Source organism: Variovorax boronicumulans (assembly GCF_040544675.1).
In the GTDB taxonomy this organism is placed as follows: Bacteria; Pseudomonadota; Gammaproteobacteria; order Burkholderiales; family Burkholderiaceae_C; genus Variovorax; species Variovorax boronicumulans_D.
The window spans coordinates 56,796-169,863 of the sequence record NZ_JBEPKK010000006.1 but is presented as its reverse complement, the minus strand read 5'-3'; the positions used below and the strand labels follow the sequence as shown (position 1 = coordinate 169,863).

Here is a 113,068-nt window from a genome sequence, read left to right as displayed (position 1 = left end):
GCACTTGTGCTTGCGCATCGGCGACTCCCGCGTGCTGGCGCCTGCACTGGCCAGCATGACCATGCAGCAAATGGCGCGGCTCAAGCAGTGCGTGACGGCCTGGGCCGTGCCGGACAGGGCTGGCCAACTGAAATCGCTGCCGCTGACTGCGATCCGGTCAGGCCCGGAAGTGGCAGAAACAGCAAGCAGCATCGTGCTCGACAACCGTGCCTACGACAGCATCCTGTCTGCGTGCCTGCCAGACATGTTGCATGCCGAACTCCGCCGGGCCGACCCCGAAATCATCGGGGTGGGAGTGCCGCCGGTGAAGGCCCATGAATGGTTCATCAAGGTCTTGCGGCGTGCGCGGGCCAAGGGCGCCAACCAGTTCCCCGATCAGGTGGAATTCGCGCGCATTGCGCGCTGGAACTCGGAAACCTTCGAGGACCTTCCGGAACTGGCACTGACCTGGGAAGCGCTGCGCCAAGGCGGCGTCTCGCTGACCTCGCTGCGCCAGCGATGGAGCGACACGCAATGGCGCGCGATCGAAGTGCTCACGCAGCGCGAGACAAAGCGCTGATGGACGACGGTGTGTCGCCGCTGAATCTGGGATGCGCTCAGGGAGCGCCCACAAGACCCCAAGAAACCCGAACCGCAGGAATCGCGATGGCTGATGAAGCAATACCTAAAGACTGGTCCCGAGGATCGATGCTGGGCCGCTGGCTGCAACTTGCGATGGCCCTCGCGCTATTGGCCCTGACCAGCGCATGCAAGCCGGCAGAACCGGTTGAGTCGGCTTCTTATGCAGCAGGCATCACGGGCTACAACTTCACGTCGGAAGGTGTGCAGGAGTTCTATATCAACGGCCAGTGGGGGTCGAATCTTCCGCCGTATGGCGGGGGTGGCGGTACGACTTGCTGCGTCAACTTGCCAAAGGAGTGGCGCCCTGGACTGGTCGCCAAGATCGATTGGACGATGGGTGACTGGACGCGTCCTTGGACTGAAATCAAATTGATGACGCAGGAAGAAAGTCGGGCTTGTTGTTGGAGGCGCCGCACCCTCTCCAAGACAGTGCCCGTCGAGCGCTATGGCTCCGAAGGTGGCGAACTGCAGGTGTTCTTTTTGCCCAACGACGAGATCAAAGTCTGGGTCTACGACGCAGGACCACAGAACCCCAACCATCCTTCGGGGATGGGCTACCCCAAGAACCCCGAGGCGCAGGAGTGGCGATGACTGATGAATCGATTTCCAAAGGCTGGTCGCGAGAAGCAGTGCTGGTTCGCTGGCTGCAGCTTGCTGTAGCCCTGGTTCTGCTGGCCCTGATCAGCGCATGCAAGCCGGCGGAGCCGGCCGAACCCGCGTCCTCTACCGCAGGTATCACGGGCTACAACTTCACCTCGGAGGGCGTGCAGGCGTTCTATGTCAACGGTCAGTGGGGGTCGAACCTTCCGCCTTATGGCGGAGGTGGCGGTACGACTTGCTGCGTGAATTTACCCAAACATTGGCGCCCAGGACTGGTCGCCAAGATCGATTGGACCATCGGTCACTACACGCTGCCGTCGTCCCAGAGAGAGTCAATGACTTCAGAGCAAATCAGAGCGTGTTGTTGGAGTCAGCGCACGCTGTCCCGGACAGTACCCGTCGAGCGCTATGGCTCCGAAGGCGGCGAACTGCAGGTGTTCTTTTTGCCTGATGACGAAGTCAAGGTATGGGTTTACGACGCAGGGCCGCAGCACCCTGACCATCCTTCGGCGATGGGCTACCCCAAGAACCCCGATCCTCAGGAACAGCAATGATCGCTAAATCGATAAACAAGGACCAGGTCCGAGGATCGATGCTGGGCCGCTGGCTGCAACTTGCGATGGCCCTCGCGCTATTGGCTGTAACCAGCGCATGCAAGCCCGCAGAACCGGCCGAGTCGGCCTCTTATGCAGCAGGCATCACGGGCTACAACTTCACTTCGGAGGGCGTGCAGGAGTTCTACGTCAACGGCCAGTGGGGGTCGAACCTTCCGCCGTATGGCGGGGGGGGTGGTACGACTTGCTGTGTGAATTTACCCAAGCAGTGGCGCCCTGGCCTGGTCGCCAAGATCGATTGGACGATGGGCCGATGGACGACCCCTTACGAGAGAAGAAAGCACCTTTCCCCAGCCGCGCAAGTCGCTTGTTGCTCGGCCGAGCGCACCCTCTCCAAGACAGTGCCCATCGAGCGCTATGGGACCGAAGGTGGGCGGCTGCAGGTGTTCTTTTTGCCCAACGACGAGATCAAGGTATGGATCTACGACGCAGGACCGCAGCACCCTGACCATCCTTCGGGCATGGGCTACCCCAAGAACCCCCAAGCGCAGGAGTCGCGATGACTGATGAATCGATTTCCAAAGGCTGGTCGCGAGGACCGGTGCTGGCTCGCTGGCTGCAGCTTGCTGTGGCCCTGGTCCTGTTGGCCCTGATCAGCGCATGCAAGCCGGCGGAGCCGGCTGAACCCGCGTCCTATACCGCAGGCATCACGGGCTACAACTTCACCTCGGAGGGCGTGCAGGCGTTCTATGTCAACGGTCAGTGGGGGTCGAACCTTCCGCCGTATGGCGGGGGGGGTGGTACGACTTGCTGTGTGAATTTACCCAAGCAGTGGCGCCCTGGCCTGGTCGCCAAGATCGATTGGACGATGGGTGATTGGACACGCCCTTGGTCCGAGATCAAATTGATGACGCAAGAAGAAAGCAGGGCTTGTTGTTGGCGCCGCCGCTCTCTCTCCAAGACAGTGCCCGTCGAGCGCTATGGCTCCGAAGGTGGCGAACTGCAGGTGTTCTTTTTGCCTAATGACGAAGTCAAGGTATGGGTCAGCGACTACGACCTTGGCCACGAGAAGCATCCTTCTGGGATGGCGTACCCCAAAAACCCTGAACCGCAGGAGCAATGATGGCTGTAGAAGCAGTACCCCAGGTAGTTCTGCCCGGTGAGCGCGCGCTGACCAACAAGGAGAAGATCCAGCGCTCGGATGCCACAGCATGCGTCGACCGCACCGAAAAACGCACTCTGTGCGATTCCCATGTCAATGTCGGCATCTTCTTTGACGGTACCAACAACAACATGGATCGCGACCGGCCCCTGCTCGGCCACAGCAATGTGGTGGTGCTCTACGACACCTACAAAGATGAGCCGGAAAGCGGCTACTACCGCTTCTATGTCCCCGGTGTAGGTACGCCGTTCAAAGATATCGGCGAGGAGACCGAGTCGTCTGACGGAAAAAGCAAAGCCACAGGAGGAGATGCACGCATCAACTGGGCTCTCATCCAACTGCTGAACTCATTGCACAGAAGCGTATTGCGAGAACGCCTCATCTCCAATGAACAAGCCAAGATCGATGCCACCACCAGCCCCATGCACAGAGGCTCAGCCTCTTGGGTCACCACGGCCAACCTGCCCGGCAAGCAGAAATACTTCATTGCCAGCGGTTTGCTGGACCGGCTTGAGACCGCGCTGAAATCGCGGCCTCCCAAGAAACTGTCACTGGTCAATGTGTCGGTCTTCGGCTTCTCGCGCGGCGCGGCACAGGCACGAGCCTTTTGTCACTTCCTACAGCACGCGCTGCTCAAGCGCGACGAAGGTGGTCAGGGCTACACGCTCGCTGGCGTGCCTTTCCGGCTGCAGTTCCTGGGCCTCTTCGACAGCGTGGCCTCAGTCGGCCTGGCCAACGCCGCGCCGGGCTTTCGTGGGCTTGGTGGCTGGGCCAATGGCACACAGGAGATCGTGGAATGCGTGGAGCGCACCGTTCACCTGTGCGCCGGGCACGAGATACGCACGAACTTTCCGATGTCAACCGTGCGTATAGGCGACAAGTACCCTTCGAACGCCGTGGAAAGGGTCTACCCCGGCGCTCACTCGAACGTGGGGGGCGGCTACCAGCCGCGCGACCAGGGCAAAAGCTCGAGGGGCCGGGCTTCGCTGCTGTCGCAGATACCGTTGTTCGACATGTACAACGAGGCCCGCGCGAGCAAGGTGCCGCTGTACAGCTTTTTTGAACTGCGGGCGAGTAAAAAAGACGACGTCGTGGCGGATCTGCAGATCGACCCCGAATGCTCCAAGCTCTTCAACGCCTACCGCGTGTGGGCCTTGTCCGCCGCCGGGGCCGGAACAGTGGAAAAGTCGCAGCAAGCGCACATGCAGTATTACTGGCGCTGGCGCATTCAGCATGCCAACGCGATCCAGAAATTGCCCAGCTATGCGTTGGCCAACCGGCAAGACCAGATCGATGTCTGGGAGAGCAACAACGATTTCCTGTCCGACTGGCGCCAGGCAGAGGGGTTGGCGTCGGCAGCGGCGGCGGCCAACGTCATGAAATTCAATCCAAACTACGACCCCACCGCCGGGCTTCCCGCGATGACCCAGGCACAGCGCGATTTTCTGAAGGTGCTGCGTGACTTCCAGTCGAAGGAGTCGGGCAAGGTGCCGCCGCTGGTCGATCGGTTTTTTGACGAGATGGTTCACGACTCCCATGGCTCGTTCTACATGGCCGGGCCGGTCACCGAGTTCGATCGCAAGGAAAAGATCAAGCAGATCCACAACAAACTGGAAACCATGCGCCGGAAGATGGGCAACGCCACGGCCATGCAGGGCAACCACACGGACTTCACAAAGGACGACGTGGTCTGGACGCTGTCAGCCCTGGAGCGCCGAATCTATGAACTCCAGAAGGACCCCGCCAGCAAAGACGCCAAGGGCGAACCAAGGGGCGTCTATCCGTTGCTGACCGATGCCGATCGCGAGCAACTGCTGGCCATGGAGGACATCACGACTTCGGGCGCCGTGCGATTTATCACTCGAAAGACGCGCCGCGAACTGGGCGGGCATGTTTGCTACCGCGACGTGTTCAGCCGCAGCACAGGGCTGGACGTGTTGATTGAGCGGACCATGAACCCCGTCCAGGTAACAAGCCCCGCCGAGGACGCTCTGGCCAGGCAGAAGCGTCAATGGGAAGCAGAATCCAGAGGGTTCCAGCGCACGCAACCTGTTTGGCCACGCTGACCGATTCGCCCGACGGGCAAGGGACTTGCAGGCCCGCCAGCTAAGGAAACCCCCGATGCATGAATGGTCATAGACCCCCTAGCATCGGTGCCTGCTCCCCCTTGTCGAGGTGTACGGATCGCGTCCGGCGTCCGCCCGGCGACATGGCGCCTGCCTCCCTGCCCTTCCTGCGATGACAACTCCTCCCGAGTCCGGCCCCACGCTGGACGCCGCCAGCCCCCTCCCCTCCGACATCGAAGCCGCCGACGAACCCACCAAGGTGCCGCTGGCCATCGAGGACTGGCTCACCGTCCTCATCATGGGCGCGCTGGCGCTCATCACCTTTGCCAACGTGCTGGTGCGCTACTTCACCGACTCGTCCTTCGCCTGGACCGAAGAGTTCTCGGTGTTCCTCATGATCATGCTGGCGCTGGTGGCGGGCTCGGCCGCGGTGGCGCGCGACCGGCACATCCGCATCGAGTACTTCTCCGAGAGCGGCTCCATGGCGCGCAAGAAGCGCCTGGCACAGTTCGGCGCGCTGATGATCGCCGTGCTCTTCGCGCTGATCGGCGCGCTCAGCATCCGCATGGTGTGGGACGACTTCCGCTTCGAAGAAACCACGCCCGGCATCGGGCTGCCGGCCTGGTGGTATTCGATGTGGCTGCCGATCGTGTCGTTCGCCATTGCGCTGCGCGCGGTGGGCCTCATGATCCGGCGCGGCCGCAAGACCAACTACACCTCCGACGATGCGCCAAAGAAGGGCGACAAGCCGTGATCGCCACCCTGCTCTTCGTCGCCTTCGTGCTGATGATGCTGGTGGGCGTGCCCATCGGCGCCGCGCTGGGCCTGGCGGGCGCCGCCTGCATCGCGCTGGCCAACGCCGACGCCCAATGGTTCGGCCTGCTCGCCGTGCCGCAGAACTTCTACGCGGGCCTGGGCAAATACCCGCTGCTGGCGATTCCGATGTTCGTGCTCGTCGGCTCCATCTTCGACCGCTCGGGCGTGGCGCTGCGGCTGGTGAACTTCGCGGTCGCCATCGTCGGGCGCGGCCCCGGCATGCTGCCGCTGGTGGCGATTGCGGTGGCGATGTTCCTCGGCGGCATCTCGGGCTCGGGTCCGGCCAACGCCGCCGCTGTGGGCGCGGTGATGATCGCGGCCATGTCGCGCGCCGGCTACCCGGCCGCGTTCTCGGCCAGCGTGGTGGGCGCCGCCGCGGCCACCGACATCCTGATTCCGCCCTCGGTCGCGTTCATCGTGTATTCGGTGCTGGTGCCCGGCGCCTCGGTGCCGGCGCTGTTCGCCGCCGGCATGATCCCCGGCATCATGGCCGGCCTGGCGCTGATGATTCCGGCCGTGTGGCTGGCCCGCACGCACAAGATGGGCGCGCTCGAAGCGACGCTGCCGCGCCCGCCGTTCTGGAAGAGCTTTCGCGAAGCGATCTGGGGCCTTGCGGCGCCGGTGCTGATCCTCGGGGGCATGCGCGCGGGTTGGTTCACGCCGACCGAAGCAGCGGTGGTGGCCGTGTTCTACGGCCTTTTCGTGGGCATGTGCATCCACCGCACGATCAAGGTGCGCGACCTGTTCATCATCCTGCGCGAGTCGGGCGAGCTGTCGGCGGTGATCCTGCTGGTGGTGTCGCTCGCGGGCATTTTTGCGTACTCGCTGTCGACGCTGGGCGTGATCGATCCGGTCACGCGCGCCATCGTGAATTCGGGGCTGGGCGAATACGGCATCCTCGCGCTGCTGATCCTGCTGCTCATCACGGTCGGCATGTTCCTGGACGGCGTGTCGATCTTCCTGATCTTCGTGCCGCTCTTGCTGCCCATCGTGCAGCACTACAAATGGGACCCGGTGTGGTTCGGCGTGATCCTCACGCTGAAGGTCGCGCTGGGCCAGTTCACGCCGCCGCTCGCGGTCAACCTCATGGTCTCGTGCCGCATCGCCAAGGTGCGCATGGAAGAGACGGTGCGCTGGGTGGGCTGGATGCTGTTCTCGATGTTCCTGGTGATGGTGCTGGTCATCGCCTTTCCGGAACTCGCGCTCTGGCTGCCGCGCAAGCTGGGTTATTGATTTTTTTCGTTCCGCCATAAAACCATCAGGAGACCTTTTCATGAAATTCCGCCGCACCCTGCTCGGCCTTGCCGCCGTCGCCGCCACGCTCGGCCTCTTCTCGACCGGCGCCATGGCGCAGGCCGCCTACAAGCCCGAATACAAGATGTCGTTGGTGCTGGGCCCGCCCACGCCGTGGGGCCAGGCCGGAAAGATCTGGGCCGACCTCGTGAAGGAACGCACCCAGGGCCGCATCAACATCAAGCTGTACCCGGGCGTGTCGCTCATTCAAGGTGACCAGACGCGCGAGTTCAGTGCGCTGCGCCAGGGCGTGATCGACATGGCCGTGGGCTCGACCATCAACTGGTCGCCGCAGGTCAAGCAGCTCAACCTGTTCTCCATGCCCTTCCTCATGCCCGACTACGCGGCCATCGACGCGCTCACGCAGGGCGACGTGGGCAAGGAAATGTTCAAGACCCTCGACAAGGCCGGCGTGGTGCCGCTCGCGTGGGGCGAAAACGGCTACCGCGAAATCACCAACTCGAAGAAGCCGATCAAGTCGCCGGCGGACCTCAAGGGCATGAAGATCCGCGTGGTCGGCTCGCCGATCTACTCCGACATGTTCACCGCGCTCGGCGCCAACCCCACGCAAATGAGCTGGGCCGATGCGCAGCCCGCGCTCGCGAGCGGCGCGGTCGATGGCCAGGAGAACCCGCTCTTTTTGTTCACCGTGCTCAAGATGCACACCGTGGGCCAGAAGTTCGTGACCGCCTGGGGCTACGTGGCCGATCCGCTGGTCTTTGTGGTGAACAAGGAAATCTGGGCTTCGTGGACGCCGGCCGACCAGGCCATCGTGCGCCAGGCCGCGCTCGATGCGGGCAAGCAGGAAATCGCGATCGCGCGCAAGGGCCTCGTGGAAGCCGACAAGCCGGTGTTCAAGGACATCGCCGCCATGGGCGTGACGGTGACGCAGCTCACGCCGGAAGAGCGCCAAGCGTTCGTGAAGGCGACGCGTCCGGTGTACGACAAGTGGAAGTCGACGGTGGGTGCGGACCTGGTGGCACAGGCCGAAAAGGCGATTGCGGCGCGCAAGAAGTAAGCGGCGTTTTCGCAACACTGCGGAGGCTTCGATGGCCTCGCCGAAGCCCCGCTCGCGGGGCTTTTTCTTTGCCGGTTGCGCACTTTCAACTGCAACGAAAATGGCCGGCGAAATCCTTGGTTTGCGGATCGCCCGATGCCTCGTGGCAGTGGCCGAAAACGCGCCTTCGATTTCATGCCAACGGCGCGAATGGCTCTGGCAGACTGACTTTCTCCGCCCACTTTGGGCGCTTCAAGAAAGTCAATTCATGCCTCTGTCTTCGCGCTGGAAAGCCGATCTTTTCTCGTTCCTTCTCGCGGGATTCGCCCTCTTGATGACCACCAGCATCGCCCCGACCGCAGCGCACGCCGCAGACGCCACCACCAAGGTACACACGCTGATCATCGACACCGACCCCGGCGCCGACGATGTGATCGCGCTGCTGTTCGCCATGGCCTCGCCCGAGACGCTGAAGATCCAGGCGCTGACCACCGTGGCGGGCAACGTGCCGCTGGCCAAGACCTCGCGCAATGCACGCCTGGCGCGTGAGTGGGCCCGGCGCCCCGACATTCCGGTTTACGCCGGTGCGCCCCGCCCTCTACTGCGCACGCCGATCTACGCAGCCGATGTGCACGGCAGCGAAGGCATCACGGGCGTGAAGGTGTTCGAGCCGAAGCAGCCGCTGGCCGATGGCAACGCCGTCGACTACCTGATCCGCACGCTGCGCACCGCGCCAGAGAAGAGCGTGACGCTCGCGATGCTCGGGCCCGAAACCAACCTTGCGCTGGCGCTCACCCAAGCCCCGGACATCGTGCGCGGCCTGCGCGAGCTGGTGCTCATGGGCGGTGCGCACTTCAACGGCGGCAACATCACACCGACGGCGGAGTTCAACGTGTTCGCCGATCCGCACGCGGCCGAGATCGTGCTCAAGAGCGGCGTGCCGATCACCATGCTGCCGCTGGACGTGACGCACAAGATCCTCACAAGCCCCGAGCGCATCGCGAAGCTGCGCGGCCTCGGCAACCAGGCGGGCAAGACGGTCGCCGACATCCTCGACGCCTATGTGCAGCACGACATGCAGTACTACGGCCTGCCCGGCGGGCCGGTGCACGACGCCACCGTCATCGCTTACCTGCTGCAGCCATCGCTGTTCAAGGGCAAGCAGGTGAACGTGGAAGTCGACAGCCGCGAAGGCATCAGCTTCGGCCAGACGGTGATGGACTGGTACGGGGGCCTCAAGCGGCCCGCCAACGTGAACTGGATCGCCGAGGGCGATGCGCAGGGCTTCTTCGATCTGCTGACGCAGAGGATTTCGCGGTTGCCCTGAGCTGGGCGAGCCCCATGAAAAAAGCCACGCTGCAGAACAGCGTGGCTTTTGTCTTTCTTGAGCCGCAGCGAATCGATCAGTGCTGGAGGATCTTGTTGAGGAAGTCCTTGGTACGCGGCTGACGGTTTTCAGGGTGATTGAAGAACTCGTCCTTCGCGCAGTCTTCCAGGATCTTGCCGCCCACGTCGATGAAGATCACGCGGCTCGCGACCTTGCGGGCAAAGGCCATTTCGTGCGTGACCACCATCATGGTCATGCCTTCCTTGGCGAGAGCCACCATCACGTCGAGCACTTCGCCGACCATTTCGGGGTCGAGCGCCGAGGTGGGTTCGTCGAACAGCATCACGATCGGGTCCATCGACAGCGCACGGGCAATCGCCACGCGCTGCTGCTGGCCGCCCGACAGTTGGCCCGGGAACTTGTCCTTGTGCGCCATCAGGCCCACGCGGTCGAGCATCTTCAGGCCACGGGTCTTGGCTTCGTCGGGCGTGCGGCCCAGCACCTTGATCTGCGCGATCGTGAGGTTCTCGGTCACCGACAGGTGCGGGAACAGCTCGAAGTGCTGGAACACCATGCCGACCTTGGAACGCAGCTTGGGCAGGTTGGTCTTGGGGTCGTGCAGCGGGATGCCGTTGACGGTGATCTCGCCCTTCTGGAAGGGCTCGAGCGCGTTCACGGTCTTGATGAGCGTGGACTTGCCGGAACCCGAGGGGCCGCACACCACCACCACGTCGCCCTTGGAGATGTTCACCGAGCAGTCGTTGAGCACCTGCACCGGGCCATACCACTTGGAGACGTTCTTGATTTCGATCATTTTTTCGGACATTTCTTTCTCTCCGGTTCAGCCACTCAGCGAATGATGGCAATCTTCTTGTGCAGGCGCTTCACGAGCCAGGACAAGGCATAACACATGACGAAGTACACGACGGCTGCGAGCAGGTAGGCCTCGATCGGACGGCCGAAGTTCTTGCCGGCGGTTTCGAAGCCCTTGAGCATGTCATAGGCGCCGATGGCGTAGACCAGCGAGGTGTCCTGGAACAGGATGATGGTCTGCGTGAGCAGCACCGGCAGCATGTTGCGGAACGCCTGAGGCAGCACCACTAGGCGCATGTTCTGGCCGTAGGTCATGCCCACCGCCTGGCCCGCATTCACCTGGCCGCGCGGGATCGACTGGATGCCCGCCCGCATGATCTCGGAGAAATACGCCGCCTCGAACGCGACGAAGGTGATCACGGCCGAGATTTCGGAGCGGTAGTTCGAGCCGAGCGAGCCGAACAGCGAATAGAACGACGCCGGCACGAGCAGGAAGAACCACAGGATCACCATCACCAGCGGAATGCTGCGCATGCCGTTGACGTAGATGGCGGCGGGTGTGTCCAGCCACTTCTTGCCCGACAGGCGCATGAGCGCGAGGATCGTGCCGAAGATCACGCCGCCGATCGTGGCCACCACCGTCAGCATGATGCTGAAGTAGAAGCCCTTGATGACGAAGTTGCTGATGACTTCCCAGTTGTAGAAGGACAGGTCGAGATTCATCATGTCAGTGTCCTCCGCCGCCGGCGCTGGCCGAGACGATGAAGCCAGGCACGCGGGTCCTCTTCTCGATGAACGCCATGAGCCGGTTGATGGCCAGGGCCGACACCACATAGCACGCGGTGACCGCCAGGTACACCTCGATGCCGCGCGAGGTTTCTTCCTGCGCCTGCATGGCGAACATGGTGAGCTCGGTGACCGACACCGCAAACGCGACCGACGAGTTCTTGAAGATGTTCATCGTCTCGCTGGTGAGCGGCGGGATGATGATGCGATAGGCCATCGGCAGGATCACGAAGCGGTAGTACTGCACCGTCGTGAAACCCACCGCCATGCCCGCATAGCGCTGGCCCTTGGGCAGCGCCTGGATGCCCGAGCGCACCTGCTCGGCGATACGCGCGGAGGTGAAGAAGCCCAGCGCCAGCACCACCAGGATGAAACTGGGCACGCTCTTCATTGCCGGGACCATCGCCGGAATGACGTGATACCAGAGGAAGATCTGCACCAGCAGCGGAATGTTGCGGAACAACTCCACCCAGGCATTGCCGAAGCGCACCAGCCACGGGCTGTCGGGCAGCGTGCGGATGATGCCGATCAGCGAGCCCAGCACCAGCGCCACGATCAGCGCCAGCACCGCGACGGACACCGTCCAGCCCCAGGCCGAGAGCATCCATTGCAGGTAGGTCGGATAGTCCCCCCCCGGGTCCTGCAGGAAGACCTGCCAATCCCAGTTTCCCATTTCTTAACTCCTTCACCGTCTTCGAAAAAACCGTCTCTTGAAAAGAAACGCCCACCTTGAAAGGTGGGCGTCATTCACGCAGCGACGCGCCGATTATTCCTTGACGACGTACTCTTCAGCCGGCTTGTCGTTCGGGTTGGCCCAAGCGTTCTTGGTGGCTTCGCCGAGCGGCAGGTTGATGGTCACGCCTGCCGGGGGAATCGGCTTCAGGAACCACTTGTCGTACAGCTTGGTCAGCTCGCCCGACTTGGCCTGTGCCTTGATGCTGTCGTCCACGGCCTTCTTGAAGGCGGGGTCGTCCTTGCGGATCATGATGGCGATGGGCTCGACGGCCAGCACGTCGTTCAGGATCTTGTAGTCCTTCGGTGCCTTGGACTTGGCGGCCAGCGAAGCCAGGATCGAGCCGTCCATCACGAAGGCGTCGGCACGGCCGGTTTCCAGCAGCAGGAAGCTGTCGGAGTGGTCCTTGCCGTAGACCTCCTTGAAGGTCAGGTTCTCGGCGCGCTTTTGCTTGCGCACGGTCTGCAGCGGCGTGGTGCCGGTGGTGGTGGCCACCGTCTTGTCCTTCAGGTCGGCCAGCGAGTTGATGCCCGAGTTGGCCTTGACGATGATCTTGGTTTCTTCGACGTAGGTGGTCACGCCGAAGGCCACGTCCTTCTGGCGGGTGGCGTTGTTGGTGGTGGAGCCGCACTCGATGTCCACGGTGCCGTTCTGCACGAGGGGGATGCGGTTCTGCGAGGTCACGGGCTGGTACTTGACTTCGAGCTTCTTGCCGGCGGCCTTTTCCAGGTCCTTGATGATGTTGGCGCAGACGTCGTAGTGGAAGCCGGTGTACTGGCCGTTGCCCAGCGTGTACGACAGACCCGACGATTCACGCACGCCTTCGGTGATGACGCCCGAGGCCTTGATCTTGGCCAGGGTGTCGTTGGCTTGCGCGAAAGCGCCGCTGGTGGCGAACGCCGCGATTGCCAATGCCATTGCTTGTTTTTTCATGCAGATAACTCCTGAGGGTGACTGAAACAGATACAACTAAATTTTAGACATTCACATTCTGCGTGATACCCGGACCAACCCGGTGCATCCGCAGGGCATCCCATCGTGCCCTGCACCGGCTGCGCGCATTGCAGCGCCAGCGTGGTGCGATCCTGCCTCCTGGCATTGTCCGACTTTCACTAAGCAGCCTTTGTGCCCGAAGGCTCGGCGGCGGGGGGAACCGGTGCGGCGGACAGGCGCACCGGCTGGGTGAGGTTCGCGGGAATGAGCAGCGCTTCCATTTCGGCGCGCGTCATGATTCCGAGGGACTCGGCCACCAGGTCGATCGGCCCGCCGGTGGCCAGCGCCGTCTTGGCGATGAGCGCGGCCTTTTCGTAGCCGATGAGCGGATTGAGCGCCGTCACCAGCGTCACCGACTCGCGAACCCGCTTGGCCAGGAACTCGCGGTTGGCCTCGATGCCGTCCACGCAGTTCAGCTGCAGCGTGTTGCAGGCGTTGCCCAGGTGCTTGATGCTCTTGAACAGGCTCCAGCCCATGATCGGCTCGAAGGCGTTGAGCTGCAGCTGGCCGGCTTCGGACGCCATGGTCACGGTGATGTCGTTGCCGATCACCTCGAAGGCCACCTGGTTCATCACCTCCGGGATCACCGGATTGACCTTGCCCGGCATGATCGACGAGCCCGCCTGCCGCGCGGGCAGCCGGATCTCGCCGAAGCCGGCCTGCGGGCCGCTGGAGAGCAGGCGCAGGTCGTTGCAGGTCTTGCTGAGCTTGGTCGCCACGCGCTTGAGCACACCCGACAGCTGCACGAAGGCGCCGGTGTCCTGCGTGGCCTCGATGAGGTTGGCGGCCTGCTTCAGCGGCACGCCGGTCTGCTCGGCCAGGTACTGGCAGGCGAGATTCGCGTAGCCGTGCGGCGCGTTGATGCCGGTGCCGATGGCGGTCGCGCCGAGGTTGATTTCCTCGATCAGCGCGCGGGCCTCGCCCAGGCGGGCCTCGTCCTCGCCGATCATGATCGCGTAGGTCAGGAACTCCTGGCCCAGCGTCATCGGCACCGCGTCCTGCAGTTGGGTACGGCCGATCTTCAGGATGTCCTTGAACTCCAGCGCCTTGGCCTCGAAGCTGCGGCGCAGCGCGGCCATGGCTTCGAGCAGCTTGCCGATGGCAAACCACAGCGCCAGGCGCACCGCCGTGGGGTACACGTCGTTGGTGCTCTGCGAGGCGTTGACGTGGTCGTTGGGGTGCAGCACGTCGTAGCGTGCCTTCTCGTGGCCCAGCTTTTCGAGCGCGAGGTTGCAGATGACCTCGTTCGCGTTCATGTTGGTCGAGGTGCCGGCGCCGCCCTGGATCACGTCGACCACGAACTCGTCGAGCAGCTTGCCCTCGATGATGTCCTCGCAGGCCAGGATGATCGCCGCGGCGCGGTCGCGGTCGATGGCGCCCAGGTCGGCATTGGCGCGGGTGGCGGCCTTCTTGACGTAGGCCAGCGCGCGAATGAGGTCGGGCATGGCCGAGATGCGGGTGCCCGAGATGGCGAAGTTCTCGACGGCCCGTGCGGTGTGCACGCCCCAGTAGGCCTCGGCGGGAATCCGCTTTTCGCCGAGGAAGTCGTGTTCGGTCCTGAAATTGGCGCTCATGCAGGTTCCTCGGCTAAAAAAAAGCACGCGCAAGGCGCGTGCCGGTGGGGTGGCTGGCTCAGCAGCTGAAAAACTGCCGCGACTGTAGTACCGCCGTGCTCACGCTGCCAATGCCGTTTGCGGGAGGCCTTATGCGCAGCATTTATAGATTGTGCGGTGCACAAAACCGTCGTCAACGGATCGGCTGGGTGCCGACCAGGTAGGACCACAGGGCATCGGCGGTGCGTTTGGGCTGCATGCCCTCGGACACCACGGCGGTCTTGGAAGACCGCCCGGTGCCGGTCTTGACCGGCACCGGCGTGCCGGGCCGCTCGCGGTAGGCGCGGATTTCCATGGTCGCTTCCAGGCTGTCGATCTCGGGCGGCAGCGCGCTCACCAGCTTGCGGGCCTTGATCTCCTTGCGCACTGCGCTCTGCGGGAGAAAGGCAATGCCGTGGCCTTCGAGCGCCATGACCTTCAGGCCTTCGGCCATGTCGGTCTCGTAGACGCGGTCCAGGTGGATGGCCGTGCCCGATTCCTTGAGCAACTGGTCGACCACCCGGCCCAGGTAGGCGCCCGGCGCATAGCCCAGGTAGGGCAGCGGCTGGCCCGGGCGGCCCGGCAGCCGGAAGCGCGGCGCGCCGTCGGCATCGGCCTTGACCCAGGGGGCGACGGTTTCCTCGCCCAGGCTGACCATCTCGTACTTGTTGTTGTCCAGCTGCAGGGGTTGCGAGGGGTGGTGGTAGGCGATCAGCAGGTCGCAGCTGCCTTCGACCAGCCGCAGCACCGCGTCGTGCACATTGAGCGCGATGAGCCGGCTCTTGATGGGCCCGAAGTGCTCGCGCAGGCTGGTGACCCACGAGGGAAAGAAAGTGAAGGCCAGCGTGTGCGGGACGGCGATCTCGATCACGTCCTGCCCGGCGGCCGAGTGCCCGCGCAGCATGGCCCGGGTGCTCTGCAGCGACTGCAGCATCTCGATGGCCTGGCTGTAGAGCGTCTGGCCCGCGGGCGTGAGGCGTGTGGGGTAGGAGCTGCGGTCGACCAGGTCGGTGCCGGCCCAGCCTTCGAGCGCCTGGATGCGCCGGGAGAACGCCGGTTGCGTCACATGCCTCAACTGGGCCGAGCGGCTGAAGCTGCGGGTTTCCGCCAAGCTGATGAAGTCTTCTAGCCACTTTGTTTCCATACGCGGCGATTATGCGAGCGCCGCGCCATACTGGGCGTCCCTCCTTTTTTCCGCACGCGCCATGCCCTCAGACGACCTGCTCGACCTCAGCGCCACCGAGCTTTCGCAACGCATCGCTGCCCGCGAGGTCTCCTGCCACGAGTTGATGCAGGCCTCGCTGGCCCGCATCGAGGCGCTGAACCCGCGCTTCAACGCCATCGTCTCGCTGCGTGAGCCCGAACAGCTGCTGGCCGAAGCCAGCGAGCACGATGCCGAACTGGCACGCGGCGAACGGCGCGGCTGGATGCACGGCTTTCCGCTCGCGGTGAAGGATCTGAGCCACGCCGCCGGGCTGCCGACCTCGATGGGCTCGCCGCTGTCGCCGCGCTCGCCTTCGCGCACCGACAGCCTGCACGTTGCGCGCATGCGCGCGGCCGGCGCCATCGTCATCGGCAAGACCAACACGCCCGAGTTCGGCCTGGGCTCGCACACCTACAACACCGTCTTCGGCATCACCCGCAACGCCTATGCGCCCGAGCGCAGCGCGGGCGGCAGCAGCGGCGGCGCGGCCGTGGCGCTGGCCCTGGGCATGCTGCCGGTGGCCGATGGCAGCGACATGATGGGATCGCTGCGCAACCCGGCCGCCTTCAACAACGTGATCGGCATGCGGCCCTCGCGCGGGCGAGTGCCCGGCGATCCGGAGCAGGAGCTGTTCTTCCAGCAACTGGGCTGCGAAGGCCCGATGGCGCGCACGGTGGAAGACACGGCACGGCTGCTCGCGGTGCAGTCGGGTTTCGACGGGCGCGTGCCGCTGTCGTCTTCGAATGCGCTGCCCTCGGCGGATGCCATCGAATTGAATGGCGACGGCACGGGCCTTCGCATCGGCTGGCTCGGCAGCATCTGGCCCGACCTGCCGCTGGCGCCTGGCATTCGCGAACTGGGCGAGAAGGCCCTGGACACCTTCCGCACCATCGGCTGCGAGGTCGAGCCCTGCACGCTCGACGTGCCGCGCGAGCACAACTGGAGCGCGTGGCTGCGGCTGCGGCAACTGCTGGTCGGCGGCAAGCTCGGCGCCTACCTGAGCGATCCCAAGCTGTTCGCGCAGCTCAAGCCTGAGGCGCAATGGGAAATCGAGCAGAGCCGGCACCTGGATGCGGCCTCGCTGTACCAGGCTTCGCTCTATCGCTCGAACGTGTACCGCGCGTTCCTCAAGCTCTTCGAGCGTTTCGATTTCGTCGTGGCGCCGACCGCGCAGGTGTTTCCGTTCGACGCCGAACTGCACTGGCCCGATTCGGTGGCCGGCGTGAAGAGCGACACGTACCACCGCTGGATGGAGATCGTCACGCCGTTCACGCTGGCGGGGTTGCCGACATTGAATGTGCGCGCGGGCTTCAGTGAAGGTGGGCTGCCGATGGGGTTGCAGCTGGCCGGGCCGATCCATGCGGATCTCGACGTGCTGCGGCTTGGGCATGCGTATGACCAGGCCTGCGGATGGGGCGCCCACCGCCCTTCTGCCTTGGCTTGACTCCCTCCCCTTCGGGGGAGGGCGGGGGTGGGGGCAAGCGGCGCATCTATCGAACGCTGCCTGCATCGCCAGCGCCGTCTGCCCCCATCCCAACCTTCCCCCGGAGGGGAAGGGGCAAGACCTTCAGATCGGCGTCAGGACGCCGCGCCCCGCAAAGTGCCCTTGGGCATTCGCAAGAAAATGGTCCACCGACTTCTGCGTCGCCTCGGGCGACCAGCCGGCCATGTGCGGCGTGAGCAGCACGTTGTCCAGGCCGACCAGCGGCTCCGGGCGCTTGGGTTCGCTTTCGTAGACGTCCAGCCCCGCGCCCGCAATGCGCCCCTCGCGCAGCGCGGTGGCCAGCGCCTCGGTGTCGACCACGCTGCCGCGGCCGATGCTCACCAGATACCCCTGCGGCCCCAGCGCATCGAGCACTTCAGCATTGACCAAGTGCTTCGTCGAAGGCCCGCCCGGCGCGGCCAGTATCAGGAAGTCGGCCCATGCGGCCAGCGACTTCAGGTCGTCGAAGTAGCGGTGCGTCGCGCCTTCGCGCGGCTTCCGGTTGTGATAACCGATCTCCATGTCGAACGCGGCGGCTCGCTTGGCGATCTTCTGGCCGATGGTGCCCAGGCCCAGGATGCCGAGCTTCTTGCCCGACACGTTCGGCGGCTGCGGAATGGCCTCGCGCCACACGCCTTCGCGGCAGAGCCGGTCGAGCTTGCGGAACTCGCGCACGATGCCGATCAGCAGGCCGAAGGCATGGTCGGCCACGCAGTCGTCGTTGGTGCCGGCGCCGTTGGCCGTGACGATGCCGCGCGCGCGCGTCACATCGAGCGGCACGCCTTCATAGCCCGCGCCCATGCAGCAGATCAGCTCGACCGCTGGCATGGCCGCGATTTCCTCGGGCGTGATGCCGATCACACCGATGGTCAGCACCGCGCGAAACTTCTTGCCGTGCTCCGCGATGGCCGCCGCGCGTTCTGCGTCGCCGAAAGCATAGGTCACGTCGTAGACCTCGGCAATCTGGGCCTGGTGGGCGCTCGAGAGGCTGTTGAGCACCAGCAGGGGAATCTTGGTCGACACGTCTGAACTCCTGGATCAATGGAAAAGGGAATGAATGAATGATCGCGCTAGAGCAAAGGGGCTGACTCGCTCTTTTGCAAAGCCCACATCTGGGCATAGCGCCCTTGCTTGGCAAGCAACTCGGCGTGCGTGCCGCGCTCGACGATCACGCCCGCTTCCAGCACCAGGATCTCGTGCGCATCGACCACCGTCGACAGGCGGTGCGCGATGACCAGTGTGGTCTTGTCCTGCGCGGCGCTCCTGAGCTCCGATTGAATGGCGCGCTCGTTGGCCGAGTCGAGCGCCGAGGTGGCCTCGTCGAAGATCACGATCGGAGGGTTCTTGAGCAGCGTGCGCGCGATGGCCACGCGCTGCTTCTCGCCGCCCGAGAGCTTGAGGCCGCGCTCGCCCACCGTCGTCTCGTAGCCCTTGGGCGTGGCCGAGATGAAGTCGTGGATGCGCGCGGCACGCGCCGCCGCTTCGACTTCTTCGCGCGTCGCCCCGGGCCGGCCGTACGCGATGTTGTATTCGACCGTGTCGTTGAACAGCACCGTGTCCTGCGGCACGATGCCGATCGCGCGGCGCACGCTGGCCTGGGTGACTTCGCGGATGTCTTCGCCCCCGATCGTGATGCGCCCTTGCTGCACGTCGTAGAAGCGATAGAGGAGCCGCGCGAGCGTGGATTTGCCCGAACCCGAAGGGCCCACCACCGCCACCGTCTTGCCGGCAGGGATCTCGAAGCTCACATGCTTGAGGATCGGACGGTCGGGCTCATAGGCGAAGCTCACGTCCTCGAAACGGATGGTCGAGTCGGCGCCCGCGAGCGGCTGCGCCCCGGGCGCATCGCGCACCTCGCGCTCCTTTTCCATCAGGACGAACATCTTGTCCAGGTCGGTCAGGCTCTGCTTGATCTCGCGATAGATCACGCCCAGAAAGTTGAGCGGAATGTAGAGCTGGATCATGAAGGCGTTGACCATCACCAGGTCGCCCAGCGTCATGCGCCCTTCGACCACGCCCGAAGTGGCGCGCCACAGCATCAGCACCAGGCTGATGGCAATCAGCAACTGCTGCCCGGCGTTGAGCATGCTCAGCGTGCGCTGGCTCTTGATGGCCGCCTTGCGGTAGCGGTCAAGGCTCGCGTCGTAGCGCTTCGCCTCGAAGTCTTCGTTGTTGAAGTACTTGACCGTCTCGTAGTTCAGGAGCGAATCGACCGCGCGGCTCTGGGCCATCGAGTCCAGCTCGTTCATGGTCTTGCGGAACTGGGTGCGCCACTCGGTCACCGTCACCGTGAAGCCGATGTAGAGCACCAGCGCTGCGCCGGTGATCCACACGAACAGCGAATCGAACTTCACGCCCAGAATGGTGAGCACCAGCACCAGCTCGATGATGGTCGGCACGATGCTGTAGAGCGACATCGAAATGAGCGAGTGCACGCCGCGCGTGCCGCGCTCGATGTCGCGCGTCATGCCGCCGGTCTGGCGCTCCAGGTGAAAGCGCAGGCTCAGCGCGTGCAGGTGGCCGAACACCTCCAGCGCGATCTGCCGCGCCGTGCCCTCGGTGGCCTTGGCGAAGATCAGTTCGCGCAGCTCGCCGAAGAGCGCGGTCGAAAAGCGCAGCAGCCCGTAGGCCAGCAGCAGCCCGACGGGCACGATCAGCAGCGCCTGCGCCATATCGGGCTTGGGCGTCATCGTGTCGATGAGGTTCTTCAGCAGCACCGGCACGCCCACGTTGGCGACCTTGGCGCCCACCATGAACGCGAGCGCTGCGATCACCCGCCACTTGTACTGCCAGAGGTAGGGGAAGAGCCGGCGCAGCGTCGCCCAGTCGGAACGGTCGCTTTTCTCGGGCGGGTGGCCGGAGACGGTGTGGGGGGTGGGAAGGGCTTCGCCGCTGCGGCGCATGAGGGACAATCGTGGTTGTTGTTTGTTGCCAGATTGTGCCCATGTCCACTTCTTCCAGTGCCGCCTCGAACGCTGCCGCGGCCGCAGCCACCCTCAAGAGCCTGCCCAGCGACATGGAACTGGTGCTCAAGGTCATTCCGATGCCGGCCGACTGCAACGCCAACGGCGACATCTTCGGCGGCTGGGTCATGGCCCAGTGCGACCTGGCCGGCTCGGTGATTCCGGCGCGCTACGCCAAGGGCCGGCAGGCCACGGTGGCGGTCAACGAATTCATCTTCAAGCAGCCGGTGCGGCTGGGCGACATCCTCTCGTTCTATTCGAAGCTGGTGCGCATCGGTCGCACCTCGGTGACGGTGACGGTCGAGGTGTATGCCGAGCGCTTCATGGCGCAGGGCGAGTACATCAAGGTGACGCAGGCCACCTTCACCTACGTGGCGATCGACGAAAACGGGCGGCCGCGCGTCATCGAGCAGCAGCCCACCTGAAAGCCAAAACCGTTCGGGCTGAGCTTGTCGAAGCCTTGCGCCCACACTTCGACAAGCTCAGTGCGAACGGCTCTGCTGCATCACATCAGACGCCCGGGTCGCGCACCCGTTCGAAGCGCTCGAACTCGCGGTTGATCCAGCGCCCGTCGTGCCGCTCGGTGCGGCGGATGTAGACGGTCTGCACGATGTCGCGCGTGTGGGCGTCGATCTCGATGGGCCCGCGCGGGCTTTCGAGCTTCAGGCCACGGAAGGCATCCACCAACCGCTCCCCGCTCGGGGTGCCGCGCGCCGACGGCGAGCTCATCGCCGCGTCGATCGCCGCAAGCGCATCGTGCGCCGCCACCGCGAAGTAACCCGGCCTGAGGTGGCTGCCGTACTCGGTCTCGAAGACGCCCGTGAAGCGGCGGTTGGCCGGCGACTCGTGGGCGAACGAGTAGTGATGGCTGGTCACCAGTCCGTCGGCCAGTTCGCCGATGCCTTCGAGGTAGTGGTCGTCGGTGGCGTCACCGGTCGCGAGCAGGCGGATGCCGGTGTCGGCCATGCCGCGGTCGCGCCAGAACTTGAGAAAGGTCGCCGGCATCTGCCCCGAGGGCAGAAAGAAGAACAACGCCTGCGGCTTGAGTTCGCGCAGCCGCAGCATGTAGGCCGAGTAGTTCAGCGTGTTGAGCGGCACCCGCAGCATCGCGCCGACCCGCCCGCCGCCCGCGGTGATGCCCGAGACAAAGGCGGCTTCGGCATCGACGCCCGAGGCGTAGTCGGCCACCACGGTGCAGACGTCGCGCAGGCCCTGCTGCAAGGCCCAGCGCGCGAGCGGCAGCGTGACCTGGGCGATGGTGAAGGACACCCGCACCGCATAGGGACAGCGCGCCGTGATTCCCGAAGACGCCGCGTTCATCACCACCAGAGGCAGCTTGGCCTGCGTAGCGACAGTGCCGACGGCGTAGGCGTTGGAGCTGAAATCCAGGCCCGCGAGCAGGTCGACGCGTTCGTGCTCGACGAGGTCTTGTGCATTGCGGCGCGCCTGCTCGGGCGCGCTGCCCGGCACGTCGCGGCGCAGCAACTCGACCGGACGGCCTGCGATCCGCTGGTTGTGCGCGGCCAGCCAGGCCGACATGCCCGCATCGAACTGGCGTCCACCGCCGGCATAAGGGCCCGACCACGAACCGATGACGCCGATGCGCAATGGCCGTACACGCGCCAAGGCCAGCGAAGGCGTCGCCAGCGCGCCCGCGAGCAAACCCAAAGTACGCCTGCGCAGGGGATTGAATGCTACTTTTTCAGTAGCATCATGTGCCCGTGGGACGGGCGCTTCAAGCAGACTTGTCTCTGAAATTTGCACGCCGGCCAGTGTATGCGGCCGGTGTAGCCGGGCCAACGAGGGCCTACCCTCAGACCTTCGAGAAATCGGGCTTCCGTTTCTCCATGAATGCACCGAACGCTTCCTTGGCGGCCGGTTCGCGCAGCATGCGGCCGAAGCTCACGCCCTCTTCGCCCATGCGCTCGAGCACAGCGGGCATCTGTCCCTTCTTCAGCAGGCGCTTGGTCTCGACCAGCGCGGTCAGCGGCTTGGCCGCGAGCTTGCGGGCCTGCGTTTGCGCGATGCCGTTGGCTTCGGTCGGCGGCACGACGCGGTTGACCAAACCCACTTCGAGCGCGGCCTCGGCCATGAAAGGCTCGCCCAGCAGCAGCGCTTCGGCCGCACGGTGGTAGCCGAGCATCTGCGGCACCAGCAGGCTCGACGCCGCCTCGGGGCACAGACCCAGGTTCACGAAAGGCATCGAGAAGGCCGCGTTGTCGCCGGCATAGACCAGATCGCAATGGAACAGCATCGTGGTGCCGATGCCCACGGCGGGGCCGCACACCGACGCGACGATGGGCTTCGGAAAGGTCGCGATGCCGCGGAGGAACCGGAACACCGGCGATTCCTGCGTGGCGGGCGGCGCGTTGAGGAAGTCGCCGATGTCGTTGCCCGCGCTGAAGATCGTCGGGTCGCCCTGGATCAGCACGCAGCGCACCGCCACTTCGCTCTCGGCCGTGGCCAGCGCGTCGGCCAGCTCGGCATACATGCCGCTGGTGATCGAGTTCTTCTTGTCGACGCGGTTGAAGGTGATGGTCATCACACCGGCTTCGGTGTGGACGAGGATGTCGCTCATGGGAATGGTCCTTGGATAAAAACGGTTGCTGCTGGCGATGCGCTCAGGCGTCGAGGGCTTCGCGCACGAAATCGAGGCGGTCCTGCCCCCAGAACATCTGGTCGCCGACGAACATGGTGGGTGCGCCGAACACGCCGCGCTCCACGGCTTCCTGCGTGACGGCCTTGAGGCGGTCCTTGGTTTCCTGCGCGCCGGCCAGCGCGAGCAAGGCGGTGGCGTCGAAGCCCGCATTTTGAAGCACCGCGCCGACGGTGGCCGGGTCGCCGAGGTTCTGCGGCTCGACCCACATCGCGTGATAGACCGCATCGACGTACGCACCGAAGCGCGCCGGCTCCTTCATCTGGATACCGGTGGCGCCGCGCATCAGCAGCAGCGTGTTGATGGGGAAGTGCGGGTTGTGCACGAACGGCACGCCATAGCGCCTGGCGAAGCGCTTGAGGTCGATGTTCATGTACGGGCCCTTGGGCTTGATCTCCGCGGGCGAATGGTTGCCCGTGGCCTGGAACACGCCGCCCAGCAGCATGGGCTTCCACACCAGTTCGGCGCCGGTGTCTGCGCAGACGTGCGGCAGTTGGGTCGCGGCCAGGTAGGCGGCGGGGCTGCCGAAATCGAAATAGAACTCGACGGTCTTTGTCATGGGTGTCTCCGGATCTTGTGTCTTGTAATTTGTCAGAACTTCTCGGACCAGGGCCGCAGGTCGAGTTCGTGCGTCCACGCATCGCGCGGCTGCGAATGCAGCATCCAGTAGCTGTCGGCGATGTGATCCGGGTTCAGGATGCCGTCGCTTTCCTTCAACGCATAGCGTTCGGGGAAATTGCTACGGATGAACTCGGTGTCGATGGCCCCGTCGACCACCACATGCGCGACGTGAATGCCTTGCGGCCCCAGCTCGCGCGCCATCGATTGGGCCAACGCACGCAAAGCCATCTTCGCGCCCGAGAACGCACCGAAGTTGGCGGCGCCGCGCAGCGATGCGGTGGCACCGGTGAAGATGATCGTGCCGCGATGCCCGCCCTTCGGCACCTCGCGCGCGACCATGCGCTTGGCCACTTCGCGCCCGTTCAGGAAGCCCGAGAAACACGCCATCTCCCACACCTTGAAGTACTTGCGCGCGGTCTCGGTGAGGATGCTCTCGGGCACGTTGGCGCCGATGTTGAACACCATCACCTCGATGGGGCCGATGGTCGATTCGATCTGCTCGACGAGCGCGACCACTTCTTCTTCCTTGCGCGCATCGCAGGCGAAGGCATGGGCACGGCCGCCATCGGCCTCGATCTGCGCGACCAGCGGCTGCAGCTTGTCGAGGCTGCGCCGCGTGACGCAGGCGGCATAACCCTCGCGTGCGAAGCGGCGGGCGATGGCGCCGCCGGTGGCATCGCCGGCTCCGACGATGAGTGCAGCCTTGTTCAGCGCCATGGTGCTATTCCTTGTAGTAAACGATCTGGTTGGAGGTGGCGAGCAGCACGCCCTTCTCGCTCCACAGATGTGCCGTCTGGTCGAAGAAGCCGTTGAAGAACTGCTGCCCGGCCGCGCGGCCCAGCAGGTAGCCCGTGCCCACCTCGGCCAGTTGCTCCGGCCCGGCGTGGAAGTAGGTCGTGATCGACACCGTGCCCGCCGGCACGTGCTTCGCGCGGCGCAGCCACACGCGCGGATAGAACATGTCGCTCATCGCGGCCAGCGAAGGAAAGTCGAGCGGCCGCGGCTGCGCGTCACGCAGCCAGATGCGGGTTTCGCTGTGCTGCAGGCTGCCATCCCACTTCGCGGGAATGCCGCCGCTGAACGGGCGCATCTCGTACTGGTTGATCCAGGCCACGCCCGAGGGGCCGATGCTCATGCGCTCGACCGTCTCGGGCCTGGGCGCCTCCTCGGGCATCGGCATGTCGCTCTCGCCCCAGGTGTCGCGGCGCGCGGCGGTCACCACGGTGGCGGTGGTGGTCATGTTGGGCGCGCCGCTCGGGCCGGCTTGCGTGATCTGCACCGTCCAGTGCTGCGTCGAACGGTTGGTGCGCACCGCCGTGGCCTGGATGTCGAAGGCGCCGGCTTCGAGCGCGGCCGCGTAGTTGACGGTCAACGCGATCGGCGTGCCGAGCAGGTCGGGGTGCCGCAGCACCGACTGCAGGACCAGCGCCGCGGTGGTGCCGCCGAACGGGCCGACCATGTTCCAGTAGTCGGGGCTGGTGCTGCCTGTGAAGTGGCCCACGCGGATGTCGCTGTGGTGCAGGGCCAGGGCTTTGTCGAAGGGGTGTTGCGTGCTGCTCATGGTGCTTGCAGTGTGCCTCCGGTGAATGGCGTCAGGCAGTCGTGTGCGGGACGTTGGCTTGCTGCACCGCGGTAAGCGCCGCGAGCCGGTGCAGCTTGTCGACCGTGCTGGGCCAAAGGCTCTGGCTGAACTGTTCGCGGAAGAAACCGAAGTGGCCGATGCGCCGCGCCTGCACGTCGGCCGGCGCGATGCGCTCGACCGCGCTCGGTGCGCCCGCGTAGAAGCTCACCAGGCTCTCGGTGCCCGCGAGCGTCATGAGTTCATCGTCGGTGATCGACAGCGCGAGCACCGGGAAGCGCACGCGCCCGTAGCTCTGCGATGCGCGCTCGCCTTCGGCGCCGACGCTGTAGCGCGGGTTCAGGCACCAGCGGCGCCACTGCAGGATCACGCCGCGCGGCAGGTCGCCCACTTTCTTGAGCTTGCGCCCCGGAAAGTAGCCGCACAGCCGCGTGACCAGCGGCACCAGCACGAACCAGAAATAGAGGATGCTGCGGCGCAGTTGGGGTGCGTTCTCGCGCCAGTAGCCGCTGCCGGCGGCGATGCTGACAAGGCCCGCAACCTGCTCGGGTCGCTGGAGAAAGCCCGGCAGCTGCGCGCCGAGGCTGTGGCCCAGCAGGTAGAGCGGTTGATCGGGCAACGCGGCCTTGGCGGTGTCGATCACCGCTTCGTAATCGCGCGCCCAGTCGAACAGGTCGGCCTTGAAGCCGCGCAACGGCGCATCGCCGCGTGAATCGCCCGAGCCCCGGTAGTCGAAGGTCCAGACCCGCAGGCCCTGCTGGGCGAGCCACTGCGCGAAGGGTTCGTAGAACGACTGGCGCACGCCCATCGCGCCGCCGATCACGATGCTGGCGCGCGGTGCGCCGGCGGGTTCGTAGCGGCGAACTGCCAGTTGCTGTGCGCCGCCATCGACCGGGAGCTGCTGCGTCTGCATGAAGTTGTCTCCTTCGTTGCGCCGACACTCGACGCGGTGTCTTGCGCGTTGCCGATCAGACGCGTTCAAAAATTCCTGCCGCGCCTTGCCCCATCCCCACGCACATCGTGACCATGCCGTACTTCAGGTTCTCGCGGCGCAGCGCATGCACCACGGTCGCCGCGCGGATCGCGCCGGTTGCGCCCAGCGGGTGGCCCAGTGCGATCGCGCCGCCCATCGGATTGACCTTCGACGGATCGAGCCCCAGCGTGTTGATCACCGCGAGCGATTGCGCAGCGAAGGCTTCGTTGAGTTCGAACCAGTCGATGTCTTCGTGCTTCAGGCCCGCATAGCGCAGCGCGGCCGGAATCGCCTCGATGGGACCGATGCCCATGATGTGCGGCGGCACGCCCTTGCTCGCGAAGCTCACGAAGCGCGCGAGCGGCGTGAGGCCGTATTGCTTGACGGCCTTCTCGCTCGCCAGGATCAGCGCACCCGCGCCGTCGGAGGTCTGCGAGCTGTTGCCGGCCGTCACCGTGCCGCGCGCGGCGAACACGGTGCGCAGCTTGGCGAGTCCTTCGATGCTGGTGTCGGGGCGTGCGCCTTCGTCGAGGCTGACGGTGCGGGTCTTGGCGATCGCCTCGCCGCTCTCCAGGTCCGGCGTGCGGTCGGTCACTTCGATGGGTGTGATCTCGTCGGCGAACTTGCCGGCCTTCTGCGCGGCCAGTGCCTTCTGGTGCGAGGCGAGTGCGAATTCGTCCTGCGCCTGACGGCTCACCTTCCACTGCTGCGCGACCTTCTCGGCCGTGAGGCCCATGCCGTAGGCAATGCCCACGTCGCCTTCGCGCTCAAAGATCGAGGGCGACAGCGAGGGCGCATTGCCCATCATCGGCACCATGCTCATGCTCTCGACACCGGCCGCGATCATCACGTCGGCCTCGCCCACGCGGATCCGGTCCGCCGCCATCTGCACGGCCGACAGGCCCGAGGCGCAGAAGCGGTTGACGGTGATGCCGCCGATGCTGGTCGGCAGGCCCGCCAACACCGCACCGATGCGCGCGATGTTCAGTCCCTGCTGCGACTCGGGAATCGCGCAGCCGCAGATGATGTCTTCGATGGCCTTGGGGTCGAGGCCGGGCACGGCGGCGAGCGCCGCCTTCAGCGTGGTCGCGAGCAGGTCGTCGGGGCGGTAGTTGCGGAAGTAGCCGCGGTGGGACTTGCCGATGGGGGTGCGGGTGGCGGAGACGATGTAGGCGTCTTGGATTTGTTTCATGGATAGCTCCTGGATTTGGCTCCTTCCCCCTCTGGGGGAAGGTTGGGATGGGGGCAAGCGGCCTTCAACTCGTCCAATCGGTTGATGACGGCCTGGAGCACCCCTTCAAAATTGACGAACGGATCGTTCGATGCGAAGCGCAGCACGTCGAATCCCTGTGCACGCAGAAAGGCGTCGCGTCGCACGTCGTAGCCTTCTTGCGCCTGGTGTTGCGATCCATCGAGTTCGACGATCAGCTTGGGGTCGAGGCATGCGAAGTCGGCGATGTAGTTTCCGATGGGATGCTGGTGTCGCAGAGCACGGGCGTTCTGCTGTGCCTTGGGAGTGGATTGGTTTTGCATAGGCTGCTTGCCCCCATCCCGGCCTTCCCCCAAAGGGGGAAGGAGGAAGAGGCAACCTCGTCAGTTCCGGACGGGCTTCCCCGTACTCAACATCCCCATGATCCGCTCCTGCGTCTTCGGATGCACGATCAGCGAGCAGAACGCCTTGCGCTCCAGCGTCATCAGGTACTCCTCGGTCACGAGCGAACCCGCGTCCACGTCGCCGCCCGTGACCACGTTCGCGATCAGGCTGGCGATGTGGAAGTCGTGCGCGCTGATGAAGCCGCCGTCGCGCATGTTCACCAGCTGGCCCTTTATCGTCGCGGCGCCGCTGCGGCCTGCCACGCGGAAGGTTCGGCGCAGCGGTGCGCGATACCCGGCGTCGGCCATGGCCTTCGCCTGCTGCAGCGCCACGTAGAGCAGTTCGTCCTTGTTCGGCACGATCACGTCGCTGTCGAGCAGGTAGCCCAGCTTCTTCGAATCGAATGCGCCGGTGCCGACCTTGGCCATCGCCGCGGCGGTGAAGCCTTCGGTGAGGAAAGGCAGCAGATCGGTGCCCGTGGAAGCCGCTGCGTTCTCTGCCGCACGGCGTGCGATGTAGGTCAGGCCGCCCGCACCGGGGATCAGGCCCACGCCCACTTCAACCAGGCCGATGTAGCTTTCCATCGCAGCCACGCGCCTGGACGAATACACGGCCAGCTCGCAACCGCCGCCCAGCGCCAGGCCGCGCACCGCCGACACGACCGGCACGCTCGCGTAGCGGATCTTGAGCATCACGTTCTGCAGTTCTTCTTCCGCACCTTCGACCGCGCCGATGCCCGCGACCACGAAGGCCGGCAGCATCGCCTGCAGGTCGGCGCCGACCGAGAACATCTCGTCGGGCGACCAGATCACCAGGCCCTTGTATTCGGCCTCGGCCAGGTCGACCGCAGCGCCCAGCGCTTCGGCCACGTCGGGGCTGATGGCGTGCATCTTCGAATGGATGCTTGCGATGAGCACTTCGCCGTCCAGCGTCCACACGCGCACATCGCCTTCGTCGCTGATCGTCGTTCCGGCCGTGTTGGCATCGGGCGCGTTCGCGCCGAGCACGCTCTCGGGGAACAGCTGGCGGTCATGCACCGGCAGTTTGCGTTGCGGAATGAACTGGCCCTGCGATGCGCTCCACGAACCTTCGGGCGTGTGCACGCCGCCGGCCTTGGCCACGGCGCCTTCGAACACCCATCGGGGCAGCGGCACGGTGCTCAGCGCCTTGCCGGCATCGATGTCTTCCTGGATCCACTTGGCGACCTGCGCCCAGCCGGCTTCCTGCCAGAGCTCGAACGGACCCTGCTTCATGCCGAAGCCCCAGCGCATCGCGAAGTCGATGTCGCGCGCGCTCTCGGCGATGTCGGCCAGGTGCACGGCGGCGTAGTGGAAGCCGTCGCGCAAGATGGCCCAGAGGAACTGGCCCTGCGGTCCTTCGCTCTCGCGCAGCAGCTTCAGGCGCTCGCCCGCGGGCTTTTTCAGCATGCGGCCGTACACCTCGTCGGCCTTGGCGCCGGCGGGCACGTACTCGCCGCTTTGCAGGTCGAAGCGCAGGATGTCGCGGCCGACCTTCTTGAAGAAGCCGGCCTTGGTCTTCTGCCCGAGGTTGCCCAGCTCCAGCAGCTTGGCGAGCACCGGCGGCGTCGCGAAGTTGGCGTAGAACGGATCGCTCTCGGCGTTCAGGTTGTCCTGCAGCGTCTTCACGACGTGGGCCATGGTGTCCAGGCCCACCACGTCGGCGGTGCGGAAGGTGCCCGAGCTCGCGCGGCCCAGCTTCTTGCCGGTGAGGTCGTCCACCACGTCAGGCGTGAGGCCGAACTTCTCGACTTCCTTCAGCGTGGCCAGCATGCCGGCGATGCCGACGCGGTTGGCGATGAAGTTGGGCGTGTCGTGCGCGCGCACCACGCCCTTGCCGAGCGTGCTGGTGACGAAGGCCTCCAGGTCGTCGAGCACCTGGGGTTGAGTGGTGGGCGTGTTGATCAGCTCCACCAGGAACATGTAGCGCGGCGGGTTGAAGAAGTGAATGCCGCAGAAGCGCGGCTTCAAAGCTTCAGGCAAGGCTTCGCTGAGCTTGGTGATCGACAGGCCCGAGGTGTTCGAGGCCAGGATCGAATGCTTGGCGACATGCGGCGCGATCTTCTTGTAGAGATCGAGCTTCCAGTCCATGCGCTCGGCAATGGCTTCGATGATGAGGTCGCACTCGCCTAGCTTGGCGAGGTCGTCGTCGTAGTTGGCCTGCTCGATCAGGCCTGCATCGGCCACGTCGCCGAGCGGCGCGGGCTTGAGCTTCTTGAGGTTGTCGATGGCGCGCGTGACGATGCCGTTCTTCGGGCCTTCTTTCGCGGCCAGGTCGAACAGCACGACGGGCACGCGCACATTGACGAGATGGGCCGCAATCTGCGCGCCCATCACGCCGGCGCCGAGCACGGCGACCTTTTTCACTTGAAATCGGGACATGTTGCTTGGTATTTCTTCGGTTGAAAACGCGCGGCAGGGTTACTGCGCGCGGGTCCAGGTTTGGGTGCGCCAGAAGGGGCCAAGGTAGCCGCGCACTTCGAGCTTCTTGCCGCCGTCGACGGGCGTGAAGCTCGCGCGGTATTCCTTGCCGTTCTCGGGGTCGAGGATCTTGCCGCCTTCCCAGAGGTCCTTGCCCTCGGCCTTCTTGCCGCCGCGGATGATCTCCAGGCCGGTGATCGGCTTGCCCTTGCGGTCGTCGCTGCATTCGTCGCAGGTCGCATCGGCCTTGGTGTCTTTCTTCAGCGACTTCTCGATGCGGCCGACGAGCGCGCCGTTGGCCTCGGCTATGCGGATCTCGGCCTTGACCTCGCCGGTCTTGTCGTCGGCGTTGCGCCAAAGACCCACCGGGGTGCTTTGGGCCATGGCCGTGACGGCAGTGGCGGCAAGGACGATGGCTGCAAGCGTCGATTTCATGAACGGCTCCCGGTTTGGACGATGAGAAAAGGCAGTGACTTCAGGCCAGCGCTGCGTCGGTGTCCATCAACACCTTGCTGCCGGCACGCGCGGTGCGCATCAGCGTCGCGGTCTCGGGGAACAGCTTGGCGAAATAGAAGCGCGCGGTCTGAAGCTTGGCGACGTAGAACGGGTCGGTGTTGCCAGCCGCGATTTCGCGCAGCGCCACTTGGGCCATGCGGGCGAACAGGTAGCCGAACACGAAGTGGCCGGCCACGCGCAGGTAGTCCACCGCGGCGGCGCCCACTTCGTCGGGGTTCTGGAAGCCCTTGAAGCCGATCTCGGTCGTGAACTTGGTGAGCTGGTCGCCCAGCACCGCGATCGGGTTGATGAACTCGGCCATCTTCTCGTTCACGCCTTCTTCTTCCACCAGCTTCGCAACCAGCTTGCCGAACTTCTTGAGCGACGCGCCGTTGTTGCCCAGCACCTTGCGGCCCAGCAGGTCCAGCGACTGGATCGTGTTGGTGCCTTCGTAGATCATGTTGATGCGGTTGTCGCGCACGAACTGCTCCATGCCCCATTCCTTGATGAAGCCGTGGCCGCCGAACACCTGCATGCACGAATTGGTCGCGATGTGGCCGTTGTCGGTGATGAAGGCCTTGACGATGGGCGTGAGCAGCGCGACCAGTTCGCCCGAGTCCTTGCGCACTTTTTCATCAGGGTGGTTGTGCTCCTTGTCGAGCAGCAGCGTGCAGAAGATCTGCAGCGCGCGGCCGCCTTCGGCATAGGCCTTGGCGGTGAGCAGCATCTTGCGCACGTCGGGGTGCACGATGATGGGGTCGGCTTCCTTGTCCTTGGCCTTCACGCCCGAGAGCGAGCGCATCTGCGTGCGGTCCTTGGCGTAGGCCAGCGCGTTCTGGTAAGCCACTTCCGTCAGGCCCAGCGACTGGTTGCCCACGCCCAAGCGCGCGGCATTCATCATCACGAACATCGCGGCCAGGCCCTTGTTGGGCTCGCCCACCAGCGTGCCGGTGGCGCCTTCGATCACGATCTGCGCGGTGGCGTTGCCGTGGATGCCCATCTTGTGCTCCAGGCCGGCGCAGAAGATCGGGTTGCGTTCGCCGAGCGATCCGTCGGCCTTCACATGGAACTTGGGCACGACGAACAGGCTGATGCCCTTGCTGCCCTTGGGCGCGTCCGGCAGGCGGGCCAGCACCAGGTGAATGATGTTGCTCGTCATGTCGTGCTCGCCGGCCGAGATGAAGATCTTGCTGCCGGTGATGCGGTAGGTGCCGTCGGCCTGCGGTTCGGCCTTGGTGCGCAGCAGGCCGAGGTCGGTGCCGCAATGGGGTTCGGTCAGGCACATGGTGCCGGTCCACTCGCCGCTGGTGAGCTTGGGCAGGTAGGTCTTCTTCTGGTCGTCAGTGCCGTGGGCCACCAGCGCTTCGTACGCGCCGTGCGAGAGGCCGGGGTACATGGTCCAGGCCTGGTTGGCGCTGTTGAGCATTTCGAACAGGCACTGGTTCACCACGAACGGCAGGCCCTGGCCGCCGAAGGCCGGGTCGCACGAGAGCGCCGGCCAGCCGCCTTCGACGTACTTGGCGTAGGCGTCCTTGAAGCCCGTGGGCGTCTTGACTTCGTGCGTGGCCTTGTCGAGCACGCAGCCTTCCTCGTCGCCGCTGATGTTCAGCGGAAAGGTCACTTCGGCGGCGAACTTGCCGGCCTCTTCGATCACCGCATTGATGGTGTCGGCATCGGTTTCGGCATGGGCCGGGAGCGCCTTGAGTTCTTCGGTGACGTTGAGCACTTCGTGCAGCACGAACTGCATGTCACGCACGGGTGGGTTGTAGGTAGGCATCCGGGACTCTCCTGGTCGAAGCTAGATAGAAAGAAAGGGAAAAGGAAAACGAAAAAGGTGCCGCACGCTCAGCGCACGGGCTTCAGGCGCCGGCCGGCCGGTGCAGTGCCTGCATCGGCGGATGGATCCGCCGGCGCATCGGGCGTCGCGCTGCGCGCAAGGATGTTGTTGAAGCCGACGGTCGCGCGGCCGATGGAGCCGGGCACCTGCAGGAAGCGGGCTTCGTAGTGCAGCGCGAGGATGAGGCCGTGGATTTCAAAAGCGACCTGCCGCTCGTCGGCATCCGCGCGCAGATGGCCTTCGGTCTGCGATTGCACGATGGCGCGCAGCACCGCGGCCTGCCAGATGCTCACCGACTCGACCAGCGCATCGCGCACCGGGCCCGGACGGTCGTCGAATTCGGAGGCGCCGCTGATGTAGATGCAGCCCGAGTCGATTTCGGTCGAGGTGCGCTTCATCCAGTTGGCGAACATGGCGCGCAGGCGCGGGAGGCCGCGCGGCGCCGAGAGCGCAGGAAAAAACACTTCCTGCTCGAAACGTGCGTGATACTCGCGCACCACAGAGATCTGCAGCTCCTCGCGCGAGCCGAAGTGGGCAAAGACGCCCGACTTGCTCATCTTGGTGATCTCGGCCACGGCACCGATCGACAGGCCTTCAAGCCCGATCTGCGCAGCCAATGCCAGCGCGGCGTCGACGATCACGGCCTTGGTCTGCTGGCCCTTCTGGGCGGCGCGGGCCGGCTTGGCGGGAACGGCATTGACAGACATCGCGGAGCTCCGAATAAAACGAACGGTCGTTCTATTTTGCGTGAGCTTGAGGCCTTTGGCTGTCAATGACCTTCGTTTCCTGAAGGTTAATTGATCCGAACCGGGGCCGGCAAGGCCCCGCCACCGATCAGAAGTCCTGCGACACCGGCCGCACGACCACCTCGTTGATGTCCACGTTCGCCGGCTGCTCCACCGCGTAGACGACCGCGCGCGCCACCGCATCGGCGGGAATCTGGTTCGCGTCGTAGAACGCCTTCAGGCCCGCCGCGGCATCGGCATCGGTGCTGCCGAACTTCAGTTCCGATTCGACCGCGCCCGGCGACACCACCGTCACGCGCACGCCGCTGTTGCCCATTTCGACGCGCAAGCCCTCGGAGATGGCGCGCACCGCATGCTTGGTCGCGCTGTACACCGTGCCGATGGGCGTGAACACCTTGATGCCCGCGATCGACGCCACGTTCAGGATGTGCCCGCTGCCCTGCGCCTGCATGCGCGGCAGCACCGCGGCAATGCCGTAGAGCACGCCCTTGATGTTGACGTCGATGGTGCGGTCCCACTCGTCGACCTTGAGCTTTTCGAGCGGTGACAGCGGCATCACGCCTGCGTTGTTGACCAGCACGTCGATGCGGCCGAAGGCTTCGACCGTCGCGACGGCGAGCTTCTCCAGGTCGGCACGCTGCGCCACGTCGGTGGCAACGGCGATGGCTTCGCCGCCGGCCTCGCGGATTTCGGCGACCACCTTGTCGAGCCGCTCTGTGCGGCGGGCCGCGAGCACCACCTTGGCGCCGCGTGCGGCCAGGTGGCGGGCCATGGATTCGCCGATGCCGCTGCTCGCGCCGGTGACGATGGCGACCTTGCCCTGGATGTTGTCTTGAACGGATGTCATGAGGAAATTCCTTTCGGATGTGTTGAAGAAGAAGTGCATGCAGTGTGGAAAATCCACGCGTTCCAGTAAATGAAACTCTGGCGACTTCAGAATTCCCCGATAAGGAACACCCATGTCCAACCGCCTCGAAGCGCTGCGCGTCTTCTTCACCGCCGCCGATGCCGCCAACTTCCGCGAGGCGGCGGTGCGCCTTTCCGTATCGCCGCAGGTGGTGACGCGCGCGGTGCGCGAGCTCGAAGAAGAACTGGGCGAGCCGCTGTTCCACCGCAGCACGCGCGGCGTTCAGCTCACCGATTTCGGCCGGCAGCTTGCACAGCGCGCGCGTGCGGCGGTGGGCGGCGTCGACGCGCTGTTCCACCGCACCGACCGGCGCGCGCTGTCGCAGCACGCAGGCACGGTGCGCGTCACCGCGCCCAACGTGTTCGGCCGCCGGCTGATCCCAGAGGTGCTGGCGCCGATGCTGGCCGAGCATCCTGGCCTGGTGCTCGACCTGCGGCTGTCGGAGACCCATGCCGACGTGGTCGACGAGCAGATCGACATCGGGGTGCGCGCGGGCCCCATCCGCGATGCGCGCTTCGTCGCGCGCACCGTCGGCAAGATGCGCCTCTACGTGGTGGCCGCGCCGGCACTGATCGAGCGCATCGGCATTCCCAAGAGCCTCGATGCGCTGCCCGGCTTTCCGCTCACCGCCCTGATGGACCGCAGCTCGGGCCGCCCGTGGTCATGGTTCTTCAGCAAGGGGCGGCAGATGCCGGTCAGCGCGCCGGCCTTCGTCACCGACGACGTCGATGCCGAATGCGCCGCGGTGCGCGCGGGCCTGGGCTTCGGCCAGCTCGTGGGCCCACTGGCCGAGCCGCTGCTGCAATCGGGCGAACTGGTGGCGGTGCTCGAGGCCGAAGCGCCCGAGCCCTGGCCGATCCATGTCTACCGCTCGCAGCGCGCGCCGGTGCCGGCGCGGGTGCGGCTGGTGTACGACGAGCTGGTCCGCGCGTTGCGCTGAAGCGCCGCGTGCGGTCCGCGCCGAGGTCGTCGGCGGCGAGATCCGGCGGCACTTGCGTCCGCCGGATGATCACGCAGAGGGTCAGAGCTTGAAGGGAACCACTTCCTGGCGCTGCTCGCCCAGGCCTTCGATGCCCAGCGTCATCACGTCGCCCTTCTTCAGGAACAGCGGCGGCTTCATGCCCATGCCGACGCCAGGCGGCGTGCCGGTGGTGATCACGTCGCCGGGCATCAGCGTCATGAACTGGCTCACGTAGCTCACGATCTTGGCGACCGTGAAGATCATGGTCTTCGTGCTGCCGGTCTGCACGCGCTGGCCGTTGAGGTCCAGCCACATCGAGAGCTTTTGCGGGTTCTCGATTTCGTCGCGCGTCACCAGCCAGGGGCCGAGCGGGCCGAAGGTGTCGCAGCCCTTGCCCTTGTCCCAGGTGCCGCCGCGCTCGATCTGGTATTCGCGCTCGCTCACATCGTTGATGGTGCAGTAGCCGGCCACGTAGTCGAGCGCATTTTTCTGCGAGACATAGCGCGCCTTGGTGCCGATGACCACGCCGAGCTCGACTTCCCAGTCGGTCTTGACCGAGCCCTTGGGCAGCATCACCGGGTCGTTGGGGCCCTGGATGCAGCTGGTGGCCTTCATGAAGACCACGGGCTCCTTGGGCACCGGCAGGCCGGACTCTGCCGCATGGTCCGCGTAGTTGAGGCCGATGGCGATGAACTTGCCGACGTTCGCCACCGGGCTGCCGAAGCGCGGCTTGCCCTTGACCAGCGGCAGCTTGTCGAGCTTCAACTTGCGCAGCTTGGCAATGGCGGCATCGCCGAGTTGGTCGGGACCGATGTCCTTGACGATGGCGCTCAGGTCGCGCAGCTTGCCTTCGCTGTCGATGAGGCCGGGCTTTTCCTTGCCGGGGTTGCCGTAGCGGACGAGTTTCATGCTTTCCTTTCAGTGCATTGAACGATCAGTAAGTGGAGCGTCCGCCGGAGAGGTCGAAGACCGCGCCGGTGGAGAACGAACAATCTTCGGTGCAGAGCCAGCCGACCATCGCGGCCACCTCTTCCACGGTGCCGAAGCGGCCCATGGGAATCTTCGACAGCATGAACGCGATGTGCTCGGGCGTCATCTGGTCGAAGATCGCTGTCTTCACCGCAGCGGGCGTCACGCAGTTCACGCGGATGCCGGTGTCTGCAAGCTCCTTGCCCAGCGACTTGGTGATGCCGATGACCGCCGCCTTGCTCGCGCTGTAGGCGCTGGCGTTGGGGTTGCCTTCCTTGCCGGCGACCGAGGCGATGTTGACGATGCGACCGTAGCCTTGCTTGCGCATCTGCGCGACCACCTCGCGGCAGCAGATGAACACGCCGTTGACGTTGACCTCCATCACCTGGCGCCACTCGTCCACCGGGTAGTCCCACAGCTTGACGTTGGGACCGGTGATGCCGGCGCTATTGACCAGCGCATCGATGCGCGGCGCATGCGCCAGCGTGGCCGCCACGGCCTTGGCGACCGAGGGCTGCTGCGACACGTCGACCTTCAGCGCAAAGGCCTTGTCGCCCAGCGCCTGTGCGGCCTGGTTCGCGGCGGCCTCGTCGCGGTCCCACAGCGTGACGCTGCCGCCCGACGCAATCAGCCGCTGCGCGATGCCGAAACCCAGGCCCGTGGCGCCGCCGGTGATGACCGCATGCCGGCCCGTGAAGTCGAGCTGGTTCATATGGTGATGCCGCCGTCGACCGTGAAGAACTGGCCGGTGGCGAAGATCGATTCGTCGCTGGCCAGGAACACCACGACCGGCGCGATTTCTTCCGCCTTCGCGAGGCGGCCCATCGGCTGGCGCGCGATGAAGGCTTTGCGCGCCTCTTCGGGATCGGCGTTGGCGTTGATGCGGTCGCCCAGCGAAGGTGTGTCGACCGTGCCCGGGCACACCGCATTGCAGCGGATGCCCAGGGTCACGTAGTCGGCCGCCACGCTTTTGGTGAGGCCGAGCACCGCGGCCTTGGTGGTGCCGTAGACGAAACGGTTGGGCAGGCCCTTCATGCTGGAGCACACGCTCGCCATGTTGATGATGCTGCCGCGCCCCGCCTTCAGCATGGCAGGGAGCGCGGCCTGGATGGTCCACATCTGCGCGCGCACGTTGAGCCGGAAGGCGAAGTCCAGGTCGTCGTCGCTCGCCTGCTCGATGGCGCCGTTGTGCACCACGCCCGCGCAGTTGAAGAGCACGTCGAGCGCGGGCAGCTTTGCGAACAGTGCGCCGATGGCGGCCTTGTCGAGCACGTCGAGCTTCACGGCGGTGACGTTCGCCACGCCCGCATAGCGCTCGAGCAGCTTCTCGTTGACGTCGGTGGCCCAGACCTGGGCGCCCTCGGCGGCCAGCGCCAGCACGCTCGCGTGGCCGATGCCCTGCCCGGCCGCGGTCACGAGCGCGGTTTTTCCCTTCAGTCTCATGGTGTCCTTCGATTCGGGTTTGGCCCGATGGGTGACACGGGCAACACGCCGTATTCTGAATTGGCCTTACCACTTGTCCAATTCAGGACAACCCTTAATCGCCTTCGCCCCTCGCCCGCCGTGCCGCTTCAAACCGTCGAACCCCAGCGCCTCTATCGTCAGATTGCCGACCAGCTCCGGGCGCTGATCGCCAAGGGCGAGTTCGCCGTGGGCACCCGCCTGTCCGCCGAGCGCGACCTGGCCAAGCAGCTGGGCGTGAGCCGCCCGTCGGTGCGCGAGGCGCTGATTGCGCTGGAGGTCGAGGGCTGGGTCGAGGTGCGCACCGGCTCGGGCGTGTACGTGCTCGACCGCTCGCACCGCGCCGCCGCGCCGGTCGCGCCCACCGAGTGGGGCCCGCTGGAGCTGATCCGCGCGCGCCGCGTGATCGAGGGCGAAACCGCCGCCATCGCCGCCGCCGCAGGCAAGCGCAAGGATGTGGATGCAATGACCCGCGCCATCGAGCTGATGCGCGAACTCGCCGCACGCAAGGTGATGCCGCTGGAGGGCGACCGTGCCTTTCACCTGGCCATCGTCAACGCCAGCGGCAACACGGTGCTGGTCGAGACGGTGCAGAAGTTCTGGGACTCGCGCAAGGGACCGATCTTCACCCGCCTGGGCGGCTACTTCGAAACCGTTTCTTCCTGGGGCTCGGCCATCGCCGAGCACGAAGCCATCCGCGATGCGGTGGCCGGGCGCGACCCCGATGCAGCGCGTGCCGCCATGCATGCGCACATGGACAAGTCGCACCAGCGATTCAGCGCGAGCTGGCGACGCGCGAAGCCTTCCTGATTTTTTTCGCCAGCGGTTTTTAGCCCCCATTACTACAACGGAGACAAGCCACATGATCAGCAGCAGCAAGACCACCAAACGCACCGCCCTCAAGGCCCTGGCCGCCTGCACCCTCGCGGCCGGCGCGCTGGGCCTGTCGGGCCTCGCCTCGGCGCAGACCAAGCTCAAGTGGGCCCACGTCTACGAGACCTCGGAGCCCTTTCACAAGTACTCGGTGTGGGCCGGCGAGGAGATCAAGAAGCGCACCAACGGCAAGTACGAAGTGCAGGTGTTCCCGGCGTCCACGCTGGGCAAGGAGGCGGACATCAACCAGGGCCTGACGCTGGGCACGGTCGACATCATCCTGTCGGGCGCGAGCTTTGCGGGCCGCACCTACACGCCGCTGGCGATCTCGTACTTTCCGTTCATCTTCCGCGACGCCGAGCACCAGCTCAAGTACGCCAAGAGCGAGGTCTTCAACGAGCTCGCCAAGGGCTACGACGACAAGAGCGGCAACCACATCACCGCCCTGAGCTACTACGGCGCGCGCCATGTAACCTCGAGCGCGGCGCGCCCGGTGTCCAAGCCCGAGGACATGAAGGGCCTGAAGATCCGCGTGCCCGATGCGCCCGCCTACCTTGCATTTCCGAAGGCCCTGGGCGCCAATCCGACGCCCATCGCCTTTGCCGAGGTGTACCTGGCGCTGCAGAACAACACGGTCGATGCGCAGGAGAACCCGCTGCCCACCATCGAGGCCAAGAAGTTCTTCGAGGTGCAGAAGAACATTTCGCTCACCGGCCACATCGTCGATTCGCTGCTCACGATCTGCTCGGGCCAGCTCTGGGCCAAGCTCTCGGCGGACGAGAAGAAGATCTTCACCGAGGTGATGCAGGAGGCCGCCGAGAAGACCGGCCGCGAAATCATCGCCTCCGAAGTCCGGCTGGTGGAGGAGTTCAAGAAAAAGGGCAACAACGTGATCACGGTCGACAAGAACGCGTTCCGCGAAGCGGTGCTCAAGGCGACCAAGCCCACGGACCAAGGCTACCGCCAGCAGGACTACGACCGCATCCTCGCGATCAAGTGAGCTAACCCCTCGCACCACCTGGAGCTGTATGACTGAGCAAAAGATCATCGACGAAGAAGGCCACTTCCACGCGCAGGACGAGGTGGTCGACCTGTCGGACACCATCGCCGAAGGCTGGATCTCGCTGGCCGTCTTCTGGATGCTGGGCCTTACGGTGTTCTACCAGTTCGTCACGCGCTACGTGATGAACGACTCGGCCGCCTGGACCGAGGAGGTGGCGCGCTACATGCTCATCGGCGTGGTCTTCATCGGCGCGGCGGTGGGCGTGGCGAAGAACAACCAGATCCAGGTCGACTTCTTCTACCGCCACATGCCGCGCGCCGTGGGCCGCGTGCTGTCGATGGCGGTGGACGTGCTGCGCACAGCCTTCTTCGTGGCGGCCGTGGTGATGACCGTCCAGATGATGATGAAGATCGGCAACCAGACGCGCATGACCATCGTCGACCTGCCGATGAACATCGTGTATGCGCTGTGCGTGTTCGGCTTCGCGGCCATGGCCTGGCGCTCGCTGCAGGTGCTTCGCATCCACTGGAAGCGCGGCTACAGCGTGCTGGAACGCCCCGAGTCGACCCTCTCCGACCGCTGAGCGCGGCGCCCGCACATCCGGCGGAAAAGAAAAAAAGACCCATGCTGAAAATCATCTTCCTGTTCTTCATGTCCGGCGGGCTGCCGGTGGCCATTGCCATGGCCGGCGCCTCGCTGGTCTACATCCTGGTGAGCGACAGCACGCTGCCGCCTTTCGTGGTGATCCACCGCATGGTGAGCGGCATCGACAGCTTTCCGCTGCTCGCCGTGCCCTTCTTCATCCTGGCCGGCAACCTGATGAACAACGCCGGCATCACCACGCGCATCTACAACTTCGCGCTCGCGCTGGTGGGCTGGCTCAAGGGCGGCCTCGGTCATGTGAATGTGCTGGGCTCGGTGATCTTCGCGGGCATGAGCGGCACCGCCATCGCAGACGCGGCGGGCCTGGGCACCATCGAGATCAAGGCGATGAAGGAGCACGGCTACTCGACCGAATTCGCCGTGGGCGTGACGGCCGCGTCGGCCACGCTGGGACCGATCATCCCGCCCAGCCTGCCCTTCGTGATCTACGGAATGATGGCCAACGTGTCGGTGGGCGCGCTGTTCCTGGCGGGCCTGCTGCCGGGCCTGATGTTGGCCATCCTGATGATGCTCACGGTGGCGTACTTCGCGCACAAGAACAAGTGGGGCGCGGACGTGAAGTTCTCGCGCACCCGCCTTTTCAAGGCGCTGATGGAACTGGCCGTGGTGGTCGGCTGGCCGCTGTTGCTGTGGCTGCTGGTGGTGAAGCTGGGCACGCCGGCGCAGCTCACGGTGTTCGCAGGGCTGGCCTCGCTCTTCGTGCTCGACAAGATCTTCCGCTTCGAGGCGCTGCTGCCCATCATGACGCCGGTGCTGCTGATCGGCGGCATGACGACCGGGCTCTTCACGCCCACCGAGGGCGCCATCGCGGCCTGCGTGTGGGCCATGATCCTGGGCTTTGCGTGGTATCGCACGCTGTCGTGGAAGATGTTCGTCAAGGTCTGCCTGGACACCGTCGAAACCACCAGCACGGTGCTCTTCATCGTGGCGGCGGCATCGATCTTCGGCTGGATGCTGACCGCCACCGGCGTCACCACCGACATTGCCGCCTGGGTGCTGGGCTTCACCAAGGAAGCGTGGGTGTTCCTGCTGCTGGCCAACCTGCTGATGCTCTTCGTGGGCTGCTTCCTGGAGCCGACCGCCGCCATCACCATCCTCGTGCCCATCCTGCTGCCCATTGCCATGCAACTGGGCGTGGACCCGATCCACTTCGGGCTGGTGATGGTGCTCAACCTCATGATCGGCCTGCTGCATCCGCCGATGGGCATGGTGCTTTTCGTGCTGGCGCGCGTGGCGGGCCTGAGCTTCGAGCGCACGACCATGGCGATTCTTCCGTGGCTGGTTCCGCTCTTGCTCAGCCTGGGCGTGATCACCTACTTTCCCCAGCTCGTACTCTGGCTGCCCAAGATGTTCTATTGACCATGACGCCCTACATCCGACTCCATCCCGCCGACGACGTCGTCATCGCGCGTTCGCAACTGCTGGGCGGCACCGTCGTCGAGAACGTGGCCGTGCGCGGCCTGATCCCGCCGGGCCACAAGGTCGCCATGCGCGCCATCGCACAGGGCGAGCCTGTGCGGCGCTACAACCAGATCATCGGGTTCGCGAGCAAGGCCATCGGCGCCGGCGAGCATGTGCACACGCAGAACCTGGACATGGGGCCCGACAAGGGCGACTTCGAACGCGACTACGCCTTCGGCGCCGACGTGAAGCCCGCGCCCGCGAAACGCGAGGCCACCTTCATGGGCATCAAGCGCGCCGACGGCCGCGTGGCCACGCGCAACTACATCGGCGTGCTGACCAGCGTGAACTGCTCGGCCACGGCCGCGCGCGCCATTGCCGACCACTTCTCGCGCAAGACCAATCCGCAGGCGCTCGCGGCTTTTCCCAACGTGGACGGTATCGTCGCGCTGACCCACGGCACCGGCTGCGGCATGGACACCGAGGGCATGGGCATGCAGGTGCTGGCGCGCACGCTCACCGGCTATGCCACGCATCCGAACTTTGCGGGCGTGCTGGTCGTCGGGCTGGGCTGCGAGGCCAACCAGATCAACGCCTGGCTCGCGACCGGCCACCTGGCAGAAGGCGAGAACTTCCGCACATTCAACATCCAGGACACAGGCGGCACGCGCAAGACGGTCGAGAAGGGCGTGGCGCTCATCAACGAGATGCTGCCGCGCGCCAATGCGGTCAAGCGGGAGCCCTGCAGCGCGGCGCACATCACCATCGGGCTGCAGTGCGGCGGCTCGGACGGGTATTCAGGCATCAGTGCCAACCCTGCCCTGGGCGCCGCGGTCGACCTGCTGGTGGCGCACGGCGGCACGGCCATCCTCAGCGAAACGCCCGAGGTCTACGGCGCCGAGCACCTGCTCACGCGCCGCGCGGTGAAGCGCGAGGTAGGCCAGAAGCTGGTGGACCGCATCAAGTGGTGGGAGCACTACACCGCCATCAACGAAGGTGAGATGAACAACAACCCCTCGCCCGGCAACAAGGCGGGCGGGCTCACCACCATCCTGGAGAAGTCGCTGGGCGCGGTCGCCAAGGGCGGCACCAGCAACCTGGAGGCGGTGTATGAATACGCGGAGCCGGTCACCGCGCACGGCTTCGTCTACATGGACACGCCGGGCTACGACCCGGTGAGCGCCACGGGGCAAGTGGCTGGCGGCGCCAACCTGATCTGCTTCACGACTGGCCGCGGTTCGGCCTACGGCTGCGCGCCTTCGCCATCGCTCAAGCTCGCGACCAACTCGGCGCTGTGGCAGCGGCAGGAAGAAGACATGGACATCAACTGCGGCGAGATCGTCGACGGCACGGCGTCCATTCAGGAGATGGGGCAGCGCATCTTCGAACTGGTGCTGGCCACCGCATCGGGCGCGCAGTCCAAGAGCGAGCAGCACGGCTATGGGCAGAACGAGTTCGTGCCCTGGCAGGTCGGCGCGGTGATGTGAGCGCGGAGCACGGCATGAGCACCCTCCTCCCCTTCGGCTTCCTGGAAGGCACCGGCTTCGATCGGCTGGATGCGCGCTTCAACACCTGCATCCCCGGCCCCGAGCGCGTCGAGCGGCTGTGGACCGGCGCGCGCTGGTGCGAAGGCCCGGTGTGGTTCGGCGCGCACCGCACGCTCCTGTGGTCGGACATTCCGAACAACTGCATGCTGCGCTACGACGAGGTGAACGGCACGGTCGGCGTGTTCCGCGAACCGTCGAACAACACGAACGGCCACACGGTGGACCGCGAAGGCCGGCTGGTGAGCTGCGAGCACCTCACGCGGCGCGTGACGCGCACCGAGCACGACGGATCGATCACCGTGCTGGCCTCGCACTGGCAGGGCAAGCGGCTCAATTCGCCCAACGACGTGGTGGTGCATTCGGACGGCGGCGTGTGGTTCACCGACCCGAGCTACGGCATCCTCTCGGACTACGAAGGCCTGCGCGCCGAGAGCGAGATCGGCGCCTGCCATGTCTACCGCATCGATCCGGCGAGCGGCGAGGTCGAGCGCATGGCCGACGACTTCGTCAAGCCCAACGGCCTGGCGTTCTCGCCCGACGAATCGCTGCTGTACATCGCCGACACCGGCGCGAGCCACCTGCAGGACGGGCCGCGCCACATCCGCCGCTTCAAGGTGGGCGCCGACGGCCGCAGCCTGGGCGGCGGCGAGGTGTTCGCCGAATGCACCAGCGGCATGTTCGACGGCTTTCGCCTCGACACCGAAGGCCGCATCTGGACCAGCGCGCTGGACGGCGTGCACGCCTATCACCCCGACGGCACGCTGCTCGGCAAGATCCTGCTGCCCGAGCGCGTGGCGAACGTCTGCTTCGGCGGGCCCAAGCGCAACCGGCTTTTCATCTGCGCGACGACCTCGCTCTACGCCATCACACTGAACGCCAAGGGAGTCTGATCCATGTCACGAACACTGCCGGCCGACGGCCTGCAAGCCACCGTCGCCCGCATCCTCGAAGCCGCAGGCAGCAGCGCTGCCGAGGCGCAGCAAGTTGCCGCCAACCTCGTGCTGGCCAACCTGAGCGGGCACGACTCGCACGGCGTGGGCATGCTGCCGCGCTACATCGATGCGGTGGCCGAGGGCGGCCTGAAACCCAATGCGTCGCTCAAGGTCAACCTGGACATCGGCACGCTGATGGGCCTGGACGGCCAGCACGGCTACGGGCAGATCGTCGGCGTGCAGGCGATGGAACTGGGCATCGCGCGGGCCAAGCAGCACGGCAGCTGCATCTTCACGCTCGCGCATGCGCACCATTTGGGCCGCATCGGGCACTTCGCCGAGATGGCGACGGCACAGGGCCTGGTGGCGATGCACTTCGTCAACGTGCTGTCGCGGCCGGTGGTCGCGCCCTGGGGCGGCGGCGACGGGCGCTTCGGCACCAACCCGTGCTGCATCGGCGTGCCGCTCGCAGGCGCGGAGCCCTTCGTGCTCGACTACGCGACCAGCCGCGTGGCGCAGGGAAAGATGCGGGTGGCGCACAACAAGGGCGAGCAGGTGCCCGACGGCTACCTGATCGACGAGAACGGCGCGCCCACCAACGATCCCGGCGTGGTGGTGGTGCCGCAGGGCAACGGCCTCTTCGGCGCGCTCATGACCTTCGGCGAGCACAAGGGCTACGGCATGGCGGTGGCGTGCGAGCTGCTGGGCGGCGCGCTCACGGGCGGCGGCACCTGGCACCGTCCTGCGGACACCGCGCGCTCGGTGCTGAACGGCATGCTCACGGTGCTGATCGACCCGGCGAAGCTGGGCACGCAGAAGGCCTTCGACGAGGAGGCGCGCGAGTTCATCGACTGGCTGCGGCAGAGCCCGCCGGGGCAAGGCTTCGACGCGGTGCAGATCGCGGGCGAGCCGGAGCGCAAGGCGCGTGCGGCGCGCCGGCAGGAGGGGATCTGGGTGGATGACGCGACCTGGGGGGAGATCGTCGCTGCAGGAGCCAAGGTGGGCGTGCAGGTCACGGCCTGACTTTCTTGCGCCTTCCCCTTCCGGGGGAAGGTTGGGATGGGGGCAAACGGCGCTTGTTCGGCGCAGTACCGTGTCGTAGGCCGCTTGCCCCCACCCCTGCCCTCCCCCGGAAGGGGAGGGAGAAATGCCTCAGACGATCAGGGCGATCGTCGCTTCGAGGTGTTCAGAAGGCGCACGTCGAAAACCCGAACGCGCAAATCGCTGCAACTGCCCCACCACGAACGCCGTGAGCGCCGCGGCACGCACCTGCGCATCGACGGTCGGCGTGGTCGAGCCATCGGCTGCGGCGGCGCCGCGCAGCACCTGGCGCAGCGTGGATTCGATCTTGTCGAAGAACTGGTTCATGCGCTGCTGGAGCCGTTCGTTCTCGTAGACCAGCGCATCGCCGACCATCACGCGCGTCATGCCCGGGTTGCGTTCGGCGAACTGGACCAGCAAGGTGAGGATGCGCGCCGCCTGCTGGGCGCCGGTGGCGCCCTCGCGCTCGAGGATCTGGTTGACCAGCGTGAAGACGCTCTGTTCGATGAAATCGATCAGGCCCTCGAACATCTGGGCCTTGCTCGCGAAATGGCGGTACAGCGCCGCTTCGCTCACTTCGAGCCGCGCGGCCAGCGCCGCGGTGGTGACGCGCTCGGCACCCGGCTGTTCGAGCATGGCGGCCAGCGCCTGCAGGATCTGCACGCGTCGCTCACCCGGCTTCGGACGCTTGCGCGTGGGGGTGGCTACCGAGTCCGCCTGGGTCTCGACGCCGGGAGCAGCTGTCTCTTCGTTCTGCATGGGAGCGCGTGCAAAGATGTAATCAATTGATTCTCGCACACGCCGTCAGCCTGCCATCAGGCTAGCAACCCGGTGATCAGCGGGCGCGAATCATCGTCCCGTAAGCCTGATCGGTCAGGATTTCCAGCAGCATCGCGTGCGGCACCCGGCCGTCGATGATGTGCACCGCGTTCACGCCGCTCTTGGCCGCATCGAGCGCGCCCTCGATCTTGGGCAGCATGCCGCCGGAGATGGTGCCGTCGGCGAAGAGCTCGTCGATTTCGCGCGCGCTCAGGTCGGTGAGCAGCTTGCCGTTCTTGTCGAGCACGCCGGGCGTGTTGGTCAGCAGCATGAGCTTCTCGGCCTTGAGCACGGTGGCGAGCTTGCCGGCCACGACGTCGGCGTTGATGTTGTAGCTCTCGTTGTCCTCGCCGAAGCCGATGGGGCTGACCACCGGAATGAAGGCGTCGTCCTGCAGCGCCTTGACCACGCTGGGGTCGATGGAGACGATGTCGCCGACCTGGCCCACGTCGTGCTGCACGTTGGGGTCGGTGCGGTCGGCCAGCTTGAGTTTTTGTGCACGGATCAGGCCGCCGTCTCGCCCGGTGAGGCCCACGGCCTTGCCGCCGGCCTGGTTGATCAGGCCCACGATGTCCTGCTGCACCTCGCCGGCCAGCACCCATTCGACAACTTCCATGGTCTCGGCGTCGGTCACGCGCATGCCCTGGATGAAGCTGCCCTTCTTGCCCAGCTTGTTGAGCGCGGCCTCGATCTGCGGGCCGCCGCCGTGCACCACCACCGGGTTCATGCCCACCAGCTTGAGCAGCACCACGTCTTCGGCAAAGTCGGCCTGCAGCGCCGGGTCGGTCATGGCGTTTCCGCCGTACTTGATGACGATGGTCTTGCCGTGGAACTTGCGGATGTACGGCAACGCCTGGGCCAGGATCTCGGCCTTGTCGCGCGGGGGAATGTTGAGGACGGGGTCGGTCATGGGCGGTCAGGCTCCGAAGCGGTGGACGATGGGAACGAAATTCGATTGTCTCAAGGCCTGAGCCAGCGCGGCACCTTGAATCTGACGATCATCAGGTACGCGCCCACATAGGTCGTGACGAACAGCAGGCAGAACAGCATCAGCACCACGGTGTTGTTCCAGAACAGCACGGCCGGCACCACCGACAGCGCGGCGAACATCCAGAGATACGGCGACGTGCGGTTGTTGCGCGCGAGCAGCTGCCGCGCCTCGTCGTCCGCCAGGGCCACGCGCACGATGCGGCGAAAGATCAGCTGATGAAAGTGCAGCGCGTCCGCCGTGCCGGGCGACTGGCCGCGCGCGAGCTTGCGGTAGATGGAGAACAGCGTCTCCCACACCGGGTAGATGAGCAGCAGCATCGGGAACCAGGGCGACACCACGCGGTGCCGCTGCACCAGCGTCACGCAGGCCACGGCGATCACCATGCCCCAGACGTAGGCACCGCCGTCGCCCGCAAAGATCTTGCCGCGCGGATAGTTCCACACCAGAAAGCCGAAGGTCGCGCCCACCAGGCAGATCACCATGGCCGCCAGCTGGCGGTCGCCCACCTGCAGGGCCACGTGCGAGATTGCCAGGCACACCAGCACCGCGACCGTGCCGGCCAGGCCGTTGTAGCCGTCGATGATGTTGAAGGCATGCGGCAATCCGCCGATGGCCAGCGCCGCGAACAGCACGGTGGCGTACGGCAGCAGCGCGAGCCAGCCGTCGACCGTCTCGATGCCGGTGCGCGCCACGCCCAGGCCCAGCAGCCAGCACACCAGAAGGGCCGACCCGATGGTCAGGCCCAGCCGGTAGCGCACCTTCACCTTCTGCGTCATGTCTTCGACGATGCCCCCGAGCACCGCCGGCGCGATGCACAGCAGGGTGAGCATCGAGGTCTTGACCGGCCACGACACGTTGAAGGGGTCGGTGCCGGTGATGCCGGCGGCCAGCCAGGCCACCCCCATGCCCAGCAGGATGCCCGCACCGCCCAGGCGCGGCACATGGCCCTTGTGGAACCGCTGGGGCATGTCGGCGCCGTAGAGGCGGGCATGCCTGCGCGCGCGCCGCATGAAGAGCTGAACCGCGAAGGCAGCAACGAAGAAACTGATGACGATCAGGGCAATCATGTGTGGGGGTTGGGGAACCCTAGAATTCCCGAGCGAAATTAGACCATGCCAACGCCCCCCGACCTCACCCTTCCCACGCCGATCGCCGCGATCAGTCCCCCGATCACAGTCTCCATCGTGAGCCACGGCCAACTGGCGCTGGTGCGGCCGCTGCTCGAGCAACTGGACCGGCACAGCCGGGCGGCCATCGCCAAGGTGGTGCTCACGCTGAACATTCCGGAGCCCGATGCGCTCGCGGGGCAAAGCTGGGGTTTCGAGGTCGAATGGATCAGGAACGCGAGCCCCAAGGGCTTCGGCGCCAACCACAACCAGGCCTTCGGGCGTTGCGACACGCCCTGGTTCCTGGTGCTCAACCCGGACATCCGCGTCGACAGCGACGTGCTGGCACCGCTGATCGTGCAGGCCGCACCTGACGCCGGCCTGATGACCCCGCGCATCCTGGAGCCCGGCAAGACCGCGCCGGAGCCGCACCGCGCCCTGCTCACGCCCCTGGAGATCCTCGGCCGCAACAAGCCCGGCTACGTGCGGCCTGCAGTGCCGGCATGGATTCCGGGGCTTTTCATGCTCTTCAGGAGCGCCGCCTACCGCGAGATCGGCGGCTTCGACGAGCGCTTTTTCATGTACGGCGAAGACTTCGACATCTGCGCCCGCACCCGGCTCGCGGGCTGGACGCTGCAGGTGGGTGAAGACCTGCTCGCGCGGCACGATGCGCAACGCGCCAGCCACCGCAGCAAGCGCTACCTCTACTGGCACGTCACCAGCCTGCTGAAGGTGTGGCTCTCGGGCTCGTTCTGGCGCTACCGGCGAATGCGTACACCCGCCCCCTGACCAGCCCCTTGCGACGGGCCCGCAGCGTTTGCGAGGACAATCGGGCGCTCCAAAAGAGAAGCCGACGCCGCTTTCCACACCGACGATGACGATCACGCGCAGCCCGACGTTCCACAACGAACACGCCCACCTGGTTCACCCCAAATACCGTGCCGACATCGACGGGCTGCGCGCAGTCGCCGTGCTCTCGGTGCTCGCGTACCACGCGTTCCCGCAGTGGATCAAGGGCGGCTTCATCGGCGTCGACATCTTCTTCGTCATCTCGGGCTTCCTGATCACCACGATCATCCTGGCCAGCTTCGAGGGCGAGGGCTTCAGCTACCGCGAGTTCTACGCCCGGCGCGTGAAGCGCATCTTTCCGGCGCTGGTGCTGGTGCTGGGCGCCACGCTGGCCTTCGGCTGGTATTCGCTGCTGCCCAACGAATGGGAACAACTGGGCAAGCATGTGGCCTCGGGCGCGGGGTTCGTGTCGAACTTCGCGTTCTGGAGCGAGGCCGGCTACTTCGACAACGCCGCCGAGACCAAGCCGCTGCTGCACCTGTGGTCGCTGGCCATCGAGGAGCAGTTCTACATCTTCTGGCCCGTGCTGCTGGGCCTGGCCTGGAAGCGCAAGTGGCGCGTGCTCTGGGTGGTGGGCATCGTGGCGGCGGCGTCGTTTTTGCTGAATGTGACGACCATTCACAGCCACCGCACGGCGGCCTTCTATTCGCCGCTCTCGCGCTTCTGGGAGCTGATGATCGGCGGCATGCTCGCGTACATGCGGCTGCACCGGCCGCTGCCCAAGCCGGGCTGGGGACGCCACGCGCAGTCCATCGCGGGGATCGCGCTGATCGTGCTCGGGCTGTGCTTCATTCGCGGGGGCAAGGCTTTTCCCGGCTTCTGGGCGATCCTGCCGTCGCTGGGCGCCTTCTTCTGCATCGCCGCGGGACCGACCGGCGTGATCAACCGCTATGTGCTCGCGTCTAGGCCGATGGTGTGGGTGGGGCTCATCAGCTATCCGCTCTATTTGTGGCACTGGCCGCTGCTGGCCTATGCGCGCATCATCGAAGGCAAGCTGCCTTCGGACGGCATCCGGGCGCTGATGCTGGTCGCCTCCTTCGTGCTGGCCTGGCTGACCTATCGCTTTGTCGAGCGCTACACGCGAAAGAGCGAGAACCCGGCGATCACCGCCGCGCTGGTCGCGGCCATGGTGGGCTTCGTGATCCTGGGCGTGCTGGCGGCCAACCGGCACTACGTCGGGCGGCACAGCGACCCCTACTTCAACAAGACCGCGGCCGCCGCCCGCGACTGGGCCTACCCCGACGGGCTGAGCCCGATCAAGGTCGACGGCGAGGTACTGCAGCAGATCGGCCACGGCAAGCGCCGCGTGCTGTTCTTCGGCGACAGCCACATCGAGCAATACGGCCCGCGCGCGGTGGAGCTGAGCAAGACCGCGCCCGACACGCTCGATTCGCTCTCCTTCGTGACCTGGGGCGCCTGCCCGCCGATTCCCAACGTGGTCGACGAGCAGAACAACCTCTGCGGACAACGCCGCGACGGCGGCATGCGCCTGGCCGTGAGCGACAAGTTCGATGCGGTGGTCTTCGGCGGCTGCTGGAACTGCTACTTCTCGGAAACGGGCAAGCCCAATGCCGAGAACGCGGCGGCCGACCGCTACTACTTCCAGGACGGCGACAACAAGCGCCGCTTCATGGGCGGCAACGGCGCGGACTTTGCGCTCAACACGCTGGAGACCGTGATGACGGCGCTGTCCAAGCACAAGCAGGTGTACCTGGTGCTGGACAACCCGGTCGGTGAAGGCTTCGGGCCCGAAGAGTTCATCAAGGGCGGGCGCCTGGGGAACATGACGGTGGACCGCATGACGCCTACAGCGCCGTGGAGTCCGGCGCAAAAGGCGCTGCACGAACGCATGCGGCAGATCGCACTGCGCAGCGGAGCGATCGTGATCGACCCGATTCCGACGCTGTGCGAGAAGGACTGGTGCACGCGGGCGGACAGCGATGCGACGCCGATCTACAAGGACGCAGGGCACCTGCGCGCCGAGTACGTGCGCAAGTTCGCCACCTACATCGACCCTGCAATGACCACGCCGAAGCCGCCCGCAGCGGCTGCTCCGGCCCCCACCCGCTAGGCGTACAGGCGCCGCAGGCTGCGAATGCCGGGCAGTCGCGTGATGGCGCCGACCAGGCGCACCACGCCCGGCGGGCAGTGGTTCAGCAGGAACAACGTGATCCGCAGGCGCAGCTTCTTCTTGCGTCCCACGTAGGGATTCGCCAGCACCATGGCGCCGTATTCGTTGAGGATCGCGCTCATCTCCGCGCGGTACTGGTCGTCGTTCTTGATCGACTCGATCGCGTGGTTGACGAAGTACGGCTGGAACCGGGGCACCAGGCAATCGCGAAAGTAGTAGCGCCCGCGCAGGTGCTCGTCGGGGAACATCTGGGTGAGCTTCTTGAAGTACTTGAAGCGGCTGCGGATCATCCGGATGCCGAAGGAGGTGCTCGCCGTGTGGATGCACCAGACGGTGACGGCCTTGTCCACGAAGTAATTGCTGAACCCCTTGCGGAAGATGCGCAGGAACAGGTCGTCGTCCTCGAAGCCCATGAACTGCGAGTCGAAACCGTCGACGGCCTCGAAGGCCTTGCGGCTCACCAGCGTAGCCGAGGGCAGCACGAACATGTCGTTGCGCAGCAGGTCGTTGATGTTGCGCTTGGGGTGCGTCGCGTGCTCCTTGATCACGCCGGTGCGGATTACGTTGCCGTCGGCATCCGCTTCGTACAGGTCGGCATAGACGTAACCGAACAGGCGGTCACCGGGAGGAATGGAGGCTGCCAGCGTCTCGATGTGGTTGGGCAGGTAGAAATCATCCTGGTCGAGAAAGCAGATGAAGTCCGAAGTGGAGGCCTTCACGCCGGCATTGCGGGCCGAGCCTTGCCCGCCGTTTTCCTTATCGATGATGCGAAACGGGTAGCGGGCGACCAGCGCATCGAGCGCGGCGCGCTCCTCGGGGCGCGAACCGTCATTGACCACGATGACTTCGGCCGCGGGCACCGATTGCTCGAAGACGCTCCTGACCGACCGCTCGATGAAATCGGCGCCGTTGTAGAACGGGATGATCACCACGACGCTCGGCCAGGCGGCCGGTTGCGCTGCGATGCTGGAATCTGGGGAGGCGTTCATTGGATTCATGGTTACTTGGGGGCGGAGCCTACACAGATTCGAACAGGTCACGGACCACACCGCGCACGCCACGGCCGAACTTGTCGTAGCGGCCGGTCAGGGCTTCGCGTGCAATCGGCGCAATGCGCGCGAGCCGCGACGCGGGCAAGGCGGCGCGAAAACGCTGGTGCTCGATCTTGCTGCGCACCTTGGCAAGAATTTCGGGTTGAACACGGTCGCCGAGTTGCACGAGGCGCGCAAGCAGAAGCTCGGCCTTGACCGCCCGTTCGACGTGCGTGTTGCCCCTGGAAGCCAGTGCTTTTCGCACCTTTTCCGCAAAGGTGTCTCGCCGCGCGCCGATCTGGTTGGATTCGTGCTGGCGGTACTCGATGAGAGGCTGCTCCAGCAGGTCGACCCTCGCCGTCGTCGAGGCGACGATGCCCAGCCATTCGTCGTGCACCCACTCGACCGGCAGCGGCAACGCATCGGCCAGCAGCGCGCGGCGAAACACGGTGGTGGCACCGGTCACGAGGTTGCGGCGCAGCAGCACCTCGAAGGCATTGCCGGCGTGCACCCGCGCCAGTTCGGAAGGCGTGACCTCGAGCGCATGAAACAGCGTCTGGTTCAGATCGCGGCGTTCGGCGTCGACCAGACGCGCATCGGTGTGCAGCAGCAGCAGGTTGGCGTCCTGCTCGAAGCGCGACACCATCTGCTCGAGCCGGTCGGGCATCCACACGTCGTCCTGGTCGCTGAGCGCGATCAGCTCGCTGGTGCAGGCGCTGATGGCCTGCTCGAAATTCTTGACGACACGCAGGGCGACCGGGTTTTCGAAGACCTTGAGGGCAATCGCAGGACCCGGACGCTCGGCCGCGCATTCGGCGACGGCGGCCCGCACCACGTCGACTGACCCGTCGCGCGAGGCGTCATCGGACAGCACGATCTCCACCGGCGGCCGGGTCTGCAGGCAGATGCTGCGCACCTGCTCACGCAGGAAGCGCGCGCCGTTGTAGGTGCAGAGTGCGACGGAAACGTCGAGAGGACGGGGAGCGTTCATTGGCGGGTCGAGCTCTTCTGATCAGCGCTTCGCGCATGGCGCGGTGGCCACGCCAGATCGAAATCTTCTGTATCGAGCGTCAGGTTGGGGTTGTACGCGGGGTCGCTGGCGATCAGTTTGGCCCAGCGGCTTCGCATGAAGTCCGCTTCGCGTGCGAGCCGGTCCCGCGACTCGGCGGCCAGTTCAAGGCCGCGGCTTGCCGACTCGTGGTGCAGCAGTTCGGCGTAAGGCGTCCAGACATTGCGATAGCCGGCCTCGCGCAGGCGCAGGCAGAAGTCGACGTCGTTGTAGGCCACGCCGAGTTGCGCTTCGTCGAGCCCGCCGACCTGCTCGTAAAGCGACTTGCGCACCACGAGGCATGCCGCGGTGACCGCAGAAAAATTCTGGACCAGTTGCGCGCGGCCGCCATGGCCCGCAACAGTCGATGGCAGATGCTTGTGCGCGTGTCCCGCCATGCCCCCGATGCCCAGGACGACACCGCCGTGCTGGATGGTCATGTCGGGGTAGAGCAGCTTCGCGCCGACCGCGCCCACCCCGGACTGCAGCGCGAGCGAAGCCATTTCGTGGAGCCAGTCCGGCGAGATGACTTCGATGTCGTTGTTGAGCAGGCCGACGAGTTCTCCGCGCGCCCGCTTCACGGCCGCGTTGTTGAGCGCCGAGTAGTTGAAGGGACGGTCGTCTCGAATCACGGTGATGCCCGGTTGCGCATCGAGCGCCGCGAAGTATGCGAGCGCCTCGGGGTCGTCCGAGCCGTTGTCGACCAGCAGGATCTCATAGTGCGGATAGGCGGTCTCCAGGACGATGCTTTCGATGCACTGGCGCACGAGGTTCACGCCGTTGCGGGTCGGGATGACCAGCGAGACGAAGGGCGGCTGCTCGGGCAGCGCATAGTGCGCGCGAAGGCCATAGGGCGTCGCCTCGGCGGTGGCCGCTGTGTCGGTGCGCTGGAAGTGCCGGTCGAGCGCTTGCACATCGGCCCTCCCGGCTGCTGCGAGCGGTGCGCGGGAATGGCTGAGGATGCGCGGAATGTGGCGAATCTGATCGGGTTGAATGCGTTCCACGCAACGCAACGCCAGATCGAATCCCTGCGCGCCATCGGCGGCTGCATTCAGCCCGCCGGCCTCCTCGAACAGGCTGGCCTGGATCACGCCCATCGGCGAGAAAAGATTGCGGGCGAGGAACAGGTCCGGATTCCAGTCGGGTTTGAAGCAAGGGCTGCCGCGACGCCCGTCCGCGTCGATCGCGTCCGTGTCGGCATACAGCATGCGGACGCCTGGATGCGCGGCGATCTCCTTCGCAATAGCGAACAGCGCATGGGCAGGCAACGTGCAGCCTGGCTCGAGCCAGACGACCCAGTCCGCATCCACCGCACCGACCAGAGGTCCGGCCTGCAGCGTCCACCGCGCATAGCCCTGCGCCTCCAGGGACCGGGTGGTTTCTTTCAAGGACGCTGCATTTGCACCGGATGCGTCGGTCAGCACCAGGAAACGCGGCTTCACAGACCACTTGGCCATCTCCACGCGCCGGCTTTCTTCATGGGCATCGCTTTCAAGGCTGTCATATCGCGCCGCCCAATCGGCATAGGTGCCCCGATGGGCGGGCTCAGCCGCCGATGGCACACCTCGCACAATGCGCTGAAAATGGCCGCTCAGCCACCGCAAAGGGGAAGTCAGGCGCCAGCTAGTTGATTGCGTCATGCTGCGGACCTGCGCATCCAGGGCCTTGACCTGCACTTCCAGCAAACCGATCTGCCGCTGCAGTTGAGCATTGCTCGAAGCGATGTCGAGCCCGCGCCGCCGGGGAGAAGACTGCGCAGCCGGCAGCGTGGGCTTACTGAACATTGCTAGAGATCACGAAAATAGACGCTTCCAATCGTTACGGGCCCCTCATGGGGGGCCGGTAAAATTATCCCCTTCTTCACACCCTACAAAAATATGCGCGTCCTTTCAGTTGTGCTCTCAGGGGGGGCAGGTTCCCGGCTCTGGCCCGCATCGCGCCAGGCTTTCCCCAAGCCCTTCATGAAACTGGGTGGGTCCTCCTTGTTGCAGCAAGCCATCGAGCGAGGCCAGGCCTGCGGCACCGGTGACCTGATGATCGTCACCAACAAGGACCATCTTTTTCTTACAAGGGATGTGCTGCAACAGATGAGCGATCCGCCGGAAGCCACGCTGCTTCTGGAACCGAAGGGCCGCAATACCGGCCCGGCCATTGCTCTTGCGGCGTTGCAGTGTATTCAGCAGTTCAGCGGCGACACGGTCATGCTGGTGCTTTCTGCCGATCACCTCGTACCCGATGTCGAGGCTTTCGTGGCCAGCGCCAGCCAAGCCTTCAAGCTCGCCACACAAGGCGCGCTGGTGGTCTTTGGCATCAGCCCCACCGGCCCGGACACCGGCTTCGGCTACGTCGAGGTCGACAAGGTCTCGCGGGCAAGCCAGCCGGTCAAACGCTTTGTCGAGAAACCCGACCTCCAGACCGCGCAGGAATATCTGGCGACTGGCCGCTACTACTGGAACAGCGGCATGTTCTGCTTCACTGCTGACGTGATCGTTGCCGCCTTCGAGAAACACGCGCCAGAGTTGCTGGCCGCGGCGCGCCGAGCATTGGGCTCCTCTCAAGCCGCAGACAACACAGTCCAGTTCGACTTGCACACCTTCGGACTGCAGCCGGACATAAGCATCGACTATGCCGTCATGGAACCGGCTGACAACGTGTATGTGGTGCCTGCCAAGTTCGGCTGGAGCGACGTCGGCTCCTGGCCCGCAGTCGCCAAAGCGCATACGCCCGATGCAAGCGGAAACACCATGCCTGCAGACGTCGTGGCGATCGACACCACCGGTACCCACGTACAGGTCGACAGTCATGGCCCGAAACTGGTTGCCACACTGGGAGTCCATGATCTTGTGATCGTCGACACGCCCGACGCACTGCTCGTGGCCCACAAGAACAGCGCACAGGAAGTGAAACGGGTCGTCGACACCTTGAAGGGCCGAAATCACGAAGCGGTGCATCTGCCCGCCGTTGTTCATCGCCCGTGGGGCACTTATGCCTCGCTCAAGGAAGAGGACGGATACAAGGTCAAGCGCATCACTGTGAAACCGGGAGAATCGCTTTCCCTGCAATACCACCACCAACGTGCCGAGCACTGGGTCGTTGTCCAGGGGCGCGGCATCGTGCAGATCGGCGATATTGAACACGTCACCCTGCCGGGCCAGTACCGGTACATCCCATTGAAAGAGAAACACCGCTTGACCAATATCGGCGAAGAAGAACTGGTGCTCATCGAAGTCCAGTGCGGCGGCTATCTGGGCGAAGACGACATCGTCCGCCTGGCAGACACCTACGGACGCGCATGAGCCAAGTTCACTCCAATCTCCATCGAAGCGCCATCGTCGACTGGTGGGAAGGCACCCGCCGCACCGATATTTGGTTGACCCTTGCATGGTTCGATATCGTGCTGCGCTACAGGCGTTCCATGCTCGGTCCCATTTGGCTGACCTTGAGCATGGGCATGATGATTGGCGGCATGGGGCCGCTATACAGCTCACTGTTCGGTACCGAGCTTTCCCGCTTCTTTCCCCATCTGGCGCTGGGCATCATTTTCTGGGGGCTTTTCTCCAGCATCGTGACCGACGCCTGCAATGCTTTTGTCGGGTCGTCCAACTATCTGAAGCAGGGCTACTTTCCCATCAGCCTGTTCGTGTGGCGCAGCTTGGCGCGAAACCTGATTCAGTTTGCCCACCAGATCGTGCTCTACATCCCGGTAGCAATCTGGGCCGGGATCTCGCTGTCATGGTCGGTGCTGCTCGTCCTTCCAGCGTTTGCCATCCTGATCATCAATGCACATGCACTGGGGCTGTTGCTGGGGCTGATCTGCACGCGCTACCGTGACGTCACGCAGATCGTCACCAGCGTCATGCAGATGCTGATGTTCCTGACGCCTGTGTTCTGGCTTCCCGAGAGCCTTCCAGGACGCGCCAAGTACGTGCTGTGGAACCCTTTCGCGCAGATGCTGGATCTGCTTCGCACGCCCCTGATGGGCGGCGTGGCGCACATCCACAGCTGGATCGGCATCATGGTTTGGACGGCGCTGTGCCTGACCGCAGCGATCCTCTTGTTCTCGAAGTACCGTCGCCGCGTCGTCTACTGGCTCTGATTCATGGCATTCATTTCACTAAAAAACGTCGCCGTTAATTTTCCGATCTACGGAGCCGGTGCGGCATCGCTCAAAAAAACACTCGCGGCCTCCGTCACTGGTGGACGCTTTGGCAAGGAAACAGGCGTCACGGTGGTGCAGGCACTCAGTGGCATCAACATCGAGCTCAAGAGCGGCGACCGACTGGGCCTGGTGGGCCACAACGGCGCAGGCAAGTCGACGCTGCTGCGCACGCTGGCCGGCGTCTACGAGCCGTCTTCCGGCGAATTCACTCGCCAGGGCACGGTCGCCAGCCTGATCGACCCATCGCTGGGCATCGAGATGGACGCCACTGGCGTCGAGAACATCATGCTGCGCGGGCTCGTGATGGGCATGAGCAAGAAGCAGCTCGACCAGCTCACCCCTGAAATCTGCGAATTCAGCGGCCTGGGCGAATACGTCAACATGCCGGTGCGCACCTATTCGACCGGCATGATGATGCGCTTGGCCTTCTCCATTTCAACCAGCGTTCAAGCAGATATTCTGCTGATGGATGAGTGGTTGTCAGTGGGCGACGCCGAGTTCACCGAGAAGGCCGAGAAACGGATGCAGGACGTCGTGGCGAAGTCCGGCATTCTGGTGCTGGCTTCGCACTCACCCGAACTGATTGCCAAGGAGTGCAACCGCGTTATCCACCTCGAGCACGGGCGGATCGTCGAGCGCTAGGGCAGTCAAACCGGAGGGCGACGCTGCAGCGCTCTGATTTCCGCAAGGCGTTCGGCGATTCTGCGCCCCGAAGCGCCAAGCGACAGATTGACTTCTGCGCTCAGTTTGCCGCGCGCACCCACTTCCCGGGCCCATTGCGGGTCTTCATACAGGCGGCGCATAAGTTGTGCGGCGTGGTCGACCGAAGGCTCTGCCCACTCCAGATCGGCATCGTATGGAGGAATAGGACGCCCCACCTTGACTCGTTCATAGGACACGAGAAGACTGTTGTCCTCGGTCATGAAATCCATGTTGCCCGAGAAGCCGGTCGCGATCACGGGCTTGCCCATCAGCATCGCCTCAGCCATGGTCAGCCCGAGTCCTTCGCTGCGATGGAGCGACACATAGGCATCACACGAATGCATGAGCGACAGCACCTCATCGGAGCTGAAAACCTGGTCAATGATGGTGATTCCCGGCACACCGGCCGCCGCCTCGCATAGCTCCTGAAATTGCTCAGGATGCCGATTCCCGAACGACGTTTTCAGCACGAGCGTCACAGGCTCGTCGGCGCGGAAGCCCATCTTGAACGCTCGCACAAGCCCCAGCGGGTTTTTGCGCTCCATCACGCTCACCATATGAAAGGTGAACAAGAAGACGAAGCGATCCTTGTCCAGGTTGAAATACGCGCGGTCGCGGATCTGGAATGGAGCGAGAGTCACACCGGGAAAGAGCGTCCGCACCGGCAGCGACAAACGCTCTCGCAAGCCGCGCGCGATGAACTCCGTCGCGGTCCAGACTTCGTCGACCTGTTCGGCGTGGGCGCACCAAGCCTCCGGTATCGAGTCGAATTCCCAGTACCAATAGGCGATGCGGTAAGTGCGTGGCACCCGTTCTGCCAGATCCGCCCTCGGGTAGACCTGTTGAAAGAAGGGCTCTGGCTGCGCATGGATGATGGTGATGTCACCCGACTCCTGGCCATCGAAGCGCGCATGGTGCGGATCGTCTTGCACGTCCGTCCTCACGTCGCGCAACGAGGTGCGGATGCCCGCCAACTCCATCGCCTCGACCATGGCTTCCACGGAGACGCGCAGTCCTGAGGGGTAGCAGAAATGTCCAATGACATTGACTCGTGCGTGCAGAAAATCGGGAATGAGCGACCCGATGTCCAGCCCTCTGCACCACGTGCGCGCCTGCGGCTCGATGGATGCGTCTTCGCTGACAGCAAGCCAGTCGAGCAGGGCCCGTGCAGCAACTGGATTCATCAATGCTTCGGGATGCGCATTTCGCCAAGTCGCATGCGCCCAATAGGCCATACGAATTTGCAGTGCTGGCTCAGGCAACCCGGAAAGCGCCATCGGCGCTGACAAGGCCGCGTCGGAGCCATAAGTCTTGCCAATCCACTCAGAGAAACGGGACCAACCAAAAACGGTGAGCGCGTCAGGGAAGCGCTGCTGCCAGTCCGGCGTAAACAGAAAGGCTCGCACCAGCTCTGCCTGCGGGCTCTCGGCCGACTGCATGAACAACCACCAGACTTCCTCCAGGGTCAGATCGCCGGCTTCCAGCCCGTGCTGAAGGAACCACCGAAAAAGACTTCGCCGGCCTGACGGCAGTAAACCGTGAGGAAAAACCGCCCGAATCTCTCTACTCGTCAGAAAGAACTGCCTGGCTCGCGCAGCAAAGTCTTCTGAAAAAAGTGAAACCAGATGCTGAGCCCCCTCCAGCGTCAGCGCCAGTTCCTGCTGCGCGTCGGGGCTATGCAACCAATCGACAAATCCGCTTGCTTCCGGTGCAGAGAGTGCTTGGGGAAAACGCTGGCGAAGATCGCCCCGCCGACGAAGCATGTCTAAAAGGAATCGCGCTGCGGTCTTTTGATCTCCGATGTCACTGGCGTTGGCTTGCTGCCACAAAACCTGCTCGGGGGGCAAGCCCGCCGCTTCAAGCACATCAGTGAGGTCGTACAGGTCGAGCGCAGGCGCGATGGCCCCGTCTCTCCCATGCGAGAGCGCTTCGAGGCGCGAACGCTCCTGATCGATCAGATGCGCCAGTGCCTGCGTCTTTCTGTCGCGAACCGCCCTGTCGCGCAGAAATTGCAGCCGATCGCGCATGCGCCACGGCGTCATCAGCCAAAAAGCAGCTTTGGGCACCCTGCGCGCGGCGCGGCGTAGTGATTCGAGCCCTTGCATCACAGATAGACTCTTTTCACCGGCAAACGTAACTTCATCATGGTGGCCTATTCGAGTGGGCTCCATCATGCCAAGAATCCGCCATTCCACCTCGTAAAATGCAAGGCGTGCGCGAAAACGCGCACCTCACAGGAGGACCGTCGGCCAGCCGCAGTCACACATGACCCAAGAAAACAGCCCCAAGGCATTCACTTCATACGCACAGAATTTCGAGGACGTCATGCTTTGGCGGGCACTGAAGCATGTACCTGCCGGCGTCTATGTCGACATCGGCGCGCAGCATCCAGTGGTGGATTCCGTAAGCAAGGCCTTCTACGAACAGGGATGGCGCGGCATCCATGTTGAGCCTGTGCCGCACTATGCGGAACTGCTGAGGCAAGACCGGCCCGACGAAATTGTGCTGCAGCTTGCGCTTTCGGACAGCGCGGGCATTCTTGAACTCAACGTCATCGAGGACACCGGCCTCAGCACGGGGGTAAAAGCCTACGCGGAGGCCCATCAGGCCGAGCACGGCTTCGCGTACAAAACAGTTCCGACGCCGAAGCTGCCGATGAAGACAGCCTTGGCGTCACTGGCGGGTCGGCCCGTTCATTGGCTGAAGATCGACGTGGAAGGGCTGGAGGAAGAGGTTCTTCGAGGCTGGGACAGCAAGACTCTTCGGCCATGGATCATCGTGATCGAGGCTACGGTCCCGATGTCGACTGAAGTGCGCTATGCCGGCGCCGAGCACATTCTGATCGGCGCAGACTACAAGTTTGCATACTTCGACGGGCTCAATCGGTTCTACGTCGCAACTGAGCACGCAGAGTTGCTGCCAGCACTGCAGATTCCACCGAACGTTTTCGACTACGCGGAGCTGAGCGGGCTTTCTGGAACGTGGTGCAACGGGTTGATCGCACGGCACCGTGCGGAACTGCAGTCCTGCGACGAACAAGTGGCGGCCTTACGTGCGGAGCTGGTTCAGGCAGAGACCAAGACAAAAACCGAACTCAGCATTGCACAAGTGCTGTTCGAAAAGACAAAAGAGAAACTCGAGAGCGCAAAGAATCACTCTCACCTGGCAGCAATGCGCGCGGTCGAGGCCGAGGCGCGGGCCGCCATCGCCGAGGCAAATGCCCATCATGCAAATGAACGGGCTATCGACGCAGAAGCACGCATCGTTCTCGCGCGGCAAACTGCGCTGCGCCGGCTGGCAACAGCCGCGGCCGATGGCCGCATTGCCAGCGGAATAAAACGTCGAATCAAGACGGCGCTTCGCATCGCAGCCATTGTGGTCGGGCGGCATCCTGCACTGAAGCGCTCTGCTGTATTCCTCCTGAGTTGTGCCCCACCGTTGAGGCGTCGCTTGCAGGCAATGCTTGCCCCACCGCCGGCTCCTGCATCAATGCCCCCCGACGAAGGACCTCTGCCGATGTCTCCAGACACCGCCGTGGTATTCAGACAACTTCAGCTTCGTCAACGCCAGTACAGATCGGAACGCGCCTGATGCGAATCGTCATTGACCTTCAAGGCTCCCAGTCGCCCGGCAGCAGGCATCGCGGCATCGGACGCTACTCCCTCTCCCTGGCACAAGCGATGGCCCGGCGTGCGGGAAACCATGAGCTCTGGCTTGCCTTGAACGGACGTTTTCCGGATGCAGTGGAAGACATCAAGTTCGCCTTCAAGGGGCTGATCGACCCTGCGCACATCAAAGTCTGGCATCCGGCCGCACAGTCCGGGTCCATGACGCGAGCATCGGGCGACGTTCAAACAGACGAGAAGCTCTACGAAGCATTCCTGTCCAGCCTAGCTCCCGATGCTGTCCACGTATCGAGTCTTTTCGAGGGATTGTCCGATGCGAGCGTCACTAGCGTTGGCTGTTTTAGCCGCAAGCCCACGGCGGTCACTCTTTACGACCTCATTCCTCTGATCAATCCGCACCCTTACCTCGATAACCCGGTCATACGCGGGTGGTACATGGGCAAGGTGGAAGCGATGCGAAGAGCCAGCCTCTGGCTCGCCATATCGGAATCATCGAGACAAGAGGGTCTTTCTCATCTGGGGCTGGAACCGGCGCGCTGCGTCAATGTGTCGACGGCTGCCCATGATCACTTCAGAAAGATCGACGTGTCTCCGGAGCGCACTCAGGCATTGCGCGCGCGCTATCGCCTGCACAAGCCCTTCGTGATGTACACCGGCGGCATCGATCACCGGAAGAACATCGAAGGTCTGATCAGGGCATTTGCACTGCTACCCCCGGCATTGCGCTCGAAACACCAACTCGCCATCGTGTGCTCGGCGCGCCCCGAGGACAAGGACGCGCTTCTTGCGCTCGCCCGGAGGCAGGGGCTGGCCGAGGGGGACGTAGCAGTCACGGGCTTCGTGCCCGAACAAGACCTCGTTGATCTCTACAACCTGTGCGCACTGTTCGTTTTTCCATCATGGCATGAAGGGTTCGGCCTTCCGGCCCTGGAGGCCATGCTGTGCGGCGCCCCGGTGATCGGTGCCAACACCTCCAGCCTGCCGGAAGTCATCGGATGGGACGATGCGATGTTCGATCCCCGCGACGACAACGCCATTGCTGCAAAGATGTCGCAGGCGCTCGGCGACGATGGTTTTAGGAACGCTCTCGTCGAGCACGGTGCGAAGCAGAGCAAGAAGTTCTCGTGGGACGAATCGGCGCGACGCGCACTGGCTGCCTTCGAGCAGATGCACGAGTCGACAATCGCCGCTGCCGCTGAAGCGCCTCGCATGTCATTGCCCGGCAAGGCGCGTCCTCGCCTGGCTTATGTTTCGCCTTTGCCGCCCGAGCGAAGCGGCATCGCGAACTACAGCGCCGAACTCCTGCCGGAGCTCGCCAAGTTCTACGACATCGAGCTCATCACGGACCTGAAGACCATCGACAAGCGTGAGTTGCCCGTTTCGTTCCCGCTACGCACGGTCGAATGGTTTCGCAGCAACGCATCGGCATTTGATCGGGTTCTCTATCACTTCGGAAATTCCGAGTTTCACCAGCATATGTTCGGATTGCTGCAGGAGATACCAGGCGTCGTGGTCCTCCACGACTTCTATTTGAGCGGCATCCAAGCTCACCGCGAGCTTGTCGGACAAGAGGCGTTCAATTGGACTCGCGCGCTCTACGAAGCGCATGGCTATGGTGCCGTCGTCGACCGCTCGAATGCGGAAGATTCTGCAGAGATAGTTTTCAAGTTCCCGTGCAATTTCGATGTGCTTCGTCTTGCCACGGGCGTTATCGTTCATTCATCCTATTCCATTGAACTGGCTACCGATTGGTTTGGTGCGGCACTGGCCGCCAACTGGGCTCTCATTCCGCATTTGCGGGTCATTTCCGAATCCATTGAGAGCGCAAGAATTCGGGCTCGTACAGAGCTGGACTTGGAGCCCGACGAGTTCTTAGTCTGCGCATTCGGTTTGCTTGGCCCCACGAAGTTGAACCACCGTTTGCATGAGGCATGGATGAAATCCTCACTGGCGCATGATCCAAAATGCAGGCTGGTGTTCGTAGGAGAGAACGACAAAGGCCGATATGGCCAGCGCTTGGAGCAAGCTATAGCCCAGGCTCAGGGGCAATCCAAAATCGGCATTACCGGCTGGGCGGACTCAGAGACATTTCAGCGCTATCTGAGCGCGACAGACGTAGCGGTGCAACTGCGAGCCTTGTCCCGAGGTGAAACTTCTGGGACGGTGCTGGACGCAATGAGCAGAGGCGTTCCAACGATCGTGAATGCCAATGGGTCCATGGCATCTTTGCCTCCCGACGCAGTCATGATGCTCCCCGATGAGTTTACCGACGACCAGCTCATTGAGATGTTGGAAAGGCTGCGTCATTCGCCCGAGGTTGCAAAGGCGTTGGGGCAAAGGGGAAAGCATCGGATCGAGACCACGCACGCGCCCGCTGCTTGTGCTCACTTGTATTCGAATGCAATTGAATCATTCGCGGTCAATGCAGAGCACGGCCGCCCTGGCTTGATCAGTTCAATAGCTTCGGACCTTGAGCTTTCGGAGACCAGCCTCATCGATGCCGCTCGCGGCATCGCTCGCGCACTGCCCTTGCCTGCACCCGCGCGCCAGCTTTTTGTAGACGTGTCGGAACTGGTGCAAAAAGACTGGCAGAGTGGCATCCAGCGCTTGGTGAAATCTTTGCTGCGGGCATTGTTCGAGGCTCCGCCGGACGGATACCGAATCGAGCCCGTCTACGCCTTGAAGGGAGAGTCGGGATACAACTACGCACGGAAGTTTGCGCTCCGGTTTTTGGGGTGTTCACCGGACAGCTTGCAGGACGCCCCGATCGATGCCCGAGAGGGAGACATTTTCGTAGGCCTCGATCTGCAACCGCATATCGTTCTGGAGCAGACCGTTTTCTATCGGGAGTTGAGGCAGACTGGCGTGCGCGTCGAGTTCGTCGTGTATGACCTGCTTCCCGTCCTGTTGAGCCATATGTTTTTCGATGGTGCAAAGGAATTGCATGAGCGCTGGCTCAAGGCGATTTCCGAAAGCAACGGCGTCCTCGCCATCTCCAATGCGGTGGCCGAGGAATTCACCGCCTGGGCTTCCTCGAATGCCCCTGAGCGGCTCGCCGCAGGGCTCAAGGTCCGCGCGTTTCACCCCGGTGCCGACATGGCGTCTTCAACACCAACGACCGGCATGCCGGCCGGGGCAACCTCGACGCTGGCGTCGCTCGCCATGGCCCCCAGCTTCCTGATGGTCGGCACCGTCGAGCCTAGAAAGGGCCACGAGCAAGCATTGAACGCGTTCGAGCAGCTTTGGCGCGATGGATCTGACGTCAATCTCGTTGTTGTCGGCAAGGCGGGATGGATGGTCGAGTCGCTTGTCGAGCGCTTGCGACGGCACCCACAGCGCGGCCAGCGCCTGTTCTGGCTCGAAGGCATCAGCGACGAATACCTCGAACGGCTCTACGACACCTGTGCATGCCTGCTTCTGGCATCAGAGGGTGAAGGCTTCGGCCTTCCGCTGATTGAAGCGGCAACACACAAACTGCCCATCGTGGCCAGGAACTTGCCCGTTTTCAAGGAAGTCGCGACAGACCATGCGTTCTACTTCGATGGTGCGACAGGCGACGACCTCGCCGCAGCAGTCGCGCGATGGTTGGTCCTCTACCGAAAAGGAGAGCATCCGCGCTCGGAGACAATGCCGTACCTGACGTGGCGGCAGAGCGCGGAACAATTCAAGGCAGCTCTTCTGGGCTCCCCCCTGAAGTAAACCGGAGTCGCATTTGCAAATGCGCGGCGGCAGTTCAGTCCACCATTGCTGCGGATGCGCCAGACAGTCATTCAGTTAAACAAGGAAAGAGAACCTCGATGAAAAAGCGCGCTGTTGTAACAGGCATCACGGGCCAAGACGGTGCCTATCTGGCGGAATTGCTGCTGGAAAAGGGCTATGTGGTCTACGGAACCTATCGCCGCACGAGTTCCGTCAATTTCTGGCGCATTGAAGAACTCGGAATCCAAGGCAACCCGGATCTGCACCTCGTGGAGTACGACCTGACAGACCTGGGCAGTTCGATCACGTTGCTTAAAGACGCCACGCCGGATGAGGTCTACAACCTCGCCGCGCAGAGCTTTGTGGGCGTGAGCTTTAACCAGCCCGCAGCCACGGCACAGATCACCGGCATCGGCGCGCTTCACTTGCTCGAAGCCATCCGCTTGGTCAACCCCAAGATCCGCTTCTACCAGGCATCGACGTCCGAAATGTTCGGCAAGGTACAGGCCATCCCTCAGGTCGAAGATACCCCCTTCTACCCGCGCAGCCCGTACGGCGTGGCCAAGCTCTACGCCCACTGGATGACGATCAACTACCGCGAGAGCTACGACATCTTCGGCTGCAGCGGCATCCTGTTCAATCACGAGAGCCCGCTGCGCGGACGGGAGTTCGTCACCCGCAAGATCACCGACAGCGTTGCCAAGATCAAGCTCGGCAAACTGGACGTGTTGGAACTCGGAAACCTCGACGCCAAGCGTGACTGGGGTTTTGCCAAGGAGTACGTCGAGGGCATGTGGCGGATGCTGCAGGTGGATGAACCCGACACCTATGTACTCGCCACCAACCGAACGGAGACCGTGCGCGATTTCGTCAAGCTGGCATTCAAGGGCGCCGGCATTTCCGTCGATTTCAAGGGCTCGGCCGAATCCGAGACCGCGGTCGACACCGCCACCGGCAAGACCGTGATGCGCGTGAATCCCAAGTTCTATCGCCCCGCCGAGGTCGAACTGCTGATCGGCGATCCAGCCAAGGCGAAGGCCAAGCTGGGTTGGGCTCCCGCCACGACGTTGGAGCAACTGTGCCAGATGATGGTAGAGGCCGACTTGCGGCGTAACACCCAGGGCTTCTCGTTTTGAAGATCCTGCTGACAGGCGCAGCCGGATTCACCGGCAGATTGTTTGCCGAACGAGCTTCTGCGGCTGGCCACACGGTCGTGGCATTGCAGGCCGACCTGACCAATGCAGCCGCCTTGCAGAAAGAAGCACTGGCAGTGGCACCCGATGCCGTCGTGCACCTGGCGGCGATCAGTTTTGTTGGCCACGCGAACGACCACGCGTTCTACGGCGTGAATGTGGTTGGCAGCACAAATCTGCTCAATGCACTGGTGGCATTACCGGTTCGCCCACAGCGAGTGTTATTGGCGAGCAGTGCAAACATCTACGGCAATAGCACGCACTCCCCCATCGATGAGATGCAACCGCCGGCGCCGGTCAATCACTATGGAATGAGCAAGCTCGCCATGGAGTACATGGCACGGACATACATGGATCGATTGAATCTGGTTATTACACGGCCGTTCAATTACACAGGGCCGGGGCAGGACATCAATTTTCTGATTCCCAAGCTCGCAATGCATTTTGCTGAGCGTGCGCCTTCTATTGCGCTCGGCAATTTAAACGTCGAGCGCGAATTCAATGACATCCAGATGGTATGTGACGCCTACCTGACCTTGCTCGAACATGGCAAACCCGGCGAAGCCTACAACATCTGCTCCGGAAACCCATACTCGCTTCGGTTCGTCATTGATACATTTGCTCGATTGACAGGGCACTCGCCTGTCATAGAAGTCAATCCAGCGTTCGTGCGTGCCAATGAAGTTCACAGGTTGTGCGGCAATCCCGAAAAGCTCAATGACGTGATCAAGGCGAGCGGGGGAGCCGTGCACACGCCATCGCTTGCCGAAACACTGGAACGCATGTTGCAGGCGTTCCAAAAATAGTCAGCGGTAGGTACGGACGAAAACTTGGACTACCTAGGGATAGTTCATGTATTCAAACGAAGACCTGATTCGAGCGGTTGAGCTCTACATCAAGCTCGGCAAACACCTCGGGGCGACCATTCGTCGGTTGGGACACCGAGTAAGAATGCGTTGAAGGGTTGGTACCGGGAGTACGAGCAGCGGCACGTTGCTATCCAGTTCCTTGCCGTAAAGAATTGACTTCGGCGACGGAGTTTCTAAACCCGATCCGTTTATTTGAACAGATCGGCTTCGCCGAGCGAAGAGCCTGCCGCGTCCTTCGCAGAAAGCTGCGGCGGCATGCCGATGTCCGGCCAGGTAATGCCCAAGGCCTGGTCGTTCCAAGCGATGCACCGCTCGTGCTCTGGCGAGTAGTAATCGGTCGTCTTGTACAGAAATTCGGCAGTCTCGCTCAGCACCAGGAACGCGTGTGCAAAACCTGCGGGCACCCAGAGCTGCTTATGGTTTGCTGCCGTCAACTCCAGCCCAATCCATCTGCCAAATGTTGCCGACGACTTGCGAATGTCGACCGCGACATCGAACACAGCGCCGCGAACGACTCGTACCAGTTTTCCCTGCGGCTGACGGATCTGATAGTGCAACCCCCTCAGAACGCCTTTGACCGAACGCGAATGGTTGTCTTGAACGAAATCGACGTGCCTGCCAATTGCTTCGTCAAACGCCTTCTGGTTGAAACTCTCGAAGAAGAAGCCGCGCGCGTCGCCGAACACCTTGGGTTCGATCACCAGAACATCGGGAATGGCAGTGGGTGTAGCTTTCATTGGATGACAGGAGTTGGCTGGCTTTGATCAAGCTACGCGCTTGAGGTATCCGTTAGGGGCAACGCTGACCAGCAATTTGTTGTCGACGGCGCGGTCGATTTCGAACAAGGCGTGTTGAGTCTTGAGAAACTCGTGCACGGCGGTCTTGGGATTGTCCCCCGGACCCCATGGACGATCGGGGAAAAGGCCTTCTGGCAAGTCTTCGACGATGGTGTCAAACACGACGCAATAGCTGCCCACGGTCACCAGGGGCGCGTACGCCTCGAGTTCCGCAAGCACGTGTGCGTGCGTATGGTTGCTGTCTAGGCATACAAGCACGCTGCGCTTGCCGGCGGCGGCTTGGCGCACCTGCTCGATGATCTCCGGTGAAATGCTCGAGCCCTCGATCATCGAGATGCGCTTGAACATCGGATGAGCCTCGATGGCGCTACGGTTGTGCGCACGTATGTCAATGTCCAAGCCCAGCACTTTCGCGTCGGCTGGGCCACCGCACGCGGCATTCAGTTCGAGCATGGCCGCGGAAAAAATCAACGAGCCACCGTGCGCGATGCCGGTCTCGACGATCAGGTCCGGCTGCACACGCCAGATGATTTCCTGCATCGCAACGATGTCCTGCGGGTACTGGATGATGGGGCGGCCCATCCACGAAAAGTTGTAAGAATAGCCTGCACTGATCGAAGATTCGATCAACCCTTTTGCATCCGCCTGCAGCGTTGCATTGGTTCCATTGGCCGCTACGCGGGCTGCGACTTCAGCTTCAAATGACATTTTGGTCCACCTTCACAAGACGAAATTTCCCTTGCGATTGCATCAGGATTTCGTCGAAATAATTTGAGTTCATTACAAACACGAGCGCCCCGTCCGGCAGCGTCTTCAACGCGGTTTCTGGCGCCACGATCTTCAGGCCCGTACCTGCCATGTATCTGTTCTGCTTGACAGGATTGATGTCCACGGCCAAGTCGAATTCAATACCCGCCAACCGCAAGTGGTGAGCAAATATCACGCCCTTGGACGACGCACCCCAAACAGCCTTCTCGCCGCGATTCGCTAGCGCAACGGCCCTGCTCTTGTCGATGCCCGCTGTGAAATTCGCCGGCAATTCGATGTGCCACCGAGGATCGGCTACTGGTACGCGCAGGCTGGCAAGATCTGCCACCACATAGAGGTACTGCCCCCCGAATACATGGCCTTTTTCGTAGATTCGTCCGAACATTCGATCAAAGTCGACGACCCTAAAGTAATTGACGTGTTCATAGAAGATGTCGAACCAAGCACAGCGAGCACAGATCCAATCGAAGCAGGGAACCTCAATGTAGATTTTCCCCTGATTGCCATTGGCCAGCGCAATCGCACGCAGGAAGCTCACGGGGTCCTGGATATGCTCGAGCACATGTCGGAGTACCAATGCGTCGGAAGACACACCGAGGCCAAGCGAGAACGGCGCCGCGATGACATGAGGGCTATCGCCTTCGTAAGCCGGATCTATGCCTGTGGCATCGTAGCCGGCCTGGCGCAAATGATTAAGAAAGTAGCCCTTGCCGCAACCTACTTCGATGAGCGACGGACTCAGAAAATGTCGCTTGACGATAGCCAGCACCGCGTCAAGATGCTCACGGAAAATGGAGGAACACGCCTGTTCGTTTTGATAGTCCGCGTCATATGTCAGCAACGCATCATCGAACTTGCTGTTGAACACCAACCCCGTGGCCTCATCCTGGGTCAGAACCATGTCGCCTCTGGGCGATGCTCGACCAGCAGCCGTGGTGTCGTACACCTTGTTCTGCAGAACTGGCAGTCCTGCAATTCGTAGGAGCTCGTGTCGCATCACATGGCTCCCATCAGTTGTTGCAGCTTGGCATTTCTTCCCCAGAACGCCATTGGCTCATAGCTCGGATATGGGAAGTGCCCGAGGACGAGCTTCATAGGCATTTGATACGTTTCGCGCCATCCCTCGACCAGGGAGCGCACCGATGTCGGGGTGCCGGAACACACGTTCACAACGCCCGCTCCAGCATGAAGAAGAGCCAGGGTCACCAGATACCGAGCCACATCGCGCACATGCAAGAAATCGCGCAACTGCTCCCCGCCCGACATGGCGAACTCTGCGTCGCCGCGCTTACTGGCCGCGATGAACTGGCTGTATAGCGACCCCGGTGCTTGGCCTTCACCATACATGTAGAAAAGTCGGGCCCACGTCAGGGCTAGGCCTGTGTCTGCAGCAAGGAACTGCAGTTCGCGCCGCAATGCATCCTTGGCAAAACCATAGGGATTGGAAGGATCGGGGACCAGGTTTTCGTCGAGTTCGCCGGACCGCATGCCGTACTCAAAACAGGTGCCCGCGCACACCAGCGAGCGAAGACCCGATTCCGCGAGTTGGCGAAGAAACCGGTATTGCTCAGGCAGTTGGGTCTCGAAATGATGCCTAGCCCGATAGTTCGGCAATCCATCCCATGCGAGATGAATCACCGCGTCCGGCTCGCCCAATCGGCGAAAGGCATCCTCCACAGGCCCCCCCATATCGATGGCGACATGCGCCATGCCAGCTGGCAACCACGACGCATCCGCCGCCCGGCGCGATGCCGCAACGACCTGGACGTCCTTCGACAGGGCGAGCACCTGCAATACGTGACGCCCCACGAAGCCGCTCGCGCCGGTGACCGCGATCTTCATCGGATGTCGATCCAAGGCACCGCACATACGAACTGACCACCCCATTCGCGGATGTAGGCAAGCTGGCTCATCACTTCGGCCTTCAGATTCCAGGGCAGGATCAGCACGTAGTGCGGCTGCTCCCTGCGCAGATGCGCTTCGTCAACGATCGGAATGCGGCTGCCGGGCATGTATTGGCCCTGCTTGGCGGGATTCCGGTCGACGACCCAGGGCAGCAGGCCCGATCTCACCCCGGCATAGTTGAGCAAGGTATTTCCCTTAGCAGCAGCGCCATACGCACCTACCCGCTTCCCCCTGCGCCTTGCGTCGATCAGGAACGTGAGAAGGCCATCCCTGATGTCGTCGGCTCTCGCCTGAAAGCCAGCGTAATACGCGGCCGTCTCGATGCCGGCCTCCGCCTCGATGTGCAAAAGTCGGTGCACGCGAGCGTCCTTCGGTCTCGTGCCCGTGTCACTGCGCTGCGCGTAGACGCGCAGGCTTCCACCGTGCGTTGAAAGCTCTTGGACATCAAAGATGTCGAGACCGTTGGCCTCGAACAGCCGCCTGACCGCTGAAAGCGAAAGATAGGAAAAATGCTCGTGATAGATCGTGTCGAACTGGCACCCGTCCACCAATTGCATGAGATGGGGAAATTCGAACGTGCCCACGCCCTGCGGCTTGAGCAATGCCGCGAAGCCAGCGACGAAATCATTCACGTCGGGAACGTGCGCGAGCACGTTGTTGGCCGCGGTCAGATCAGCCGCATTTCCTTGGCTGACCAGCCTCTGCGCCAGTGCCACACCGAAGAATTCCTCGACGATTTCCAGACCTTTGGCACGTGCGGCGCGCGCGGTACTCGCCGTCGGCTCGATGCCCATGCAGGGAATGCCTGCCGACTGAACATACTGCAGAAGGTAGCCGTCGTTGGCCGCCACTTCGACGACGCGAGACACCGCCGAGAGCGCGAACCGATCCACGACATGTTCGACATACTGCCGACTGTGCGCGAGCCAACTCGTCGAATAGGAACTGAAATAAGCGTACTCGCTTGAGAACAGCTCGGCGTAGTGCGCGCAATCTTCGGTCTGCACGAGCCAGCATTGAGTACAGGTGAACACGCGAAGCGGGTACCACTTCTCGGGCATAGCAAGCTGCGACGCGCTCAGGTAGGCGTTGGAGGGCGGGGACGACCCGAGATCCATCAATTGAAGCGAGAGCTCCGATTGGCAATGGCGGCATTTCATTTAGATACCAACGAAATCGGGTGTCAGGAGAGGACGCGCGGCGTCACGATCGGAAAGATCCGCGAACGGAAGCGGCCACGCAATGCGAAGCAAGGGGTCTGTGGGATTCACCCCGCCCTCTGCACCCTGAACATATGGCGCGGAGTGAACATATAACAGTTCGACGTCGTCGCAGAGCGTCTGGAACCCGTGTGCGAATCCTTTGGGTATGAGCAGGCTACGACCGTTGTCGCCGCTCAGCGTCTCCGCATGCCAACGGAGAAACGTCGGCGAGTTCCTGCGCAGGTCGAGCGCTACATCGAAGACCTCACCGCGCACGCAACTCACGAACTTGTCTTCCGCGTGCGGCGGATGCTGAAAGTGCAGACCCCGTAGCGATCCGCGACGGCGCGTGAGAGTCTGGTTCATTTGAGCAACCGGCTGATCGAAGCCAGCTACGGCCAGTTCTTCGGCGCAAAAAAATCGGCTGAAGAAGCCGCGCACGTCCTCGATGCGATAGCGCTGAACGACCTTGACGCCCTCCAGCGCCGTTTCGGTAATGGAGAACTTAGGCATCGATGGCTCCGCTGCTCCTACTCGTTTCGTACGCATCGATCTGCGCGAGCGACACGGCGTGCATGTCAGCGCCAGCCACCCAGGCTTGGTGCCATGCCACGGTTTGATTGAGGGCCTCGTCAAGCCCCCACCGGGGCACCCAGCCAAGCATGCTTCGAGCCTTGCTGCTGTCTAGCTTTAGATAGCTCGCCTCATGCGGGGTCGACTCGTGAGTCTCATGCCACTGGGTCTGGGGCATTTTCTGGACCAGGCGATCGAGCAAGCCGCGCACTGTGATGGCGTCTCGATCGGCAGGACCGAAGTTCCAAGCATCGGCAAAACGCGGATCTCTACCGGCCAGATGTTCAGCGAGTTGCAGGTAACCCGACAACGGCTCGAGCACATGTTGCCAGGGTCGCGTTGCGCCTGCGTAGCGCACTTCAAGTGTCCGTCCGTCTTGGGCCGCGCGGAAAAAATCCGGCACTAGCCGATCGTCGGCCCAGTCGCCTCCGCCGATCACGTTGCCGGCGCGAGCCGTGGCAAGCGCCACGTCCGCCGCGGCAAGAAATGACGCGCGATAGGCGGCACTCACGAGCTCTGCGCAAGCCTTGCTGCTGGCGTAGGGGTCGGTGCCGCCCAACGCCTCACCCTCGCGATAACCCCAGACCCATTCGCGGTTGTCATAGCACTTGTCCGTTGTGACGTTGACGACCACGCGCACGCTCTCGCACGACCTGACGGCCTCGAGCAGATGGACCGTTCCCATGACATTGGTCGCATAGGTTTCCACTGGCTCGCGGTACGACTGACGAACAAGCGGCTGGGCCGCAAGATGGAACACGATGTCGGGTGCAATCACTCGAACCGTGTCGCGCAAAAACTCGCCATCGCGCACGTCGGCGATGAAGTTTCGCTTCAGGACTTCGGCAACGCGCGCCGCCGAGAATAGGTTGGTGGGCGTCGGCGGCGCGAGCGCGTAGCCGTGGACCTCGGCACCCAGGCGGTGCAACCACAAGGCCAGCCAACTGCCCTTGAAGCCCGTATGACCCGTAATCAGGACGCGCTTGCCCTGCCAGAACGCGGGATTCACGGCCATACCTTCCAAGGCGCGGCGTTACTTGCCCACAGGTGTTCGAGTTGCGTCTTGTCGCGCAGCGTGTCCATGGGCTGCCAGAAACCAGCATGCTCGAACGCCATCAACTGGCCCGCCTGCGAGATCTGCGCGAGCGGCTCGCGCTCCCAACTCGTCTGGTCCCCGTCGATGTAGTCAAGGCATCGCGGTGACAGCACGAAGAAGCCTCCGTTGATCCAGCCGCCATCACCCCGCGGTTTCTCGACGAAGCCTCGGACCACATCGCCATCTCGCTCGATCGCACCATACCGGCCTGCCGGCTGGACTGCAGTCACGGTCGCGAGTCGGCCATGGGAACGGTGGAATTCGATCAGCTGATCGATCCGCAGGTTCGCCACGCCATCGCCGTAGGTGAAGCAGAACGCATCGTCGTCCTTCAGGTACTCGCCCACGCGTTTCAGGCGACCACCGGTCAGCGTCTCGTCCCCCGTATCGACCAGCGTCACCTTCCAGGGTTCCGCCTTGCGCTGGTGCACATGCATCTCGTTGCTGCGCATGTCGAAGGTCACGTCGGACATATGCAGGAAGTAATTGGCGAAGTACTCCTTGATGACGTAGCCCTTGTAGCCGCAACAGATGATGAAGTCATTGATGCCGTAAGCCGAGTACAGCTTCATGATGTGCCAGAGCATGGGCTTGGCACCGATCTCCACCATGGGTTTCGGCTTGAGATGGGTCTCTTCCGAGATGCGTGTTCCCAAGCCGCCGGCGAGGATGACTGCTTTCATGCGTTGGAGGCCTCGTACATTATTTGGTCAGCTGAAGAAGCCCGAGTTTCCTGGCGATTCGCACCAAAGGGCGACTGCTTAGTTCCTGAAATTTTTTCGCCGATTCCAGGCGCCCTTTCTCGGCGACTTCAAATTTTGCGAAGGCGGAACTCTCTCGAGTTCGACACGCCAGAAGTTCCGTGACTAATTCGTCGTGCTCGCGTGAAAGCCGAAGAACCTCTCCCGACAATTCGGCGTGCGTGTCTCTTCTTGCTTGCGTCGCTTCAGCGATCTCATCTTCGAGCAGTTCAGCATTCTTGCGCGCCAATTTCATCCAGGCAATTGTCAACCCCAGCAAGTCATCGGCGCTGTCAGCTGTGCCTGCCAATCGGGCTTCCAGTTCGCGGCCCGTCGAGGGAAGTCGGAAGACATTGCTGGCGCCCGGGGCAGATTCCGAAGGCACGCCTTCAAGCAACGAAAAAGCCGTGTCCCAATCTCCGAGGCGAAATCCCGCTGCCATCGCAGCAGAAAGGCGTGCGCGAGTCGACAGTTCCGTTTCAGCGGGGGCCCGCCATGCCCCCCTATAACGCTCTTCGATGCATTTGCGAAGAGGTAGGTACTCTTCCAGCGTGAATATCTTGCGCCGATCAATTTCGCGGTCCAACCGTTGAAACAGCAGGGCCCACGAGTGAATGTGCGAGACATTGAAGTCGCGGCTGGCCTGGTTGGAGTGGACAGAATAGACGGCGCCCGGCCGGTTGCATAAATAGACCGGATACTGGCAAAAAATCTGCAGTTGAAAATCAACGTCGCTCGGCAGGCCGGTGCGCAGATACGGCGCACCGACACAAGCCAGCGTCTCCTTGCGCCAGAGAACGGAGCTCCACCCGTAGTGGAGATAACGCATCCAATCGGTGAGATGTTCACGCGGGTGCAGCAATCCGAAATGCAGTTTTTCGAGAGGCGCCGGATATGTTTCGATGAATGAACCAGCCTCATCTCGCGCCTCCGTCACAAATACCGCGGCCCCAACCTCGCGGTGGCCTTCAAGTATTTGATAGGCGTCATGCAGAAAGCCAGGGAGCAACCAGTCATCGTCGGCCAGCGGCACAAAGTAGGCCGTCGAGACAGTGCCGAGCGCGTGTTGATAGTTGGCAGTGGATCCGATGTTTTCCGGACGTCTCAGATAAATGACACGGGAATCGTTCGCGACAAGATTGCGAACATATGCTTCGGTCTGATCCGTCGATGCGTTGTCGAAGATATGCACTTCGACCGGTACTCGGCGCTCCTGCAACACACTTTCAACGGCCTGCTGCAACTGCACCCGCCGATTGAATGTGGGGATGAGTACCGTGATCTTGTTTCTTGAATTGGTGGAGGGCGACTCATCGCCGCTCACGAGCGCACCTGATCGGTCAAGAGGTGTCTCAAGTATTTTCCGTAGCCGCTCTTCTCCAAGGGTGCCGCCAGTTTTTCGAGTTGCTCGCTGGTAATGAATCCGTTGCGCCATGCGATTTCTTCTGGGCAGGCAATTTTCAAGCCCTGACGGTGTTCCAGCGTTGCGATGAACTGACCCGCCTCTAACAAGCTTTCGTGGGTTCCTGTATCCAGCCATGCGTAGCCGCGCTGCATGATCTGGACGTTGAGGCTGCCCCTGTCCAGATAGGTCTGATTGACGGACGTGATTTCCAGCTCGCCACGCGCGCTCGGCTTGACCGCCTTGGCGATGTCCACGACTTGGTTGTCGTAGAAGTAGAGGCCGGTGACGGCATAGCTGCTCTTCGGCTTCAGCGGCTTTTCCTCGATGCTGCTCGCCTTGCCATTGGCATCGAACGCCACCACCCCATACCGCTCCGGGTCCTGCACGTGATATGCGAACACCGTGGCACCCGCTTCCTTCGAATCCGCATCCGCCAGCAGATGCGCGAAGTCATGGCCGTAGAAGAGGTTGTCCCCCAGCACCAGCGCACTCGGCGAATTGCCCAGAAATTCCTCGCCGATCAAGAACGCCTGCGCCAGCCCGTCCGGGCTCGGCTGCACCGCATACTGAAGGTTCATGCCCCATTGGCTCCCATCCCCCAGCAGTTGCTGAAAGCGCGGCGTGTCCTGCGGCGTGCTGATGATCAATATGTCGCGCATACCGCCCAGCATCAGCGTGCTCAGCGGGTAATAGATCATCGGCTTGTCGTACACCGGCAGCAGTTGCTTGCTCATGGCAAGCGTCGCAGGGTGCAGACGGGTGCCCGAGCCACCGGCGAGGATGATGCCTTTGCGTTGCGTCGTCTTGGTCATGGGTGTTCGTGTCTCTTGTCTTGCTCTGCGATCAGAAGGTCTCGCGCAACATGCGTGCCACGCCCGACTGCCACTCGGGCAGCACGAGCCCGAAAGTCGTCTGCAGCTTCGTCGTGTCCAGCCGCGAGTTGTGCGGCCGCGTGGCCTGCGTCGGAAACGCCGTGGTGGGCACGGGCTCGACCGCCTCGGGTCCGGCCTTGAGCTCGACGCCCGCGGCCCTGGCCTGCTCGATCACGAAGCGCGCATAGCCGTGCCATGTGGTCACGCCACCGGCCACCGCGTGATAGAGCCCCGCCTTCGCCGGGTCCTGCAGCGTCGCGCGAATGGCGTGCGCGGTGATGTCCGCCAGCAGTTCCGCACCGGTGGGCGCGCCGAACTGGTCGTCGATGACCGTGAGCTTGTCGCGCTCCTTGGCGATGCGCAGCATGGTCTTGGCGAAGTTGCCGCCGCGCGCCGCATACACCCAGCTGGTGCGAAAGATCAGGTGCTTCGCGCAGCGCTGCGCCACGAGCTGCTCGCCTTCGAGCTTGGTGCTGCCGTAGACGCTGAGCGGGCCAGTCGCATCGTCTTCCTGCCATGGCTTGCTGCCGCTGCCGTCGAAGACGTAGTCGGTCGAGTAATGCACCATCAGCGCGCCGATCTGCTGCGCGGCTTCGGCCACCACGCCGGGCGAGGTGGCGTTGAGCTTGCGGGCGAACTCGGGTTCGCTCTCGGCCTTGTCGACCGCGGTGTGCGCAGCGGCATTCACGATGACGTCGGGGCGGACCTTCAGCACCGTCTCGGCGAGCTGTTCGGGGCGGCTGAAATCGGCGTTGAAGTCGGTGCTGTCGAAATCGAGCGCGACCAGTTCGCCCAGGGGTGCGAGGCTGCGCTGCAGCTCCCAGCCGACCTGTCCGCCTTTGCCGAGCAGCAGCAGCTTCATGCCGTAGCCTTCGCGTCGTATTGCTTTTCGACCCACTCGCGGTACGCGCCGCTTTGCACGTTGCGCACCCATTCGCCGTTGGCCAGGTACCACTCGACGGTCTTGCGGATGCCGCTGTCGAAGGTTTCGGCGGGCTTCCAGCCGAGCTCGCGTTCGAGCTTGCGCGCGTCGATGGCGTAGCGGCGATCGTGGCCCGGGCGGTCGGTGACGTAGGTGATCTGCTCTTTGTAGGGCTTGCCGTCGGCCTTGGGGCTCAGCTCGTCGAGCAGCGCGCAGACGGTGTTGACGATCTCGATGTTGGGCTTTTCGTTCCAGCCGCCGACGTTGTAGGTTTCGCCGAGCTTGCCGGCTTCGAGCACGCGGCGGATGGCGCTGCAGTGGTCCTTCACGTAGAGCCAGTCGCGCACCTGCATGCCGTCGCCGTACACGGGCAGCGGCTTGCCGGCCAGGGCGTTGACGATCATCAGCGGGATGAGCTTCTCCGGAAAGTGGTACGGCCCGTAGTTGTTCGAGCAGTTGGTGGTGACCACCGGCAGGCCGTAGGTGTGGTGCCAGGCGCGCACCAGGTGGTCGCTGGCGGCCTTGCTGGCCGAGTACGGGCTGTTGGGCTCGTACTTGTTCTCTTCGGTGAAGGCCGGGTCGGTCTTGAAGAGCGAGCCGTAGACCTCGTCGGTCGACACATGCAGGAAGCGAAAGGCGGCCTTCTGGTCGGCCGGCAGGGCATTCCAGTGGCCGCGAACCGATTCGAGCAGGCGGAAGGTGCCGAGCACGTTGGTCTGCACGAAGTCTTCGGGGCCGTGAATGGAGCGGTCGACGTGCGATTCGGCCGCGAAGTTGACGACGGCGCGGGGCTTGTGTTCGGCCAGCAGGCGGTCGAGCAGCGCGCTGTCGCCGATGTCGCCCTGCACGAAGATGTGATGAGGGTTGCCCTTGAGCGACGCGAGCGTCTCGAGGTTGCCCGCATAGGTCAGCTTGTCGAGGTTCACGACGGGCTCGCCGCCTTGCGCGATCCAGTCGAGTACGAAGTTGGCGCCAATGAAGCCTGCGCCGCCGGTTACCAGGATCATGGGGTCCCCTGTTGTTGTCAGAACGATCGCCCGCTGGCGAATCAGCCAGCGATTATCCCATTGGCCCGACGGTCGGAGACCAAGGGGTTGGCGCTCGCGCAAGCCCCGCCTACAATCGCGCCCACTGCAGGAGAGCGGGCCACCCCGGTGGCCCTACCGAAGGCGCAAACTCCCATAAACGCTCAGGTCGGCCCGAACAAGGGGTCTGTACTGCAACAACTGATACAGCCGTCTGGAGAGCCATCGCACCACTTCAAGGGGTCGCGATGCACCGAAGGAGCAAACCCATTGCAAGGCGCAGCGGGTGAATCTCTCAGGTACCGAGGACAGGGGGAGCGGCAACTTGGACGGCGGACGTCCGGTTGCTTGCTATTGATTCAATAGCACACCACATCCGCCATTCAAGCGCTTCAACCTCAAAGGTACTTGAAATGCGTGTGATCGTTCTTGGCGCCGGCCTGCTCGGCGTGACCTCGGCTTACTACCTCCAGCAACTCGGCCACGAAGTGACCGTCATCGACCGGCAGGCCACCCCGGCAGCCGAAACCAGCTTCGCCAACGGCGGGCAGATCTCCGTCAGCCACGCCGAACCCTGGGCCAACCCCAGCGCGCCGCTCAAGGTGCTGCAGTGGCTGGGCAAGGAAGACGCCCCGTTGCTCTTTCGCATCCGCGCCGACATGCGCCAGTGGCTCTGGGGCCTGCAGTTTTTGCGCGAATGCACGCCGGCACGCACCAAACACAACATCGAACAGATCGTGCGCCTGGGCACCTACAGCCGCGACATGCTGCAGCAGTTGCGCCGCGACACGGGCCTGAGCTACGACCAGCGCACGCAGGGCATCCTGCATTTCTATACAACGCAGAAGGAGTTCGACGGCGCCCTCGCGCCCGCCGAGCAGATGCGCGCGCTGGGCTGCGAGCGGTTGGTGATCTCGGCCGACGAGGCCGTGAAGATCGAGCCCGCCCTCGCCCACATCCGCCCCCAGCTGGCGGGCGCCACCTACACGGCCGAAGACGAATCGGGCGACGCCAACCGCTTTGCGCGCGAACTGGTCAAGCTCGCGACCGAAGCCGGCGTGAAGTTCCTCATGAGCCACACGGTGACCGCGCTGCGCGAAGCCGGCGGCAGCATCGACCATGTCGAAGCCACCGACAACGAAGGCCGCTTCCAGCGCATCCGCGGCGATGCCTTCGTGCTGGCCATGGGTTCGCTGAGCCCGCTGTATGCGGCGCCGCTGGGCATCCGCCTGCCGATCTATCCGGCCAAGGGTTATTCGGTGACCCTGCCCGTCAAGGACGCCTCCAAGGCGCACCAGGTTTCGCTGACCGACGACGAATACAAGCTCGTGTTCTCGCGCTACACATCGGAGTCGGGCGACCGCCTCCGCATCGCTGGCACGGCCGAGCTCAACGGCTACGACCGCGACCTGAACCGCGTGCGCTGCGAAGCCATCGTGCGGCGCGTCGAAGAACTGTTCCCCGGCGCCGGCGACACCGAGCAGGCCCAGTTCTGGACGGGCCTGCGCCCCGCGACGCCGAGCAACGTGCCGATGATCGGCAAGACAAAGTTGCCCAACCTGTTCCTGAACACGGGCCACGGCACGCTGGGCTGGACGCACGCCTGCGGCTCGGGCAAGTCGATTGCGCGCATCGTGAGCGGGCTCGCGCCGGAGGTGGATTTCGCGTTCACCGGCATGCCGGCGCCGCAGCCGCGAATCGCGCAGCCCGCACTGGGCTGACGATCGCCTTGGATCACGCCTTGAATGTGATCCAGGGTTTCAGCCGCACGGCGCAACGGATCAGGCCCGCACTTTCCTGCGCGTCGATCACCTCCCCGATGGGTTTGTAGGCCTGCGGCGCCTCTTCGATCCAGCGCTCCTCGCGCAGGGTCACGCATTGCCAGCTGGCGCCCTCGTCCCGGTTCGCGGCGCCGCGCAAGGCGCGCACCTCCTGACGCCGCATCCGGCGGCCGGCGCCATGGCTGCACGACCACAACCACTCCTCATGACCAAGGCCGGTTGCGAGGTACGAGTGATCGCCCATCGACCCCGGAATCAATGCCAAGTCCCCTTCATGCGCCGGCGTTGCGCCCTTGCGATGGATGTTCATCCCGTGCTCGCGCAGCACCACGTTGTGCGGCACATCGACCACCAGCTTCGACGCCGTCGCGCCCAGCAGTTCCGTCATGTCCTTGCGCACCAGTTCGGCGAGCACGACACGGTTGGCCCAGGCATAGCGGGCCGCCACACCCATCGCCTCCAAATACTCTTCCGCCAGCGGTCCGGACAGTCCGTACAAGCCGCTGCGGGGATGACGCAGGCCCTGCGGCCATTCGGCCTTCGCACGGTCCATCCAGCGCCCACCGACGTGGAAGCCGATGTCGCGCGAACCGCTGTGAATCATCACCACCACTTCATCGGCCTTGAGGCCGGCGCGGTAGGCGGCGTGCCGGTCCATCACCTTGTCGACCACCTGCAGTTCCACGAAGTGGTTTCCGCTGCCCGGCGTGCCCAGACATGGGTCTCGAAAAACCTCATGGCGCGCGCCGGTGTATGCCTGCGGTGCGTGCCGCGCGCTGCCACCGAAACTCTCAAGACCGATACAGCGGTCGATCTCCGCGTGCAGCCGGTCGCGATCGCAGGACGACCAGAGCCCGTTGCCTTGGATGGCGTCGAGAAATGCGGCCGGTCCTACGTCGAACAGCGCCTTGAAGGCTGCCGTGTGCACCGGCACGTCGCGACCGTTGTGGAGCAAGCTGCGCGTGAGCCGATCGATGAGCCGTGTCTTGTGCGGCGCCACCTGGTCCAGCGTGAGGCCGGTGGTCAAGAGGCGCATGCCGCAGTTGATGTCGGTGCCCACCGCTGCGGGAATGACGAAGTCCGCGTCAGTCGCCACAACGCTCCCGACCGGTGCCACGGAGCCCGGATGGAAATCGGGCGTCGCGCAGGCCTTGCAGACGCCCTTCTCACCATCGGGCGAACGGACGCTGGCAAAGGCCAGCAACTGGTTCACCGCCTTCTCTTCCAGCGGCAGGCTTTTCGGCAAAAGCACCGTCGCTTGCGCAACCTCGTTGTGCAACTGATAGACACCGTTGCGGTAGTCGACGGCGATGCCGGCGCGCGAAAAAGCGCGTTGGAGTCTCAAAAAATGATTGCTGCTCATGGCTGCTGTTCCATTGGGAAACCATGTCGGTTTCCAGCCTCGGCCAGCATTGCGTGGCGAGGCGAAAGAGATCGACCGCGCGCCTCGGGGCGCACGGATCACTCTTTCTTGCAGCAGCAGAGATTCAAGAAAGCGGGCGGATTCTAGCGACGGGCTCCGCGATCGAAAACCGGGCTGTCGTTTTTTTGTCCGTCAATCCTTGCTGGTGAACACCGTCAACACACCCGTATAGCCATACAGGTGATGCCGGGCGATCTCGCCCGCGGCGAAGAAGCCGACCAGCGGCACGTCGCCCAGCGCGTGCCGCACGATCTGCAGTTCGGCCCCCGGCGCGCCGAAGTGTGGGCCGCCACGCCCGGAGCAGCTCACATACACCGCACCCGCGATGCGTCTTGCGGGGTGCGGCGCCGCTTCGGCCTCTCCGGCCGCGACGGCGCGGGCGGTGGCCAGCGTCTGCTCTTCGGGTTCCAGTTCTTCGCGGATTTCCGCGCAGATGCGCATCAGGTCGGCGCGCGCGGCCTGTGCATTGCGGCGGCAGAAGGTCAGGCGCATGCCGGCCTCGGCCACGTCGGCGATCGCGATGCCGCGGCGCGTCGGGTCCAGGCCGATGATGTGGCGCACCAGCACGTCGGCGCCCAGGTCGCCGGTGCGGCGGATGCCGTCGCTGCCCGCATCGGCCAGGCCCACCAGCGTGTTGCGCACCGCATCGATGGCCTCCTGCGGGCGCTCCAGCGACACCTGCAGGTCGGCCAGCAGCACGTCGAGCGCGGGCTCGCCGTCGAGCTTGAGCAGCAGGTTGCCGTCGGCTTCGGTGATCTCGCGTTCGCGCACCGCGCCCGAGCGCAGCGGCTGGCACCCCTGGGTGACGCGCGACACCACGCGCACGCCCTCGCCGAACACCACGCCCGACAGGCCGCCCGAAAACACGCCGCCCGCCGCGCCGTGCCCGCGGATGTTGCCGTTGCCGCCCACCGCGAACTGCAGCGCGCCGGCACGGCCCGACGAGAGTCCGCCGAAGAGGTAGCCGGTGTCGGTGCGCCCCGCCATCTCGCCGATCAGCTCGGTGAGGTCGGGGGTGGCCGGGTCTGCATGGACCAGCGCGGTGTGCGCCTCGAAGCCGCTCATTTCGGAGTTGCTCAGCGGCGCCACGCCCGAGAACACGCGGTACTGGTCGCTCGGCAGCGCGCAGAGCATGAGGCTCATGCCCGGCTCGTCGAAGTATTCGGCGTTGTTGGCCGACACGCCGATGCCGACCGTGCCCGACCAGTCGGTCACCTCGGGCAGCTCGGCGCTCAGGTGATCGAGGATTTCCTGAGCCTCGGCCGCGTAGTGATCGGTGATGTAGAGCAGGCCGAGCGTGGGCGACGAGGCGTAGTCGGGCAAGGCCATCTGTGCGCGCAACTGGGCCAGCACGAGGCCGGCCGCCATGCGCCATTGCGGATGGGTGGCATGACCGGAGGGAAACAACTTCATGATGCGTGCCGACCCGTTTCTCTTCAAAAAAGTAGTGTGTATGACGTCAGCGGCTGCCGGTGGTTCGCTTGCGCGCGGCGGTGGCCGAGGTCTTTTTCTTGGCGGCGGGCGCTGCCGTTGCCTTCTTGGCGGCCGGCTTGCGAGCGGCCGGTTGGCGGGCCGCCGGCTTGCCCATGGCCTTGCCGACGGCATCGGCCAGGGGCTGGGCCATGGCGGGCACCTTGAGCTGGGCCGCGTCCTGCAGCGCCGAACTGGCGATCTGCTGGAACTGTTCGGTGAGCGAGCCCCACCACTGCATCGGATCGACCACGCCGGCACCATCGGCGGCGGCAGCAGCCTTGGCCGACGCGGACTTGCCGCGGGGCGCGGCCTTCGGAGCCGGCGCTTCCTGTTCTTCGGCTTCGTCCTCTTGCTCTTCTTCCTCCTCCTCGACCGGCTCGGGTTCGGGCGTGGCCGCTGCAAAGGAGCCGAAGGGCGCGGACGGCGCCGATGCGGGCGCCGGCGCGGCAGCCGCAGCGGCCTGCTTGGTGAAAGCGCTGGCCAGGTCCTCCATGCGCACATTCATGCCGCGCAGCGTCGAGAGGGTCATCTTCTGCACTTCGAGCGCCTGGATGGTCGCCTTGAGCGCATGCCCGTTCTGCTCGAGCCAGTACTGCACGGTCTTGAGCTCCTGGATGCGCTTGTCGACCTCTTCCACGCTCAGCGTGGGCGCCACCCAGCTGGCCAGGCTCGGAATCCCGGGCACCGCGCCGGTGCCGGCCCCCGCGCCCGTGGCGGCACCTGTCGCGAGGTTCTTCAGAAAGTCGAATCCGGGGACGAACTTGCTGAAGTCGAAGGGTTGGCTGGCATTGGTCATGCGGAGGGTCTCCTGGCTGGGTTTTCTTGTGCTGCCAGCTTACTCCAAGCCCCCGGCGTCTGACTGCGCGAGTAGCCTTTTGAAAATCGGCGCCGTCCCTTCCCGAAACACCACGGAACCGGCTTTGCCGGGCCGTTGGTGTTGCCCCCGGTAGGGGGTTGGAGAAGCGACACGAAGTGCGCGAAGCCTGGGGGCGAGTCAGAGTTCGCTGCGGACCTTGCTGAAAACCTTCCAGAAGGCAGCGTCCTGCGATGTCGCGAAATTGATGCGCATCAGGGTGGTCGGCGGCCGGCGCGCATGAAAGAGCGAGCCCGGCGCGAGCAGGTAGCCCTGGTCGAGCATGCGCTGGGTGAGCGCGTCGGTGTCCACGCCGGTGTCGACCCAGCCGAACAGCCCCGCCGGCTCCGAGGCGAAGGTGCAGCCGTGCGACATCGCGAGCTTCACGGCCCGACCGCGCGCACCGTCGAGCCGGATGCGCACCCGCTCCGAATGCCGGCGCAGCTGCCCCTGGTCGATGCACCACGACAAGGCCCGCTCGAACAGCGTGGGCGAGGTCAGCGTGGCCAGCAGCTTGGTCTCCAGCAAGCGCTCTTTCAGCGCGGGCGGTGCCGCCAGGAAGCCGATGCGCCAGTTGGGCGCCAGGATCTTCGCGAAGCCGCTCACGTAGATGGTGCGCTGCAGCCCGTCGAGCGCGCACAGGCGCGTGGCGTGCTCGGGCGCGAGGTGGCTGTAGGTGTCGTCCTCGACGATGTGGAAGTCGTGCTCGTTCGCCAGCTTGAGCACCCGGTGTGCGCTGCCGGGCGTCAGGCTGTAGCCGGTCGGGTTGTGCAGCACGCTCACGCTCACGAAGAGCTTGGGCTTGTGCAGCAGGCAGTACTGCGCCATCACCTCCAGGTCGGGCCCGTCGGCGCGGCGCGGCACCGGCAGGATGCGCATGCCCAGCGCCTCCAGCCGCGCGAACTCGAGCGCCCAGCCCGGCTCCTCGACCATCACCGGATCGCCCGCCCGCAGCAGCGTGCGGCTCACCACGTCCAGCGCATGGGTGGCGCCGATGGTGGTGATGATCTGGTCGGGCCCGGCCGGCACGTTGATGCCCACCAGCTTCTGCGAAAGGCTGCGCCGCAGCGCCATGTCGCCCGAGGGCTCGCCGTATTGCAGCGACAGCTCCTGCAGCACCGCTGTACTGGTCATGCGCCGCACCGCAGTCGGCATGAAGGTCGAGGCCATCCAGTCGGGCGGAAACACGCCCATGCCGGGCTGCGGCTTGTCGCTGGGGCGGTGGAACATGCTGCGGATCAGCGAGCTGGCGTCGGCCGGCACGCGCGAGGCGAGCATCTGCACGGCCATGGCCGCCGGCATGCCGCTCGCGCCGGTGACCTCTGCGGCCTTGGCCGAGCGGCCGTCCTGCACCTGCGCCGAATCGCGCACATAGAAGCCGCGCTGCCGGCGGGCCTCGACCAGCCCCTGCGCCAGCAACTGGTCGTAGGCCGCGACCACGGTGTACGGGCTCACGCCCTGCTGCCGCGCGCATTCGCGCACCGAAGGCAGCCGCGCGCCGGGCGGCAGCAGCCGGGTGCGGATGCGCTCGCCCAGACGGTCGGCCAGCTGGGCGGTCAGGGACTGGGTCGAAGTGCGTGTCAGCATGCGGCGTCGAATGGACTGTGTCGAAGCATTTGCCAATACAGATGCCGTCTTTGTTTGACCATCTGTACTGGAACTGTAATGGTCTCAAGTTTAGAGTCTGTCTCATGAACTGGCAAGAATTCACCGCGCTGCTGGTGCTGGCCACGGCGATGAGTTTTTCGCCCGGCCCCAACACCACGCTTTCCACCGCCCTGGCGGCCAACGGCGGCCTGCCGCGCGCCATGCGCTTCGTGATCGCGGTGCCTGTGGGCTGGACCTTGCTGCTGGCGATCTGCGCGGCCGGCCTGGGCGCGCTGGTGGTGGCGGTGCCGCCGCTGCGCCTGGCGATCAAGGCGCTGGGCATTGCCTACCTGCTGTGGCTGGCCTACAAGCTCAGCGGCAGCGCCAAGCTGGGCAAGGCCGACAGCGCCAGCCTCTCGATCGGCTTCGGGCAGGGCGTGATGCTGCAGTTCGTCAACATCAAGGCCTGGCTGCTCGCACTCACGCTGGTGGCCGGGTGGATCGCCGGCCAGCCCGACGCGCTCTCGCGCTTCGCCATCGTCGCGCCGGTGATGCTGTTCTATGCCTTCACGAGCAACTTCGCCTATGCGCTGGTCGGTGCGCTGCTGCGCGACTGGCTCGCCACGGGCAAGCGCCTTTTGTGGTTCAACCGCGCGATGGGCCTGGTGCTGGTGCTCACGGCCTGGTGGATGGTGAGCGTATGAAATTGGCTAACCCCCAGGCTTCGCGCACTTCGTGTCGCTGCGCCAACCCCCTTGCAGGGGGCAATACCTGCGGCCCGGCAAAGCCGGTTCCGCGGTATTCCCCGACCGAATGCCGTCCCTCTTCGGCGGCGCTTCGTTTCCTGGGCGCATGCCCATGAGGAACATCAAGGACGAAACGCTGGGCATGTGGCTCGGTGTGCTGGGCGTGGCGATGTTCGCCATCACGTTGCCGATGACGCGGCTGGCCACCGGCTCGCAAGAAGCGCCGCAGCTCTCGCCATGGTTCGTGACGCTCGGGCGCGCGGCGCTGGCGGGGGTGCTGTCGGCCGTCTTCCTCATCGTCACCCGCTCGCCTCGGCCGGCCGCGCACCAGTGGAAGCCGCTGGGCATGGCGGTGCTGGGCAACTGCATCGGCTATCCGCTGCTGCTGGCCTACGCGCTGCGCGTGGTCACCGCCAGCCATGCGGCGGTGGTGACGGCGCTGCTGCCGCTCGTCACCGCGGCGGTCGCGGCATGGGTGCTGCATCAGCGGGCGCGCCTGGGCTTCTGGCTCTGCGCCATCGCAGGCAGCCTGCTCGTGGTGGTGTTCTCGGTGCTGCGCGCGAGCCAGGGCGGACACGGCTTCGGCTTCGAATGGGCCGACCTGCTGCTGGTGGGCGCGGTCATCGCGGCATCGTTCGGCTACATCTACGGCGCGCAGGTCACGCCTTCGCTGGGCGCCGAGCGGGTGATCTGCTGGGTCTGCGTGATGGCGCTGCCGGTCACGCTGCCGGCCGCGCTGGTGCTGTGGCCGACGCAGCCCATCGCCACCTCGTCGTGGGTGGGCTTCGTGTATGTCGGCATGTTCTCCATGTGGATCGGCTTCTTCGCCTGGTACCGCGGCCTGGCGCTGGGCGGCGCGCTGCGCGTGAGCCAGACGCAGCTGCTGCAGCCCTTTCTGTCGATCCTCGCGTCGATCCCCATCCTGGGCGAACCGCTGGACGTGGTGACGCTCGCCTTCGCCGTCGCGGTGGTGGCCACGGTGGTCATCGGCAAGCGGCTGTCGCAGCCGCAGCCGTTGGCTGCCGCGCCTGCCGCACCCGCTGCAACACAATGACCGTTGCATTCCGGGGCGACCTGCCATCGAATCTCACCTCACCTGTCTGAAAGAAAAAACATGAACTGGAAACTCGCCGCCCGCGCCGCCAAGATGAATCCTTCGGTGCTGCGTGAAATCCTCAAGGTCACCGAGCGCCCCGGCATCATCAGCCTGGCCGGCGGCCTGCCCTCGCCCAAGACCTTCCCGATCCAGGCCTTTGCCGATGCCTGCGCCGAAGTGCTGCACAACGACGGCCAGGCCGCGCTGCAATACGCCGCGAGCGAGGGCTACGCGCCGCTGCGCCAGGCCGTGGCCGACATGCTGCCGTGGAACGTCGACCCCGCCCAGGTGCTCATCACCACCGGCTCGCAGCAGGGCCTGGACCTCGTGGCCAAGGTGCTGATCGATCCGGGCAGCAAGGTGCTGGTGGAAACGCCCACCTACCTGGGCGCGCTGCAGGCCTTCGGCCCGATGGAGCCGAACCCGGTGAGCGTGGCGAGCGACCAAGACGGCGTGATCGTCGAAGACCTGGTGGCCAAGGCACGCGGGGCCGGAGGGCGCGCTTCGGAAGACGCCGCGCGCTTCGTCTACCTGCTGCCCAACTTCCAGAATCCCACCGGCCGCACCATGACCGAAGAGCGCCGCGCCGCCGTCTCGGCCGCCGCCGCCGAAGCGGGCTTGCCCATCATCGAAGACAACCCCTACGGCGAACTCTGGTTCGACGAAGCCCCGCCGTTGCCGCTCACGGCGCGCAACCCCGAAGGCTGCATCTACCTGGGCTCGTTCTCCAAGGTGCTGGCGCCGGGTCTGCGCCTGGGCTTCCTGGTGGCGCCCAAGGCCATCTACCCGAAGCTGCTGCAGGCCAAGCAGGCGGTGGACCTGCACACGCCGATCTTCACGCAGCGCATGGTGTCCTCGGTGATGAAGGACGGCTTCCTCGACCGCCATGTGCCCACCATCCGCGCGCTCTACAAGCGCCAGCGCGACGCGATGATCGCCGCGCTCACCCGCGAGATGGCGGGCCTGGACGTGAAGTTCAACGCCCCCAAGGGCGGCATGTTCCTGTGGGCGCGCCTGCCCGAGGGCGTCGACACCGTCACGCTGTTGCCCAAGGCCGTGGAACGCAACGTGGCCTTCGTGCCCGGCGCGCCGTTCTATGCGGGCGAAGGCGATCCGCGCACGCTGCGCCTGTCGTTCGTGACGGCCAGCGTCGAGGAAATCGACGTGGCCATCGCCGCGCTCGCGCAAACGCTGCGCGAAGAACTGGTCCTGCTCGGCGACAGGCAACTGGCCGCCGCGCAGCTCTGAGAGATCTGAAAAAAGGCACCCCGATGCACATCGCGATCCTCACCTTCGACGGCTTCAACGAGCTCGACTCGCTGATCGCGCTCGGTGTGCTCAACCGCGTGAAGCGGCCCGGCTGGCGGGTGGCGCTGGCATCGCCCCGCGCCACCGTCACCTCGATGAACGGCGTGACCGTGCATGCCGCCGCCACGCTGGAGGACGCCTGCGAGGCCGACGCGGTGCTGGTCGGCAGCGGCATCCGCACCCGCGAGATCGCGAACGACGCGGCCATCATGGGTGTGCTGCGCCGCCTCGATGCCTCGCGCCAGCTGATCGGCGCGCAATGCTCGGGCACGCTGCTGCTGGCCCGGCTGGGCTTGCTCGGCACGGTGCCCGCGTGCACCGACCTCACCACCAGGCCCTGGGTGCAGGAGGCCGGCATCGAGGTGCTGAACCAGCCCTTCTTCGCCAAGGGCAACGTGGCCACCGCCGGCGGCTGCATGGCCTCGCCTTACCTGGCGGCGTGGTTCATCGCGCGCAGCGAAGGCGTGGAAGCGGCCAAAAGCGCGCTGCACTACGTGGCGCCGGTGGGCGAGAAGGACGACTACGTCGAGCGCGGCATGCGCAACATCGCGCCTTATTTGCAGTCTCCGCAACAGGCCTCGGCCCAGACGGCCTGAGCCCGCTGCACGCACACACCCCACGATGATCGGACTCGCAACCCTCTCGCTCTTCCTGCTCGCGGTGCTGGCGCTGTTTCTCTCGCCCGGCCCGAACATGGCCTTCGTGCTGTCGCACGGCGTGGCGCACGGCCCGCGCGGCGGCTTTGCGGCGGCGCTGGGCATCAGCGCGGCCGACCTGGTGCACACGCTGTTCGCCGCAACCGGCGTCACCGCGCTGGTGGCCGCATGGCCGCCGTCGTTCGACCTGCTGCGCTATGCGGGCGCGCTGTACCTGATGTGGCTCGCGGTGCAGGCGTTGCACAACGGCGGGCTGCGCATGGGCGCGCCGGCGCAGGCAACCGGCTTCGGCCGCATCGTGCGGATGGCGCTGCTGAACAACCTGGTCAATCCGAAGGCGCTGCTGTTCTTCATGGTCTTCCTGCCGCAGTTCGTCGACCCCTCGCGCGGCAGCGTGCCGCTGCAGCTGGTGCAGCTGGGCGTGGTGCTGTCGGCCGCCGCGCTCGCGTTCAACACGCTGCTGGGCGCCTGCAGCGGACAGGCTGGACGCTGGCTGCAACGCCGCCCCGGCGCCGCCAGGCTCCAGAGCCGGCTGCTCGCGCTGGTGATGCTCGGCCTGGCCATTCGCCTGCTGCTGCTCGACCGGCCCGCTGCCCCCATGACCTCACCCACCGTACAAGGACACTGAACACCATGCTCAACATCTGGGGCCGCATCAGCTCGATCAACGTCCGCAAGGTGGTGTGGTGCGCGCAGGAGCTCGGGCTCGACTTCCAGCGCACCGAGGCCGGCGGCCGGTTCGGCGTGGTACAGACGCCCGAATACCTCGCGCTCAACCCCAATGCGACGGTGCCCACCATCGACGACGGCGAAGGCGCCGAGCGCGTGACGCTCTGGGAGTCAAACGTGATCGTGCGCTACCTGTGCGCCAAGCATTCGCACGGCAGCTTCTACCCGAGCGAATTGCCCGAGCGCTTCGACGCCGAGCGCTGGATGGACTGGCAGCAGACCACGCTCAACCGCGCGAGCCGCGACGCTTTCGTGCAATGGGTGCGCACGCCGCCTTCGGAGCGCCAACCCGCGCTGATCGACGCCTCGGTGCGCGCGAGCGAAACCCTGTTCGCCATGCTCGATGCGCACCTCGCGCGCCAGCCGTACATGGCGGGCGAGCGCTTCACCATGGCCGACATCCCCATCGGCTGCGAGGCGCACCGCTGGTTCGGCCTGCCCGCCGCCGAATACCGCCGTCCCAGCTGGCCCCATGTGGAGCGCTGGTACGCCGAGCTTCTTTCCCGCCAGGGCGCGCGTGGCGTGCTCGATCTATCCCTCGAATGAAAACCATGAGATCCCGCAATTTCAAGCAAGTCGACGTCTTCACCGCCACGCCCTACCGCGGCAACCCGCTCGCCGTGGTGCTAGACGGCAGCGACCTGGACGACGCCGCGATGCAGCGCTTTGCGCAGTGGACCAACCTGTCCGAAACCACTTTCCTCCTGCCGCCGACCGCGCCCTCGGCCGACTACCGGGTGCGCATCTTCACGCCCGGCGGCGAGCTGCCGTTTGCCGGCCATCCGACCATCGGCAGCTGCCACGCCTGGCTGCAGGCCGGCGGCAAGCCCAAGGTGGACGGCCTGGTGGTGCAGGAATGCGGCGCGGGCCTGGTGCCGCTGCGGCGCAACGGCGACCGCCTGGCCTTCGCCGCGCCGCCGCTCAAGCGCAGTGCGCCCAGCCCCGCGCTGCTGGCCAAGGTGGCGGGCGCGCTGGGCCTGAAGGCGCAGCAGATCGTCGCGGCGCAGGTGCTGGACAACGGCCCGGTCTGGTTCGGCCTGCTGGTCGATGACGCCGATGCGGTGCTGCAGCTCACGCCCGACCACCGCATGCTCAAGGAACTCGGCGTGAAGGCCGGCATCGCCGGCGTGCCCGCGGCGATCGACACCTCGCCGCTGATCGGCCGCTCCAACCGCGAGGCGCGCGCCTTCGGCAACCGCAAGCCCCCCGAGTACGACGACGGCGCGAAGATCGACCTCGAGGTGCGCGCCTTTGCCGAGCCCATCGGCGTGCAGGAAGATCCGGTCACCGGCAGCCTCAACGCGAGCCTGGCCGAATGGCTGATCGCCGACGGCCACATGCCCGAGCGCTACCTCGCCGCGCAGGGCCAATGCCTGGGCCGCGCGGGCCGCGTGTACATCGAGCGCGACGCCGAAGGAAAGATCTGGGTCGGCGGCGATGCCGTGACCTGCATCGACGGCAAGGTCGCGCTCTGAACGAAAGCTTCGCCATGCACGCCGAAGTCGACCATCTGGTGATCGCCGCCGCCTCGCTGGCCGAAGGCGTGGCGTGGTGCGAAGCCACGCTGGGCGTCACGCCCGGCCCGGGCGGGGCGCACCCGCTGATGGGCACGCACAACCGGCTGCTGAACGTGGCGGGCGATGCGTTCCCGCGCGCCTATGCGGAGATCATCGCGATCGAGCCCGGCAAGGCGCCGTCGCGTCCCGGCACGCAGCGCTGGTTCGACCTGGACGACACCGCGCTGCAAGCCGGCCTGGCCCAGCACGGCCCGCGGCTGATTCACTTCGTGGCGCGCGTGCCCGACGCCGGCGCCGCATCGAAGGTGCTGGCCCGCGAAGAGCATGCGCACATCGACCGCGGCCAGCTGCTCGAAGCCTCGCGCGACACGCCCGCCGGGCGGCTCGAATGGCAGATCACGGTGCGCGACGACGGCCAGCGCCTCTTCTACGGCGCGCTGCCCACGCTGATCCAGTGGGGGCCGGTGCATCCCACCGATGCCATGCCCGCATCGGGCCTTGTGCTGCGTTCGCTGCGCGCGGTGCATCCGCGCGCGCCCACGCTCGCCGCCGCCCTCTCGGCCATCGGCATGGGCCACATGCCGGTCGAAGCCGGCCCGCCCAACCTGGTCGCCGTGTTCGACACGCCGCGCGGCCCCGTCACCCTCGAATCCCAAGGACTCTGAACATGCTGAGCCTCACCGAAATCGCCTGGTTCGCACTCGCCTCGCTGCTGCTGGCGCTCACGCCGGGGCCGAACATGATCTATTGCGTCTCGCGCACGCTGATCCAGGGGCGCCGCGCAGGAATGATCTCGCTGGGCGGCGTGCTGATGGCCTTTCTTGTGCACCTGTTCGCCGCGGCGCTGGGGCTCACCGCCCTGCTGCTGGCGGTGCCCGTGGCCTTCGATGCGATCCGCTTTGCCGGCGCGGCCTACCTGCTGTGGCTCGCATGGCAGGCGGTCAAGCCCGGCGGCAATGCGCCCTTCGAGGCCCGCGCGCTGCCGGCCGACCCGCCGGCCAGGCTGTTCCGCATGGGCTTTCTCACGAACCTGCTGAACCCGAAGGTGGCGATGTTCTACCTGTCGTTCTTTCCGCAGTTCATCCACCCCGAGCGCGGCTCGGTGCTGCTGCAGAGCATGCAGCTGGGCATGGCGCAGATGGCGAGCAGCGCGCTGGTCAACACGGTGGTGATCCTCGGCGCGGCGAGCATCACGGCGGTGCTGTCGCAAAGCGCGGGCTGGCTGCGCGCGCAGCGCTATGTGATGGGCAGCGTGCTCGCCGTGCTGGCGGTGCGCGTGGCGCTCACCGAGCGCAAGTAGGCAAAGCAAAAAAGGAACTCCGTGAGATTCACCCCGGAAGAGATGGCAGCCGCGCAGCGCACCGTGCACGCGGCCATGCCGCCCACCCCGCAGTACACCTGGCCGCTGCTGTCGCAGCGCCTGGGCGCGACCGTCTGGGCCAAGCACGAGAACCACTCGCCCGTGGGCGCCTTCAAGATCCGCGGCGGCCTCACCTACTTCGAGACCCTCGCGCGCGAGCACCCCGAGGTGCGCCACGCCATCAGCGCGACCCGCGGCAACCACGGCCAGTCGGTGGGCTTCGCGGCGCGGCGCCACGGGCTGGACGCCACCATCGTGGTGCCGCACGGCAACTCGCAAGAGAAGAACGCCGCAATGCGCGCGCTGGGCGTCACGCTGGTCGAGCATGGCGACGATTTCCAGGCTGCCTCCGAACATGCGGCGGTGCTGGCGGAGCGCGACGCGCTGCACCGCGTGCCGTCGTTCCATCGCGAACTGGTGCGGGGCGTGTCGACCGCGTATGTCGAGTTTTTCACCGCATTGAAAGACACGCCGCCCGACGTGCTGTTCGTGCCCATCGGCCTGGGCTCGGGCTTTGCCGGTGCGGCTGCGGCACGCGCGCATTGCGGTGTGTCCACCCGACTCATCGGCGTGGTGTCCGCCCATGCCACGGCGTACCGCGATTCCTTCCGTGCGGGCAAGCCGGTCGATTCACCCGTCACCACGCGGCTGGCCGACGGCATGGCCTGCCGCACGCCGGTGCCCGAATCTCTGGCGGTGATGCTGCGCGAAGCCGACGACGTGATCACCGTGACCGACGACGACGTGGCCGAGGCGATGCGCATCCTGTTCAGCGATACGCACAACGTGGCCGAAGGCGCCGGTGCCGCGGCGCTGGCCGGCGCGCTTCAGCAGCGGGAACGCTGGCGCGGCAAGACGGTGGGGGTCAGCGTGACGGGCGGCAATGTCGATTCCGGCATGTTCGCCGGGGTGCTCGCGCGCGGCGCGGCCTGAAGGCGGATCAGGGCAGCGGCTGGGTGTTGGCCGTGTCCAGCGGCAGCCGCGACACCTCGGCCAGCAGCAGCGCCAATTGCCGCGCGGCCGCATCGATCACCGCCTGGCCGTTGGCCGCCGTCGCCGCCGCCGCATTGCCGGCCGCGCCCTGCGGGTTGTAGTCCTCCATCGCCCAGCCGAGCTTGGCGCTCTTGCCGTTGCCCAGGATCGCGTAGTCGGCCGCGCGCTGCTCCGAGGTCGAGCGGAAATCCTTCGCTTCGTCCATGCGCACCCGCTCGGGTGCCAGCGCCAGCATCATCGAGGTCTCAATCTCGCCCGCGTGCACGCCGAAGCGGTGCTCATTCGCACTGAACTGCGCGCCCGCATCGCCCAGCGGCAGGTTGAACCAGCTCACGCTGTAGACGATGAGCCCGTGCGCCGCGCGCAGCTCTCGCGCCACGATGTCCATCGCGCCCACATGGCCGCCGTGCGCGTTGAAGAGCACCAGCTTCTTCACCCCGGCACGCGCCACGCCGGCGCCGATTTCGTTCCACATGCGGATCAGGGTTTCGGCCGACAGCGTGAGCGTGCCCGCAAACCGGGCATGTTCCGGGCTCAGGCCGATCTGCTGGGTCGGCAGGAACAGCACCGGCAGATCCGGAGCCAGCAGCGGCAGCGACGCGGCCACGATGCCGTCGGCCAGCACCGTGTCCACGCCCAGCGGCAAATGCGGGCCGTGCTGCTCGGTGGCGCCCAGGGGCAGCACCGCCACCGTGGCTGCCGCATCGAGCGCCGCGAAATCGCGCGTGCTGAGCTGGGACCAGAAGCGGGGCAAAGAGACCGGAATTGCGTTCATTGCCCGATCTTAGGCCTGTGAATTGAGTTACTCATGTAGCACCCGCATACAAGTGGCCGAAAGTCAATTCGCGAAGTGCGACCCAGTTCACAGTAATTAACTATGTTCAGCCGTTTGTGGGCCAATTGTTAACAACATCCCATAGAGTCAATTTTTAAGAACTTTCAGCTACGTTTAATAACGATCTGCGGGTTCTCCCCTGTGACGGCACCAGAGGCTGCACAGGGGGCGATTTCTAAGGGAGCAGAGTGTCAATCCACCCAAAAGATGGGGGCACGGTCGCGGCCGGGCGCAAAACCGCGCTTGTCCGTTCGTTGTCGCTACACCTCGCCTGCGTTGCGCGAGGCTTGCCGCCGATTGTTTGCGTGCTGGCCCTGGGCATGTCCCAGGCGTCCCAGGCGCAAGCGCAATCCGCTGTGGTCACCAATCAGCCCGCCGCCAGCCGCGGTGCCGTGGTCTATGGTGCGCAGCAGCACGACGCATTGATCGTCGAACAGCGCGACGGCCGCATCACGCCCGCACAGGCGCGGCAGCAGTTGACGGACTGGCTCGCCACGCCGCCGGAAAGCTCGGGCGCCCTGGACGACGCCGCGCGCCGGCGTGTGGTCTCCGATGCCATCGCCATCGCGGCCGGCGACGGCCGGTTCGCCGAAGCCGTGGCGCTGGGCAAACAGTTTCCGCCCGGCCAGTTGCGTGACTACGCCCTGGGCCCGCTCGCCGTTTCGGCCCGTCGCACCAAGCACCTGGCGTTGCAGGGCGAAACCGTCGCCGTGTGGCGCGCCCGCCAGCCCACGGCCCGCGAGCCCCGCATCCACGAGGCCTTCTGGCGCCTGGACAGCGGCGACGTCGCCGGCGCACAGGCGCTTTATCGCGACCTGGCACAACCTGCCCCCACCGAAACCGCCGACCGCGTTGCGCTGCTGGAGTTGCGCGCGGCCGTGGCCCGCGCGGGCGGCGACACGCTGCAGGCGATGTCCGCCTATTCGGAAGCCGGCGCGCTCCGGCCCGATCGGCCCGACCTGCGCCGGGAAACCGACTTTCTGCTGGCCGACAGCGGCGCCGAATCGTCCGCGTTCGAAGACGCGGAAGCGGCCGAGCGCGCGAAGCCGGGCACCTTCCGGCCGCTGTCGCTGTCCATGCTGCAGCAGCAGGCGCTGGGTCAGCGGCTGCGCTGGGCCATCAAGGAGCGCGACGAACGGCTGGGCGCTTCGCGCGTGGTCGCGCTGGACCGTGTGCTGGCCGACCAGGACACCGCACTGGCCCGGCTCGATGCCGCCGCTGCGGCTTCCACCACGCCGGCCGAAGCGCCCGAGTGGCAAGCCGTGCGGGTGCGCCTTCTGTCCGACCGCCTGCTCGCGCTGGTCGAGCGCGGCCGCCCGGCCGACACCATCGCGCTGTACCAACGGCTCAAGGCCGCCGGCACCGAGCTCCCGCCCTACGGCCTGGCCGCTGCCGCCCGCGCCTTCGCGCAGGAGCGCCGCTCGGTCGAGGCGGTGCCGCTGTACGAAGAGGCCCTCGCCAAGTCGGGCCCCGAGTTGCAGATGCCCGCCGAAACCCATTTCGGCCTGATCTACGCCTACCAGGACACCGGCCGCTTCGACGACGCCGATGCCCTGCTCAAGCGCATCGAAGCCGTGACGCCCGCCTACCTGCGGCTGGCGCCCGAGGCCCGCCGGCCCAACAGCCAGTACACCGACGTGAACGGCATGCGCGGCCTGCTGACGCTCTACGGCGACCGGCCCGCGCTCGCGCAGCAGCGCTTTGCCACGCTGACCTCCGAAGCCCCGCTGAACGCCGGCTACGCCTACGGCGCCGCGCTCACAGAGCGCCTGCGCGAACACCCCGAGGCCGCGGTGGCGCGCTTCGAGGCGCAGGCGGCCAACGCGCCGTACGACATCAGCGCGCGCGCCGGCCATGTGGAAGCCTTGATGGACGCCGGCGAATTCGCCGAAGCCCGCCGGCGCGCCGAGTCGCTGGAGGCCGATGCGGCCGACGACGCCGAGGTGCGCAATCTCGCGCGCAAGCGCCGCGCCATCACCGGCCCGCAGCTGGAAGTCGAGGCCGGCGCATCGACCGGCGGCGGCGCACTTGCCGACCGCGAATGGCGCGTCGACAGCCGGCTCAGCTCGGGCCTCATCGACGACCAGTGGCGCGTGTTCTACGACCAGTCGCTGGGACGGGGCAACACCTCCATCGGCGATGCGAACCGCGCACGCGGGGGCCTGGGCCTCAGCTGGCAGCGCGGCCGCTGGCTCGCCGAAGGCGCCGTGCAGCGCGGCAACGGCGGCCCCTACCGCACCAGCGTTGCAGGCCGCCTGGACTACCGCGCGGGCGACGCCTGGCGCCTGTCCGCCACCTACGACGGCGACAGCAAGGAGCTGCCGTGGAAGGCGAAGGCAACGGGCGTGGGTGCCCGCGAAGCCGGCGCCACCGTGGGCTACGTGGTGAACGAATCGCGCCGCTTCGACCTCGGTTGGAAGCAGATGGACTTCAGCGACGGCAACCTGCGCCGCGGCATGGACTTCACCTGGCAGGAGCGCTGGATCAGCACGCCGCGCTTCCAGCTGGAAACCCGGCTGGGCCTGGACGCCAGCCGCAGCAGCGCGCAGGACGTGCCGTATTTCAGCCCGTCCAGCGACGCCACCGCGCAGCTCGCGGTGCGCGCGCAATGGCTCAACTGGAAGAGCGACGACCGCCAGTTCTTCCAGGCGGTCGAAGTCAGCGGCGGCAGCTACCGGCAGGCGGGCTTCGGCTCCGGGCCGCTGTGGAGCGTGCGCTACGAGCACCGCTGGAACCTGGGCCCGCGCATGACCTTGCGCTACGGCCTGAGCATTTCCAGCCACCCTTATGACGGCGTGCGCGAACGACAGCGCGGCGTCTTCCTGAACCTTTCGACGCCCCTGCCGTGAAGCTGCCGATGACTCCCTTCAATTTCCTGCGCGCGGCCATGCTGTGGCTGCTGGTGGCGCTCGCGCTGCCGGCCCTGGCGCAACCGCTGCCGCCCGCCGACCCCGACGACGGCGTGAGCTTTCGCGTGCTGTCCTTTCACGACGTGCGCACCAACGTGCGCGCCAGCTTCGAAACCTCGCCCGAAGAAACCGCCATCGACGAGCGCTCGCTCGCCGAAGTGTTCGCCTGGCTGCAATACAACGGCTACCACCCGGTGAGCCTGCAGCAGATCGTCGATGCGCGCGCCGGCCGCAAGCCGCTGCCCGCCAGGCCGGTGCTGCTGACCTTCGACGACGGCTACCGCAGCGCCTACACCAAGGTGTTTCCGCTGCTGCAGCGCTACCGCTACCCGGCGGTGCTGGCGTTGGTGACCAGCTGGCTCGAAGTGCCCGCAGGCCGCATGGTGCCCTGGGGCGACAAGTCCGTGCCTCGCGAGGATTTCCTCAGCTGGAGCGAAGCCGCCGAGATGGCGCGCTCGGGCCTGGTCGAACTGGCCAGCCACAGCGATGCGATGCACACCGGCCTTGCGGCCAACCCGCAGGGCAACATGCTGCCCGCCGCGGCCACGCACCGCTACGACGCCGCCACCGGCCGCTACGAAGACGACGGTGCCTACGCGCGGCGCGTCGAGGCCGACCTGCGCCGCAGCCGCGAGATCATCGAGGCCCGCACCGGCGCCAAGGTGCGTGCGATGGTCTGGCCCTACGGCGCGTACAACGACGCGGCGCTCAAGGCCTCCGAGCGTGCCGGCATGCCGGTCACGCTCACGCTGGACGACGGGCCGAACACCGCGGCCGTGCCGCTCTCGCGCATCCGGCGCGCGCTGGCGGCCTACGACAACGAAGCCCCCGACTACGCGCGCCTGCTGCGCAGCCCCGTGGGCGGCGAGGTGCGGCCGATCAACCGCGTGATGCACGTGGACCTGGACTATGTGTACGACCCCGATCCGGCCCAGCAGGAGCGCAATCTCTCGGTGCTGATCGAGCGCGTGGCCGCGGTGCGCCCGCGCTCGGTGTTCCTGCAGGCCTACGCCGACCCCGACGGCGACGGCGTGGCCGATGCGCTGTACTTTCCCAACCGCCACCTGCCGGTGCGCGCCGACCTGTTCGCCCGCGCCGCCTGGCAGCTGCGCACCCGCACCGGCGTGAAGGTCTACGCATGGATGCCGGTGATGGCCTTCCGCCTGCCGGCCGCCCACCCGCTGGCAACGCACACGGTGCGCACGCAGGACGGCACCGCGCCGGCCGACCGCTACCACCGCCTCTCGCCCTTCGACCCCGCGGTGCGCACGCTGGTCGGCGACCTCTACGAAGACCTGGGCCGCCACGCCTTCTTCGAGGGCCTGCTGTTCCACGACGACGCCATGCTCGCCGACGACGAGGACGCCAGCCCCGCCGCATTGGCCGCCTATGCCAGCTGGGGCCTGCCGCCCGACGTGGCCGCCATCCGCGCCGATCCGGCCCTGATGGCGCGCTGGACCACGGCCAAGACGCAGTACCTGACCGGCTTCACCAAGGAGCTCGCCGCGCGCGTCGGCGCCTGGCGCCCGGCCCTGGAGACCGCGCGCAACCTCTATGCGCGCCCGGTGCTGGAGCCCGCCTCCGAGCAATGGTTTGCGCAGAACTACGAGAACGCGCTCGCCGCCTACGACTACGTCGGCCTCATGGCGATGCCGCGCATGGAAGGCGAAGCGAGGAGCCCGGCCCAAAGCGACGCCTGGCTGGCACGCCTGGCCCGCCGCGCCGCCGACACGCCGCGCGGCCTGGACGGCACCGTCTTCGAGCTGCAGGCGCGCGACTGGCGCTCCGGCCAGCCCGTGCCCGACGAGGAACTCGCGCGCCAGTGGACGCTGCTTCAACGCGCCGGCATCCGGCACCTGGGCTACTACCCCGACGACTTTCTGAACAACCAGCCCTCGCTGGACGTCGTGCGCCGCGCGATCTCGGTCCGCACCCTGCTGTCGCGCCCCGTGCGCCTGGAAAGCCCCGCCCCATGAACACCCTCCAGGCCCTGTCGCAGAACCTGCCGCCGCTGCTGTTCGGCTTCGTCTTCTACTACCCGTTCTTCATGGCCTATGTGTGGATGGCCGGCGGCCTCTCGCATGCCTGGGTGTTCGAGCGCAAGGACGACGTGGACGTCGACCCGCTCGAGGCGCTCCCCTTCCATCCGCTGGTGACGGTGGTGGTGCCCTGCTTCAACGAGGTGCCGCATCTGCGCGAGGTGATCGAGCAGCTGATGCGCACCCGCTACCCGCACTACGAAGTGATCGCGGTGAACGACGGCAGCACCGACGGCACCGGCGAGCTGCTGGACGCGATGACCGCCGAATACACCCGCCTGCGCGTGATCCACAACGCCAGCAACCAGGGCAAGGCCGTGGGCCTGAACACCGCCTGCCAGCTAGCGCGCGGCGAGTACATCCTGGGCATCGACGGCGATGCGCTCGTGGACGTGAACGCCATCGCCTGGATGCTGCAGCCGATGCTCAGCTCCGAGCGCATCGGCGCGGTCACCGGCAACCCGCGCATCCGCACCCGCACCACGCTGCTGGGCCGCATGCAGGTGGGCGAGTTCTCTTCGATCATCGGGCTCATCAAGCGCTCGCAGCAGCTGGTGGGCACGCTGTTCACCGTCTCGGGCGTGCTGGCGATGTTCCGCCGCCGCGCGGTGATCGACGTGGGCTTCTGGAGCCCCGACGTGCTCACCGAGGACATCGACATGAGCTGGAAGCTGCAGCTGGGCGGCTGGAAGCTGCGCTTCGAGCCGCGCGCGCTGTGCTGGATCCTGATGCCCGAGACCTTGCGCGGCCTCTGGAAGCAGCGTCTGCGCTGGGCCGTGGGCGGCATCCAGACCATGCTGCGCTACACCCCGCGCATCCTGAACCCGCGCAACTGGCGCATGTGGCTGATCTATGCCGAGTACATGGTGAGCGTGGTGTGGGCTTATGCGATGGCGCTGGTGCTGGCCATCGGCCTGGCGCGCCCTTTCCTCCCGGAAGACTCGCCCTGGCACTCGGCGCTGCTGCCGCACTGGCAGGGCACGCTGCTGGCCATGACCTGCATCCTGCAGATGCTCGTGAGCCTGTGGATCGACCGCCGCTACGACAAGGACCTGCTGCGCTATTTCGCCGGAACGATCTGGTACCCGATCGCTTTCTGGACCATCACGATGGCGGCCACCGTCGTCGCTTTACCCAAAGCTCTGATACGCCGTCGCGGCAAGCGCGCGGTGTGGACGAGCCCTGACCGAGGAGTCTCCGATGCCCCGTGAATCCAATGCCCATGCCATCCATCTTCAAGCCGAGGCCTATGCCGACGCGCCGCCCCCGGCGCGGGGCCGTTCGTGGGGCCAGCCCGCGGGCGAAGAGCCCATCATCGACGCCGCGCGCATGCCGCTGCGCGCCTACGGCAACAGCCGCTCGCCCCAGCGCAAGCTGGCCATGTACCTGTGGCTGCGCGTGCTGCGCCCGGCCGTCACCGTGGCCGTCTGGTTCTGCGCTGTCTGGTATGCGTGGCCCTACGTGCTGGGTGCGCGCTCGCAGCCTGAGGTGCTGCACCTGCTGGCGCTGTACGCCGTGGTCATCGCCGCGATCCTGGGCGCGATGCTGATGATGGGCCCGCTGCGCCGCCGCCAGCAGGAGCGCGAGACACAACCCGACCAGGAACAGTCGTCGCTCTTCGCGCTGGCTTCCTACATCGAGGTGCCGCCCGCGCGCCTGTCGGCCTGGCAACGTGCGCGCCAGCTGCTGGCGCACCACGACACCCACGGCCAGCTGCGCGATGCGGTCGACACCGCGCCTGGTGCCCTGGAACCCGAGGCCATGCCCCGGCGCCACGCCGGCGCGGCGCGCTGATGCTGGGTTGAGCTGAAGGGGGACGTCCACGTCCGTGCAGGGGTTTAGAGGCGGTGCTTCAATCGCCGCCGGCGAATCGCTTAGCCATGCTTAGCCATCGCTTCGGAACCTCTTCAAGGACATTCATGGATCTCCAGCTTCAGGACCAGCACGTTCTCATCACCGGCGGCAGCAAGGGCATCGGCCTGGCCTGTGCGCTGGGCTTCCTGCGCGAAGGCGCGCGCGTGAGCCTGGTCTCGCGCGACCTGCAGAACCTGGAACAGGGCCGCAAGGCCCTGGCCGAGGCCTTCGCCCAAGCCGAGGGCCGCGTCGCGGTGCATGCCGCCGACCTCAAGGACGCCGCGAGCGCCGTGGCTGCCCTCGATGCGGCCGAGCAGGCCTTCGGCCCCGTCGACGTGCTCGTCAACTCCGCCGGCGCCGCCCGCCGCACCCCTCCCGACGACCTGACCCCCACAGCGTGGCACGACGCGATGGACGCGAAGTACTTCACCTACATCCACATGATCGACCCCGTGGTCAAGCGCATGGGCCAGCGCGGCCGCGGCGCCATCGTCAACGTGATCGGCCAGGGCGGCAAGGTTGCCAGCCCCGTGCACATGGCAGGCGGCGCGGCCAATGCGGCCCTGATGCTGGTGAGCGCCGGCATGGCCGCCGCCTATGCCGCCAAGGGCGTGCGCGTGAACGCCGTAAACCCCGGCCTCACGCTGACCGCCAGGCTGCAGGAAGGCATGAAGGCCGATGCGAAGCTGCAGGGCATAGCCACCGACGAGGCGCTGAAACGTGCGACCGCGCGATTGCCGCTGGGGCGCATCGCGACGCCGGAAGAGATTGCGAACACGGTGGTGTTTCTGGCGTCGCCGAAGGCGAGCTATGTGACGGGGGCGATCGTGGCGATGGATGGGGCGGTGACGCCGATGATTTGAGCGCGCGCGCTTCGAGCGCCGCCGCCCTCACCCCGGCCCTCTCCCCAAGGGGAGAGGGAGTAAGACCCCGAGGCCGAGCGCAGCGATGGCCCGAATTGTGTTGAGGGCCGAGCGAAGCGATGGCCCGCCCGAAGCCCTTCTGGGTGCGCCGAGGAGCGGAGCGTTTCGCGGATCAGGGCTTGCAGCTGTCTGAGCCGAAGGCGAGTTCTGCAAGACCCCGCGAAACGCGAGCACCGCAGGTTGCCCCGCAGCGAAGCGTAGGGGTCGCACACAGCAGGGTCGCCTTTCTTTTGCCTACTTTTCTTTGGCGAAGCAAAGAAAAGTAGGTCGGCCGCCGGGCCGAGACCCGGCCAGCCCCCTCAAAAAATCAACCCCCGCCAGTCAGCGCCTCGAATCTGAGGGCAAGGAAATCAACCAACGCCCTCACCCGCGCCGGCACAAACCGCCCACTAGGCAGCAGTGCATGCAACGGATAAGGCTCCGTCTCCCAGTCCGTCATGAGGTGCACCAGCCGCCCGCTGCGAATATCGTCCCGCACATCCAGCGCCGACTTCAGCGTGATGCCATACCCCCCCACCGCCCACTCCCGCGCAAGCGCCGCATCGTCCACGCTGCGATCGCCACCCACCCGCACTTCCGTCCACTGCCCGTTCTGCGCAAAGCGCCACACCCGGTGCCGCCGCCCGCCCCGGTTGAAGATCAGGCAGTTGTGATGCACAAGGTCCTGCGGCGTCTTCGGCGCCTGATGGCGGCGCAGGTACTCGGGCGATGCGGTCAACAGCGGATTGGTCACCGCCAGGTGGCGCGCCACCAGCCGCGAATCGGCCAGCGCGCCGTAACGCAGCGCCACGTCCACCTCGTCGCGCATCACATCGAGCGGCCGGTCGCCGACCGACAGCGACAGCTGCACGCCGGTGTGCAGTGCAAGGAACTCGTCGAACCACGGCAGCAGCGTGCTGCGCGTCAAGTCCGAGGGCGCCGCCACCCGCAGCGTGCCGACCAGCTCGCCGCGGTCGGCCGTGACCAGCGACTCGCCCTCGTCGAGCAGCTCGAAGGCGCGCACCGCGTAGTCCAGCAGCGTCTGGCCCTGCGGCGTGAGGCGCATCGCGCGCGTGGAACGCTCGAAGAGACGTGCGCCCAGCTGCGTTTCCAGCCGCTTGAGCGTGGCGCTGGCCGCCGCGGGCGTGATGCCCAGCGCATGGGCCGCGGCCGTGAGCGTGCCGCCGCGCGCCGTCTGCACCAGCACCCGCAGATCGGATGTATTTTCAATTTTCATTTGAATGTGTTGCCAATAAACACCCGCTTATCAAGCATCGGTTGCAATCCTACAGTCGAGGCATTGTTGTTTCATTCAAGGACCCCGCCATGAAAGCCATCGGCTACTACCAAGCGCTTCCCATCGACAACGCCGAATCGCTGCAGGACATCGAACTGCCCGCGCCCGTGCCCGGCCCCCGCGACCTGCTGGTGCGCGTGAAGGCGGTGTCGGTCAACCCGGTGGACACCAAGGTCCGCAAGAACGCCGCGCCCGAAGCCGGCCAGGCCAAGGTGCTGGGCTGGGATGCGGTCGGCACCGTCGAGGCCATCGGCAGCGAGGTGCAGAACTTCAAGATGGGCGACCGCGTGTACTACGCCGGCTCGATCATCCGCCCCGGCGCCAATTCGGAACTGCACGCGGTGGACGAGCGCATCGCCGCCATCGCGCCCAAGACCCTGGACGACGCGCAGGCCGCCGCGCTGCCGCTGACCACCATCACCGCGTACGAACTGCTGTTCGACCGCCTGCAGGTGCCCAAGGGCGGCGGCGAAGGCCAGACGCTGCTGATCACCGGCGGTGCGGGCGGCGTGGGCTCGATCCTCATCCAGCTCGCGCGCCAGCTCACGCAGCTGCGCGTCGTCGCCACCGCTTCGCGCCCCGAAACCCGCGAGTGGTGCCTGTCGCTCGGCGCGCACACGGTCATCGACCATTCGAAGCCGCTGGCCGCCGAGCTCAAGGCCGCCGGCATCGGCGAAGTGGACATGGTCGCCAGCCTCACGCAGACCGAGCAGCACTACGCGCAGATCATCGAGAGCCTCAAGCCCCAGGGCCAGCTCGCGGTGATCGACGACATGAAGGTGCTCGACGCGATGCCGCTGAAGACCAAGTGCATCTCGCTGCACTGGGAAATGATGTTCACCCGCTCGCGCTTCACCACGCCCGACATCGCCGAGCAGGGCAAGCTGCTGGCCGAAGTGGCCGCGCTGGTCGACGCGGGCCGCATCCGCACGACGGCCAATGCGAGCTTCGGCACCATCAACGCCGCAAATTTGAAGAAGGCGCATGCGCTGATCGAAAGCGGCAAGGCGCAGGGCAAGGTGGTGCTGGCGGGGTTCTGATCGGAGTCAGCACAATCGGTCGCATGACCGACAACGCTCAACCCCTCATTGAGTTCGAAACCCCGCGGCTGCGGCTGCGTCAATGGCGCGAGAGCGATCGCGCGCCGTTCGCTGCGATGGCCGCTGACCCGCAGGTGATGGAATTCCTGCTGCCCTTGCCCACGCGCGCCGACAGCGACGCGCTGATCGAACGCCTCGAAGCGCGCATCGCCGAAAAGGGCTGGGGCTTCTGGGCGGTCGAGCACAAGGCAACGGGTGAATTCATCGGCTTCACCGGGCTGAACGTGCCGCTGGCCACGCTGCCCTTTTCACCGTGCGTGGAAATCGGCTGGCGCCTGGCGCGCCATGCATGGGGCCAGGGGCTGGCGACCGAGGCTGCACGCGGCGCGATGCGGGTGGGCTTCGAACGGCTGGCGCTCGAGGAGATCGTGGCCTTCACCGCCGTCGGCAACCTGCGCTCGGCGGCGGTGATGGAACGCATCGGCATGCGCGAGGACGTGGCTGGCGCGTTCGACCATCCGCTGGTGCCCGAAGGCCATGCGCTGCGTGCGCACCGGCTTTTCCGGATCGGGCGCGCGCAGCACTGAAGGAGATTCGGGCAGCTTGCCGCGCGATGTTTACGGCGTCTTCGCCCGCGCCACGCGCCACACCGCATTGCCCACGTCGTCGGCCACCAGCAGCGCGCCGCTCTTGTCCAGCGCCACGCCCACCGGACGGCCCTGGGCCTTTTCGTCGGCGGTGAGGAAGCCGGTGAGGATGTCCACCGGCGGCCCGCTGGGCTTGCCGCCGATGAAGGGCACGAACACCACCTTGTAGCCCGACTTGGGCTTGCGGTTCCACGAGCCGTGCTCGCCGACGAAGACGCCGCTCGCGAACTCGGGCGGCATGCCGCGCGCGTGCGAGAAGGCCATGCCCAGCGGCGCGACGTGCGAGCCCAGCGCGTAGTCGGGCGCGATGGCCTTGGCCGCCATCTCGGGGTTCTGCGGCGTCACGCGCGCATCGACGATGCCGCCGTAATAGGTCCAGGGCCAGCCGTAGAAGGCGCCGTCCTTCACCGAGGTGAGGTAGTCGGGCACCAGGTCGCTGCCGATCTCGTCGCGCTCGTTCACCACGGTCCAGAGCACGTTGGTGTCGGGGTCCCAGCCCATGCCGTTGGGGTTGCGCAGGCCGCTCGCGAAGAGGCGCTTTTCGCCGGTCTTGGCGTCGACCTCCCAGATCGCGGCGCGGCCTTCCTCGGCTGCGAGGCCGTTCTCGCCGATGTTGCTGTTGGAGCCGACCGTGACGTAGAGCTTGGTGCCGTCGGCGTTGGCGATCACGTTCTTGGTCCAGTGGTGGTTGATGCCCGCCGGAAGCGGCGTGACCACGGTCGGGGTGGCCTTCACCGAGGTCTCGCCTTCGGTGTAGGGCACCTTCACGAGCGCATCGGCGTTCGCGATGAAGAGCTCGTTGCCCACCAGCGCCATGCCGAAGGGCGACATCAGGTTGGACATGAACACCTGCTTCACCTCGGCCACGCCGTCGCCGTCGGCATCGCGCAGCAGGGTGATGCGGTTGGCGCTGGGCACGCCCGCGCCGGCGCGGGCCATGACCTTGCCCATGACCCAGTTGCGCACCTTGGCGATGGGGCCGTCGCCGCCGTCGCCGGCGCCTTCGGGCTTGGGCGGCTTGTTGCTTTCGGCGACCAGCACGTCGCCGTTGGGCAGCGTGTAGACCCAGCGCGGATGGTCCAGCCCGCGCGCAAGCGCGGTGACGCGCAGGCCCTCGGCCGGCGTGGGCATGGCGGTGTCGGTCCAGCCGACGGCCGGCGCGACGTTGACGGTGGGGATCAGTGTCTTGTTGGGCTCGACCAGTTGCGGGCGCGGGCCGGTCGTGACTTCGGGGGTCAGCTTGGCGGCCTCGCCGCAGCCGGCCACGAGCAGGGCGCTGGCGACGGCGAGGGCGGAGGCCTGCCAAACCCTGGAAGACTGCGAGGAGGCGATGCGGGCGGGTGCGTTCATGCGGGAATCCTTGCGCGGCGGGGGCCGCAGATCGCGCGAATGATCCACCGGCGCCCGGCGCCGGCGTTGTCGGTCGTAGGCGCTTTCTGCCGTGGGAGCACTTGAGTCGCGCATCGCCGCTACCATCGCCGGATGACCGACGACCTGTTCCGTGCCGACGCCTACCTGCGCACCTGCGACGCCCGCATCCTGCGCATCGACGAGGCCGGCATCGTGCTGGACCGCACGGTGTTCTATCCGCTGGGCGGCGGACAGGCCGGAGACAGCGGCGTGCTGGTCCTGGCCGACGGCCGCGAGGTGTTGATTGCGGACACCCGCAAGGCCAAAAACGAGGAAGGCCAGCCCACCGACGAGTTCCTGCATGTGGCGGCGCCCGAACAGGCCGAGTTGCTGGCCGCGCTGAAGCCCGGCGACACAGTCACCGCCCGCCTCGACTGGGAGCGCCGCCACCGGCTGATGCGCTTTCACACCGCCACCCACCTGCTGTGCCACCTGGTGCCGCAACCGGTGAACGGCTGCTCCATCACGCCCGACTACGCGCGCCTCGATTTCCACATGACCGACCCGCTCGACAAGGACGCGCTCACCGCCCGCCTCGCCCGGCTGGTCGAAGCGGCCCACCCGCTGACGGTGGGGGCCATCACCGACGAAGAGCTCGATGCGAACCCGGCCCTCGTCAAGAGCATGAGCGTGCAGCCCCCGCGCGGCACGGGCACGGTGCGCACCATCCGCATCGGCGCCGAGGGTGCACCGCAGATCGACTTTCAGCCCTGCGGCGGCACGCATGTTGCGAACACCGCCGAGATCGGCGCCGTGGTTGTCACCAAGATCGAGAAGAAAAGCGCCAACAGCCGGCGCGTGGTGCTGGGCTGGGCGACTGCCGCGGCCTGACTGACATCCGGAACTTCGCCCAGCCCTACTGCTCCGACTGACGGCATGATCTTTTCGCGCACCCTTTTCGCTACGCTCTTGATAGCAGCCGCCGCAGCCAGCATGCCGGCCGCGGCGCAATTGGCATCCAAAACCGGGGCCGTGGTCACCACCCCCCATGTGCGCGCCGAACTGGTCGCCCATGCGCCCGATGGCGTTTCGCCCGGCGCGCAGGTCTGGGTGGGGCTGCAGATCGCCCACCAGCCCGAGTGGCACACCTACTGGAAGAACGCCGGCGATTCCGGCCTGCCCACCGAGCTTGCCTGGACGCTGCCGGCCGGCGTCTCCACCGGCGACATCGCCTGGCCGGTGCCCGAGAAGATCCCCGTCGGCAACCTCGCCAACTACGGCTACGAGAACACCGTGCTGCTGCCCGTGCCGCTGGAGGTGTCCACGCTCTACAGGCCGCCGGTGGCCCTGGGCGGCACGCCGGCCCTGGACATCAAGCTCAAGGCCTCCTGGCTGGTCTGCCGGAAGGAGTGCATCCCCGAAGAAGGCGAATTCACGCTCGCGCTGCCGCTGCAGGGCTCCACCGCGCTGCACAAGGCCGAGTTCGACGCCGCGCAGGCGGCGCTTCCGCAGCCGCTGGCCAAACCGGGAAACATCGAGGTCAATGGCAACAACCTGCAAGTAAAGCTCGAAGGCCTGCCGGCCGCCGCACAGGGCAAGACGCTGGACTTCTTCCCCGAGACCCCCGAGGTGATCCGCACCGCGGCCGTTTCCGGCAAGGACTGGACCCAATCCTGGCAAGGCGGCACCTGGACCGCGACGCTGCCGCTGGCCGACCAGCGCAGCGCGAGCCCCACGGTCATGCCCTTGGTGGTGGCGCTGGCCGAGGCCGACCGCCAACCGGGCCAGCCGGTGGCGTGGCGCACGGAAGCGCCGGTCGCGGGCACCTGGCCCGCCGCCACGACGCGCGCCGAGGTGTCGCCCGCGCTGCAGGCCGCGCTCGCGGCCAACGCAGCCAACGCCACCGTCGGCACCTCACCCGCCCTGAACACCCCCTCTTCCACCACCTTCATCGCCGCGCTCTTCGGCGCGCTGCTCGGCGGCCTGCTGCTCAACCTGATGCCCTGCGTATTCCCGATCCTCGCGATCAAGGTGCTGGGCTTCGCGCGGCAGGCGGGCAACGCCAGCGCGCACCGCAAGGCGGGCCTGGCCTACACGGGCGGCGTGATGCTGTCCTTCCTTGCGCTGGGCGGCGCCATGCTGGCGCTGCGCGCGGCCGGCGCGCAACTCGGCTGGGGCTTCCAGTTGCAGTCGCCGGGCGTGGTGGCGGCGCTGGCGGCGCTGTTCACGCTGATGGGCCTCAACCTGGCGGGCGTGTTCGAGTTCGGCCGCGCGGCGCCCTCGTCGGTCTGCAGCGCGCAGGCCAAGCATCCGCTGGCCAACGACTTCCTCTCGGGCGTGCTCGCCGTGGTGATCGCCTCGCCCTGCACCGCGCCGTTCATGGGCGTGTCGCTGGGTTTCGCGATCGGCCTGCCCGCCGCCCAGGCGCTGCTGCTGTTCGCGGCGCTGGGCTTCGGCCTGGCCCTGCCGTATCTCGTGGCCGGCTTCGTGCCCGCCATCGCCCACCTGCTGCCCAAGCCCGGCCCGTGGATGGGCACGCTGCGCCGCCTGCTGGCCTTTCCGATGTTCGCCACCGTGGCGTGGCTGGTGTGGATCCTGGGCCAGCAAAGCGGCATCGACGGCGCGGGCACGCTGCTGGCGCTGCTGGTGTGCATGGCGGCCGTCGTGTGGGCGCTCACGCTGCGCGGCCGCACGCGGCTGGTGATCGCCACCGTGCTGATCGCTTTCACGGCGCTGCTCACCGGCGCCATCGGACGCAACGTGCTGCAGGTCGTCGAACCGGCAACGATCGCCGCGGGCGGCGCCAACCAGCGCTGGCAGCCCTGGTCCGCCGAGCGCGTGAGCCAGATATCGGCCGCCGGCCAGCCGGTGTTCATCGACTTCACCGCCGCCTGGTGCGTGACCTGCCAGTACAACAAGAAGAACACGCTGGCCGATGCGGAGGTGCTGGCCGATTTCGACGCCAGGAAGGTCGCGATGCTGCGCGCCGACTGGACCCGCCGCGACCCCGCCATCACCGCCGCGCTCACCGCGCTCGGCCGCAGCGGCGTGCCGGTGTACGTGCTGCAGGCGCCGGGCAAGGCGCCTGTTGTACTGACCGAAATCCTCAGCAAGGACGAGGTCCGCGCGGCGCTCGCCGCGCTTTGACCACCCGCCGGACATGGGTTGTCACACGCACTTGAAGAAACCGTTCTAAGCTGCCGTTGACGTTTGGAATTTTCTAATGGAGCTCAAGTTGGCCATGTCTCTTTCGCCCACCTCCGACTCGCGTTCCCTGCGCGCCGCCCGACAAGCCCGCGCCGCCCTGAGCCGGGCCTCGCGCCGCGCCGTGGTTGCCGCCGCCGTGGCGCTGGGCGCCACCTTCCTCATGGGCGCCAACGCCTTCGCCGCGCCCACCGTCGGCCAGCAGGCACCCGATTTCGTGGCCGTGGACACCGCCGGCACCAAGCACAAGCTTTCGGATTTCGCCGGCAAGTTCGTGGTGCTCGAATGGACCAACCCCGGCTGCCCCTTCGTGCGCAAGCACTACGGCAGCGGCAACATGCCCGCCACGCAGAAGGCCGCCACCGCCAAGGGCGTGGTGTGGCTGGCCATCAACTCCACCGAGCGCGCCGCGAGCGACTACCTGAAGCCCGACGCGCTCGATGCCTGGATGAAGTCGCAATCGGCCGCGGCCACCGCCGTGCTGATGGACGAGGACGGCGTGATCGGCCAGGCCTACGGCGCGCGCACCACGCCGCACATCTTCATCATCGACCCCAAGGGCACACTGGTGTATGCGGGCGGCATCGACAGCATCGCCTCGGCGCGCGCGGACGACATCAAGACCGCGACCAACTACGTGAACCAGGCGCTGGGCGAAGCCTTCGGCGGCAAGGCGATCTCGGTCGCCAGCACGCGGCCCTACGGCTGCTCGATCAAGTACAAGAGCTGAACGCGTGACAGCTACCTGACCCGCGCAGTCAGGTAGCGGTCGGGAACCCCGGCCTACCCTTGTGGCTACACATCGCAAGGGGACAAACCAAATGAACACCGCGCCCTCCGCCGCGCAACAAGGCTTGGCCGCCCGCGCCGTTCCAGCCGCTCCCTCTTCTTCTTCGAAATTCGCCACGGTCCTGCGCGTGACCGGCGGCAATTTCATGGAGATGTTCGACTTCTTCCTGTTCGGCTTCTACGCCACGCAGATCTCGAAGGCCTTCTTCCCCGCAGGCAACGAGTACGCCTCGCTGATGCTGACCTTCATGACCTTCGGCGCGGGCTTCCTGATGCGGCCGCTGGGCGCGATCTTCCTGGGCGCGTATGTGGACCGCGTCGGCCGGCGCAAGGGACTGATCGTCACTCTCGCGCTGATGGCCGTCGGCACGTTGCTGATCGCCTGCGTGCCGGCCTACGCGACCATCGGCATCGCGGCGCCGCTGCTGGTGCTCGTCGGTCGGCTGCTGCAAGGCTTTTCGGCCGGCGTGGAGCTCGGCGGCGTGTCGGTGTACCTCTCGGAGATGGCCACGCCGGGCCGCAAGGGCTTCTACGTGAGCTGGCAGTCGGCCAGCCAGCAGGTGGCCATCGTCGTGGCGGCGGCGCTGGGCTACTGGCTCAACGTGACCTACTCCTCGCAGGAGATCGGCGACTTCTACTGGCGCGTGCCCTTCTTCGTCGGCTGCCTGATCGTGCCGGTGCTCTTCGTCATCCGTCGTTCGCTGCAGGAGACCGAGGAGTTCATGGCGCGCAAGCACCGCCCCGATGCGCGCGAGATCTTCCAGTCGATGGTCGCCAACTGGGGCCTCGTGGTCGCCGGGATGATGCTGGTGTCGATGACCACCGTGTCGTTCTACCTGATCACCGTCTACACGCCCACCTTCGGCAAGGCCGTGCTGCACCTGAGCACCACCGATGCGCTGGTCGTCACGCTGTGCGTGGCGATCTCCAACTTCATCTGGCTGCCGATCATGGGCGCGCTCTCGGACCGCGTGGGGCGCAAGCCGCTGCTGATTTTGTTCACGGTGCTGACCATCCTCACCGCGTACCCGTCGCTCAAGTGGCTGGTGGGCGCGCCGAGCTTCGCGCGCATGCTCGAAGTGGAGCTGTGGCTGTCGTTCCTCTACGCAAGCTACAACGGCGCGATGGTGGTGGCGCTGACCGAGGTGATGCCGGTCAATGTGCGCACCGCCGGCTTCTCGCTGGCGTACAGCCTGGCGACGGCGCTGTTCGGCGGCTTCACGCCGGCCATCGCGACCGGGCTGATCGAGATGACCGGCGACAAAGGCGCGCCGGGGCTGTGGATGACGGCCGCGGCCATCTGCGGGCTGATTGCGACGCTGGTGCTCTACCGGCGCAATGCGCGTCCGGCGAGCCCCACCGATACGGGGCGGGTGCCGGCGGTCTGATCCGCCGCCCGGCCCGCCGGCGCGAGCCCCTGCGACAATCGCCGGATGCCTTTCGCCCCACTGCAAAACGACACTTTCCTGCGAGCCTGCTGGCGCCAGGCCACCGATCACACCCCCGTCTGGCTGATGCGCCAGGCCGGCCGCTACCTCCCGGAGTACGTCGCCACCCGCGCCAGGGCGGGCAGCTTCATGGGACTGGCCACCAACACCGACTACGCCACCGAAGTCACGCTTCAGCCGCTCGCGCGCTACCCGCTGGACGCGGCGATCCTGTTCTCCGACATCCTCACCGTGCCCGACGCCATGGGCCTGGGCCTGTCGTTCGAGGCCGGCGAAGGGCCGCGCTTTGCACACCCGGTGCGCGACGAAGCCGCCGTGGCCGCACTCGAAGTGCCCGACATGGAAAAGCTGCGCTACGTGTTCAGTGCCGTGGCCTCGATCCGCAAGGCGCTCGATGGCCGGGTGCCGCTGATCGGCTTTTCAGGCAGCCCCTGGACGCTGGCCTGCTACATGGTGGAGGGCGCCGGTTCCAGCGACTACCGGCTGGTCAAGAGCATGCTCTACGGCCGCCCCGACCTGATGCACCGCATCCTCGCGGTGAATGCCGATTCGGTCGCCACCTACCTCAATGCGCAGATCGACGCCGGCGCGCAGGCCGTGATGGTGTTCGACAGCTGGGGCGGCGTGTTGGCCGACGGCGCCTTCCAGGAATTCAGCCTCGCCTATACGGCGCGCGTGCTGGCGGGCATCAAGCGCACCGGCGCCGACGGCCAGCCCGTGCCGCGCATCGTGTTCACCAAGGGCGGCGGCCTATGGCTGGACGCCATGCGCGCGCTCGATTGCGAAGTGCTCGGCGTCGACTGGACGGTGAACCTGGCCGCCGCGCGCCGCCAGGTCGCCGAAGGCAGCGACGGCAAGGCCAAGGCGCTGCAGGGCAACATCGACCCCAACGTGCTGTTCGCGCCGCCCGCGCAGATCGAAGCCGAAGTGGCGAAGGTGCTGCAGGCTTTCGGCAAGCCCCATGCCGACCGCAACGCCGCGGGTCCGACGCACATCTTCAACCT

102 protein-coding genes and 2 riboswitches (2 of these 104 only partly in view) are annotated in these 113,068 nt (G+C 65.4%); of the genes, 52 read left to right on the top strand and 50 right to left on the bottom strand.

Annotation, left to right across the window (positions count from 1 at the left end):
- The 10 genes from ABIC90_RS13270 to ABIC90_RS13225 form a co-directional block, all read left to right on the top strand.
- On the top strand, positions 1–559 hold the 3' portion of the coding sequence (locus ABIC90_RS13270) for a hypothetical protein (protein WP_354354584.1). It extends 380 nt beyond the left edge of the window; 559 of the gene's 939 nt are visible here — the last part of the coding sequence; its start codon lies off the left edge, out of view; the stop codon is at positions 557–559.
- Positions 560–645: 86 nt separating this feature from the next.
- Positions 646–1,212 carry a DUF3304 domain-containing protein gene (locus ABIC90_RS13265; protein WP_354354583.1) on the top strand — a complete coding sequence of 189 codons (567 nt, stop codon included), beginning with the start codon at positions 646–648 and terminating at the stop codon, positions 1,210–1,212.
- On the top strand, positions 1,209–1,775 hold the full coding sequence (locus ABIC90_RS13260; RefSeq protein WP_354354582.1) for a DUF3304 domain-containing protein: 567 nt from the start codon (positions 1,209–1,211) through the stop codon (positions 1,773–1,775). Before ABIC90_RS13265 ends, ABIC90_RS13260 begins: the two co-directional genes overlap by 4 nt.
- Complete coding sequence (locus tag ABIC90_RS13255) at positions 1,772–2,338, top strand: DUF3304 domain-containing protein (RefSeq protein ID WP_354354581.1); 567 nt, start codon at positions 1,772–1,774, stop codon at positions 2,336–2,338. The genes ABIC90_RS13260 and ABIC90_RS13255 overlap by 4 nt, the downstream gene beginning before the upstream one ends.
- Positions 2,335–2,898, top strand: coding sequence for a DUF3304 domain-containing protein (locus tag ABIC90_RS13250; protein WP_354354580.1), 564 nt, complete (start codon positions 2,335–2,337; stop codon positions 2,896–2,898). The genes ABIC90_RS13255 and ABIC90_RS13250 overlap by 4 nt, the downstream gene beginning before the upstream one ends.
- Positions 2,898–5,003 (top strand): T6SS phospholipase effector Tle1-like catalytic domain-containing protein, encoded by a 2,106-nt coding sequence (locus ABIC90_RS13245; protein ID WP_354354579.1) that lies wholly within the window; start codon positions 2,898–2,900, stop codon positions 5,001–5,003. The genes ABIC90_RS13250 and ABIC90_RS13245 overlap by 1 nt, the downstream gene beginning before the upstream one ends.
- A 172-nt stretch (positions 5,004–5,175) precedes the next feature.
- Positions 5,176–5,757, top strand: coding sequence for a TRAP transporter small permease (locus ABIC90_RS13240; protein WP_354354578.1), 582 nt, complete (start codon positions 5,176–5,178; stop codon positions 5,755–5,757).
- Positions 5,754–7,052, top strand: a complete 1,299-nt coding sequence (locus ABIC90_RS13235) for a TRAP transporter large permease (RefSeq protein ID WP_354354577.1) — start codon at positions 5,754–5,756, stop codon at positions 7,050–7,052. The genes ABIC90_RS13240 and ABIC90_RS13235 overlap by 4 nt, the downstream gene beginning before the upstream one ends.
- Before the next feature lie 40 nt (positions 7,053–7,092).
- Positions 7,093–8,130 (top strand): DctP family TRAP transporter solute-binding subunit, encoded by a 1,038-nt coding sequence (locus tag ABIC90_RS13230; protein WP_354354576.1) that lies wholly within the window; start codon positions 7,093–7,095, stop codon positions 8,128–8,130.
- A 247-nt stretch (positions 8,131–8,377) separates the two neighbouring features.
- The gene (locus ABIC90_RS13225; protein WP_354354575.1) at positions 8,378–9,436 is read left to right on the top strand and encodes a nucleoside hydrolase; all 1,059 of its coding nucleotides are present in this window, start codon (positions 8,378–8,380) and stop codon (positions 9,434–9,436) included.
- A gap of 76 nt (positions 9,437–9,512) precedes the next feature.
- Here the strand turns inward: ABIC90_RS13225 and ABIC90_RS13220 are convergent, their stop codons facing one another.
- The 6 genes from ABIC90_RS13220 to ABIC90_RS13195 form a co-directional block, all read right to left on the bottom strand.
- The gene (locus tag ABIC90_RS13220) at positions 9,513–10,250 is read right to left on the bottom strand and encodes an amino acid ABC transporter ATP-binding protein (protein WP_354354752.1); all 738 of its coding nucleotides are present in this window, start codon (positions 10,248–10,250) and stop codon (positions 9,513–9,515) included.
- A gap of 35 nt (positions 10,251–10,285) precedes the next feature.
- On the bottom strand, positions 10,286–10,975 hold the full coding sequence (locus ABIC90_RS13215) for an amino acid ABC transporter permease (RefSeq protein WP_354354574.1): 690 nt from the start codon (positions 10,973–10,975) through the stop codon (positions 10,286–10,288).
- Between the two features lies 1 nt (position 10,976).
- Positions 10,977–11,708, bottom strand: a complete 732-nt coding sequence (locus tag ABIC90_RS13210; RefSeq protein ID WP_354354573.1) for an amino acid ABC transporter permease — start codon at positions 11,706–11,708, stop codon at positions 10,977–10,979.
- Between the two features lie 93 nt (positions 11,709–11,801).
- Positions 11,802–12,701, bottom strand: coding sequence for an amino acid ABC transporter substrate-binding protein (locus ABIC90_RS13205; RefSeq protein WP_354354572.1), 900 nt, complete (start codon positions 12,699–12,701; stop codon positions 11,802–11,804).
- Positions 12,702–12,880: 179 nt separating this feature from the next.
- Positions 12,881–14,335 (bottom strand): aspartate ammonia-lyase, encoded by a 1,455-nt coding sequence (locus ABIC90_RS13200; protein ID WP_354354571.1) that lies wholly within the window; start codon positions 14,333–14,335, stop codon positions 12,881–12,883.
- Between the two features lie 172 nt (positions 14,336–14,507).
- A complete protein-coding gene (locus tag ABIC90_RS13195) occupies positions 14,508–15,497 on the bottom strand; it encodes a LysR substrate-binding domain-containing protein (RefSeq protein WP_354354570.1) in 990 nt (329 codons plus the stop codon).
- A gap of 61 nt (positions 15,498–15,558) precedes the next feature.
- Here ABIC90_RS13195 and ABIC90_RS13190 point away from each other — a divergent pair, with 61 nt between their 5' ends.
- The gene (locus tag ABIC90_RS13190; RefSeq protein WP_354354569.1) at positions 15,559–17,001 is read left to right on the top strand and encodes an amidase; all 1,443 of its coding nucleotides are present in this window, start codon (positions 15,559–15,561) and stop codon (positions 16,999–17,001) included.
- Positions 17,002–17,124: 123 nt separating this feature from the next.
- Here ABIC90_RS13190 and ABIC90_RS13185 read toward each other — a convergent pair whose 3' ends face one another.
- Together ABIC90_RS13185 and ABIC90_RS13180 are read right to left on the bottom strand one after the other, a co-directional pair.
- Entirely contained in the window at positions 17,125–18,063 is a 939-nt protein-coding gene (locus ABIC90_RS13185) for a 2-hydroxyacid dehydrogenase (protein WP_354354568.1), read from the bottom strand.
- 47 nt (positions 18,064–18,110) lie between these two features.
- Complete coding sequence (locus tag ABIC90_RS13180) at positions 18,111–19,943, bottom strand: ABCB family ABC transporter ATP-binding protein/permease (RefSeq protein WP_354354750.1); 1,833 nt, start codon at positions 19,941–19,943, stop codon at positions 18,111–18,113.
- Between the two features lie 41 nt (positions 19,944–19,984).
- Here ABIC90_RS13180 and ABIC90_RS13175 point away from each other — a divergent pair, with 41 nt between their 5' ends.
- A complete protein-coding gene (locus ABIC90_RS13175; protein ID WP_354354567.1) occupies positions 19,985–20,428 on the top strand; it encodes an acyl-CoA thioesterase in 444 nt (147 codons plus the stop codon).
- An 85-nt stretch (positions 20,429–20,513) separates the two neighbouring features.
- On the opposite strand, the gene ABIC90_RS13170 is transcribed toward ABIC90_RS13175, so the two are convergent.
- From ABIC90_RS13170 to ABIC90_RS13110, 13 genes are all read right to left on the bottom strand, one after another.
- Positions 20,514–21,671: an ABC transporter substrate-binding protein gene (locus ABIC90_RS13170; protein ID WP_354354566.1), complete on the bottom strand. Its 1,158-nt coding sequence runs from the start codon at positions 21,669–21,671 to the stop codon at positions 20,514–20,516.
- Between the two features lie 145 nt (positions 21,672–21,816).
- A complete protein-coding gene (locus ABIC90_RS13165) occupies positions 21,817–22,581 on the bottom strand; it encodes an enoyl-CoA hydratase (protein WP_354354565.1) in 765 nt (254 codons plus the stop codon).
- Positions 22,582–22,624: 43 nt separating this feature from the next.
- Positions 22,625–23,218 carry a 2-hydroxychromene-2-carboxylate isomerase gene (locus ABIC90_RS13160; RefSeq protein WP_354354564.1) on the bottom strand — a complete coding sequence of 198 codons (594 nt, stop codon included), beginning with the start codon at positions 23,216–23,218 and terminating at the stop codon, positions 22,625–22,627.
- 32 nt (positions 23,219–23,250) lie between these two features.
- Entirely contained in the window at positions 23,251–23,997 is a 747-nt protein-coding gene (locus ABIC90_RS13155; RefSeq protein WP_354354563.1) for an SDR family oxidoreductase, read from the bottom strand.
- Between the two features lie 4 nt (positions 23,998–24,001).
- The gene (locus ABIC90_RS13150) at positions 24,002–24,841 is read right to left on the bottom strand and encodes an acyl-CoA thioesterase (protein ID WP_354354562.1); all 840 of its coding nucleotides are present in this window, start codon (positions 24,839–24,841) and stop codon (positions 24,002–24,004) included.
- 31 nt (positions 24,842–24,872) lie between these two features.
- Entirely contained in the window at positions 24,873–25,772 is a 900-nt protein-coding gene (locus ABIC90_RS13145; protein ID WP_354354561.1) for an alpha/beta hydrolase family protein, read from the bottom strand.
- 55 nt (positions 25,773–25,827) lie between these two features.
- Positions 25,828–27,024, bottom strand: a complete 1,197-nt coding sequence (locus tag ABIC90_RS13140) for an acetyl-CoA C-acyltransferase (protein ID WP_354354560.1) — start codon at positions 27,022–27,024, stop codon at positions 25,828–25,830.
- Positions 27,021–27,365 (bottom strand): endonuclease domain-containing protein, encoded by a 345-nt coding sequence (locus ABIC90_RS13135; protein ID WP_354354559.1) that lies wholly within the window; start codon positions 27,363–27,365, stop codon positions 27,021–27,023. Before ABIC90_RS13135 ends, ABIC90_RS13140 begins: the two co-directional genes overlap by 4 nt.
- Positions 27,366–27,425: 60 nt before the next feature.
- On the bottom strand, positions 27,426–29,825 hold the full coding sequence (locus ABIC90_RS13130; protein ID WP_354354558.1) for a 3-hydroxyacyl-CoA dehydrogenase/enoyl-CoA hydratase family protein: 2,400 nt from the start codon (positions 29,823–29,825) through the stop codon (positions 27,426–27,428).
- 39 nt (positions 29,826–29,864) lie between these two features.
- Positions 29,865–30,299, bottom strand: a complete 435-nt coding sequence (locus tag ABIC90_RS13125; protein ID WP_354354557.1) for a DUF2147 domain-containing protein — start codon at positions 30,297–30,299, stop codon at positions 29,865–29,867.
- Positions 30,300–30,339: 40 nt separating this feature from the next.
- Positions 30,340–32,136 carry an acyl-CoA dehydrogenase C-terminal domain-containing protein gene (locus ABIC90_RS13120; protein WP_354354556.1) on the bottom strand — a complete coding sequence of 599 codons (1,797 nt, stop codon included), beginning with the start codon at positions 32,134–32,136 and terminating at the stop codon, positions 30,340–30,342.
- Positions 32,137–32,204: 68 nt separating this feature from the next.
- Positions 32,205–32,903 carry a TetR/AcrR family transcriptional regulator gene (locus ABIC90_RS13115; protein ID WP_354354555.1) on the bottom strand — a complete coding sequence of 233 codons (699 nt, stop codon included), beginning with the start codon at positions 32,901–32,903 and terminating at the stop codon, positions 32,205–32,207.
- A gap of 127 nt (positions 32,904–33,030) precedes the next feature.
- The gene (locus ABIC90_RS13110) at positions 33,031–33,789 is read right to left on the bottom strand and encodes an SDR family oxidoreductase (RefSeq protein WP_354354554.1); all 759 of its coding nucleotides are present in this window, start codon (positions 33,787–33,789) and stop codon (positions 33,031–33,033) included.
- Between the two features lie 112 nt (positions 33,790–33,901).
- On the opposite strand from ABIC90_RS13110, the gene ABIC90_RS13105 reads away from it, so the two are divergent.
- Positions 33,902–34,789 (top strand): LysR family transcriptional regulator, encoded by an 888-nt coding sequence (locus ABIC90_RS13105; protein WP_354354553.1) that lies wholly within the window; start codon positions 33,902–33,904, stop codon positions 34,787–34,789.
- Between the two features lie 81 nt (positions 34,790–34,870).
- On the opposite strand, the gene ABIC90_RS13100 is transcribed toward ABIC90_RS13105, so the two are convergent.
- The 3 genes from ABIC90_RS13100 to ABIC90_RS13090 are packed head-to-tail and all read right to left on the bottom strand — an operon-like array spanning position 34,871 to position 37,222.
- Entirely contained in the window at positions 34,871–35,719 is an 849-nt protein-coding gene (locus ABIC90_RS13100) for a fumarylacetoacetate hydrolase family protein (protein ID WP_354354552.1), read from the bottom strand.
- 25 nt (positions 35,720–35,744) lie between these two features.
- The gene (locus tag ABIC90_RS13095) at positions 35,745–36,491 is read right to left on the bottom strand and encodes an SDR family NAD(P)-dependent oxidoreductase (protein WP_354354551.1); all 747 of its coding nucleotides are present in this window, start codon (positions 36,489–36,491) and stop codon (positions 35,745–35,747) included.
- Complete coding sequence (locus ABIC90_RS13090; RefSeq protein ID WP_354354550.1) at positions 36,488–37,222, bottom strand: SDR family oxidoreductase; 735 nt, start codon at positions 37,220–37,222, stop codon at positions 36,488–36,490. Before ABIC90_RS13090 ends, ABIC90_RS13095 begins: the two co-directional genes overlap by 4 nt.
- 120 nt (positions 37,223–37,342) lie before the next feature.
- On the opposite strand from ABIC90_RS13090, the gene ABIC90_RS13085 reads away from it, so the two are divergent.
- From ABIC90_RS13085 to ABIC90_RS13055, 7 genes are read left to right on the top strand one after another with little or no spacing between them, the layout of a single operon-like run.
- Complete coding sequence (locus tag ABIC90_RS13085; protein ID WP_354354549.1) at positions 37,343–38,050, top strand: FadR/GntR family transcriptional regulator; 708 nt, start codon at positions 37,343–37,345, stop codon at positions 38,048–38,050.
- 52 nt (positions 38,051–38,102) lie between these two features.
- Positions 38,103–39,113 carry a sialic acid TRAP transporter substrate-binding protein SiaP gene (locus ABIC90_RS13080; protein ID WP_354354548.1) on the top strand — a complete coding sequence of 337 codons (1,011 nt, stop codon included), beginning with the start codon at positions 38,103–38,105 and terminating at the stop codon, positions 39,111–39,113.
- 28 nt (positions 39,114–39,141) lie between these two features.
- Positions 39,142–39,699 (top strand): TRAP transporter small permease, encoded by a 558-nt coding sequence (locus ABIC90_RS13075; protein ID WP_354354547.1) that lies wholly within the window; start codon positions 39,142–39,144, stop codon positions 39,697–39,699.
- Between the two features lie 41 nt (positions 39,700–39,740).
- Positions 39,741–41,138 carry a TRAP transporter large permease gene (locus ABIC90_RS13070; RefSeq protein ID WP_354354546.1) on the top strand — a complete coding sequence of 466 codons (1,398 nt, stop codon included), beginning with the start codon at positions 39,741–39,743 and terminating at the stop codon, positions 41,136–41,138.
- A gap of 2 nt (positions 41,139–41,140) precedes the next feature.
- Complete coding sequence (locus ABIC90_RS13065) at positions 41,141–42,667, top strand: UxaA family hydrolase (protein ID WP_354354545.1); 1,527 nt, start codon at positions 41,141–41,143, stop codon at positions 42,665–42,667.
- 14 nt (positions 42,668–42,681) lie between these two features.
- Positions 42,682–43,617 carry an SMP-30/gluconolactonase/LRE family protein gene (locus tag ABIC90_RS13060; RefSeq protein WP_354354544.1) on the top strand — a complete coding sequence of 312 codons (936 nt, stop codon included), beginning with the start codon at positions 42,682–42,684 and terminating at the stop codon, positions 43,615–43,617.
- Positions 43,618–43,620: 3 nt separating this feature from the next.
- Positions 43,621–44,682: a malate/lactate/ureidoglycolate dehydrogenase gene (locus ABIC90_RS13055; protein ID WP_354354543.1), complete on the top strand. Its 1,062-nt coding sequence runs from the start codon at positions 43,621–43,623 to the stop codon at positions 44,680–44,682.
- Between the two features lie 129 nt (positions 44,683–44,811).
- Here ABIC90_RS13055 and slmA read toward each other — a convergent pair whose 3' ends face one another.
- From slmA to ABIC90_RS13040, 3 genes are all read right to left on the bottom strand, one after another.
- Entirely contained in the window at positions 44,812–45,459 is a 648-nt protein-coding gene (gene slmA, locus ABIC90_RS13050) for a nucleoid occlusion factor SlmA (protein WP_354354542.1), read from the bottom strand.
- A 76-nt stretch (positions 45,460–45,535) separates the two neighbouring features.
- Positions 45,536–46,429, bottom strand: coding sequence for an acetylglutamate kinase (gene argB, locus ABIC90_RS13045; protein WP_354354541.1), 894 nt, complete (start codon positions 46,427–46,429; stop codon positions 45,536–45,538).
- 50 nt (positions 46,430–46,479) lie between these two features.
- Positions 46,480–47,577, bottom strand: a complete 1,098-nt coding sequence (locus ABIC90_RS13040) for a glycosyltransferase family 4 protein (RefSeq protein ID WP_354354540.1) — start codon at positions 47,575–47,577, stop codon at positions 46,480–46,482.
- A 45-nt stretch (positions 47,578–47,622) separates the two neighbouring features.
- On the opposite strand from ABIC90_RS13040, the gene ABIC90_RS13035 reads away from it, so the two are divergent.
- On the top strand, positions 47,623–48,405 hold the full coding sequence (locus ABIC90_RS13035; protein ID WP_354354539.1) for a glycosyltransferase family 2 protein: 783 nt from the start codon (positions 47,623–47,625) through the stop codon (positions 48,403–48,405).
- Between the two features lie 85 nt (positions 48,406–48,490).
- Positions 48,491–50,536 carry an acyltransferase family protein gene (locus ABIC90_RS13030; protein ID WP_354354538.1) on the top strand — a complete coding sequence of 682 codons (2,046 nt, stop codon included), beginning with the start codon at positions 48,491–48,493 and terminating at the stop codon, positions 50,534–50,536.
- Here the strand turns inward: ABIC90_RS13030 and ABIC90_RS13025 are convergent.
- Genes ABIC90_RS13025 through ABIC90_RS13015 form a run of 3 tightly spaced genes read right to left on the bottom strand, consistent with a single transcriptional unit; the run spans position 50,533 to position 54,459 of the window.
- Positions 50,533–51,585: a glycosyltransferase family 2 protein gene (locus ABIC90_RS13025; RefSeq protein WP_354354537.1), complete on the bottom strand. Its 1,053-nt coding sequence runs from the start codon at positions 51,583–51,585 to the stop codon at positions 50,533–50,535. The two genes, ABIC90_RS13030 and ABIC90_RS13025, sit on opposite strands and share 4 nt — an antisense overlap.
- Before the next feature lie 28 nt (positions 51,586–51,613).
- Positions 51,614–52,618, bottom strand: a complete 1,005-nt coding sequence (locus ABIC90_RS13020; RefSeq protein ID WP_354354536.1) for a glycosyltransferase family 2 protein — start codon at positions 52,616–52,618, stop codon at positions 51,614–51,616.
- A complete protein-coding gene (locus ABIC90_RS13015) occupies positions 52,615–54,459 on the bottom strand; it encodes a glycosyltransferase family 2 protein (protein ID WP_354354535.1) in 1,845 nt (614 codons plus the stop codon). Before ABIC90_RS13015 ends, ABIC90_RS13020 begins: the two co-directional genes overlap by 4 nt.
- A gap of 93 nt (positions 54,460–54,552) precedes the next feature.
- Here ABIC90_RS13015 and ABIC90_RS13010 point away from each other — a divergent pair, with 93 nt between their 5' ends.
- The 3 genes from ABIC90_RS13010 to ABIC90_RS13000 are packed head-to-tail and all read left to right on the top strand — an operon-like array spanning position 54,553 to position 57,476.
- Complete coding sequence (locus ABIC90_RS13010; RefSeq protein ID WP_354354534.1) at positions 54,553–55,971, top strand: mannose-1-phosphate guanylyltransferase/mannose-6-phosphate isomerase; 1,419 nt, start codon at positions 54,553–54,555, stop codon at positions 55,969–55,971.
- Positions 55,968–56,771: an ABC transporter permease gene (locus ABIC90_RS13005; protein WP_354354533.1), complete on the top strand. Its 804-nt coding sequence runs from the start codon at positions 55,968–55,970 to the stop codon at positions 56,769–56,771. Before ABIC90_RS13010 ends, ABIC90_RS13005 begins: the two co-directional genes overlap by 4 nt.
- Before the next feature lie 3 nt (positions 56,772–56,774).
- Positions 56,775–57,476 (top strand): ABC transporter ATP-binding protein, encoded by a 702-nt coding sequence (locus ABIC90_RS13000; RefSeq protein WP_354354532.1) that lies wholly within the window; start codon positions 56,775–56,777, stop codon positions 57,474–57,476.
- A gap of 5 nt (positions 57,477–57,481) precedes the next feature.
- Here ABIC90_RS13000 and ABIC90_RS12995 read toward each other — a convergent pair whose 3' ends face one another.
- Positions 57,482–59,710 (bottom strand): glycosyltransferase family 4 protein, encoded by a 2,229-nt coding sequence (locus tag ABIC90_RS12995; protein WP_354354531.1) that lies wholly within the window; start codon positions 59,708–59,710, stop codon positions 57,482–57,484.
- A gap of 91 nt (positions 59,711–59,801) precedes the next feature.
- Here ABIC90_RS12995 and ABIC90_RS12990 point away from each other — a divergent pair, with 91 nt between their 5' ends.
- From ABIC90_RS12990 to ABIC90_RS12975, 4 genes are all read left to right on the top strand, one after another.
- A complete protein-coding gene (locus ABIC90_RS12990) occupies positions 59,802–61,127 on the top strand; it encodes an FkbM family methyltransferase (protein WP_354354530.1) in 1,326 nt (441 codons plus the stop codon).
- Complete coding sequence (locus ABIC90_RS12985; protein ID WP_354354529.1) at positions 61,127–64,861, top strand: glycosyltransferase; 3,735 nt, start codon at positions 61,127–61,129, stop codon at positions 64,859–64,861. The genes ABIC90_RS12990 and ABIC90_RS12985 overlap by 1 nt, the downstream gene beginning before the upstream one ends.
- A gap of 98 nt (positions 64,862–64,959) precedes the next feature.
- Positions 64,960–65,997: a GDP-mannose 4,6-dehydratase gene (gene gmd, locus ABIC90_RS12980; RefSeq protein ID WP_354354528.1), complete on the top strand. Its 1,038-nt coding sequence runs from the start codon at positions 64,960–64,962 to the stop codon at positions 65,995–65,997.
- Positions 65,994–66,860, top strand: a complete 867-nt coding sequence (locus ABIC90_RS12975; protein WP_354354527.1) for an NAD-dependent epimerase/dehydratase family protein — start codon at positions 65,994–65,996, stop codon at positions 66,858–66,860. Before gmd ends, ABIC90_RS12975 begins: the two co-directional genes overlap by 4 nt.
- 251 nt (positions 66,861–67,111) lie before the next feature.
- Here the strand turns inward: ABIC90_RS12975 and rfbC are convergent, their stop codons facing one another.
- Genes rfbC through rfbB form a run of 12 tightly spaced genes read right to left on the bottom strand, consistent with a single transcriptional unit; the run spans position 67,112 to position 78,210 of the window.
- Positions 67,112–67,660, bottom strand: coding sequence for a dTDP-4-dehydrorhamnose 3,5-epimerase (gene rfbC, locus ABIC90_RS12965; RefSeq protein ID WP_354354526.1), 549 nt, complete (start codon positions 67,658–67,660; stop codon positions 67,112–67,114).
- A gap of 27 nt (positions 67,661–67,687) precedes the next feature.
- Positions 67,688–68,428, bottom strand: coding sequence for a cephalosporin hydroxylase family protein (locus ABIC90_RS12960; protein ID WP_354354525.1), 741 nt, complete (start codon positions 68,426–68,428; stop codon positions 67,688–67,690).
- Complete coding sequence (locus ABIC90_RS12955; protein ID WP_354354524.1) at positions 68,418–69,485, bottom strand: class I SAM-dependent methyltransferase; 1,068 nt, start codon at positions 69,483–69,485, stop codon at positions 68,418–68,420. The genes ABIC90_RS12960 and ABIC90_RS12955 overlap by 11 nt, the downstream gene beginning before the upstream one ends.
- On the bottom strand, positions 69,485–70,330 hold the full coding sequence (locus tag ABIC90_RS12950; RefSeq protein WP_354354523.1) for an NAD-dependent epimerase/dehydratase family protein: 846 nt from the start codon (positions 70,328–70,330) through the stop codon (positions 69,485–69,487). The genes ABIC90_RS12955 and ABIC90_RS12950 overlap by 1 nt, the downstream gene beginning before the upstream one ends.
- A complete protein-coding gene (locus ABIC90_RS12945; RefSeq protein WP_354354522.1) occupies positions 70,327–71,553 on the bottom strand; it encodes a class I SAM-dependent methyltransferase in 1,227 nt (408 codons plus the stop codon). The genes ABIC90_RS12950 and ABIC90_RS12945 overlap by 4 nt, the downstream gene beginning before the upstream one ends.
- Entirely contained in the window at positions 71,554–72,108 is a 555-nt protein-coding gene (locus ABIC90_RS12940; protein WP_354354521.1) for a dTDP-4-dehydrorhamnose 3,5-epimerase family protein, read from the bottom strand.
- Positions 72,101–73,183 (bottom strand): CDP-glucose 4,6-dehydratase, encoded by a 1,083-nt coding sequence (gene rfbG / locus ABIC90_RS12935; protein WP_436318207.1) that lies wholly within the window; start codon positions 73,181–73,183, stop codon positions 72,101–72,103. The genes ABIC90_RS12940 and rfbG overlap by 8 nt, the downstream gene beginning before the upstream one ends.
- A complete protein-coding gene (gene rfbF / locus ABIC90_RS12930) occupies positions 73,174–73,947 on the bottom strand; it encodes a glucose-1-phosphate cytidylyltransferase (protein ID WP_354354519.1) in 774 nt (257 codons plus the stop codon). Before rfbF ends, rfbG begins: the two co-directional genes overlap by 10 nt.
- Positions 73,948–73,966: 19 nt before the next feature.
- Positions 73,967–75,328, bottom strand: a complete 1,362-nt coding sequence (locus tag ABIC90_RS12925; protein ID WP_354354518.1) for a glycosyltransferase family 2 protein — start codon at positions 75,326–75,328, stop codon at positions 73,967–73,969.
- On the bottom strand, positions 75,325–76,221 hold the full coding sequence (gene rfbA, locus ABIC90_RS12920; protein WP_354354517.1) for a glucose-1-phosphate thymidylyltransferase RfbA: 897 nt from the start codon (positions 76,219–76,221) through the stop codon (positions 75,325–75,327). The genes ABIC90_RS12925 and rfbA overlap by 4 nt, the downstream gene beginning before the upstream one ends.
- A 31-nt stretch (positions 76,222–76,252) precedes the next feature.
- Entirely contained in the window at positions 76,253–77,143 is an 891-nt protein-coding gene (gene rfbD / locus ABIC90_RS12915) for a dTDP-4-dehydrorhamnose reductase (RefSeq protein WP_354354516.1), read from the bottom strand.
- Positions 77,140–78,210, bottom strand: coding sequence for a dTDP-glucose 4,6-dehydratase (gene rfbB / locus ABIC90_RS12910; protein WP_354354515.1), 1,071 nt, complete (start codon positions 78,208–78,210; stop codon positions 77,140–77,142). The genes rfbD and rfbB overlap by 4 nt, the downstream gene beginning before the upstream one ends.
- A gap of 117 nt (positions 78,211–78,327) precedes the next feature.
- Positions 78,328–78,428: riboswitch (glycine riboswitch) on the top strand.
- Between the two features lie 4 nt (positions 78,429–78,432).
- A riboswitch (glycine riboswitch) is annotated at positions 78,433–78,550 on the top strand.
- Between the two features lie 91 nt (positions 78,551–78,641).
- Here rfbB and ABIC90_RS12905 point away from each other — a divergent pair.
- Entirely contained in the window at positions 78,642–79,949 is a 1,308-nt protein-coding gene (locus ABIC90_RS12905) for a D-amino acid dehydrogenase (RefSeq protein ID WP_354354514.1), read from the top strand.
- Positions 79,950–79,962: 13 nt separating this feature from the next.
- On the opposite strand, the gene ABIC90_RS12900 is transcribed toward ABIC90_RS12905, so the two are convergent.
- The 4 genes from ABIC90_RS12900 to ABIC90_RS12885 form a co-directional block, all read right to left on the bottom strand.
- The gene (locus ABIC90_RS12900) at positions 79,963–81,372 is read right to left on the bottom strand and encodes an RtcB family protein (protein WP_354354513.1); all 1,410 of its coding nucleotides are present in this window, start codon (positions 81,370–81,372) and stop codon (positions 79,963–79,965) included.
- A gap of 192 nt (positions 81,373–81,564) precedes the next feature.
- The gene (locus tag ABIC90_RS12895) at positions 81,565–82,845 is read right to left on the bottom strand and encodes an FIST signal transduction protein (protein WP_354354512.1); all 1,281 of its coding nucleotides are present in this window, start codon (positions 82,843–82,845) and stop codon (positions 81,565–81,567) included.
- A 46-nt stretch (positions 82,846–82,891) separates the two neighbouring features.
- Entirely contained in the window at positions 82,892–83,701 is an 810-nt protein-coding gene (locus ABIC90_RS12890) for a PhaM family polyhydroxyalkanoate granule multifunctional regulatory protein (RefSeq protein WP_354354511.1), read from the bottom strand.
- 198 nt (positions 83,702–83,899) lie between these two features.
- Entirely contained in the window at positions 83,900–85,345 is a 1,446-nt protein-coding gene (locus tag ABIC90_RS12885) for a PLP-dependent aminotransferase family protein (RefSeq protein ID WP_354354510.1), read from the bottom strand.
- Positions 85,346–85,449: 104 nt separating this feature from the next.
- Between ABIC90_RS12885 and ABIC90_RS12880 the strand changes: the two genes are divergently transcribed.
- The 10 genes from ABIC90_RS12880 to ABIC90_RS12835 all read left to right on the top strand — a co-directional run bounded on the left by ABIC90_RS12880 (position 85,450) and on the right by ABIC90_RS12835 (position 93,690).
- Positions 85,450–86,049, top strand: a complete 600-nt coding sequence (locus ABIC90_RS12880; RefSeq protein ID WP_354354509.1) for a LysE family translocator — start codon at positions 85,450–85,452, stop codon at positions 86,047–86,049.
- A gap of 154 nt (positions 86,050–86,203) precedes the next feature.
- Positions 86,204–87,145 carry a DMT family transporter gene (locus tag ABIC90_RS12875; protein ID WP_354354508.1) on the top strand — a complete coding sequence of 314 codons (942 nt, stop codon included), beginning with the start codon at positions 86,204–86,206 and terminating at the stop codon, positions 87,143–87,145.
- A 60-nt stretch (positions 87,146–87,205) separates the two neighbouring features.
- Positions 87,206–88,435 carry a PLP-dependent aminotransferase family protein gene (locus tag ABIC90_RS12870; RefSeq protein WP_354354507.1) on the top strand — a complete coding sequence of 410 codons (1,230 nt, stop codon included), beginning with the start codon at positions 87,206–87,208 and terminating at the stop codon, positions 88,433–88,435.
- A gap of 23 nt (positions 88,436–88,458) precedes the next feature.
- Positions 88,459–89,091 carry a DJ-1/PfpI family protein gene (locus ABIC90_RS12865; RefSeq protein WP_354354506.1) on the top strand — a complete coding sequence of 211 codons (633 nt, stop codon included), beginning with the start codon at positions 88,459–88,461 and terminating at the stop codon, positions 89,089–89,091.
- 25 nt (positions 89,092–89,116) lie between these two features.
- Positions 89,117–89,779 carry a LysE family translocator gene (locus ABIC90_RS12860; protein ID WP_354354505.1) on the top strand — a complete coding sequence of 221 codons (663 nt, stop codon included), beginning with the start codon at positions 89,117–89,119 and terminating at the stop codon, positions 89,777–89,779.
- 5 nt (positions 89,780–89,784) lie between these two features.
- The gene (locus ABIC90_RS12855) at positions 89,785–90,426 is read left to right on the top strand and encodes a glutathione S-transferase family protein (RefSeq protein WP_354354504.1); all 642 of its coding nucleotides are present in this window, start codon (positions 89,785–89,787) and stop codon (positions 90,424–90,426) included.
- Between the two features lie 5 nt (positions 90,427–90,431).
- The gene (locus tag ABIC90_RS12850; protein ID WP_354354503.1) at positions 90,432–91,355 is read left to right on the top strand and encodes a PhzF family phenazine biosynthesis protein; all 924 of its coding nucleotides are present in this window, start codon (positions 90,432–90,434) and stop codon (positions 91,353–91,355) included.
- A 14-nt stretch (positions 91,356–91,369) separates the two neighbouring features.
- Positions 91,370–92,062, top strand: coding sequence for a VOC family protein (locus tag ABIC90_RS12845; RefSeq protein WP_354354502.1), 693 nt, complete (start codon positions 91,370–91,372; stop codon positions 92,060–92,062).
- A gap of 2 nt (positions 92,063–92,064) precedes the next feature.
- Positions 92,065–92,697 carry a LysE family translocator gene (locus ABIC90_RS12840; protein WP_354354501.1) on the top strand — a complete coding sequence of 211 codons (633 nt, stop codon included), beginning with the start codon at positions 92,065–92,067 and terminating at the stop codon, positions 92,695–92,697.
- Positions 92,698–92,718: 21 nt separating this feature from the next.
- The gene (locus ABIC90_RS12835; protein ID WP_354354500.1) at positions 92,719–93,690 is read left to right on the top strand and encodes a threonine dehydratase; all 972 of its coding nucleotides are present in this window, start codon (positions 92,719–92,721) and stop codon (positions 93,688–93,690) included.
- A 7-nt stretch (positions 93,691–93,697) separates the two neighbouring features.
- Here ABIC90_RS12835 and ABIC90_RS12830 read toward each other — a convergent pair whose 3' ends face one another.
- Positions 93,698–94,525 (bottom strand): creatininase family protein, encoded by an 828-nt coding sequence (locus ABIC90_RS12830; RefSeq protein ID WP_354354499.1) that lies wholly within the window; start codon positions 94,523–94,525, stop codon positions 93,698–93,700.
- Between the two features lie 380 nt (positions 94,526–94,905).
- Here ABIC90_RS12830 and pgaA point away from each other — a divergent pair, with 380 nt between their 5' ends.
- The 5 genes from pgaA (at position 94,906) to ABIC90_RS12805 (ending at position 102,250) form a co-directional block, all read left to right on the top strand.
- On the top strand, positions 94,906–97,434 hold the full coding sequence (pgaA, locus tag ABIC90_RS12825; protein ID WP_354354498.1) for a poly-beta-1,6 N-acetyl-D-glucosamine export porin PgaA: 2,529 nt from the start codon (positions 94,906–94,908) through the stop codon (positions 97,432–97,434).
- A gap of 8 nt (positions 97,435–97,442) precedes the next feature.
- Complete coding sequence (gene pgaB, locus ABIC90_RS12820) at positions 97,443–99,470, top strand: poly-beta-1,6-N-acetyl-D-glucosamine N-deacetylase PgaB (protein ID WP_354354497.1); 2,028 nt, start codon at positions 97,443–97,445, stop codon at positions 99,468–99,470.
- Positions 99,467–100,744, top strand: coding sequence for a poly-beta-1,6-N-acetyl-D-glucosamine synthase (pgaC, locus tag ABIC90_RS12815; protein WP_354354496.1), 1,278 nt, complete (start codon positions 99,467–99,469; stop codon positions 100,742–100,744). Before pgaB ends, pgaC begins: the two co-directional genes overlap by 4 nt.
- Complete coding sequence (gene pgaD / locus ABIC90_RS12810) at positions 100,734–101,327, top strand: poly-beta-1,6-N-acetyl-D-glucosamine biosynthesis protein PgaD (protein ID WP_354354495.1); 594 nt, start codon at positions 100,734–100,736, stop codon at positions 101,325–101,327. The genes pgaC and pgaD overlap by 11 nt, the downstream gene beginning before the upstream one ends.
- Before the next feature lie 125 nt (positions 101,328–101,452).
- Complete coding sequence (locus ABIC90_RS12805) at positions 101,453–102,250, top strand: SDR family oxidoreductase (RefSeq protein ID WP_354354494.1); 798 nt, start codon at positions 101,453–101,455, stop codon at positions 102,248–102,250.
- Positions 102,251–102,617: 367 nt separating this feature from the next.
- On the opposite strand, the gene ABIC90_RS12800 is transcribed toward ABIC90_RS12805, so the two are convergent.
- Complete coding sequence (locus ABIC90_RS12800) at positions 102,618–103,526, bottom strand: LysR family transcriptional regulator (protein ID WP_354354493.1); 909 nt, start codon at positions 103,524–103,526, stop codon at positions 102,618–102,620.
- 89 nt (positions 103,527–103,615) lie between these two features.
- Between ABIC90_RS12800 and ABIC90_RS12795 the strand changes: the two genes are divergently transcribed.
- Together ABIC90_RS12795 and ABIC90_RS12790 are read left to right on the top strand one after the other, a co-directional pair.
- Positions 103,616–104,626 (top strand): zinc-binding alcohol dehydrogenase family protein, encoded by a 1,011-nt coding sequence (locus ABIC90_RS12795; RefSeq protein ID WP_354354492.1) that lies wholly within the window; start codon positions 103,616–103,618, stop codon positions 104,624–104,626.
- A 23-nt stretch (positions 104,627–104,649) separates the two neighbouring features.
- Complete coding sequence (locus ABIC90_RS12790; protein WP_354354491.1) at positions 104,650–105,213, top strand: GNAT family N-acetyltransferase; 564 nt, start codon at positions 104,650–104,652, stop codon at positions 105,211–105,213.
- A gap of 30 nt (positions 105,214–105,243) precedes the next feature.
- Here ABIC90_RS12790 and ABIC90_RS12785 read toward each other — a convergent pair whose 3' ends face one another.
- A complete protein-coding gene (locus ABIC90_RS12785) occupies positions 105,244–106,623 on the bottom strand; it encodes a PQQ-dependent sugar dehydrogenase (protein WP_354354490.1) in 1,380 nt (459 codons plus the stop codon).
- A 132-nt stretch (positions 106,624–106,755) separates the two neighbouring features.
- Here ABIC90_RS12785 and ABIC90_RS12780 point away from each other — a divergent pair, with 132 nt between their 5' ends.
- The 5 genes from ABIC90_RS12780 to hemE all read left to right on the top strand — a co-directional run.
- The gene (locus tag ABIC90_RS12780; RefSeq protein ID WP_354354489.1) at positions 106,756–107,514 is read left to right on the top strand and encodes an alanyl-tRNA editing protein; all 759 of its coding nucleotides are present in this window, start codon (positions 106,756–106,758) and stop codon (positions 107,512–107,514) included.
- Between the two features lie 45 nt (positions 107,515–107,559).
- Positions 107,560–109,770, top strand: a complete 2,211-nt coding sequence (locus tag ABIC90_RS12775; protein ID WP_436318206.1) for a protein-disulfide reductase DsbD family protein — start codon at positions 107,560–107,562, stop codon at positions 109,768–109,770.
- A gap of 94 nt (positions 109,771–109,864) precedes the next feature.
- Positions 109,865–110,557: a thioredoxin family protein gene (locus ABIC90_RS12770; protein WP_354354488.1), complete on the top strand. Its 693-nt coding sequence runs from the start codon at positions 109,865–109,867 to the stop codon at positions 110,555–110,557.
- Positions 110,558–110,648: 91 nt separating this feature from the next.
- The gene (locus ABIC90_RS12765; RefSeq protein WP_354354487.1) at positions 110,649–112,004 is read left to right on the top strand and encodes an MFS transporter; all 1,356 of its coding nucleotides are present in this window, start codon (positions 110,649–110,651) and stop codon (positions 112,002–112,004) included.
- A 45-nt stretch (positions 112,005–112,049) separates the two neighbouring features.
- Positions 112,050–113,068 carry the 5' portion of a uroporphyrinogen decarboxylase gene (hemE, locus tag ABIC90_RS12760; RefSeq protein WP_354354486.1) on the top strand. It continues 91 nt past the right edge of the window, so 1,019 of the gene's 1,110 nt are visible here — the first part of the coding sequence; it begins with the start codon at positions 112,050–112,052; the stop codon falls past the right edge of the window.

Coding starts and splice junctions, on each gene's coding strand:
- slmA (WP_354354542.1), bottom strand. CDS start 45,459: ATGCAGAACGAAGAGACAGCTGCTCCCGGCGTCGAGACCCAGGCGGAC.
- pgaB (WP_354354497.1), top strand. CDS start 97,443: ATGACTCCCTTCAATTTCCTGCGCGCGGCCATGCTGTGGCTGCTGGTG.
- ABIC90_RS12830 (WP_354354499.1), bottom strand. CDS start 94,525: ATGAACGCAATTCCGGTCTCTTTGCCCCGCTTCTGGTCCCAGCTCAGC.
- ABIC90_RS12840 (WP_354354501.1), top strand. CDS start 92,065: ATGCTGAGCCTCACCGAAATCGCCTGGTTCGCACTCGCCTCGCTGCTG.
- ABIC90_RS13195 (WP_354354570.1), bottom strand. CDS start 15,497: ATGGAAACAAAGTGGCTAGAAGACTTCATCAGCTTGGCGGAAACCCGC.
- ABIC90_RS13245 (WP_354354579.1), top strand. CDS start 2,898: ATGGCTGTAGAAGCAGTACCCCAGGTAGTTCTGCCCGGTGAGCGCGCG.
- gmd (WP_354354528.1), top strand. CDS start 64,960: ATGAAAAAGCGCGCTGTTGTAACAGGCATCACGGGCCAAGACGGTGCC.
- pgaD (WP_354354495.1), top strand. CDS start 100,734: ATGCCCCGTGAATCCAATGCCCATGCCATCCATCTTCAAGCCGAGGCC.
- ABIC90_RS13110 (WP_354354554.1), bottom strand. CDS start 33,789: ATGACATCCGTTCAAGACAACATCCAGGGCAAGGTCGCCATCGTCACC.
- ABIC90_RS13180 (WP_354354750.1), bottom strand. CDS start 19,943: ATGCGCCGCAGCGGCGAAGCCCTTCCCACCCCCCACACCGTCTCCGGC.
- ABIC90_RS13100 (WP_354354552.1), bottom strand. CDS start 35,719: ATGAAACTCGTCCGCTACGGCAACCCCGGCAAGGAAAAGCCCGGCCTC.
- ABIC90_RS13090 (WP_354354550.1), bottom strand. CDS start 37,222: ATGAGACTGAAGGGAAAAACCGCGCTCGTGACCGCGGCCGGGCAGGGC.
- ABIC90_RS12865 (WP_354354506.1), top strand. CDS start 88,459: ATGCACATCGCGATCCTCACCTTCGACGGCTTCAACGAGCTCGACTCG.
- ABIC90_RS12895 (WP_354354512.1), bottom strand. CDS start 82,845: ATGAAGTTGTTTCCCTCCGGTCATGCCACCCATCCGCAATGGCGCATG.
- ABIC90_RS13205 (WP_354354572.1), bottom strand. CDS start 12,701: ATGAAAAAACAAGCAATGGCATTGGCAATCGCGGCGTTCGCCACCAGC.
- ABIC90_RS13075 (WP_354354547.1), top strand. CDS start 39,142: ATGACTGAGCAAAAGATCATCGACGAAGAAGGCCACTTCCACGCGCAG.
- pgaC (WP_354354496.1), top strand. CDS start 99,467: ATGAACACCCTCCAGGCCCTGTCGCAGAACCTGCCGCCGCTGCTGTTC.
- ABIC90_RS12985 (WP_354354529.1), top strand. CDS start 61,127: ATGCGAATCGTCATTGACCTTCAAGGCTCCCAGTCGCCCGGCAGCAGG.
- ABIC90_RS12950 (WP_354354523.1), bottom strand. CDS start 70,330: ATGAAGATCGCGGTCACCGGCGCGAGCGGCTTCGTGGGGCGTCACGTA.
- ABIC90_RS13060 (WP_354354544.1), top strand. CDS start 42,682: ATGAGCACCCTCCTCCCCTTCGGCTTCCTGGAAGGCACCGGCTTCGAT.
- ABIC90_RS13070 (WP_354354546.1), top strand. CDS start 39,741: ATGCTGAAAATCATCTTCCTGTTCTTCATGTCCGGCGGGCTGCCGGTG.
- ABIC90_RS13220 (WP_354354752.1), bottom strand. CDS start 10,250: ATGATCGAAATCAAGAACGTCTCCAAGTGGTATGGCCCGGTGCAGGTG.
- ABIC90_RS13000 (WP_354354532.1), top strand. CDS start 56,775: ATGGCATTCATTTCACTAAAAAACGTCGCCGTTAATTTTCCGATCTAC.
- ABIC90_RS12875 (WP_354354508.1), top strand. CDS start 86,204: ATGAGGAACATCAAGGACGAAACGCTGGGCATGTGGCTCGGTGTGCTG.
- ABIC90_RS13145 (WP_354354561.1), bottom strand. CDS start 25,772: ATGCAGACGCAGCAGCTCCCGGTCGATGGCGGCGCACAGCAACTGGCA.
- ABIC90_RS13210 (WP_354354573.1), bottom strand. CDS start 11,708: ATGGGAAACTGGGATTGGCAGGTCTTCCTGCAGGACCCGGGGGGGGAC.
- rfbB (WP_354354515.1), bottom strand. CDS start 78,210: ATGATCCTGGTAACCGGCGGCGCAGGCTTCATTGGCGCCAACTTCGTA.
- ABIC90_RS12800 (WP_354354493.1), bottom strand. CDS start 103,526: ATGAAAATTGAAAATACATCCGATCTGCGGGTGCTGGTGCAGACGGCG.
- ABIC90_RS13115 (WP_354354555.1), bottom strand. CDS start 32,903: ATGTCTGTCAATGCCGTTCCCGCCAAGCCGGCCCGCGCCGCCCAGAAG.
- ABIC90_RS12900 (WP_354354513.1), bottom strand. CDS start 81,372: ATGAGCAGCAATCATTTTTTGAGACTCCAACGCGCTTTTTCGCGCGCC.
- ABIC90_RS13095 (WP_354354551.1), bottom strand. CDS start 36,491: ATGAACCAGCTCGACTTCACGGGCCGGCATGCGGTCATCACCGGCGGC.
- rfbF (WP_354354519.1), bottom strand. CDS start 73,947: ATGAAAGCAGTCATCCTCGCCGGCGGCTTGGGAACACGCATCTCGGAA.
- ABIC90_RS13225 (WP_354354575.1), top strand. CDS start 8,378: ATGCCTCTGTCTTCGCGCTGGAAAGCCGATCTTTTCTCGTTCCTTCTC.
- ABIC90_RS13265 (WP_354354583.1), top strand. CDS start 646: ATGGCTGATGAAGCAATACCTAAAGACTGGTCCCGAGGATCGATGCTG.
- ABIC90_RS13240 (WP_354354578.1), top strand. CDS start 5,176: ATGACAACTCCTCCCGAGTCCGGCCCCACGCTGGACGCCGCCAGCCCC.
- argB (WP_354354541.1), bottom strand. CDS start 46,429: ATGACCGACCCCGTCCTCAACATTCCCCCGCGCGACAAGGCCGAGATC.
- ABIC90_RS12780 (WP_354354489.1), top strand. CDS start 106,756: ATGACCGACGACCTGTTCCGTGCCGACGCCTACCTGCGCACCTGCGAC.
- ABIC90_RS13130 (WP_354354558.1), bottom strand. CDS start 29,825: ATGTCCCGATTTCAAGTGAAAAAGGTCGCCGTGCTCGGCGCCGGCGTG.
- ABIC90_RS13135 (WP_354354559.1), bottom strand. CDS start 27,365: ATGCAAAACCAATCCACTCCCAAGGCACAGCAGAACGCCCGTGCTCTG.
- ABIC90_RS13230 (WP_354354576.1), top strand. CDS start 7,093: ATGAAATTCCGCCGCACCCTGCTCGGCCTTGCCGCCGTCGCCGCCACG.
- ABIC90_RS13260 (WP_354354582.1), top strand. CDS start 1,209: ATGACTGATGAATCGATTTCCAAAGGCTGGTCGCGAGAAGCAGTGCTG.
- ABIC90_RS13150 (WP_354354562.1), bottom strand. CDS start 24,841: ATGAGCAGCACGCAACACCCCTTCGACAAAGCCCTGGCCCTGCACCAC.
- ABIC90_RS12955 (WP_354354524.1), bottom strand. CDS start 69,485: ATGCGACACGAGCTCCTACGAATTGCAGGACTGCCAGTTCTGCAGAAC.
- ABIC90_RS12845 (WP_354354502.1), top strand. CDS start 91,370: ATGCACGCCGAAGTCGACCATCTGGTGATCGCCGCCGCCTCGCTGGCC.
- ABIC90_RS13010 (WP_354354534.1), top strand. CDS start 54,553: ATGCGCGTCCTTTCAGTTGTGCTCTCAGGGGGGGCAGGTTCCCGGCTC.
- ABIC90_RS12885 (WP_354354510.1), bottom strand. CDS start 85,345: ATGCTGACACGCACTTCGACCCAGTCCCTGACCGCCCAGCTGGCCGAC.
- pgaA (WP_354354498.1), top strand. CDS start 94,906: ATGTCCCAGGCGTCCCAGGCGCAAGCGCAATCCGCTGTGGTCACCAAT.
- rfbD (WP_354354516.1), bottom strand. CDS start 77,143: ATGAAGCTGCTGCTGCTCGGCAAAGGCGGACAGGTCGGCTGGGAGCTG.
- ABIC90_RS12860 (WP_354354505.1), top strand. CDS start 89,117: ATGATCGGACTCGCAACCCTCTCGCTCTTCCTGCTCGCGGTGCTGGCG.
- ABIC90_RS12795 (WP_354354492.1), top strand. CDS start 103,616: ATGAAAGCCATCGGCTACTACCAAGCGCTTCCCATCGACAACGCCGAA.
- ABIC90_RS12940 (WP_354354521.1), bottom strand. CDS start 72,108: ATGCCTAAGTTCTCCATTACCGAAACGGCGCTGGAGGGCGTCAAGGTC.
- ABIC90_RS13030 (WP_354354538.1), top strand. CDS start 48,491: ATGACGATCACGCGCAGCCCGACGTTCCACAACGAACACGCCCACCTG.
- ABIC90_RS13035 (WP_354354539.1), top strand. CDS start 47,623: ATGCCAACGCCCCCCGACCTCACCCTTCCCACGCCGATCGCCGCGATC.
- ABIC90_RS13140 (WP_354354560.1), bottom strand. CDS start 27,024: ATGAAACAAATCCAAGACGCCTACATCGTCTCCGCCACCCGCACCCCC.
- ABIC90_RS12805 (WP_354354494.1), top strand. CDS start 101,453: ATGGATCTCCAGCTTCAGGACCAGCACGTTCTCATCACCGGCGGCAGC.
- ABIC90_RS13105 (WP_354354553.1), top strand. CDS start 33,902: ATGTCCAACCGCCTCGAAGCGCTGCGCGTCTTCTTCACCGCCGCCGAT.
- ABIC90_RS13250 (WP_354354580.1), top strand. CDS start 2,335: ATGACTGATGAATCGATTTCCAAAGGCTGGTCGCGAGGACCGGTGCTG.
- ABIC90_RS12775 (WP_436318206.1), top strand. CDS start 107,560: ATGATCTTTTCGCGCACCCTTTTCGCTACGCTCTTGATAGCAGCCGCC.
- rfbC (WP_354354526.1), bottom strand. CDS start 67,660: ATGAAAGCTACACCCACTGCCATTCCCGATGTTCTGGTGATCGAACCC.
- ABIC90_RS13040 (WP_354354540.1), bottom strand. CDS start 47,577: ATGATTGCCCTGATCGTCATCAGTTTCTTCGTTGCTGCCTTCGCGGTT.
- ABIC90_RS12855 (WP_354354504.1), top strand. CDS start 89,785: ATGCTCAACATCTGGGGCCGCATCAGCTCGATCAACGTCCGCAAGGTG.
- ABIC90_RS12990 (WP_354354530.1), top strand. CDS start 59,802: ATGACCCAAGAAAACAGCCCCAAGGCATTCACTTCATACGCACAGAAT.
- ABIC90_RS13015 (WP_354354535.1), bottom strand. CDS start 54,459: ATGTTCAGTAAGCCCACGCTGCCGGCTGCGCAGTCTTCTCCCCGGCGG.
- rfbG (WP_436318207.1), bottom strand. CDS start 73,183: ATGGCCGTGAATCCCGCGTTCTGGCAGGGCAAGCGCGTCCTGATTACG.
- ABIC90_RS12905 (WP_354354514.1), top strand. CDS start 78,642: ATGCGTGTGATCGTTCTTGGCGCCGGCCTGCTCGGCGTGACCTCGGCT.
- ABIC90_RS12785 (WP_354354490.1), bottom strand. CDS start 106,623: ATGAACGCACCCGCCCGCATCGCCTCCTCGCAGTCTTCCAGGGTTTGG.
- rfbA (WP_354354517.1), bottom strand. CDS start 76,221: ATGACCAAGACGACGCAACGCAAAGGCATCATCCTCGCCGGTGGCTCG.
- ABIC90_RS13160 (WP_354354564.1), bottom strand. CDS start 23,218: ATGACAAAGACCGTCGAGTTCTATTTCGATTTCGGCAGCCCCGCCGCC.
- ABIC90_RS13080 (WP_354354548.1), top strand. CDS start 38,103: ATGATCAGCAGCAGCAAGACCACCAAACGCACCGCCCTCAAGGCCCTG.
- ABIC90_RS13200 (WP_354354571.1), bottom strand. CDS start 14,335: ATGAGCGCCAATTTCAGGACCGAACACGACTTCCTCGGCGAAAAGCGG.
- ABIC90_RS13020 (WP_354354536.1), bottom strand. CDS start 52,618: ATGAACGCTCCCCGTCCTCTCGACGTTTCCGTCGCACTCTGCACCTAC.
- ABIC90_RS12870 (WP_354354507.1), top strand. CDS start 87,206: ATGAACTGGAAACTCGCCGCCCGCGCCGCCAAGATGAATCCTTCGGTG.
- ABIC90_RS13190 (WP_354354569.1), top strand. CDS start 15,559: ATGCCCTCAGACGACCTGCTCGACCTCAGCGCCACCGAGCTTTCGCAA.
- ABIC90_RS13025 (WP_354354537.1), bottom strand. CDS start 51,585: ATGAACGCCTCCCCAGATTCCAGCATCGCAGCGCAACCGGCCGCCTGG.
- ABIC90_RS13175 (WP_354354567.1), top strand. CDS start 19,985: ATGTCCACTTCTTCCAGTGCCGCCTCGAACGCTGCCGCGGCCGCAGCC.
- ABIC90_RS12790 (WP_354354491.1), top strand. CDS start 104,650: ATGACCGACAACGCTCAACCCCTCATTGAGTTCGAAACCCCGCGGCTG.
- ABIC90_RS13155 (WP_354354563.1), bottom strand. CDS start 23,997: ATGGCGCTGAACAAGGCTGCACTCATCGTCGGAGCCGGCGATGCCACC.
- ABIC90_RS13255 (WP_354354581.1), top strand. CDS start 1,772: ATGATCGCTAAATCGATAAACAAGGACCAGGTCCGAGGATCGATGCTG.
- ABIC90_RS13125 (WP_354354557.1), bottom strand. CDS start 30,299: ATGAAATCGACGCTTGCAGCCATCGTCCTTGCCGCCACTGCCGTCACG.
- ABIC90_RS13120 (WP_354354556.1), bottom strand. CDS start 32,136: ATGCCTACCTACAACCCACCCGTGCGTGACATGCAGTTCGTGCTGCAC.
- ABIC90_RS13005 (WP_354354533.1), top strand. CDS start 55,968: ATGAGCCAAGTTCACTCCAATCTCCATCGAAGCGCCATCGTCGACTGG.
- ABIC90_RS12945 (WP_354354522.1), bottom strand. CDS start 71,553: ATGAAATGCCGCCATTGCCAATCGGAGCTCTCGCTTCAATTGATGGAT.
- ABIC90_RS13215 (WP_354354574.1), bottom strand. CDS start 10,975: ATGATGAATCTCGACCTGTCCTTCTACAACTGGGAAGTCATCAGCAAC.
- ABIC90_RS13055 (WP_354354543.1), top strand. CDS start 43,621: ATGTCACGAACACTGCCGGCCGACGGCCTGCAAGCCACCGTCGCCCGC.
- ABIC90_RS12850 (WP_354354503.1), top strand. CDS start 90,432: ATGAGATCCCGCAATTTCAAGCAAGTCGACGTCTTCACCGCCACGCCC.
- ABIC90_RS12765 (WP_354354487.1), top strand. CDS start 110,649: ATGAACACCGCGCCCTCCGCCGCGCAACAAGGCTTGGCCGCCCGCGCC.
- ABIC90_RS13165 (WP_354354565.1), bottom strand. CDS start 22,581: ATGAGCGACATCCTCGTCCACACCGAAGCCGGTGTGATGACCATCACC.
- ABIC90_RS12960 (WP_354354525.1), bottom strand. CDS start 68,428: ATGTCATTTGAAGCTGAAGTCGCAGCCCGCGTAGCGGCCAATGGAACC.
- ABIC90_RS12770 (WP_354354488.1), top strand. CDS start 109,865: ATGTCTCTTTCGCCCACCTCCGACTCGCGTTCCCTGCGCGCCGCCCGA.
- ABIC90_RS13065 (WP_354354545.1), top strand. CDS start 41,141: ATGACGCCCTACATCCGACTCCATCCCGCCGACGACGTCGTCATCGCG.
- ABIC90_RS12890 (WP_354354511.1), bottom strand. CDS start 83,701: ATGACCAATGCCAGCCAACCCTTCGACTTCAGCAAGTTCGTCCCCGGA.
- ABIC90_RS12880 (WP_354354509.1), top strand. CDS start 85,450: ATGAACTGGCAAGAATTCACCGCGCTGCTGGTGCTGGCCACGGCGATG.
- ABIC90_RS12995 (WP_354354531.1), bottom strand. CDS start 59,710: ATGATGGAGCCCACTCGAATAGGCCACCATGATGAAGTTACGTTTGCC.